At 37.3% G+C, this 115,343-nt stretch carries 111 protein-coding genes, 1 pseudogene and 1 other annotated feature (1 of these 113 cut by a window edge); of the genes and pseudogenes, 30 read left to right on the forward strand and 82 right to left on the reverse strand.

What is annotated here, in order from left to right:
* From ltrA to ilvA, 11 genes are all read right to left on the reverse strand, one after another.
* A protein-coding gene (gene ltrA, locus CD001_RS19805) for a group II intron reverse transcriptase/maturase (protein WP_096186737.1) crosses the window boundary here: on the reverse strand, positions 1–1,145 show its 5' portion. Its footprint begins 115 nt before the window's first position; the window shows 1,145 of its 1,260 coding nt (coding positions 1–1,145); it begins with the start codon at positions 1,143–1,145; the stop codon falls past the left edge of the window.
* A gap of 638 nt (positions 1,146–1,783) precedes the next feature.
* Entirely contained in the window at positions 1,784–2,395 is a 612-nt protein-coding gene (leuD, locus tag CD001_RS19810) for a 3-isopropylmalate dehydratase small subunit (RefSeq protein ID WP_096189322.1), read from the reverse strand.
* Complete coding sequence (gene leuC / locus CD001_RS19815; protein ID WP_096189323.1) at positions 2,395–3,813, reverse strand: 3-isopropylmalate dehydratase large subunit; 1,419 nt, start codon at positions 3,811–3,813, stop codon at positions 2,395–2,397. The genes leuD and leuC overlap by 1 nt, the downstream gene beginning before the upstream one ends.
* Positions 3,813–4,913, reverse strand: a complete 1,101-nt coding sequence (leuB, locus tag CD001_RS19820; protein ID WP_096189324.1) for a 3-isopropylmalate dehydrogenase — start codon at positions 4,911–4,913, stop codon at positions 3,813–3,815. The genes leuC and leuB overlap by 1 nt, the downstream gene beginning before the upstream one ends.
* Positions 4,913–6,460 carry a 2-isopropylmalate synthase gene (locus CD001_RS19825; protein WP_096189325.1) on the reverse strand — a complete coding sequence of 516 codons (1,548 nt, stop codon included), beginning with the start codon at positions 6,458–6,460 and terminating at the stop codon, positions 4,913–4,915. The genes leuB and CD001_RS19825 overlap by 1 nt, the downstream gene beginning before the upstream one ends.
* A complete protein-coding gene (gene ilvC, locus CD001_RS19830) occupies positions 6,447–7,511 on the reverse strand; it encodes a ketol-acid reductoisomerase (RefSeq protein WP_096189326.1) in 1,065 nt (354 codons plus the stop codon). The genes CD001_RS19825 and ilvC overlap by 14 nt, the downstream gene beginning before the upstream one ends.
* Positions 7,512–7,513: 2 nt before the next feature.
* Complete coding sequence (gene ilvN, locus CD001_RS19835; protein WP_096189327.1) at positions 7,514–7,783, reverse strand: acetolactate synthase small subunit; 270 nt, start codon at positions 7,781–7,783, stop codon at positions 7,514–7,516.
* Complete coding sequence (ilvB, locus tag CD001_RS19840; protein WP_218839260.1) at positions 7,780–9,498, reverse strand: biosynthetic-type acetolactate synthase large subunit; 1,719 nt, start codon at positions 9,496–9,498, stop codon at positions 7,780–7,782. The genes ilvN and ilvB overlap by 4 nt, the downstream gene beginning before the upstream one ends.
* A gap of 27 nt (positions 9,499–9,525) precedes the next feature.
* Positions 9,526–11,193, reverse strand: a complete 1,668-nt coding sequence (gene ilvD, locus CD001_RS19845) for a dihydroxy-acid dehydratase (protein WP_096189328.1) — start codon at positions 11,191–11,193, stop codon at positions 9,526–9,528.
* 32 nt (positions 11,194–11,225) lie between these two features.
* Positions 11,226–12,128: a branched-chain-amino-acid transaminase gene (gene ilvE, locus CD001_RS19850; protein WP_096189329.1), complete on the reverse strand. Its 903-nt coding sequence runs from the start codon at positions 12,126–12,128 to the stop codon at positions 11,226–11,228.
* 567 nt (positions 12,129–12,695) lie between these two features.
* Positions 12,696–13,976 carry a threonine ammonia-lyase IlvA gene (gene ilvA / locus CD001_RS19855; protein WP_096189330.1) on the reverse strand — a complete coding sequence of 427 codons (1,281 nt, stop codon included), beginning with the start codon at positions 13,974–13,976 and terminating at the stop codon, positions 12,696–12,698.
* Positions 13,977–14,616: 640 nt separating this feature from the next.
* On the opposite strand from ilvA, the gene CD001_RS19860 reads away from it, so the two are divergent.
* On the forward strand, positions 14,617–15,207 hold the full coding sequence (locus tag CD001_RS19860) for a DUF4352 domain-containing protein (protein ID WP_096189331.1): 591 nt from the start codon (positions 14,617–14,619) through the stop codon (positions 15,205–15,207).
* A gap of 56 nt (positions 15,208–15,263) precedes the next feature.
* Here CD001_RS19860 and CD001_RS19865 read toward each other — a convergent pair whose 3' ends face one another.
* Together CD001_RS19865 and fadR are read right to left on the reverse strand one after the other, a co-directional pair.
* Positions 15,264–15,929, reverse strand: a complete 666-nt coding sequence (locus tag CD001_RS19865; protein WP_096189332.1) for a sterol desaturase family protein — start codon at positions 15,927–15,929, stop codon at positions 15,264–15,266.
* 3 nt (positions 15,930–15,932) lie between these two features.
* The gene (gene fadR, locus CD001_RS19870; protein ID WP_096189333.1) at positions 15,933–16,634 is read right to left on the reverse strand and encodes a fatty acid metabolism transcriptional regulator FadR; all 702 of its coding nucleotides are present in this window, start codon (positions 16,632–16,634) and stop codon (positions 15,933–15,935) included.
* A gap of 360 nt (positions 16,635–16,994) precedes the next feature.
* On the opposite strand from fadR, the gene CD001_RS19875 reads away from it, so the two are divergent.
* A complete protein-coding gene (locus tag CD001_RS19875; RefSeq protein ID WP_096189334.1) occupies positions 16,995–17,084 on the forward strand; it encodes a YjcZ family sporulation protein in 90 nt (29 codons plus the stop codon).
* A gap of 540 nt (positions 17,085–17,624) precedes the next feature.
* Here CD001_RS19875 and CD001_RS19880 read toward each other — a convergent pair.
* From CD001_RS19880 to CD001_RS19905, 6 genes are all read right to left on the reverse strand, one after another.
* Positions 17,625–18,851 (reverse strand): glycoside hydrolase domain-containing protein, encoded by a 1,227-nt coding sequence (locus tag CD001_RS19880; protein WP_257009869.1) that lies wholly within the window; start codon positions 18,849–18,851, stop codon positions 17,625–17,627.
* A gap of 405 nt (positions 18,852–19,256) precedes the next feature.
* A complete protein-coding gene (locus CD001_RS19885) occupies positions 19,257–20,114 on the reverse strand; it encodes an alpha/beta fold hydrolase (protein WP_257009870.1) in 858 nt (285 codons plus the stop codon).
* A 300-nt stretch (positions 20,115–20,414) separates the two neighbouring features.
* Positions 20,415–21,290 (reverse strand): proline iminopeptidase-family hydrolase, encoded by an 876-nt coding sequence (locus CD001_RS19890; protein WP_096189336.1) that lies wholly within the window; start codon positions 21,288–21,290, stop codon positions 20,415–20,417.
* A 55-nt stretch (positions 21,291–21,345) separates the two neighbouring features.
* A complete protein-coding gene (locus CD001_RS19895; RefSeq protein WP_096189337.1) occupies positions 21,346–22,161 on the reverse strand; it encodes a GNAT family N-acetyltransferase in 816 nt (271 codons plus the stop codon).
* Between the two features lie 70 nt (positions 22,162–22,231).
* Entirely contained in the window at positions 22,232–22,942 is a 711-nt protein-coding gene (locus tag CD001_RS19900) for a class I SAM-dependent methyltransferase (protein ID WP_096189338.1), read from the reverse strand.
* 607 nt (positions 22,943–23,549) lie between these two features.
* Positions 23,550–24,971, reverse strand: coding sequence for a tyrosine phenol-lyase (locus CD001_RS19905; protein WP_096189339.1), 1,422 nt, complete (start codon positions 24,969–24,971; stop codon positions 23,550–23,552).
* A 318-nt stretch (positions 24,972–25,289) separates the two neighbouring features.
* On the opposite strand from CD001_RS19905, the gene coaA reads away from it, so the two are divergent.
* Positions 25,290–26,252 (forward strand): type I pantothenate kinase, encoded by a 963-nt coding sequence (gene coaA / locus CD001_RS19910; RefSeq protein ID WP_257009871.1) that lies wholly within the window; start codon positions 25,290–25,292, stop codon positions 26,250–26,252.
* A gap of 129 nt (positions 26,253–26,381) precedes the next feature.
* Here the strand turns inward: coaA and CD001_RS19915 are convergent, their stop codons facing one another.
* Positions 26,382–27,392 carry a YcjF family protein gene (locus CD001_RS19915; RefSeq protein ID WP_096189340.1) on the reverse strand — a complete coding sequence of 337 codons (1,011 nt, stop codon included), beginning with the start codon at positions 27,390–27,392 and terminating at the stop codon, positions 26,382–26,384.
* A 357-nt stretch (positions 27,393–27,749) separates the two neighbouring features.
* On the opposite strand from CD001_RS19915, the gene CD001_RS19920 reads away from it, so the two are divergent.
* A complete protein-coding gene (locus tag CD001_RS19920) occupies positions 27,750–29,153 on the forward strand; it encodes an MFS transporter (RefSeq protein WP_257009872.1) in 1,404 nt (467 codons plus the stop codon).
* A gap of 391 nt (positions 29,154–29,544) precedes the next feature.
* On the forward strand, positions 29,545–29,895 hold the full coding sequence (locus tag CD001_RS19925) for a hypothetical protein (RefSeq protein ID WP_096189342.1): 351 nt from the start codon (positions 29,545–29,547) through the stop codon (positions 29,893–29,895).
* Between the two features lie 120 nt (positions 29,896–30,015).
* Here CD001_RS19925 and CD001_RS19930 read toward each other — a convergent pair whose 3' ends face one another.
* Positions 30,016–30,264 carry a hypothetical protein gene (locus CD001_RS19930; RefSeq protein ID WP_096189343.1) on the reverse strand — a complete coding sequence of 83 codons (249 nt, stop codon included), beginning with the start codon at positions 30,262–30,264 and terminating at the stop codon, positions 30,016–30,018.
* 293 nt (positions 30,265–30,557) lie between these two features.
* Between CD001_RS19930 and CD001_RS19935 the strand changes: the two genes are divergently transcribed.
* A complete protein-coding gene (locus CD001_RS19935) occupies positions 30,558–32,840 on the forward strand; it encodes an ATP-dependent helicase (RefSeq protein ID WP_179298827.1) in 2,283 nt (760 codons plus the stop codon).
* A gap of 299 nt (positions 32,841–33,139) precedes the next feature.
* Here CD001_RS19935 and CD001_RS19940 read toward each other — a convergent pair whose 3' ends face one another.
* A complete protein-coding gene (locus CD001_RS19940) occupies positions 33,140–33,856 on the reverse strand; it encodes a hypothetical protein (RefSeq protein ID WP_096189345.1) in 717 nt (238 codons plus the stop codon).
* Between the two features lie 172 nt (positions 33,857–34,028).
* Between CD001_RS19940 and CD001_RS26555 the strand changes: the two genes are divergently transcribed.
* The 3 genes from CD001_RS26555 (at position 34,029) to CD001_RS19950 (ending at position 35,864) form a co-directional block, all read left to right on the forward strand.
* Positions 34,029–34,205, forward strand: coding sequence for a hypothetical protein (locus tag CD001_RS26555; protein ID WP_179298828.1), 177 nt, complete (start codon positions 34,029–34,031; stop codon positions 34,203–34,205).
* Between the two features lie 2 nt (positions 34,206–34,207).
* Complete coding sequence (locus CD001_RS19945; protein WP_455423365.1) at positions 34,208–34,714, forward strand: BMQ_0737 family morphogenetic spore coat protein; 507 nt, start codon at positions 34,208–34,210, stop codon at positions 34,712–34,714.
* Positions 34,715–34,883: 169 nt separating this feature from the next.
* Positions 34,884–35,864 (forward strand): CgeB family protein, encoded by a 981-nt coding sequence (locus CD001_RS19950; protein WP_096189347.1) that lies wholly within the window; start codon positions 34,884–34,886, stop codon positions 35,862–35,864.
* Between the two features lie 305 nt (positions 35,865–36,169).
* Here the strand turns inward: CD001_RS19950 and pseI are convergent, their stop codons facing one another.
* The 9 genes from pseI to CD001_RS19995 are packed head-to-tail and all read right to left on the reverse strand — an operon-like array spanning position 36,170 to position 44,640.
* The gene (gene pseI / locus CD001_RS19955; protein WP_096189348.1) at positions 36,170–37,219 is read right to left on the reverse strand and encodes a pseudaminic acid synthase; all 1,050 of its coding nucleotides are present in this window, start codon (positions 37,217–37,219) and stop codon (positions 36,170–36,172) included.
* A complete protein-coding gene (gene pseH, locus CD001_RS19960) occupies positions 37,212–37,769 on the reverse strand; it encodes a UDP-4-amino-4,6-dideoxy-N-acetyl-beta-L-altrosamine N-acetyltransferase (RefSeq protein ID WP_096189349.1) in 558 nt (185 codons plus the stop codon). The genes pseI and pseH overlap by 8 nt, the downstream gene beginning before the upstream one ends.
* Positions 37,770–37,773: 4 nt before the next feature.
* On the reverse strand, positions 37,774–38,865 hold the full coding sequence (gene pseG / locus CD001_RS19965; protein ID WP_096189350.1) for a UDP-2,4-diacetamido-2,4,6-trideoxy-beta-L-altropyranose hydrolase: 1,092 nt from the start codon (positions 38,863–38,865) through the stop codon (positions 37,774–37,776).
* A 2-nt stretch (positions 38,866–38,867) separates the two neighbouring features.
* The gene (locus tag CD001_RS19970; protein ID WP_096189351.1) at positions 38,868–39,665 is read right to left on the reverse strand and encodes a cytidylyltransferase domain-containing protein; all 798 of its coding nucleotides are present in this window, start codon (positions 39,663–39,665) and stop codon (positions 38,868–38,870) included.
* 27 nt (positions 39,666–39,692) lie between these two features.
* Positions 39,693–40,484 carry an SDR family NAD(P)-dependent oxidoreductase gene (locus CD001_RS19975; protein ID WP_096189352.1) on the reverse strand — a complete coding sequence of 264 codons (792 nt, stop codon included), beginning with the start codon at positions 40,482–40,484 and terminating at the stop codon, positions 39,693–39,695.
* Positions 40,471–41,421, reverse strand: a complete 951-nt coding sequence (locus CD001_RS19980) for an aldo/keto reductase (RefSeq protein ID WP_179298829.1) — start codon at positions 41,419–41,421, stop codon at positions 40,471–40,473. Before CD001_RS19980 ends, CD001_RS19975 begins: the two co-directional genes overlap by 14 nt.
* A gap of 13 nt (positions 41,422–41,434) precedes the next feature.
* Positions 41,435–42,646: a UDP-4-amino-4,6-dideoxy-N-acetyl-beta-L-altrosamine transaminase gene (pseC, locus tag CD001_RS19985; RefSeq protein WP_096189354.1), complete on the reverse strand. Its 1,212-nt coding sequence runs from the start codon at positions 42,644–42,646 to the stop codon at positions 41,435–41,437.
* A 13-nt stretch (positions 42,647–42,659) separates the two neighbouring features.
* The gene (locus CD001_RS19990) at positions 42,660–43,604 is read right to left on the reverse strand and encodes a dTDP-glucose 4,6-dehydratase (protein WP_096189355.1); all 945 of its coding nucleotides are present in this window, start codon (positions 43,602–43,604) and stop codon (positions 42,660–42,662) included.
* A gap of 34 nt (positions 43,605–43,638) precedes the next feature.
* Entirely contained in the window at positions 43,639–44,640 is a 1,002-nt protein-coding gene (locus tag CD001_RS19995) for an SDR family NAD(P)-dependent oxidoreductase (RefSeq protein WP_096189356.1), read from the reverse strand.
* 231 nt (positions 44,641–44,871) lie between these two features.
* Between CD001_RS19995 and CD001_RS20000 the strand changes: the two genes are divergently transcribed.
* On the forward strand, positions 44,872–46,836 hold the full coding sequence (locus CD001_RS20000) for a LamG-like jellyroll fold domain-containing protein (protein ID WP_096189357.1): 1,965 nt from the start codon (positions 44,872–44,874) through the stop codon (positions 46,834–46,836).
* 136 nt (positions 46,837–46,972) lie between these two features.
* On the opposite strand, the gene CD001_RS20005 is transcribed toward CD001_RS20000, so the two are convergent.
* The 5 genes from CD001_RS20005 to CD001_RS20025 all read right to left on the reverse strand — a co-directional run bounded on the left by CD001_RS20005 (position 46,973) and on the right by CD001_RS20025 (position 51,868).
* On the reverse strand, positions 46,973–48,793 hold the full coding sequence (locus tag CD001_RS20005; protein WP_096189358.1) for a glycosyltransferase family protein: 1,821 nt from the start codon (positions 48,791–48,793) through the stop codon (positions 46,973–46,975).
* A gap of 64 nt (positions 48,794–48,857) precedes the next feature.
* Entirely contained in the window at positions 48,858–49,313 is a 456-nt protein-coding gene (locus CD001_RS20010; RefSeq protein ID WP_096189359.1) for a dTDP-4-dehydrorhamnose 3,5-epimerase family protein, read from the reverse strand.
* A complete protein-coding gene (gene rfbD / locus CD001_RS20015; protein WP_096189360.1) occupies positions 49,310–50,173 on the reverse strand; it encodes a dTDP-4-dehydrorhamnose reductase in 864 nt (287 codons plus the stop codon). The genes CD001_RS20010 and rfbD overlap by 4 nt, the downstream gene beginning before the upstream one ends.
* Positions 50,163–51,128 (reverse strand): dTDP-glucose 4,6-dehydratase, encoded by a 966-nt coding sequence (gene rfbB, locus CD001_RS20020; RefSeq protein ID WP_096189361.1) that lies wholly within the window; start codon positions 51,126–51,128, stop codon positions 50,163–50,165. The genes rfbD and rfbB overlap by 11 nt, the downstream gene beginning before the upstream one ends.
* A 14-nt stretch (positions 51,129–51,142) precedes the next feature.
* Positions 51,143–51,868 (reverse strand): sugar phosphate nucleotidyltransferase, encoded by a 726-nt coding sequence (locus tag CD001_RS20025; protein ID WP_096189362.1) that lies wholly within the window; start codon positions 51,866–51,868, stop codon positions 51,143–51,145.
* Positions 51,869–52,213: 345 nt separating this feature from the next.
* Here CD001_RS20025 and CD001_RS20030 point away from each other — a divergent pair, with 345 nt between their 5' ends.
* Entirely contained in the window at positions 52,214–52,942 is a 729-nt protein-coding gene (locus CD001_RS20030) for a hypothetical protein (RefSeq protein ID WP_096189363.1), read from the forward strand.
* A gap of 367 nt (positions 52,943–53,309) precedes the next feature.
* On the opposite strand, the gene CD001_RS20035 is transcribed toward CD001_RS20030, so the two are convergent.
* The 3 genes from CD001_RS20035 to CD001_RS20045 all read right to left on the reverse strand — a co-directional run bounded on the left by CD001_RS20035 (position 53,310) and on the right by CD001_RS20045 (position 57,154).
* Positions 53,310–53,660, reverse strand: coding sequence for a DUF1360 domain-containing protein (locus CD001_RS20035; protein ID WP_096189364.1), 351 nt, complete (start codon positions 53,658–53,660; stop codon positions 53,310–53,312).
* 396 nt (positions 53,661–54,056) lie between these two features.
* A complete protein-coding gene (fabI, locus tag CD001_RS20040) occupies positions 54,057–54,836 on the reverse strand; it encodes an enoyl-ACP reductase FabI (protein WP_096189365.1) in 780 nt (259 codons plus the stop codon).
* A 485-nt stretch (positions 54,837–55,321) separates the two neighbouring features.
* On the reverse strand, positions 55,322–57,154 hold the full coding sequence (locus CD001_RS20045; protein ID WP_096189366.1) for a monovalent cation:proton antiporter family protein: 1,833 nt from the start codon (positions 57,152–57,154) through the stop codon (positions 55,322–55,324).
* Positions 57,155–57,322: 168 nt separating this feature from the next.
* On the opposite strand from CD001_RS20045, the gene prpE reads away from it, so the two are divergent.
* A complete protein-coding gene (gene prpE, locus CD001_RS20050; RefSeq protein WP_407081121.1) occupies positions 57,323–58,063 on the forward strand; it encodes a bis(5'-nucleosyl)-tetraphosphatase PrpE in 741 nt (246 codons plus the stop codon).
* Positions 58,064–58,086: 23 nt separating this feature from the next.
* Here the strand turns inward: prpE and CD001_RS20055 are convergent, their stop codons facing one another.
* The 4 genes from CD001_RS20055 to CD001_RS20070 all read right to left on the reverse strand — a co-directional run bounded on the left by CD001_RS20055 (position 58,087) and on the right by CD001_RS20070 (position 60,996).
* Positions 58,087–59,022 (reverse strand): RluA family pseudouridine synthase, encoded by a 936-nt coding sequence (locus tag CD001_RS20055; RefSeq protein ID WP_257009873.1) that lies wholly within the window; start codon positions 59,020–59,022, stop codon positions 58,087–58,089.
* Positions 58,986–59,780: an NAD kinase gene (locus tag CD001_RS20060; RefSeq protein WP_096189369.1), complete on the reverse strand. Its 795-nt coding sequence runs from the start codon at positions 59,778–59,780 to the stop codon at positions 58,986–58,988. The genes CD001_RS20055 and CD001_RS20060 overlap by 37 nt, the downstream gene beginning before the upstream one ends.
* 15 nt (positions 59,781–59,795) lie before the next feature.
* On the reverse strand, positions 59,796–60,431 hold the full coding sequence (locus tag CD001_RS20065) for a GTP pyrophosphokinase (protein WP_096189370.1): 636 nt from the start codon (positions 60,429–60,431) through the stop codon (positions 59,796–59,798).
* 175 nt (positions 60,432–60,606) lie between these two features.
* Positions 60,607–60,996 carry a UPF0738 family protein gene (locus tag CD001_RS20070; RefSeq protein ID WP_096189371.1) on the reverse strand — a complete coding sequence of 130 codons (390 nt, stop codon included), beginning with the start codon at positions 60,994–60,996 and terminating at the stop codon, positions 60,607–60,609.
* Positions 60,997–61,303: 307 nt separating this feature from the next.
* On the opposite strand from CD001_RS20070, the gene CD001_RS20075 reads away from it, so the two are divergent.
* The 5 genes from CD001_RS20075 to CD001_RS20095 all read left to right on the forward strand — a co-directional run bounded on the left by CD001_RS20075 (position 61,304) and on the right by CD001_RS20095 (position 64,578).
* Positions 61,304–61,900 (forward strand): CYTH domain-containing protein, encoded by a 597-nt coding sequence (locus tag CD001_RS20075; protein WP_179298830.1) that lies wholly within the window; start codon positions 61,304–61,306, stop codon positions 61,898–61,900.
* Positions 61,901–61,924: 24 nt separating this feature from the next.
* The gene (locus CD001_RS20080; RefSeq protein WP_096189374.1) at positions 61,925–62,563 is read left to right on the forward strand and encodes a lytic transglycosylase domain-containing protein; all 639 of its coding nucleotides are present in this window, start codon (positions 61,925–61,927) and stop codon (positions 62,561–62,563) included.
* A gap of 324 nt (positions 62,564–62,887) precedes the next feature.
* Entirely contained in the window at positions 62,888–63,271 is a 384-nt protein-coding gene (locus CD001_RS20085) for a globin domain-containing protein (RefSeq protein ID WP_096189375.1), read from the forward strand.
* A gap of 31 nt (positions 63,272–63,302) precedes the next feature.
* Positions 63,303–64,217, forward strand: a complete 915-nt coding sequence (locus CD001_RS20090; protein ID WP_096189377.1) for a ClpXP adapter SpxH family protein — start codon at positions 63,303–63,305, stop codon at positions 64,215–64,217.
* Positions 64,218–64,386: 169 nt separating this feature from the next.
* Positions 64,387–64,578 carry a hypothetical protein gene (locus CD001_RS20095; RefSeq protein WP_096189378.1) on the forward strand — a complete coding sequence of 64 codons (192 nt, stop codon included), beginning with the start codon at positions 64,387–64,389 and terminating at the stop codon, positions 64,576–64,578.
* Between the two features lie 211 nt (positions 64,579–64,789).
* Here CD001_RS20095 and pepF read toward each other — a convergent pair whose 3' ends face one another.
* The 4 genes from pepF to mecA all read right to left on the reverse strand — a co-directional run bounded on the left by pepF (position 64,790) and on the right by mecA (position 70,771).
* Complete coding sequence (gene pepF, locus CD001_RS20100) at positions 64,790–66,598, reverse strand: oligoendopeptidase F (protein WP_096189379.1); 1,809 nt, start codon at positions 66,596–66,598, stop codon at positions 64,790–64,792.
* An 87-nt stretch (positions 66,599–66,685) separates the two neighbouring features.
* A complete protein-coding gene (locus CD001_RS20105; protein WP_096189380.1) occupies positions 66,686–67,951 on the reverse strand; it encodes a competence protein CoiA in 1,266 nt (421 codons plus the stop codon).
* 151 nt (positions 67,952–68,102) lie between these two features.
* The gene (gene cls, locus CD001_RS20110) at positions 68,103–69,614 is read right to left on the reverse strand and encodes a cardiolipin synthase (RefSeq protein WP_096189381.1); all 1,512 of its coding nucleotides are present in this window, start codon (positions 69,612–69,614) and stop codon (positions 68,103–68,105) included.
* 503 nt (positions 69,615–70,117) lie between these two features.
* Positions 70,118–70,771 (reverse strand): adaptor protein MecA, encoded by a 654-nt coding sequence (gene mecA, locus CD001_RS20115; RefSeq protein WP_096189382.1) that lies wholly within the window; start codon positions 70,769–70,771, stop codon positions 70,118–70,120.
* A 608-nt stretch (positions 70,772–71,379) separates the two neighbouring features.
* Here mecA and CD001_RS20120 point away from each other — a divergent pair.
* The gene (locus tag CD001_RS20120; protein WP_096189383.1) at positions 71,380–72,075 is read left to right on the forward strand and encodes a TerC family protein; all 696 of its coding nucleotides are present in this window, start codon (positions 71,380–71,382) and stop codon (positions 72,073–72,075) included.
* A gap of 56 nt (positions 72,076–72,131) precedes the next feature.
* On the opposite strand, the gene spxA is transcribed toward CD001_RS20120, so the two are convergent.
* The 4 genes from spxA to CD001_RS20135 all read right to left on the reverse strand — a co-directional run bounded on the left by spxA (position 72,132) and on the right by CD001_RS20135 (position 75,294).
* Positions 72,132–72,533 carry a transcriptional regulator SpxA gene (spxA, locus tag CD001_RS20125; RefSeq protein ID WP_096189385.1) on the reverse strand — a complete coding sequence of 134 codons (402 nt, stop codon included), beginning with the start codon at positions 72,531–72,533 and terminating at the stop codon, positions 72,132–72,134.
* A 333-nt stretch (positions 72,534–72,866) separates the two neighbouring features.
* On the reverse strand, positions 72,867–72,995 hold the full coding sequence (locus CD001_RS27030) for a hypothetical protein (RefSeq protein ID WP_257009874.1): 129 nt from the start codon (positions 72,993–72,995) through the stop codon (positions 72,867–72,869).
* Between the two features lie 103 nt (positions 72,996–73,098).
* A complete protein-coding gene (locus CD001_RS20130; RefSeq protein ID WP_096189386.1) occupies positions 73,099–73,677 on the reverse strand; it encodes a GNAT family N-acetyltransferase in 579 nt (192 codons plus the stop codon).
* A gap of 393 nt (positions 73,678–74,070) precedes the next feature.
* Positions 74,071–75,294 (reverse strand): putative glycoside hydrolase, encoded by a 1,224-nt coding sequence (locus CD001_RS20135; protein WP_257009875.1) that lies wholly within the window; start codon positions 75,292–75,294, stop codon positions 74,071–74,073.
* A gap of 439 nt (positions 75,295–75,733) precedes the next feature.
* On the opposite strand from CD001_RS20135, the gene CD001_RS20140 reads away from it, so the two are divergent.
* Both CD001_RS20140 and CD001_RS20145 read left to right on the forward strand, forming a co-directional pair.
* Complete coding sequence (locus tag CD001_RS20140; RefSeq protein ID WP_096189387.1) at positions 75,734–76,276, forward strand: HD domain-containing protein; 543 nt, start codon at positions 75,734–75,736, stop codon at positions 76,274–76,276.
* Positions 76,277–76,619: 343 nt separating this feature from the next.
* The gene (locus tag CD001_RS20145) at positions 76,620–77,621 is read left to right on the forward strand and encodes a sodium:calcium antiporter (RefSeq protein ID WP_096189388.1); all 1,002 of its coding nucleotides are present in this window, start codon (positions 76,620–76,622) and stop codon (positions 77,619–77,621) included.
* 381 nt (positions 77,622–78,002) lie between these two features.
* On the opposite strand, the gene CD001_RS20150 is transcribed toward CD001_RS20145, so the two are convergent.
* Both CD001_RS20150 and CD001_RS20155 read right to left on the reverse strand, forming a co-directional pair.
* Positions 78,003–78,554, reverse strand: a complete 552-nt coding sequence (locus CD001_RS20150) for a TlpA family protein disulfide reductase (RefSeq protein WP_179298831.1) — start codon at positions 78,552–78,554, stop codon at positions 78,003–78,005.
* A 58-nt stretch (positions 78,555–78,612) separates the two neighbouring features.
* Positions 78,613–79,761 (reverse strand): dicarboxylate/amino acid:cation symporter, encoded by a 1,149-nt coding sequence (locus tag CD001_RS20155; protein WP_096189390.1) that lies wholly within the window; start codon positions 79,759–79,761, stop codon positions 78,613–78,615.
* 198 nt (positions 79,762–79,959) lie between these two features.
* Positions 79,960–80,260 (forward strand) — a binding site (T-box leader).
* A 106-nt stretch (positions 80,261–80,366) separates the two neighbouring features.
* Between CD001_RS20155 and trpS the strand changes: the two genes are divergently transcribed.
* Positions 80,367–81,359 (forward strand): tryptophan--tRNA ligase, encoded by a 993-nt coding sequence (gene trpS, locus CD001_RS20160; RefSeq protein ID WP_096189391.1) that lies wholly within the window; start codon positions 80,367–80,369, stop codon positions 81,357–81,359.
* 506 nt (positions 81,360–81,865) lie between these two features.
* Here the strand turns inward: trpS and CD001_RS20165 are convergent.
* The 9 genes from CD001_RS20165 to CD001_RS20205 all read right to left on the reverse strand — a co-directional run bounded on the left by CD001_RS20165 (position 81,866) and on the right by CD001_RS20205 (position 90,046).
* A complete protein-coding gene (locus CD001_RS20165) occupies positions 81,866–83,095 on the reverse strand; it encodes an IS4 family transposase (protein ID WP_096189393.1) in 1,230 nt (409 codons plus the stop codon).
* Positions 83,096–83,438: 343 nt separating this feature from the next.
* Positions 83,439–84,191 carry a DUF3603 family protein gene (locus CD001_RS20170; RefSeq protein WP_096189394.1) on the reverse strand — a complete coding sequence of 251 codons (753 nt, stop codon included), beginning with the start codon at positions 84,189–84,191 and terminating at the stop codon, positions 83,439–83,441.
* 87 nt (positions 84,192–84,278) lie between these two features.
* Positions 84,279–84,485, reverse strand: coding sequence for a hypothetical protein (locus tag CD001_RS20175; protein WP_096189395.1), 207 nt, complete (start codon positions 84,483–84,485; stop codon positions 84,279–84,281).
* 117 nt (positions 84,486–84,602) lie between these two features.
* Positions 84,603–85,427 carry a DUF2268 domain-containing protein gene (locus tag CD001_RS20180; RefSeq protein WP_096189397.1) on the reverse strand — a complete coding sequence of 275 codons (825 nt, stop codon included), beginning with the start codon at positions 85,425–85,427 and terminating at the stop codon, positions 84,603–84,605.
* 198 nt (positions 85,428–85,625) lie between these two features.
* Complete coding sequence (locus tag CD001_RS20185; RefSeq protein ID WP_096190695.1) at positions 85,626–86,252, reverse strand: response regulator transcription factor; 627 nt, start codon at positions 86,250–86,252, stop codon at positions 85,626–85,628.
* 3 nt (positions 86,253–86,255) lie between these two features.
* The gene (locus CD001_RS20190) at positions 86,256–87,419 is read right to left on the reverse strand and encodes a sensor histidine kinase (protein ID WP_096189398.1); all 1,164 of its coding nucleotides are present in this window, start codon (positions 87,417–87,419) and stop codon (positions 86,256–86,258) included.
* Positions 87,412–88,233: a cell wall-active antibiotics response protein LiaF gene (gene liaF / locus CD001_RS20195; protein ID WP_096189400.1), complete on the reverse strand. Its 822-nt coding sequence runs from the start codon at positions 88,231–88,233 to the stop codon at positions 87,412–87,414. The genes CD001_RS20190 and liaF overlap by 8 nt, the downstream gene beginning before the upstream one ends.
* 84 nt (positions 88,234–88,317) lie before the next feature.
* A complete protein-coding gene (locus CD001_RS20200; protein WP_096189401.1) occupies positions 88,318–89,103 on the reverse strand; it encodes an ABC transporter permease in 786 nt (261 codons plus the stop codon).
* Positions 89,084–90,046 (reverse strand): ABC transporter ATP-binding protein, encoded by a 963-nt coding sequence (locus CD001_RS20205; RefSeq protein WP_096189402.1) that lies wholly within the window; start codon positions 90,044–90,046, stop codon positions 89,084–89,086. The genes CD001_RS20200 and CD001_RS20205 overlap by 20 nt, the downstream gene beginning before the upstream one ends.
* Positions 90,047–90,471: 425 nt before the next feature.
* Here CD001_RS20205 and CD001_RS20210 point away from each other — a divergent pair, with 425 nt between their 5' ends.
* The gene (locus CD001_RS20210; protein WP_257009876.1) at positions 90,472–91,545 is read left to right on the forward strand and encodes an LCP family protein; all 1,074 of its coding nucleotides are present in this window, start codon (positions 90,472–90,474) and stop codon (positions 91,543–91,545) included.
* Between the two features lie 670 nt (positions 91,546–92,215).
* On the opposite strand, the gene fabF is transcribed toward CD001_RS20210, so the two are convergent.
* The 8 genes from fabF to CD001_RS20245 all read right to left on the reverse strand — a co-directional run bounded on the left by fabF (position 92,216) and on the right by CD001_RS20245 (position 98,746).
* On the reverse strand, positions 92,216–93,454 hold the full coding sequence (fabF, locus tag CD001_RS20215; RefSeq protein ID WP_096189403.1) for a beta-ketoacyl-ACP synthase II: 1,239 nt from the start codon (positions 93,452–93,454) through the stop codon (positions 92,216–92,218).
* A gap of 48 nt (positions 93,455–93,502) precedes the next feature.
* Positions 93,503–94,435, reverse strand: coding sequence for a beta-ketoacyl-ACP synthase III (locus CD001_RS20220; RefSeq protein ID WP_096189404.1), 933 nt, complete (start codon positions 94,433–94,435; stop codon positions 93,503–93,505).
* 505 nt (positions 94,436–94,940) lie between these two features.
* The gene (locus CD001_RS20225) at positions 94,941–95,261 is read right to left on the reverse strand and encodes a penicillin-binding protein (protein ID WP_257009877.1); all 321 of its coding nucleotides are present in this window, start codon (positions 95,259–95,261) and stop codon (positions 94,941–94,943) included.
* A gap of 105 nt (positions 95,262–95,366) precedes the next feature.
* Positions 95,367–95,690 (reverse strand): hypothetical protein, encoded by a 324-nt coding sequence (locus CD001_RS20230; protein ID WP_257009878.1) that lies wholly within the window; start codon positions 95,688–95,690, stop codon positions 95,367–95,369.
* Between the two features lie 116 nt (positions 95,691–95,806).
* Positions 95,807–96,766 (reverse strand): BMP family ABC transporter substrate-binding protein, encoded by a 960-nt coding sequence (locus tag CD001_RS20235; protein WP_096189405.1) that lies wholly within the window; start codon positions 96,764–96,766, stop codon positions 95,807–95,809.
* A 162-nt stretch (positions 96,767–96,928) separates the two neighbouring features.
* A complete protein-coding gene (locus tag CD001_RS26560; RefSeq protein WP_179298832.1) occupies positions 96,929–97,087 on the reverse strand; it encodes a hypothetical protein in 159 nt (52 codons plus the stop codon).
* A 515-nt stretch (positions 97,088–97,602) separates the two neighbouring features.
* Entirely contained in the window at positions 97,603–98,358 is a 756-nt protein-coding gene (locus CD001_RS20240; protein ID WP_096189406.1) for a hypothetical protein, read from the reverse strand.
* Between the two features lie 208 nt (positions 98,359–98,566).
* Positions 98,567–98,746, reverse strand: coding sequence for a YjzC family protein (locus CD001_RS20245; protein ID WP_096189407.1), 180 nt, complete (start codon positions 98,744–98,746; stop codon positions 98,567–98,569).
* 205 nt (positions 98,747–98,951) lie between these two features.
* Here CD001_RS20245 and CD001_RS20250 point away from each other — a divergent pair, with 205 nt between their 5' ends.
* A complete protein-coding gene (locus CD001_RS20250; protein ID WP_096189408.1) occupies positions 98,952–99,860 on the forward strand; it encodes a diacylglycerol/lipid kinase family protein in 909 nt (302 codons plus the stop codon).
* An 887-nt stretch (positions 99,861–100,747) separates the two neighbouring features.
* On the opposite strand, the gene CD001_RS20260 is transcribed toward CD001_RS20250, so the two are convergent.
* Positions 100,748–101,881, reverse strand: coding sequence for an MGDG synthase family glycosyltransferase (locus CD001_RS20260; RefSeq protein WP_142303619.1), 1,134 nt, complete (start codon positions 101,879–101,881; stop codon positions 100,748–100,750).
* 269 nt (positions 101,882–102,150) lie between these two features.
* On the opposite strand from CD001_RS20260, the gene CD001_RS20265 reads away from it, so the two are divergent.
* Positions 102,151–102,345: a hypothetical protein gene (locus CD001_RS20265; protein WP_096189413.1), complete on the forward strand. Its 195-nt coding sequence runs from the start codon at positions 102,151–102,153 to the stop codon at positions 102,343–102,345.
* A 57-nt stretch (positions 102,346–102,402) separates the two neighbouring features.
* On the opposite strand, the gene CD001_RS20270 is transcribed toward CD001_RS20265, so the two are convergent.
* Complete coding sequence (locus CD001_RS20270) at positions 102,403–103,287, reverse strand: diacylglycerol/lipid kinase family protein (RefSeq protein ID WP_096189414.1); 885 nt, start codon at positions 103,285–103,287, stop codon at positions 102,403–102,405.
* Between the two features lie 190 nt (positions 103,288–103,477).
* On the opposite strand from CD001_RS20270, the gene CD001_RS20275 reads away from it, so the two are divergent.
* Positions 103,478–104,572: a class II aldolase/adducin family protein gene (locus tag CD001_RS20275; RefSeq protein WP_096189415.1), complete on the forward strand. Its 1,095-nt coding sequence runs from the start codon at positions 103,478–103,480 to the stop codon at positions 104,570–104,572.
* Between the two features lie 45 nt (positions 104,573–104,617).
* Entirely contained in the window at positions 104,618–105,862 is a 1,245-nt protein-coding gene (locus tag CD001_RS20280; protein ID WP_096189416.1) for a zinc-dependent alcohol dehydrogenase, read from the forward strand.
* 410 nt (positions 105,863–106,272) lie between these two features.
* Here CD001_RS20280 and CD001_RS20285 read toward each other — a convergent pair whose 3' ends face one another.
* From CD001_RS20285 to ctaG, 7 genes are all read right to left on the reverse strand, one after another.
* Positions 106,273–106,572, reverse strand: a complete 300-nt coding sequence (locus CD001_RS20285) for a HesB/YadR/YfhF family protein (RefSeq protein WP_096189417.1) — start codon at positions 106,570–106,572, stop codon at positions 106,273–106,275.
* A 179-nt stretch (positions 106,573–106,751) separates the two neighbouring features.
* Entirely contained in the window at positions 106,752–106,988 is a 237-nt protein-coding gene (gene moaD, locus CD001_RS20290; RefSeq protein WP_096189419.1) for a molybdopterin converting factor subunit 1, read from the reverse strand.
* Complete coding sequence (locus CD001_RS20295) at positions 106,985–107,458, reverse strand: molybdenum cofactor biosynthesis protein MoaE (RefSeq protein ID WP_096189420.1); 474 nt, start codon at positions 107,456–107,458, stop codon at positions 106,985–106,987. The genes moaD and CD001_RS20295 overlap by 4 nt, the downstream gene beginning before the upstream one ends.
* Entirely contained in the window at positions 107,458–107,997 is a 540-nt protein-coding gene (mobB, locus tag CD001_RS20300) for a molybdopterin-guanine dinucleotide biosynthesis protein B (RefSeq protein WP_096189422.1), read from the reverse strand. Before mobB ends, CD001_RS20295 begins: the two co-directional genes overlap by 1 nt.
* Positions 107,994–109,286: a molybdopterin molybdotransferase MoeA gene (locus CD001_RS20305; protein WP_096189423.1), complete on the reverse strand. Its 1,293-nt coding sequence runs from the start codon at positions 109,284–109,286 to the stop codon at positions 107,994–107,996. Before CD001_RS20305 ends, mobB begins: the two co-directional genes overlap by 4 nt.
* A 222-nt stretch (positions 109,287–109,508) precedes the next feature.
* Positions 109,509–110,135: an SCO family protein gene (locus CD001_RS20310; protein WP_096189424.1), complete on the reverse strand. Its 627-nt coding sequence runs from the start codon at positions 110,133–110,135 to the stop codon at positions 109,509–109,511.
* Positions 110,136–110,170: 35 nt separating this feature from the next.
* Positions 110,171–111,091: a cytochrome c oxidase assembly factor CtaG gene (ctaG, locus tag CD001_RS20315; protein WP_096189425.1), complete on the reverse strand. Its 921-nt coding sequence runs from the start codon at positions 111,089–111,091 to the stop codon at positions 110,171–110,173.
* Positions 111,092–111,325: 234 nt separating this feature from the next.
* Between ctaG and CD001_RS20320 the strand changes: the two genes are divergently transcribed.
* The 4 genes from CD001_RS20320 to CD001_RS20330 all read left to right on the forward strand — a co-directional run bounded on the left by CD001_RS20320 (position 111,326) and on the right by CD001_RS20330 (position 113,313).
* Positions 111,326–112,144, forward strand: a complete 819-nt coding sequence (locus CD001_RS20320; protein WP_096190699.1) for a Cof-type HAD-IIB family hydrolase — start codon at positions 111,326–111,328, stop codon at positions 112,142–112,144.
* A 193-nt stretch (positions 112,145–112,337) separates the two neighbouring features.
* Entirely contained in the window at positions 112,338–112,469 is a 132-nt protein-coding gene (locus CD001_RS27035; protein WP_257009880.1) for a hypothetical protein, read from the forward strand.
* Positions 112,469–112,705 carry a DUF3813 domain-containing protein gene (locus tag CD001_RS20325; RefSeq protein ID WP_096189427.1) on the forward strand — a complete coding sequence of 79 codons (237 nt, stop codon included), beginning with the start codon at positions 112,469–112,471 and terminating at the stop codon, positions 112,703–112,705. Before CD001_RS27035 ends, CD001_RS20325 begins: the two co-directional genes overlap by 1 nt.
* 155 nt (positions 112,706–112,860) lie before the next feature.
* Positions 112,861–113,313, forward strand: a complete 453-nt coding sequence (locus CD001_RS20330) for a GNAT family N-acetyltransferase (protein ID WP_096189428.1) — start codon at positions 112,861–112,863, stop codon at positions 113,311–113,313.
* A 165-nt stretch (positions 113,314–113,478) separates the two neighbouring features.
* Here CD001_RS20330 and CD001_RS20335 read toward each other — a convergent pair whose 3' ends face one another.
* The 3 genes and pseudogenes from CD001_RS20335 to CD001_RS20345 all read right to left on the reverse strand — a co-directional run.
* Entirely contained in the window at positions 113,479–113,778 is a 300-nt protein-coding gene (locus tag CD001_RS20335) for an AzlD domain-containing protein (protein WP_096190700.1), read from the reverse strand.
* 2 nt (positions 113,779–113,780) lie between these two features.
* The gene (locus tag CD001_RS20340; protein ID WP_096189429.1) at positions 113,781–114,515 is read right to left on the reverse strand and encodes an AzlC family ABC transporter permease; all 735 of its coding nucleotides are present in this window, start codon (positions 114,513–114,515) and stop codon (positions 113,781–113,783) included.
* A 381-nt stretch (positions 114,516–114,896) separates the two neighbouring features.
* Positions 114,897–115,136: pseudogene (locus CD001_RS20345) on the reverse strand (transposase); the annotation flags it as partial.
* Positions 115,137–115,343: the final 207 nt, after the last annotated feature.

Genomic DNA, 115,343 nt, shown 5'->3' on the forward strand with positions numbered 1-115,343 from the left:
CCTAGTCTAGAATTAGCCCACTCCCATGCCTGTTGTTCATTGATTCCTTGCTTCCTAAGATTCTTTTGTTTCGTTTTAATCTTCTTCCACTCTTTCCATCGAATCATCCTCAACCTTCTTCGAAGCCAACCATCAATCCTTTTAAAGACTGAGGTAGTTTCGGCTAGTTGATAATAGCCCATCCAACCGATCAGATAGCGGTTGATTTTCTCTATCCTATCCCCCATAGAAATTGACCATTTCCTCGAGGTGAGTTTTCGTATTCTCAGTTTAAAACGTTGAATACTTTGCTTGGATACTCTAATTTTCGGTTGTTTAATGTTGTTGGTGAAAGTGAAGCCTAGGAATGTTCTTCTCCATGGTCGGTCTACTGCACTCTTCTCTTTGTTCACCTTCAGTTTGAGTTTCTTCTCAATAAACGTTGTAATACTTTCCATTATCCGTTCACCTGCTCTTCTAGAGCGGACGTAGATATTACAATCGTCGGCATAGCGTACGAAGGCAAGACCTCTTTCCTCCAGTTCCTTGTCAAGTTCGTCTAGAACAATGTTAGACAGGAGGGGACTAAGCGGTCCTCCTTGCGGAGTCCCTTCAGTATTAGGACTGACAAGGCCTTTCTCCATCACACCAGATTGAAGATACCTACGTATCAACCTAAGTAGTATGGGGTCATCCACTCGATAACTTATTGTTCTCATTAATCTATCATGGTTTACCTTATCGAAGAATTTCTCTAGGTCAATGTCCACGACCCAGCGACAACCCTCTTTAATATACCCCCTAGCTTGTCGAACAGCGTCGTGAGCACGTTTGTCTGGTCGGAACCCAAAACTTTTGGTGGAGAATGTTGGGTCATAAACCTCACTCAGTGTTTGTGCAATAGCCTGTTGTATGAAACGGTCTATCACAGTCGGGATTCCTAATTTCCTCTTACCTCCGCTCGGTTTCGGGATTTCGACTCGGCGAACAGGTTGAGGTTGATAGGTACCACTTTCGAGCTGAGCTCGCAGGGATGCCCAGTGTTCATGAAGATAAGGTCGTAGGTTTTGTACGTTCATCCCATCTACACCGTGACTTCCTTTATTACGCTCCACTCTTTCGAGTGCGCGATTTAAATTTTGCCGTGATAGAACTCGTTCCAACATTCTTATCAATCTCCTACGTGAATTAGATCATCTTCTTGTGTGGTATTACTCTCAGCCCTTCTTATGTCCCCTGTGGGATTCACCACGTCCTCCATTAGGAAGGATTATATGTTTCTGCTTCATTGAGTAATACGTACGCCAAGCGCTAATTCTTCTTAAATGATTCGGCCCTTCCCTTAAATCTCTAGATCATTCAAAGTACTATGGCCTCTGCTGACTCCTGACTGTTCAGCTATTTATCACTAAATAGGTTACCAAGTGAGCTTGGCGTTACAGCCAGGCCTCCCCAGGTAAGAGTGCAATCTTTCCCTCCACCTATCTGCTTCATTTACTCTGTACCACCTTCGGCAGAACGGACTTTGTTTTGTTTAGCAAACTCATCCAGTGATACCTAGCCTCATATGAAGTTCGTGTTCCTCAGACCGGAGGTCTGCCGCTCGCTTCCTTCAGATTCCACGTCACCATGGACACCCTTGCGTTTGGCTAACCACTACTTCTGCCTTCGTGGTTCGGGACTTTCACCCTATAGATTACACCCATGCTGGGCGCACTAAAAAAGCATGAGACTTCAAGCGAAATCTCATGCACAATCGTTTTGTTGTCTCCAGCAAAATCATTAAGTGTCGACATACATGCTTTTATGAATGTACAACATGTTGGTATACTTTCTTTTTGTTCTGTTCATAAGAGAAAATCTGTTGATCGTATTTTTCAGTTAAAGCGATATCATCAAGCCCTTTTAGAAGCATACTTTTACGGTATGAATCGGTTTCAAATGAATACGATAGACCAGAATTATCCGTCACAATTTGTTTTTCTAAATCAACCGTTAGTTTCATGTCATAATCTTGAGATTTTTTGAATAGAACTTCTACTTCAGCTTCGGACAATTTAATAGGTAAAATACCATTTTTAAAGCAATTATTATAAAAAATATCCGCAAAAGAAGGGGCAATAATGACTTTTATTCCGTAATCAAGCAATGCCCATGGCGCATGCTCTCGTGATGACCCACAGCCAAAATTGTTTCTCGCTAATAAAATACTGGCTCCTTTCATCTTAGGTTTATTTAAGACAAAGTTCTCATTTATTTGTTGATCATCATTGAACCGCCAATCATAAAATAAAAATTGCCCGAACCCTGTACGTTCAACCCGTTTTAAAAATTGTTTCGGGATAATTTGATCTGTATCTACATTCGCTTTATCAAGAGGAGCTGCTAATCCTGTATGTTTTGTTAGTGGTTCCATTAACGTTCACTCCCAACTGAAGATAATTCATCAGCCGTGCAGAAATGTCCTTTTATCGCTGCAGCTGCTGCTGAAACTGGACTGACTAAATGGGTTCTTGCTCCTCTCCCCTGCCTGCCCTCAAAGTTACGGTTAGACGTTGATGCACATCGTTTTCCAGGAGGAACGACATCCGGGTTCATACTTAAGCACATACTGCATCCAGATTCTCTCCAATCAAATCCCGCTTCCTTAAATACTTGATCCAGCTTTTCTTCCTCTGCTTGTTTTTTCACTTGTTTCGATCCTGGAACAATCATTGCTGTTACTTTCGGGTTGACTCTATGTCCGCGAATCACTTTTGCAGCTTCACGTAAATCTTCTATTCGTGAATTTGTACAAGAACCGATAAATACATAATCAATCTCTATATCGGTCATTTTCATTCCTGGCTTTAAATCCATGTATGCTAAAGCTTGATATGCGGATTCTCTTTTTACATCATTATCCATCAATTCCGGGTCAGGAATACGATCATTTATCCCGACGCCCATTGATGGATTTGTTCCCCACGTTACTTGAGGCTCTAAAGAAGCTACGTCAAACGTTATGACGTGATCGTATGATGCTCCATCGTCAGTTCTCAGCTTTTCCCATTCCTCAATAGCTTTTTCAAAATTAGCTTCTTTTGGTGCATATTTACGGCCTCTTAAATATTCAAACGTTGTTTCATCAGGTTCAATTAACCCTGCCCGAGCTCCTGCTTCAATCGACATATTACATACGGTCATTCTCTCTTCCATGCTCATTGCTTTCACAGCTTCTCCCGTAAACTCAATCACGTACCCAGTACCGAAATCAATCCCATATTTTGCAATTAAGCCGAGGATAATGTCCTTTGCAGTAATACCTAACGGTTTTTGACCATGGATGTCTACTTTTAATGTCTTTGGCTTTGACTGCCACAATGTTTGCGTAGCTAGAACGTGTTCGACTTCACTCGTACCAATTCCAAAAGCGAGTGCTCCGAAAGCTCCGTGGGTAGAAGTATGACTATCACCGCATACAATTGTTTTTCCAGGCAAGGTCAACCCTAATTCTGGACCAATAACATGAACGATCCCCTGCTCATCACTCTGTAAATCAGCTAGCTGTATATTAAATTCATTACAATTCTCTTCTAACGTTTTCATTTGTTTTGCTGCAATTTCATCTTGAATGATGAACGGATTCACTGTAGGGACGTTGTGATCCATTGTAGCAAAAGTCAGTTCTGGTCTTCTTACTTTTCGCCCTGTAAGACGTAACCCTTCAAAAGCTTGAGGAGACGTCACCTCATGGACCATATGCAAATCAATATATAGGAGAGAAGGCTTTTGTTCTTCTGCTATTACAACGTGCTGGTCCCATATTTTCTCAAAGAGCGTCCTTTTCACCATTACTTTTTCACCCCAATTGTTGTAGAGTCACGAGCTGCTAAGTGCTTTCTTACGACCTCGCCTATTTCTTGTGTCGTATAGCTTCTTTCTTTATCAGTAGCAATATCCTTCGTTCTGTATCCTTCATTTAATGTCTTTTCAATCGCTTGCTCGACATAATCAGCCTCTTTCGTTAACTGCAATGAATATTTTAAAAGCATCGCAACTGATGCGAATGTTGCAAGAGGATTTGCGATATTAAGACCAGCTATGTCTGGAGCTGATCCATGAACAGGTTCATATAAGCCTGGACCATCACCTAGGCTGGCAGATGGCAGCATACCTAATGACCCAGTAATCATCGATGCTTCATCACTTAAGATGTCTCCGAACATATTTTCAGTAACGATAACGTCAAATTGGTTCGGTTCTCGAATTAATTGCATTGCTGCGTTATCGACAAGCATATGTTCAAGATAAACATCTGGATATCCCTCTGCTACACGCTCCGCTGTCTCTCTCCATAACCTACTGCTCTCTAGTACATTTGCTTTATCTACTGAAGTGACTTTTTTCTCTCTTAGTCTAGCTAATTCAAATGCTTGACGTAAAATTCTCTCAATCTCGAATTCGCTGTAATATAGTGTGTCAATGACTTCAGTCCCTAGCTCACCAATCTTTCTTCCGCGCGGTTTTCCAAAATAAAGCCCGCTCGTCAATTCACGAACGATTAGAAAATTCGCCCCGTTGACGACCTCTGGCTTTAGGGGCGAAGAATCAAGTATAGCGGGGAAAACATTGACCGGTCGAAGATTCGCAAAGAGCTGTAACGTTTTTCTCAACTGTAACAAACCTGTCTCCGGTTTTCGTGAAGGTTCTTCATGGTCCCACTTTGGACCACCGACAGCACCGAGTAAAATCGCATCACTTTCCTGACAAAGCCTGATCGTTTTTTCTGGCAGAGGTGTGCCTTCTTCGTCTACAGCAATACCTCCGATTTTGCCATATTGAAAATCAAAATGATGACCAAATTGATTCGCAACTTCTTCTAAAAGGAGAACAGCTTCTCTCGTAATTTCCGGTCCTATTCCGTCACCAGCTAGAATTGTAATCTTCATCATTAAAGAGAGCTCACTCCTTTCTCCTGTTCTCCAAAGTATTCTTTCACTTGGAGACGGTTGATAGCGTCTATATAGGCTTTAGCTGATGCTTCAAGTACATCGTGTTCGATTCCCCTGCCACTACTTGAGACACCTTTAATTTCTACTTGAACGTACACCTCTGCCAATGAATCATTTCCGACTGTTGTTGACTGTATACGATAATCGATTAATGTAATAGGCTGATTTATTATACGATCAATCGTATTGTAAACCGACTCTATACTGCCTTTTCCGGTTGCAGACTCTTGAACAATCTCTCCTTCAGGTGTACGAATTCCTATTGTCGTAGTTGGTACTACTCGGGACCCATATGAAACTTGTAAAAACTCTAATTGATACGTTCGGCTTGTTCCTTGCATGGAAGAATCCATCATTAATGCAAAAATGTCATCCTCTGTCACTTCTTTTTTCTTCGCTGTTAGCTCTTTAAACGCAAAGAACAGCTTTTTCCCGTCTTCGTCATTTAAATAGATTCCTAATTCTTTGCATTTTTCTTTAAAGGCATGACTACCAGAATGTTTTCCTAATATCATTTTATTTGAACTTAGCCCAACCATTTCTGGTTCAATAATTTCATACGTCTGCTTATTTTTAAGTACACCATCTTGGTGTATGCCTGATTCATGTGCAAAAGCATTTGTTCCAACTACTGCTTTATTTTGAGGAATAACCATCCCCGTTAATTTACTAACTAACTTACTCGTTCGAACAGTTTGTTTTAAATTAATTTGCGTCTCAACATCGTATATATCCGGTCTAATTTTAAGGGCAACAGCGATCTCTTCCAATGAAGCATTTCCTGCTCGTTCACCTATTCCATTTATTGTACCTTCAACTTGATTTACCCCATGTTGGATCGCTGATAACGTATTCGATACAGCCATCCCTAAATCATCATGGCAGTGGGCAGACAGCTTTACTCGATCAATATTACGGACATTTTCTTGAATATACTGAAACAACTTACCATACTCCTCTGGCGTAGTATAGCCAACCGTGTCAGGAAGATTTATGACAGTTGCTCCTTCATCAATCACTTTTTCAATAATAGTAGTTAAAAAAGACCACTCGCTTCGAGTAGCATCTTCTGCAGACCATTGAATATGAGTGAAGTATTGGGCAGCATAACGGACAGAGTCTACTGCTGTTTTGATCACTTCTTTCGGTTCCATTTGGAGTTTGTATTGCATATGCACTGGAGAAGTGGCAAGAAAGATATGGATACCTGGCTTTTCAGCTCTTTTTACAGCTTCCCAAACAGCATCAATATCTTTTTTTGTGGAACGAGCTAGACCTACTACGGTTGAGTTTTTAATATGCTCTGCAATTTGTTTAACAGATTGAAAATCTCCTTGAGAAGAGGCTGGAAATCCAGCCTCAATCACATCTACTCCAAATCGTTCTAGTTGTTGGGCAATCTCTAGTTTTTCATGCGGATGGAGATTTACACCAGCCGATTGCTCACCGTCTCTAAGTGTCGTATCAAACACATCAACCTTTCGCATTCACGACCATCTCCCTTTTCTTCTCTTGAACAAATGGCATTTTTTCACGTAGTGAACGTCCGACAACTTCAATAGGATGCTGATTTTCTCGTTTGTTTATAGCTGTAAACATCGGGCGATTCGCTTGATTTTCAAGAACCCAGCCTTTTGCAAATTTACCGGATTGAATATCATCCAAGAGATGTTTCATTGCTTTTTTCGTATCTTCTGTTACGACTTTCGGACCTGCTGTAAAATCTCCCCATTGCGCTGTATCAGAAATCGAGTAGCGCATCCCTGCTAAGCCTTCTTCATATAAAAGATCAACGATTAATTTCAGCTCATGTAAGCACTCAAAGTACGCAACTTCTGGCTGGTAACCAGCTTCAGTTAACGTTTCAAAGCCTGCTTTTATAAGGGCTGTCGTGCCTCCGCATAAAACTGCTTGTTCCCCAAACAAATCTGTTTCGGTCTCCTCTTTAAATGTCGTTTCAATAACTGCAGCACGCCCAGCACCTATACCTTTACTGTAAGCGAGTGCCACATCTCTTGCTTCATTTGTCGCATCTTGATAAACAGCGAACAAAGCAGGTACTCCGCCACCTTCTTCAAAAACACGCCGCACTAAATGACCGGGACCTTTAGGAGCGACTAAAAAGACATCAACATCCTTTGGAGGCACGACTTGATTAAAGTGAATGTTAAATCCGTGTGCAAAAGCTAAAGCTTTTCCACTCGTCAAGTTCGGCTCGATTTCTGATGTATAAATTTCAGGTTGTTTTTCATCGGGAACAAGAACCATAACAACTTCGGCTTCAGCGACTGCTTCTGAAACGGCAGCCACCTTGAATCCATCTTCTTCAGCTTTCACCCAAGATCGCCCTTTGCGAAGTCCAATCCGGACATCAATGCCATTATCTCGAAGGTTCTTTGCATGTGCATGGCCTTGAGAACCGTAACCAATGACGGCTACCTTTTTATTATTTAATAGGTTAAGTGAAAGATCTTGGTCATAATACATCTTTACCATGTGAATTCTCCTCTCAATTTTAGAAAATCTACTATTTATCATTATTAGCCTTGTTGCATCGTTAGCTCTGATAGCTGCTCAGATACATCTGTAATGTTGATCACATCTATTTGTTTATCTAGCTGCTTTTTGATTTGTTGAACGACTTTTTCTTCCTGTACATTTACAACAATCGTCATCAATGATGTTTGCTGATCATCAATCGGAGCAACTGACAGGCTATCGATATTGAAACCTTTTTTTAAAAATAAACTCGTTACTCTGTTTAATACACCAAGCTGATTCGTTACGACGACCGACAACGTTCGTTTCATGGTTTCATCCCTACCATTTCTTGTATCCCCTTTCCTGGAGCAATCATTGGGTAGACGTTTTCATCTGGTGTTACGCGGCAATCAATGACAAAAGGCTCCTTGACGGAAAGCGACTCCTTAAGAACTCGGACAAAGTCTTCCTCCCGATCAACTTTTTCCCCTTTTATCCCATAAGCGTCTGCAAGCTTTACATAATCAGGTTGATTCGGAAGAAGTGATTCTGAGTATCTTTCTTTATAAAAAAGTTGCTGCCATTGACGTACCATTCCCATTGCTTCATTGTTTACGATAATGATTTTTACAGGCAGACTATACTCTTTTAATAGAGCTAACTCTTGCAGCGTCATTTGAAAGCCTGCATCTCCTAATAGGGCTACAACTGTCGTATTTGGCAGACCAATTTGTGCACCTATCGCTGCTGGGAGACCAAATCCCATCGTTCCTAATCCGCCAGAAGTGATCCATTTATTTGGACTTTCTAGAGGATAAAATTGTGCTGACCACATTTGATGCTGACCAACATCTGTCGCTATTGCAGCATCGCCATGTGTCCATTCATGGACGAGTTCAACTAACCGTTGAGGCTTAATTGTTTGAAAGTCTTCTTTGTACCAGAGCGGATACTCGTCTTTATAATATTGAAGTTTTTTTCTCCAAACACTGTTATCGTTTTCCTCTTTCGGTTCAGCTAAGAGTAGTTGAAGTGATTCTTTTGCATCCCCGATTACCGGAATATGAGTTGGGACATTCTTCCCTACTTCAGCAGGGTCAATATCGATATGAACAACTTTGGCATGTGGCGCAAAATGCTTTAAATTTCCTGTAAGCCGGTCATCGAAACGCGCTCCAATATTAATCAGAAGATCTGTTTCATAAAGGGACATATTCGCAGCATACGTACCATGCATACCAGCCATTCCTAGAAAAAGCCGATGGCTTGCTGGAAAGCTTCCTAATCCTAGCAGTGTACTTGTGACAGGAAGCTGGTACCTTTCTGCAAACTGTTTCAATTCAAAAGTCGCTTCTGAATGAAGGACTCCTGCTCCGGCAAGGATGACGGGCTTCTCTGCTCCTTTAATAGCTGATATTACTTGCTCTACCGATTCTTTAGCTGGCTTCTTTTTCACTTGATAGCCCGGAAGGTGAACAGGCAATGAATAATCAAAATGACCTGTTTCGGCTGAAAAATCTTTCGGAATATCAATTAAAACTGGGCCAGGTCTACCAGTAGTCGCGATATGAAAAGCTTCTTTTATAATCCGAGGTAAATCCTTTACATGTTGTAATTGATAATTGTGTTTCGTAATCGGCATCGAAATTCCAAGAGTAGGTGCTTCTTGGAAAGCATCTGAACCTAAGGCATGTGAGTTCACTTGCCCTGTAAAAACGATGACAGGCAAGGAATCCATCATCGCATCAGCTAAGCCGGTCACAATGTTCGTTGCTCCGGGTCCTGATGTAGCAATCACAACTCCTGGTTTTCCTGTAACTCGTGCATACCCTTCAGCTGCATGAATCGCTCCTTGTTCATGACGAGGTAAAATATGTGGAATGCCACCGTCATATAAAGCATCATATATGTTTAACACAGCTCCTCCAGGATAACCAAACACGACCTCAACCTTTTCTTGTTTTAAAGCTTCTACAATCATTTTTGAGCAAGACATCATCTGACCTGTTTTATCCGGATGTGCCTCCTCTGTCATAAGATCCATTTCTTATTCCTCCCTAAACGAGTCGGATTAAACTTTTAAGACACCACCTGTATTAGCAGAAGTAACTAGTTTTGCATAACGGACTAAATACCCTGACTTCACCTTTGGCTCTGGTGGCTGCCAACTTCGTTTTCTCACTTCCAATTCTTTATCTGAAACATCTAAGTGTATCGTACGTTCGGTAAGATCGATTTGAATCCGGTCACCATTTTGTACATATGCGATCGGCCCGCCTTCAGCAGCCTCTGGAGAAACATGACCAATTGAAATCCCTCTAGTTGCTCCTGAAAAACGGCCATCAGTTAATAAAGCGACTTTTGTTGATAACCCTCTGCCTGCAATCGCAGATGTAGGTGCAAGCATCTCTGGCATTCCTGGACCACCTTTAGGTCCTTCATATCTAATGACAACGACGTGACCTTCCTTTACTTCTCCGCTGTTAATCCCTTCTTGCGCTTCATCTTGTGATTCATAAATAATCGCTTCACCTTCAAAATACCGGATCGAAGGATCTACTGCTCCAACTTTGATAACCGACCCATTAGGAGCTAAATTGCCAAATAATGCGGATAAACCGCCGACTGAACTGTAAGCTGTATCTTCCGTTCGAATGACATCACCGTTCACAATTTCAGCATCCTCTGTCGTTTCACGAATCGTTTTTCCTGATATCGTCACTCTCTCCGGGTGAATCGCTCCTTCAATGCTGCATAGCTCTTTAATGATTGCACTTACCCCTCCTGCTTCATGTACATCTTGCATTGAATAATCAGATGCAGGACTGATTTTACATAAATAAGGGACTCGTTCTGCAATGTGATTAATTTCCTCCATGCTATATTCAATTCCGGCTTCATGAGCAATCGCTAACGTGTGTAAAACGGTATTCGTCGATCCTCCCATCGCCATATCAAGAGCAAACGCATCATCAACCGTTTCTTTTGTAATTAAGTCTCTAGGACGCACATCTTCTTTTACTAGTCTAATGAGGTGTTTAGCTGCATCTTTTATTAATTGATGACGCTCATCCGACGTCGCAACGATCGTTCCGTTTCCAGGAAGAGCGACACCGAGCATTTCCATCAGTGTATTCATTGAGTTCGCTGTAAACATCCCAGAGCACGATCCACATGTTGGACACGCACTCGTCTCCAGCTCTAATAGTTCTTCCCTGGTCATTTTCCCAGATAAGTAACCGCCAACCCCTTCAAATACAGATGCTAATGACAATGAACTCCCATCTTTAGAACGACCTGCCTCCATTGGACCTCCTGATACAAATACTGATGGGACATTCGTTCGAACGGAAGCCATTAGCATTCCAGGCGTAATTTTGTCACAGTTTGGAATGTAAAAAACTCCATCGAACCAGTGAGCATTAATAACCGTTTCTGCTGAATCAGCAATTAACTCCCGGCTCGGTAATGAATACCTCATCCCAATATGGCCCATTGCAATTCCGTCATCGACACCGATCGTATTAAATTCAAATGGTACCCCTCCGGCTTCTCGAATCGCTTCTTTTACAACTTCTGCAAATTTATTAAGGTGCATATGGCCTGGAATGATATCAACATATGAGTTACAAACACCAATAAACGGTTTATCCATATCTTCGGGGGGGACGCCAGCAGCATGCAATAAACTCCGATGAGGTGCTCGGTCAATCCCTTTCTTGATCGTATGACTTCTCATTCTTCCACTCCTCAAATCATGATTTAATTTCATCATCCTGCATAATTTTTTTCAGCAGAATATACATTTACTCCATCACGTAGTACTAATTCACGAAATGCTTTCAATAATACGTGTGTATGATTCCCAGGCTTTCCATCGGAAATCTCTCTGCCATCCAGTTTGACAACTGGAACAACTTCGGCGGCAGTCCCTGTTAAAAATACTTCTTCAGCTACATAAACATCATGTCTTGTAAATGGAACTTCTTTTACTTCATAACCTAGCTCCTTAGAAATATCGATAATCGCATTCCGAGTAATTCCTTCAAGGGCACCGACATAACTAGGAGGAGTGTAAAGAACTCTTTTTTTCATAATAAAAATGTTTTGGCCAGACCCTTCTGCAACATACCCTTCAGTATTGAGTGTTAAGGCTTCGTCTGCCCCAGCTTTTCTTGCCTCGACCTTTAGCATAATGTTGTTTAAATAGTTTAGTGACTTTACCATAGGACTTAAAACGTCAGGTCTGTTTCTTCTTGTTGGTACCGTGACCATTTCAATGCCTTTATCGTACAAGTCACTTGAGAAAAGGGCTAACTGCTCAGCCATAATAATGAGCTGTGGCTCATGACATTTATATGGATCCAGCCCTAAATCTCCAACTCCTCGTGAAACGACGAGGCGAATATATGCTCGATCCTTAAAATTATTCATACGCAACGTTTCAACTACGATTTGTTCAAGTTCTTCAATCGTGTAAGGAATTTCTAGAAGAATGGATTTCGCCGAATCAAATAACCTTTCTAAGTGCTCTCGTAACCTGAAAACATTTCCTCCATACATTCGAATACCTTCGAAAATCCCATCTCCATATAAGAGACCATGGTCATAAACTGAAATTTTCGCATGTTCCTTTTCTAAAAACTCACCATTAATAAAAACCCATCGGCTCATCCTCATTCTCCTCTCTTTATTAATTAGACTTTTCAGATAAATGCAGGGTATAAAAAAGCCCCTGCGGATTGGCAGACATACCAAATAGTTTTTCCTTGGTAGTATCAGAACCTATCCGCAGAGGCTTTTTTCCTCGCGGTGTACATCATTTACGTAACATGATGCTAGTATCGCTTGGACCAGACGTCAATGTATGTTCATACATTGGCCGGAACCCTAGATACCCTTCTGATTTGGAACACTGCTTTGCTGTTCATTTCAAATCATCTGTATTAAATTGTTTGCTATTTTAATACCAGCTCATAATCTAGTCAAGTCAGATTTTTCAGAAAATACAGACTAATTGTAAGCGCTTTTATAGTTGTCTCACAAGGGTGTATACGCTTTCACAAACTTCTCGAAAAAAATTTTTTATTTTTTTAATTTTTCCACTTTAACGCTTTTATTTAATAAATAATAAAAAAAGACACTTTTGGAAGTGTCTTTTTTTGGAAGAAAATCTTACACGGAAATTCATATGCATGCACAAAGATGTATATTTATACTTATTTGTTTCGTTTTTCGCTTTTAAATTAATAAATTAAAAAGATCGGGATCCTTATTAAGTTCAATAAATGAGAAGCCTTCATTTTCCATTCTTTCTATTAGTGGATCGTAATCATTTTGGTGCTTTAATTCTATCCCAACTAACACAGGTCCCTTTTCACGGTTGTTTTTTTTCGTGTATTCAAACCGCGTAATATCATCCGTTTCTCCTAACACTTTGAGCATAAACTCTCTTAATGCACCAGCTCGTTGAGGGAAATTCACAATAAAATAATGTTTTAACCCCTCGTAGATAAGTGACCGTTCCTTTATTTCTTGCATACGATCAATATCATTATTTCCACCGCTTATAATACAAACAATCGTTTTTCCTTTAATTTCTTCTTTGTAAAAATCAAGTGCTGCAATCGGCAATGCAGCAGCTGGCTCAGCAATAATCGCATGTTCATTATACAATTTGAGAATTGTGGTACATACTTTTCCTTCTGGAACGAGTGTCACATCGTCAATCAAGTCCTTCAGGATTTCAAAAGTTAAATCTCCTACTCGTTTAACAGACGCGCCATCTACAAATTTTTCAATTTGATTTAGTGAAACAACCTCTCCATTTTTTAATGACTCTTTCATTGCAGGAGCCCCAGATGGTTCAACACCTACTATTTTCACAGATGGCGCTGTTTCCTTTAAATAAGTTGCGACACCTGATGCTAAGCCCCCTCCACCAATACTCATAAATACGTGCGAAAATGGATTTGGCATATCTTCAACTATTTCCAAACCGGCAGTACCTTGCCCTGCGATCGTTCGGTGATCATCAAACGGATGAATAAATGTCATCTTTTCCTTTTTGCACATTTTCATCGCTTCGTTATAAGAATCGTCAAATGTATCACCAGTAAGGATCACTTCCGTCCATTTTCCACCAAAGAATTTTACTTGAGAAACTTTTTGCCTAGGTGTTGTTGACGGCATAAAAATTTTCCCTTCAATTCCTAATTTATTACATGAAAAAGCGACCCCCTGAGCATGATTCCCTGCACTTGCACAAACAACTCCATTTCTTCTCTCAACCGCAGTTAAACTTTGAATGAAATTATATGCGCCCCGTATTTTAAAGGATCGGACGGGCTGTAAATCTTCACGCTTTAAGTATACGTTACATTCATAGTGCTGAGATAAAATATCGTCCCTCAGCAATGGCGTACGAACCGCAGCCTCATGAACAAAATTGAGAGCATTCCTAATATCCTGTGCTTCAACTTTCCCCTTTGTCTTATGACCATCTTTTACTGTATAATTCATCGCTTCCCCCTCTTTACTTTACTGAATATTTTGACCAATAAAATTTTTAGGGATTATTTTAACACAGATTATCTAATATACAAAACTTGACTTGTCGTTAAGGAGGTTCTCAGCAAGGGAATTATGCTTGCCTAGATGCTCTTATACTTTCGTGCAAATCTTCATGGCGAAAGCCTTAGTTGAAGTTATACGATTGTCATAGATTGGATAAATCCTAATAGCCTGAATCCGTGATAATAGATGTTGATATGCCATCCATCTGCTCGCTTTCACCTCTAGGCACAAGTGCTGCATGAGTAGATGTCGCACTTGTGCTTTGGAGTGAAAGCGTCCACCAGTAACGGATTCGAGACATTATCCAATTATGTTAAATCGAAAGATTATTAAGGTTCTTACAAAGTACAATTTTTTTCATCACGGATTCAGGTATAGTATAAAAAATACTAGACTTAAAAATTAAAAAGGTTCATCCCTAACTATATTCTTATTTACGTAAAATTCCCCACATGCAAAAAAGTATAATATACCTAGTTCTTTTCCCTCTTATTTTTGTTTAATATTGTCATAATTTGATTGATTATGGTATAAATATTGATGGCGCAATTGCCATATAAAAATTAAATACTCGGGGGTAATACAAATGAAAAAATTTATCACGACTTTATCTTTATCTGCAGTTTTAGTTCTTTCTGCTTGTGGTGAAGAGTCTTCAGTAGAGCAAGTAGACGCGGACGATGAAGAAGAAGATGTTGAAGAAGTAGAAGAAAACACTTCTGACGATGAAGCTATAGATGATGAAGCGACTGAAGATGAAGAAGAGTCAACGGAGGAAGAAGGACAAGAGGAAGATTCCATCTCTATCGGAGACACAGTAAACTTCGATGGACTTCACATCACATTAAATGATGCATATACGTCTTCTGGAAATGATTTTGAAACTCCTAGTAATGACCACTATGTCATTCTTGATTTAACAATTGAAAATACGACTGATGAATCAGCAAATATTTCTACTTTGTTACAAATGGGTCTTCAGGATGAAGAAGGGTATACACATGATGTAGCACTTTTCACTGATACACAAGGTAGCTTAGATGGTGAAATCGGCCCTGACAGAGATAATCGTGGTGAAGTCGCTTTTGATGTAAATGACTCTGATGTATATGAGTTCATTTTCGAGAATCCATTCACTTCAGGTCAAGCAATTTGGGAAATTAGCGATATCGAATAATTAAAAAGGTTTAAGATCAGGCTGTTGAGTAAGTTTCAACAGCCTGTTTTTAACTTCTAATCATCCGTTTGCTTTGATTTATAAATGAAGGACTTGCTTTCTTTATCTACCTTTCTTGCTTCAAGGTTGTTAGCAGTCTCACTTTTCTTTACATTTTTTTCGTCCTTAAATGTCCCCATTATAAAATCCATTGATGGATTCGTGACACCATACCAATAATTTTCATTTTTAAAATGATGTAATAAGTGATTTTTTTTCATCCATCTCCCCCAAACAGTCCACGGTTGTAACGGACGATGAGCAATATAATGTTTCCATTCATAATATAATAATGAGAGGATAACTCCTGTCATAACTGAGTTCGTCATAATTAAGCTGCTCGTAATAAGATAAATGATAGTTGAAACGATGATAAGCTGCGGTAACGTATACCAAAGAGGAAGAAATAATAAATGGAGATCATTGGGATTTGTATGGTGATCATAATGTAGTCGTTTAATTAATTTTAGTAAAATTGTATTTTTAGGCGGTTTCATATGAAAAAGAAAGCGATGAGTTGTATACTCTGATAAGGTATACATCCCAACTCCAATGAACAGAGCTACCCACGTATAAATCGAACTGATATGCACAATTGTTATTGCCACACTAATGAAAAAAATAAAACTGATTACGAGGATATCCGGAAAGAAGAAAAATTCTTTTACATATTTCAGCTTCATATGTCAGCCTCCACTCGAATTCCTTTTCCACACTTCTAAACTTTGTAACATCGTTTTTTTTACTAATTGTTCGACTTCCTTCTCATTTCCTTTTAATGCTAGCTCTAATAATTTAAAGTAATAGCGACGTGACATCATCCTATGTTCATCAACGTTAAAATACTGTTCAGCCATCTTAATATAAATTGAATCTAAACTATTTAAAATTAATACATACACAGGGTTAGGAGATAATCTTGCTAGCTTTTTTTGCAAACTCCAATCAAAATGTGCATAATCTGACGCTTCATCATCTAAATCCTCTAAATTTGCAAGCAGAGCAACAACTTTCGCTTGGTTTACCTTCACAGCGTCCCGTATATATGTTGGTGCAAGTGAAACTCTAAGTTCTAATAAATGTTGTATAAAATGATCTGTTACTGCTTCTTCTATCTCGATCATACTTACGAGAGTTGTCATGTTCCCTTCTTCCCAGAAGTTATTCACTGTTGCAGGTAATCCCGTTCTTCTTGTAATCCATCCTCCCCCCTCTAAGCGCTGTAATACCTCTCTTACTGATGGACGACCTACTCCATAACAGCTCGCAAGTTCCCTTTCTGACGGCAAAGTACTTCCTTTAGGAAATTCACCTTCTAAAATTCCTTTAATTAATTTTTTTTCAAGTATGTCAGATGACCGTTCTTTATTTACCGGTTTTATTTTCATGAACGATACCTCATTTTAATGATATTCATAATCGTCTTTGGTATTACCAATTTAACAAAACTGGTCTTACCATCATTTTATTATTTTCTTTATATTCTGTCAATTCAAAATGATATTGTACAACTAACATAAAAACGAGCTCGTTGGATAATAAGACTCTTTAAAATACAAACTTATGATACAGAGAATAGTTGTAGAATGGAGCACACCAGTTGAAAGATTGGGGAGCGAAAAGTGTAAAAAACAATTTTTTAGTCACATGATGATTTCGACCTATTTTCCTAATACAAGACACCCGCCTAATACACATTTGGTAATTAAAGCATAAGATGTACTAATCCTTATTAAGGAGGTGCTCTTATGAGTACTGGGTATACAGGTTACCCTCTAATATTAGTTTTATTTATCCTGTTAGTCATTATCGGATGTGCTTGTACCTTTGGTCGGTAATAGTTAACAGGATTGTCATCCCTCTTTCCCCATTCATTAGATCGTTTGTAATAAGGAGCTAAAAATGTCTAGACTCGTAAGCATATCTACAATATTGTGACGTGGTTAACTGTAACAATTATGATGTGCTTTGAGCCAGGCATTTTTTTAAATAAGTATGGAGGACACTGAATTCGTTATCACTGTCAAAACGTACTTAAGCGGACACAATTTCTCTATGATGCGATTATGTAGGTCTTTTCTTATCTTTTTCACCGAATAGAGCCTCCTCTGTCCGTGAAAACTAAAAATAAAGCGTTTTTTGCGACGTTAAGGCACCTTATGTCCGCGAAGATTATCGCTACCAACCATCAGATCACTTATCCCTCATTTAATAAGATTAACATAACAGTTATTATCGAAAACAGGCATGGAAATTCTGTCCTCCATGCCTGTTTCAATGCTATCGATATTTTAATTACACAATTGTTTAAGCTGAGAATTGGCTTCTCTTAAATGAACAAGGAAATTCAATATTAAGGTGAAAAAGCCGACTTTAGTTTAATCATTTGTCCAAAGCACATCTAATACTTCTCCGTCAAATAGATTTGTATCGATGTTACATGTTTCAGCATCAATACCATACTGCCATCCTGCTAAAAGCGATCCTTCCGGTGCTTCTGGATTATATTCCGGGGCGTTTCCTTCAGTCGTAATCCCTTCTTCAGGAGAAGATGTCCAGACGTAATTATGATCAAGTAAGTCGGAGTTTTCATTAGCTGCTTCTTCATATGCAACGTACAATTCTTCGTCAGGATCAAAAATACCGTACACACCAGAGTTATACTCTGATTCTGCAAGTGTATCATACCACCCTAAAATGAAATCTGAGTCTACTGGGTATATCGGCTCGACATTGGCAAAAAGTGCCACACCTTCTGGTATATCTAAATCTTGTGCCATCTCAATGGCATCACTTGCTTCACTTTGGCCTTTTTCATATCCAGTTGCATCTTCAAAATGATTCCAAATAACCATAATGTCAATATCATTAGAGTGGAGTAACTCAATTTCTTCATTTGTTAATCCGTAGGAGACTCCTTCTTTATCACCTAAATAACGCGCCCAGATTTCGGGGTCTCCAAAGTTTTCACGTACACATGCAAGCATATCCTCATCAGTTAAGCTTGCTGAGTCAACGCCCCATATACTTTCAGGTACTTCACCATTACCATTTTCTCCATTATCGTTAGAATCACTGCCGTTTTTATCACCATTATCATTTTCTGTTTCATTTCCACCATTAGAGTCTACATTTATATTGACTTCAATATTGTTTGTAATGTTATTTGTGATCTGATTATTTGAACCGCCATTTATTTCATTTTGAAGATCATTATTTATATCTGCACCATTTGCACCAATAATTTCATTTTCCAAAATATTTTCAATGTTTGAGCCATCACTGTCAATTTCGTTAACGAGTTGGTTATTCACTTTCTCTCCATCAATCTCATTTTTAATGGAGTTGTCAATTTCACTTTGACCACTTATATGATTTTCAATCGAACTATCTATTTGCGCACCATCACTATTAATATTGTTTTCTATTTGATTATCTACTTGGCTATCAACATCTGATTGATTATGTGGCTCTTCACCTGAATCACTTGCCCCTACGAATATAGCATCGTCTTGCGTACTATACACAATAAACGCAAAGCTTGTCATCATAACAAGAACAAAAGCTACGATAAAAGGAAATCGTTTTTTTATCATTTTGACCATAAAAACCCCTCCTTCGTACAATCACATCGTACGAAAAGAAGGCAAATTAAGTGCATTTTCCGACAAAAATTAGGCATATGAATGAATTTCATAAATTTGAGCCTTTACGGCCCAACGGTTCTATGACATGAAAAAAGAGTCCCCAAAAAAATAAGGAGTTAGAGATGATCCAAATGTCGCTATTGATGCTGGACATATTGAAACGAGAGATCAAGACCCTTCTAAAAAGGAAGAATCTGTACAATGAACGCGTGACTGGGTACTCAAAAGAATTCTTTCTGTTAAAATTTCACCACATCCGTGTGGAAGCTCGTGTAGTAAACGCTCGTGCCTGAAGTCTAGACAACAATCGAGAGATTGATATTTTATAATTTCTTATCTGTTAAAAATCGCTACATAGTCATTTTAACCGTTCGTTTGAGCTTCAACGTATAAGTCTTCATTTTTGTTTGTTCCTCCAAAAATGAAATGCATTATATTTTCATAAACGCGCTCTGGAATGTCATCTGTTAGTAAATGACCAGCATTTTTGAACTTAATTAGTTGTGCATTCGGTAAGTCTTGAACGAGACGTTTTCCTATTTCAAGTGGAACAACTTTATCCTCTTCGCCCCACAACAGTAATGTCTGAATTTGAATAGCTTTTAATTGTTCAGTTGTTAAATCTCCTTCACGATACCTTAACAGTCTCACTAACGATTTATAAAAAGCTTTTTCTAAAAATGGCCGTTTATATTCTGTCATCATTTCTTCTGTAATAAGTTCGTGATTGTATAATACATTCTGTAAACTCGCTTTTACCCCTTTCTTTTTGACATGCAACGCGACGAGATGATGAAAGAACGGCAAATAAGAGCTATAAATTAACAGTTTATTCGCTTTTTTTAAATACCCTGAGCTACATAATAAAATAAGCTTATTTACTCTCTCAGGAACCAACTTTGATACGTTCAGTGCAATTTGTCCTCCCATTGAATGACCAACAATAGTGACTTGATCAAAATGAAAATAATCCATACACGCTGAAACTAACTCACCATATTTTTCATACGAATAGATAAACGAGGTTGATTTCTCACTCCTCCCAAATCCCGGTAAATCAATTGCTACAATCGAGAATGATTTTTCTAGAAGCGGGATAAGCCGGTTGTATGTGTATGTTGAAGATAAAAAACCGTGGATAAGTAAAATTGGTGGTTTTCCATTTAAAATATGTTCACAATAAATATCCACATTTAATACGTTGATCCATTGTTTCTTCACACCAAACACCGCCATTTCTTCTGAAAAGCTATGTACAATGTATTATTTGCATTTCCAATGAAATCAACCATAGAAAATCGCTAAATCTCACTCCGCTTTCTCCAAAATGTGCATGTTCAAAGGAGGACAAAAAAAGCCATGAGCGTCGTCTCACGAGCTTTCACACGGATGTGGTGAAATCAGCGCTCCCTCAGGACGCGGGGAGTTTAGCTATTTATCCAAGACTTTTTGAATCTCCTCTAAAAAGAACAAAAGCACACTGCAATAACACATACAGGTGCTGTAAATTAATTATTATGACTAATCGTTGTTAGCGAGAAACTCACCGATAACACGAAGATATTTCGCTTCTTCTTCTAAGTAAGGAATATGCGCACTGTCTTCAAACAGATGAAATTCAGCATTAGGTGTTAAAGATTGATAATACTTTGTCGTTTCTGGTGTTGCTTCATCATACTTCCCGCATGTATATAATACAGTTAGCCGTAATTCGTTTAGTCGTTCGGTACAATCAAATGATTTTAAGTTTCCAGTAACATGAAATTCTGAAGGTCCCCACATCGTAACATACGATTGTCTTCCTTTAAATTTTGCAGCCTCTTTTAAAATATCTGGGATAGGATCAAGTCTGCAAACGAACCGTTTGTTAAATTCTTTAGTAGCTTTTTTATATTGCTCAGAATCAGTCATACCATTCTCTTCACATTCTTTTAACGTCTGCTGAACGTCCTCTGGCAGCTTTTTTCGATTATGGTCTTGATCACGAGCCCACAGCGGAGCACTCAAACATGGGCTTGAGAAAATAACACTTTTCACGCCATCAGGATTCGTTAAAAGGTATGCTGCAGCTAACGTCGTCCCCCACGAATGGCCGAGTATGTGTACATCTTCTAACAGGAGTGCTTCACGTACAGTCTTTAACTCGTCAACAAATCGTTCCAGCTTCCAAAGTGATTGATTAGACGGTCGATCTGAATGACCGCACCCTAGCTGATCATAAAAAATAACCGGTCTATCTTTCGCCAACTTATTTAACCGCTGCATTGAGTAATGAGAAGAACCCGGTCCTCCATGAAGAATGAGAACAGGTGTTTTATGTTTCGATATTTCACTTTCAATTTTCTTATACCATACTTTTCCTCCAACTACGTCGATAAACCCTTCTTTTGTCCCCACAATGATCTCCTCCAACTTGATGCATTTTATATTTATATACTAATAAAGACTGACATTACTTTTGGCTTTGCCAAATGGCTTTCGTATAAGCGATTTTCATACCAGCTCTTTCCATGTTATTTTGACTAACACTCGCATATGCTGCTTGTCCAATAGCTAAATAACAGCCAGACTGCTTCGCTTCATTCAGCCTTGTTTGTATTAATGCTCGATGGACACCGTTATTTCTAAATTCTGGTACAGTTGCAGAAGCAGCGAGAGTCGCAACACCATCATACTTAAATAAAACGCCGATACCTGCAGGTTTACCATTTAATTCTGCTAAATAAAATGTCCAATGATCGTTATGATGTAATACCTCGTTGTTCTCCGCGATTGGTTCTTTTAAAAATGGTGGCATTTGAAAGGCTCGTACGTAAAGATCACCGAAAAGCGAAAATTCATCTAACCGTAAAGGACGGATCGCTATATTTGTTGTGTTCATTTCTTTTTCTTGAAAATCGTGTAAAAACCGATATAAAGATGTATGGAAATCACTTTGGGCAAATCTCCGATCAGATAAGGAGGCAAGTAATTGCTGCGATGAATTTGCCGGAGGAATATCAAAGCGAACAGGAATCTCCTTTTCATTATAGTAATCAACGATTTGATCGATATATTCCGTATCATCAGAGGTAAGGCCTAACACTTTATTAAATGATGGACCCGGAATATGTTTAACTGTAAAAGCTGTTGCCCTGCCGAATTCTTTTATTTGAACACCCATCGGATTACCAGCTCGCTTCATAACTGCAGTAAGCCTTGAATGTAATGCATCAATTTCAGAGCGTTCAACCTTTTGTGCAAGCTTCTTTGTTAATACATTTTTCATAATGGTCCTCCTAGTTTAAGCTCAAACGGATGACAATAGATTTTTGCCAAAGAGGTATCTCTCAATTCATTCAAGATTTTCTTGATTTCGCTTCAATAATTAAAAAATGAGGGTTCTTCATCACATATTCATAATGATTAGGTGCTGTTTTTTTCATTCGTTCGTGACCTTGCGGTTCAATAAGCTTTTCTAATTGAAAGTAATTATTCGTGTCGTGAATGATTTTTTGTAATGACCGCCTGTAAAAGCTGACGTTAATCGTAATACTTGGCTTATGCCACGTATCTTGTAATAAGGATGTTTCGAAATAATCATCACATTGAAATCTTGTAAAATCCATAAATGGATGGTGAGTCGAAAATAGGAATGTTCCTTGAGGTTTTAATATTCGGTTAAACTCGTTAAACGTAAATGTCCAGTCTTTTAAGTAATGTAACGTTAGCGATGAAATAATGAAGTCAAACTCGTTATGATTAAATGGAAGTTTGACTGATAAATCATGACAAAATACATTTGCTCTTCCTTTTAACCGTCGCTTAGCTGCAGCAATCATCTTCGGGCTTAGGTCTATTCCGGTCACTTTTGCCCCTCGCTCTGTTAACATTTCTGTATACCATCCAGCTGAGCAGCCTGCATCGAGAATCGAGTACCCTTGCAAATCTTCCGGAATCATATTCATCATTGCTGGTCTTTCATAATCTGAATTGAAAGGACTGTTCGTATCTACATCTTCATCATACGTTTTCGCTAATTGGTCATATGTATCTTTTGTTTGTTTCACCTTTTATTACGCCTCCAATTTTAAGAGATGATTCTTTACTTCTATTTCGATCCCTAAAATTCCTTTTTAAAGCGCTGCTTTAGTGATTCCGGATGAATCATTTTTTAAGCATATGTTCATTACTTTCGATTCTCTCATCTGTTTGCATAGCTAATCTTTTCATTTTTAATTTGATACAACAAGAAAAGCGCTGCCTCTTCCTCTTCTAGCATCGCTCTGTGGTTATATCAGTCAACCGGGCAATACGCCACGTCCTGTGGCATGCCCGGCATTAGGATGTCCTGTCCGTCGAGGCAAATCGCTAGATCAGATCTTCGGCTAAAACCCCCGCGTCCTACGGGAACGCCGAAGTCACCACATCCGTGTGGAAGCTCGTGATGTAAATGCTCTTTAGGGCTACCGGCATGCAGAAGTCCGAACTTAGACTTCAAATAACGGTTCGAAGCGACCTCGAGCGAGTGGGTGCTGGAGCTAGACAACTATCCAGGAGAAAAATGATATACTTTCTTAATTTTAAAAAAAGCACCAGGATCGGAAAAAGGAAATGTAACTCTCTTTAACCCGATGAATCTATGCGATCCTGGTACTCGATATACAGCTGGAACTTTTATGTTGTCGTTGAGGATGCTTCACTTCCGATCAATTCGCCATTTACAGCTAGCGGCTTAAACCTTGCATTGAAAAAGCGTAACGTTGGTGGTTCGTAAGTCATTTCAAGACCTGTAATCTGTTCACGCTTCTCATATAAATGAATGACCGAGTCTGCGACAACGTCCATATGATTATTCGTATAAACCCGTCTTGGGATCGTTAAACGAACGAGCTCTAATTTAGGCTTATTATTTTCTCCAGTCACTTTATTTCTGCCCCCTGAGACGATCCCTCGTTCCATCGATCGAACTCCAGAATCTAAATAAAGGGATGCTGCTAGAGATTGAGCTGGCAATTCTTCATGCTTTAAATGCGGTAAAAATTGTTTCGCATCTAAAAAGACAGCATGCCCGCCAATCGGTTTTACGACTGGTATGCCCGCATCAATTAACTGTTCCCCTAAGTATCTTACTTGATGAATGCGATGCTGAATATAGTGATCATCGACAGATTCATATATTCCTTGAGCCATCGCCTCCATATCTCGTCCGGCCAGACCTCCGTACGAAGGCATTCCTTCATATAAAACGACTAGCTCTCTTGCCCTCGTATATAGATCTTCATCGTTCATCGCTAAAAATCCGCCAATATTCACTAAACAGTCTTTCTTCCCGCTCATCGTACACCCGTCAGAATACGTAAACATTTCCTTTAAAATATCTTTGATCGATTTATTTTCATACCCTTCTTCACGCTCCTGGATGAAAAAGGCATTTTCTACACAACGTGTGGCATCATACATTACGTCAATATGATACTTTTGACAAAGATCATAAACCTCTTTCAAATTTTGCATACTTACAGGCTGACCACCAGCAAGATTTACCGTTACAGCTGTACAAACATACGGAATTTTTTCAGCTCCGACTTCATGAATTAATTTTTCAAGCTTAGTTAAATCGATATTCCCTTTAAATGGATAATCCAACAACGAATCATGTGCTTCATCAATAATCACGTCTACGAACGTTGCTCCATTTAATTCCTGATGCGCTCTCGTTGTTGTAAAATACATATTTCCAGGTACGTAATCCCCTTCTTTTATTTTCATTTGAGATAAGAGGTTTTCTGCTCCTCTGCCTTGATGGGTTGGAATGACGTATTTGTAACCGTAAATTTCTCTAACCGCATTTTCAAGAGTAAACCAGCTTTTACTTCCTGCATAAGCTTCATCCCCGGTCATCAATGCTCCCCATTGGCGGTCACTCATCGCCGTTGTACCACTGTCCGTTAACAAATCAATGTACACATCCTCTGAATTAATTAAAAATGTGTTGTACCCGGCTTCTTTTAATGCACGCTTCCTTTCTTCATAGTTCAACATTTTCAACGGTTCAACTGCTTTAATTTTGTAAGGCTCTGCAGTTCTTCTTTTCATGAAACAGTCCCCTTTCGAATTGTTTGATAATTCTAAATTTATTGAACCGACTATATTTTATCAATTAAAGAAATCGCTTACAAGCACGTCAATTAACTGATAAACGCTGTAATGCTTTATCTTTTTTTTACTTTACAATATGTATGTGTAACTAAATCATCGTCTTGCAAATTGTGTTATTTTTTGAAAACGCTTTAAATTTCCGATAACATTTATTAAAATGGAACACGTCACGTATAAGTTGCAAGGATAGTAATTTTTGACGAAACCGTTTATACTTTTGAAATAAGTTTATTACGGCGTACAAGGAGACTAGACATGATTATGACAGAAACCAAACATGGTCAGTATTCGCCATACATTACGCTGCCTAGAGAAGAGTGGGCACAATTAAGTCCTGGTGAGAATCAGCCATTAACAAGTGAAGAAGTTATGCAGCTTCAAGGAATTAATGAATCGTTATCAATGGATGAAGTATCGAACGTATACCTACCTTTATCTAGATTATTAAATTTATATACAACTGCATCTCAAGACTTACATTCTGTTACGAACATCTTTCTTCATAAAAAAACAAAGAAAGTTCCTTATATTATTGGAATGGCTGGAAGTGTAGCTGTTGGAAAGAGTACGACGGCACGTGTGATCCAAGCGTTACTTTCACGATGGCCTAATCACCCTAAAGTTGAACTCATTACGACTGATGGTTTTCTTTATCCGAATCACGTACTTGAAGAAAAAGGGATTATGAACCGAAAAGGATTTCCAGAAAGCTATGATACAGGGAAATTAGTTCGCTTTTTAGCCGATCTAAAATCTGGTGTTTCAACAGTCTCTGCCCCTGTTTATTCACACCTCGTTTACGATATCATACCAGATAAAGAGCAAACGATTGAACAAGCAGACATTGTCATTGTCGAAGGAATTAATGTGCTTCAAGTTTCAAAAGACAGAGTAACAAAAGAAATACCTGACGTGTTCGTCTCTGATTTCTTTGATTTCTCAATTTATGTTGATGCACAAAAAGGTGATATTTATAAATGGTATATTGAGCGTTTTAAAACGTTAAGAAACACAGCGTTTCAAAATCCTGAATCGTATTTTAAACGTTATGCGTCCTTAACTGATGAGGAAGCTACTGATATCGCTACACGAATTTGGAAAGAAATTAATGAAAAGAATTTGTATGAAAATATTTTACCGACGAAGCATCGTGCTGATTTAATCTTAGAAAAAGGAACGAACCACGAGGTACAAAAAGTTCATTTACGAAAAGTTTAACATAAAGATATTGCAAAATATCGAGGATTAAAAGGACAAATAAGTATCCGCCCGTAAAACAGGTGGATACTTATTTAAATCGCTTTTAAGACAGCTCTTTTTTTATTCTAAAAGTAGTAGGAGCGCAACTTATTGTTTTTTATTTTCTTCTTTTTCAACGTACGTTTTGTATATATTTTTAAATGTTCGGTCGTCAATGTCGAGGTTACGCTCGTACATATATTTCACAGACCGGCCAAGCGCTAAAGTCATCGATCCTGCCACACCTGCCCCAATCACGATTCCATAACCTGGAATGACTTTTGTCAACTGCCTCGCAACCGTTCGTCCAATGTTTCCGGTAATTGTCGTTAAAATCATATTTTTCGCGCGTGACTTCGTCATTTTCTTCCCGTATATATTCGCTAGCTTCATTAGCATTCTTATTTGTAAAGCTGATAATAGTACGAAGTCTGAGCCTGGAACCGGGGAGGCACCTACACTAGCTGCCGCTACACTCATCCTGTTAATTACTTTTTTTGCTGCTTTTCCTTTCGCTCGTAAATGCCTCCCCAGCACAAAATCTTTCTCTTTCATTAGTGAAAGAATAGCATCTTCCAGCCTGCTAACCCCTTCCTTCGTTTTTGAAGATACAGGGATTACGTCATATTGACCGTCCGTCTGCATTCGAATGTAATCGATAAGCTGTTCTACATCATCAGCTGCATCTATTTTATTGAGAATAATAATGATTCGTTTATGTTCCTTTTCGATCCTTTCCAACGACTCTTTTTCCCGATCGGACAAAACCGTACCTGCTGCATTTAAGAAAAATAGAACAGCATCGGCTTTCTTAAAGTAATTCCACGTTTCCTCTGAATGTTTACTGACAATATCAGAGAGTCCAGGAGTATCTGCAAACACAATATTTTCTTTATAATGAATAATATTGATCGTTGTCGTTTCCCCTGGCAGCGCTCCTACCCCTGTGACAGGTTCTTCAAAAATTAAGTTTAAAGTAGAAGACTTTCCAGTATTCACATCACCGACAAAGGCAAGAATACATTCATCCTCTAATATCTCATTAATCTCGTCCATTTCTTTATGAAAATTTTTATCAATCGCCTCTTCTAATTCACTTTTAAGCTTCTCTTCGTTCATATTCTCACCTGCAAATTTAATCATTCATTCTTATCAAAGGATGTTACTTTCATTTTAGCCAATTAATAAAATAATACCCTTTTATACATTTAAGCAATCATGAAGGAAACATTTTTCTTTTGACAAACTAGCTTAGTGTTTTTATGATGGATGTAGAGATATTTCCACACTCGAAATATTTTTATACGTTCGACGGATGGCTTCTATTAACCGTCGTTATTTTTATGAAGAAAACACTGATTATTGTTTAAGCTATTGAGTATATTTCTGTCTACAATGATGACTAAATAAATGATGCGAAAATCATCATAATGCTAAACATATTATTTTAAAATAAAATTGAAAGTTGGCGGAATGATGGCAAATGAAAAGAGTTCTGTTTCTTTTCAACTTGAAAAGAAACAAAAAACGAATTTAACATTGCTCATTTGTATTATATTAACGTTTACTGTAATGAATGGAACTATGTTTAACGTGGCGATTCCTGACATAGCTGAAGAATTTAACCTACTCCCCTCTCAAGTAAGCTGGGTCATGACAGGATATATTTTAGTCTTTGCTGTCGGCTCTTTAATGTATGGAAAGTTAGCTGATATTTATCCGATAAAAACATTATTAACATTTGGACTGATGTTGTTTGCTTTAGGAGCAACTCTAGGCTTCCTATCACAAAATTATCCAACATTACTTGCAGCAAGAGTGCTGCAGGCGATGGGCGGTGCCACGATCCCCGCTCTTGCTTTCATCATTCCTGCACGTTTTATGCCTAACGAAAGAGGCAAAGTTTTTGGGATCGTCTCCTCAACTGTCGCCTTCGCTTCTGGTGTAGGGCCAATTGCAGGTGGACTTGTTGGTGGAGCTCTGAATTGGCGGTTTCTATTCATTTTTTCAATGTTGGCAGTTTTAGCTGTTCCACTATTACGAAAATGGATCCCTGATGAGAAGAAACGAGAAGGAAATATTGACTTACTAGGAGCTGTACTGATCGCGTTCACTGTTAGTAGTTTACTAATGTTTGTTACAACATTCAGCTTATGGGCATGTATTTTTGGTCTTTTATCATTCGGTACATTTGTCTGGCGTACGATGACTGTAAAAGAACCGTTTATACAACCAGCGATGTTAAAAAGTAAATATTATGCTACAACGATCGCGACAAGCTTTTTAGGTACAACGGCGATGTTCGGTATGATATTTGTCATCCCAATTATGGCAAGAGACCTATACGATTTAAATACGACTCAAATCGGTCTACTACTTTTCCCAGGTGCAATGGCTGCTGGATTGATCGGACAGTATAGCGGGACACTCCTTGAGAAAAGAGGCAGTTACGCAGTTATACGTCTTGCTTTTATCTTTGTTATCATTGGAACCTTTCTCATCTCGACGTTCAGCGGCTTTCCGGCATGGATTATCGGTTTATGTATTTTAGTCCAATATATTGCCTTCCCGCTTATTCAAAGTTCAACAGCCAATTTATTAACGTACATTATCCCTGCTGAACGAACAGGTGTTGGAATTGGCTTATTCAACTTACTTAACTTTTTGGCTGGTGCAATCGCGAGTGCGGTATTCGGAGCATTTTTAGATTTACAACAAGTTTCATTCACATTAAATCCTTTAACGAGTCAAGGCGAACATACGATATACGCAAATTTATTTATCGGTCTAACAGTGATTACATTATTTGCAAGGTGGCTATTCAGCTTCGTATATAAAAACCATGAACTCGTTGAAAAACAAAAGGACAAAAGCGCCTAATGGTGAAGTGTAATTCCATTCATCGAAAGAACATACAGCATATTCGTGATGTAATCGTTGTTGCAATAGTTAGACGTATTAAAACTTATAAAAATATGTCCAAAAAAATTTTCTCATTTCCAAATCTTAAAAAATACGTTCAAAACCTAGCTAACGGTCTCGTAGGCTAGGTTTTTTCTCCCGAAAAAAATTTATAATTTTTTTTCCAAAAACCTCTTCCATTTCTGTTTTCCATATTTTATAATTCCGTTAGAAAGAGATATTTACAGTTATATTAAGTTATTATCGAAATAAATCGTTTTAATTCCATTTAATCGTGAAATATGACAATATATAAGTTATTTTAAATGATATGTCTCTTTACAATAATGATTTAAGGAGGTCTTTGAAAGTGAAAGGAACTTGGGTCTTTTTAGGAACAATTCTATTCTTTGCTGTCATCGGATACGCGTTTAACAGTGATTCAACTAGTGCAGAACAGCAGAAAAAAATTTTTGAGAACGTTAGTGGGGTTGTTTTATCCATTGAAGAGGACTATTTACTTTTAGGCCCAGCTTATTCAGAAATCGAGGCATTTCATTGGAGAGATCAGGAACAAACGGACGGGAGGAAACCTCTAAAGCTATACTTTTTTGACGACCGCAAACCATTTGTTCAAGAAGGAGATTTTGTTCATGGCGTCGTTCGCATGGATTCTCAGTCTTCCTACTATGTTTTAAATCTGTCGACAAAGTTTTATTAATATAATAAAGACTAGTTATGTTTTATAAAACGGTAAAAGACCGATGTACAGCCATTACTGGCATGCATCGGTCTTTTCTCAATAAAAAGTGAACTTTGTAGCAAAGTCATCCCGGTATTATTAAATGGATTCGTCAAAAAATTTTCCTTTTCCAGTAATCTTTTTTTCATGGAATTTAACCGTTTCAGCTAAAGAACAATATTTTGTATGTGGGTCTAAATACATTTTCTGCTTTGCTTGGTCCTTCAGTGCTTCAAAAAATTCTGCCCGTTGGACTGGAGGAACTTCAGTAATCATAGGTGAGTCAGACAATTGACGATTCCCGTAAAGCATCGATTGTTCATCTCTTACTAATGGAATGTACCCCATGTAAATCACTCCTCTTACAGAACTATATACCCTTATTGTAATTATAATATTCCTTCTTACTTTTCCATATGTATCGTAATAAACCCTCTATTATTCCTACCGCAAATACCGACATATTCAGCAAACTTTAGTTTTGAGACGTGAAGCGTATGATGTTAATACTTGAGTAACGGAGAAACGAGCCAACATATAGATACGAAAGCTATTTTTACCGGACTTTTTAAACATCCTCTATATATGTATATGCTCGTTTTTGATAAGATGGAATGAGCATTTATTTACGGAGGACGATCATGAATATAGCTAAAATAAATAATCATACATACAACCTATCTTCACTAGAACGAGGGGAGCTAGGTAGAGTCCTGAAGCTCATAAATAAATATGGTGCAACGTGCGGACACTGCGAAAAACAAGTAAAACTGAATTTATCTATCCATCACCCACCAGCATTTATTCATAAAGACTTATCCGATTCTTGTATTGAAGAACAAACAAAAAGTAAAAAGAAAGCTGAGTCGCAAGTAACTGAAAAAAAAGAAACGAACGCAGTTATTACACTGCCAAAACGTAAAGCCATTACTGAACAGTCGACAGAACCGTTCGTACATACTGTCTGGAAAAAACCAGCAGCGATTGTCCCGAAAACACCCTGGGAGGAAAAGTATGATAAAAGCTTTTCCTTTCAAGATAAGGCGTTCAGCCGAGAGCAAATACAGGCTGTAAAAAGTATTGCCGGACCGAACCTCCTTATTGCAGGGGCTGGAAGTGGGAAAACGAGAGTTTTAACGGCAAGAACCGCTTACATGATTTCAGAGAACCTCGTTTTACCCAACCAGATCATGCTCGTTACGTTTACACAGAAAGCAGTTCAAGAGATGAAACGGCGGTTATCTTCTGATTTTTCACTTCCTTCCACTGCCATACAATCGCTTGTTATGGGGACGTTCCACTCCTTATTTTACCGAATGCTCATGCACCATCAGCCAGGAATGTGGCAGCAAAGCAGACTACTTTCTAAGAAATGGCAGCAAGAACGAATCTTTCAACAAATTCTTTTACAATTACATTTAGATGAAAAAGATGTTCCCATCGACATCCATATGCTACGTATTTCTGCTTGGAAAAATGAATTGCTTTTCCCAGAAATGATCGAACCAGCCAATCCTGAAGAGGAAGAATCACTGCAGTTTTACCGAGCATATGAGGATTATAAGAAAAGAGAAAATGTATTCGACTTCGATGACATGCTCATTGGCTGTTATCACATGTTAAAAAATAACGATTCTTTACTACAGCTTTATCAAAAACGTTTCACTCATTTCATGATTGATGAATTTCAAGATATTAATCTCGTTCAATATGAAATTATGAAAATGCTTGCTAAGCCACAAAACCAGCTTTGCGTGGTCGGTGATGATGACCAATCTATTTATCGTTTTCGCGGCAGTCACCCGAAGTATATCCTAGAATTTCAAAAAGAGTTTCCTGATGCGAAAAAAGTTGTACTATCTAACAATTACCGATCCACTTACGAAATTGTTGACGCTGCCAATCAAGTGATTAAGAAAAATACGGAAAGACACGCGAAAGACATGCATGCTTTAATGAAAGGGGATGAACCCCCTCTCCTCTTTTTCCCTTATGACGAAGAAGAAGAAGCAATGTATATTATTGAAGACATTAAACGTAAATATGTAACTGGAGAAAATGATGATGATTTTGCAATCCTTTATCGGACTCATGTACAATCTCGAGCTTTGTTTGAACAATTGATCGAAGAAGATCTTCCTTTTACAATCGATAAAGGGGGCGAAGTTTTTTACGAAAGATCTATTGTCAAGCACGCTTTAGCATTTTTTCATATCTTTCATAATGAAAACGACGTTCATGCGATGGAAAAACTGCTAAGAGTATGGTTTTTAAAAAGAAATACATTAAAAGAACTAGAGCAGTTAAGTATTTTAAATGATAAAAGTTTGCTGCAATGCGTAACTCATTTAGAAGGTTTACCTTCCTTTCAATTTAATAAGCTGAGAAAAATAATTCCTCTATTTCGTAAATTGAGGAGGTCACCATTAAGTACGGCGATGCAACTGATCTATGAAGACATGGGAATGAAAGAGTATATTCGTAAAAACGGAAAAGAAGGAAATGGTTATGATAAAGGATCGGACGATTGGGCTGAGCTTCTTTCAGTAACTAAAAATCATGATCACATTACCTCATTTTTAGAAAGAATTGAATTCATTACTCAGGCACATCGAGAAAAACGTTCAGAAAAGGATCGGTATGGGATACAGCTCATGTCCATTCACCAATCAAAAGGGCTTGAATTCGCTCACGTCTATGTGATTGGCTGTAATGACGGTTCACTCCCTCATGAGTATGCACTCGATTGCTTACGTGAAGGAGATAAACAGTATATAGAAGAAGAACGCCGCTTACTGTACGTTGCTATGACGAGAGCAATTGAGACACTTACTCTGACTGTTACAGACTTCCGCCGAGGGAAAAGAGCGTATCCTTCAAGATTTCTAAATGCATTCCCAGAAGTTAAAAAACAAATGCAATAACCAATGACACTATCACAGCCACTACCACATTCCAAAAAAACCCAGGTGCCTGACACCTGGGTTTTTTTGGAATTCTCCAGTATTTATTAGCGGCTTTGCCTTACTCGTCCGCCTCCACAATTACATCCGCCTTTTTTCGTTCTCGTTCTCGTCGATTTTAGCTTAGCTCTATTCACCCTTCTTCGATTTCCTTCCTTCATAGGGTGATTAGTATGCAATGTTGGCCTCATTCATCGTCACCTCATTTTTTTCTCTTACCAATTTATGAACAAGTAGAAAATATGTGAGGTCGTTTTCGATTATTTTTTATTTTTATTTTTTGCCTGCATATTTCTAAACCAATCTGACGTATTTGGATTTTGTACAACATTTTTCATATTTTCTTCTTGAGGCTTGCTTGCAGGTAAAGGAAACTTTTTCTTTTCGACAGGTGTTGGTTGGTTAGGCAAACTTGTAGCATTGTTTTTACTTTTTGCTTTTTTGTCATCATTGAGTTCGTTTAACAGTTCTGCATTTTCCTGCTCTAGTTGTTTCATTTTGCTTTCTAACTGACTCATCAGTTCTTGCTGCTTTTGTACTTTTACTGATTGTTCATCCGTTAAATGTTTCCTTCGAGCTTTCTCTTCATGAAGCTGCTGTTCAGTACTTTTCAACTTTTCAGTTACTTCCATTACCTCTTTTTCTAATGCTCTCACTTTATGATCATTATTACTGAATTCCTTACTTTTCCTCTTTTGTTCATCTAGTTCGTTTTCTAATCGTTTCATTTTTTTCGCCTGATTTTCAACTTCATTTTCTATAATCCTTTTCTCTTCAGCAGATTTTTTTAATTCGTTCGTTAACGATTCAGTCATTTCTTCCAATTTCTGCTTATCACTCTTTAATTCAGTTAATAAATTGTAGTGATAATTCTCTTCATAGTCCTTAAGCTTCTTCATATACTTGGCAGACTCCGATTGTAAGTGAATAATCTTTTGTTTTAATTGGACTTTGGTCAGCTTTTCTTTTCGACTCATATTTTTCCCCCTCACAATTTATAGCCTTTATCACTATCCTATGTTAAGAAGTGAAAAACTTGCTCAAAAGCCCAACCTAATAAATTCTCTTAGTGAACCTGCACACTCTCCACAAATGTACATAAAATGAAGTAGTCCCGAACAAAACGACTAATGAAAGGATGATAAACGTATGGAAGAGTTCCACCCTTTATGTATTCGAACAACAAAGCTGTATGACTGGGTAACCCGTCCAACGACGAGAGACATCACATATGATGATGACTTCTTTGTAGAACAAGTTCCTCCAAAGGGGCTGTTCCAGTCAATCCATGTACGTTCTTTGCGGATCCAGAAAACGTTGAAGTAGATATTCTTGCTGTTCCGCCTGCTATTGAACCTGTTACATGTGAAGCGGTTGGCACGAGAACAGATCGATTTATTAAAGAGTTAGATGTTAAGCTGCAAGAAGTGACAATCAGGAAAACAGCGAACTTTCAAATTACGTTAACAGGAATACCAGCTACAGGCGGAGCGCCTGTCACACTTTTTTCTGAACCACAAACAATCTGCTTTACTGAACGCTTCTTACTATGTGCTCCCGATGATATTGACGTACAATGCGATGTCTTTGACGTCGTTGTCGATGGTGCCGTATGCTGCGTAAATGGGGAAGCTGTTGTGACAGTGTCACTATTAATCTGTCAGTCAGTTACATCAGAAACTGAAGTCATTTTAGAGATTGAAGCTGCAGAGTGCCGACCTCGTGAAGATATTGTTTTACCGGTAGACTTCTGCCCAGACATTATCTTTCCACCTCAGTGTCCGACAATCTTCCCAGCTGCTCATGACGATGACAAAAACGATAAAAAATGCTAGCTTAGGGATAGCAGAGCAAGCTGACAACTGTCAGCTTGTTTTGCTATTCCCTTATATCTCAACATAAATTGTTAGTCTAAGAAGTGTCATTTTTTTCTAGGTGCTGAACATACATAAATACTATATGACATTTTTCTGTTTTTATAGGGACATCTGAAAGGAGCATACAATGAAAATATTTTATTTACCTTCCGGTGAAAAATATATCTATCACTTTTTTGATCGTGTTATCACACGTGAACTCGATCGATCTCCGCACCAACTATACACCAGTCCTTCCGTAAAGAACGTAGTAGAACTCAAACGCAATATACTAAAGATTAATCCAGATATTGTTTTTACTATGGCGGGATTACGAATAGACCCAGATCTCTTTAAATGGATAAAAAAAAATAATATTAAAACAGCCATTTGGATGACGGAAGACCCATATTACATGGATGTTACATTACCAATCATTCATCTTTTTGATTATGTTTTTACTATCGATACAGCAGCAAAAGAGCAATATGAGGATGCAGGACATGAACATACCTACCATGTATCACTAGGTACTGACAAGACTTATTATTTCCCTAAAATAGAGTCAAATAGTACTTATGAAAGTGACTTAACACTCATTGGCTACCCATACAAAAATAGAGTTGAACTCATTAAGCTACTTTTAATGAAAACCCAATATCATATTACTGTTGCCGGGAGGGGATGGACACAAGCACTCGCGAGCATAAAGACGAAACATTATTTGCAAATCATTGATAGCTGGATTCCTCCAACAGAAGTAAATTTGTACTACAATAATGCAAAAGTTGTGTTAAATATTCACCGACCCTTTGATGAAAAACTAAATAAAAATGACTTGAAGGTTAAACCTCGTTCAATCAATAACCGAACATTCGATATCGCAGCTTGTGAAGCCTTTCAGCTAATCGATCAACGTCCAGAATTATCGTTATACTATAAAGAGAAAGAGGAAATGATTCATTTTAATAATGAAGCGTCCTTTTTTGAAAACATTAACTACTATATCCACTTCCCTAACCTTCGCCATCAAATAGCAGCCAATGCTAGACGTCGAACGTTAAATGAACATTTATTTACACATAGAGTTACAGACATTCTTCAAATCTTTGAATCCACCTTAGTTTAAGAAAAAAGTAATTATCCTACAAGCTGCATCGACGTAACTCTTCTCCATCCACTTGCAGAGGAAGAAGCAGAGTGCCATCTCTTCCTCTACTTGTGACGCTCTCTTGCACAATGGTCAACCGGGAGAGACACCACGTCCTGTAGGATGCTCGGAATTATAGGAAATCCCGACCATTGAAAAAAGCTCAAGATCAAACCTTCGATAAACTCTCCGAAATCATGGGAGAAAGCCGTCTGGAAATTATTAGCCTTACCATTCAAAAAAACGCTATTAAGACAGTCACTGCCAATTAAGCGAAAGTAGTATTAAATTAAATCCCAGCTTACTGGTGTCCCTTTTTTCACATGTTTGTTTACCCTTTTGCCGAGTAATACGTCATAATATTTTGTAGGTAAGCCATAACCGGGACGAATCGCACGTAAGTTTTCCTTCGTAAATCGCTCTCCACGTTTCATGTCTTCTGCGACATAAAGAGATCGTCTGAATTTTTTTGATGGTTCTTCACTTTTTGTCAAACCATAACTCACCTTCCCGAGTGCTAACCAAGCCCTTTCAGTCTCATTGACAAGCATCCTCATTTCCTCAGGTTCCATGGAGAATTCAGCATCTACTCCTCCTTCTGCTCGAGAAAGGGTCAAGTGCTTTTCAACTATCGTTGCTCCTAGTGCGATACTCGCAACAGCAGTACCTGTACCGATCGTATGATCAGATAAACCGACTTGACAGTCAAACAATGATTTCATATGAGGAATTGTCATAATATTTGTGTTTTCCGGAGATGCTGGATACGTACTTGTGCATTTTAGTAAGACAAGATCTTTACACCCCTCTGCCTTAGCTACATCTACAGCTTCAGCTATTTCAGCAACCGTTGCCATTCCTGTTGATATGATGAGAGGCTTCCCAGTTGCCGCTGCTTTTCGAATCAGTGGCAAATCAGTATTTTCAAATGAAGCAATTTTATAACAAGGAACGTCTAACGTTTCTAAAAAGTCGACGGCGGTTTCATCAAAAGGCGTACTAAAGCAAATAAGCCCAAGTTTTTGGCAATGTTCAAAGATCGGCTTATGCCATTCCCATGGTGTATACGCTTGCTCATAAAGTTTGTACAAAGACTGTTTGTTCCATAAGCTTTTAGCATCATCAATAAAAAAATCACCATCCTCTATGTTTAATGTCATCGTATCGGCCGTATATGTTTGAAGTTTCAATGCATCTGCACCAATTGCTGCTGCTACTTCTACGATTTCTAATGCACGATCTAAAGATTGATTATGATTCCCTGACATTTCTGCAATAATAAACGGGCGATGATTTCGACTGATGTTCCGTCCAGCTATTTTAAATTTATTCATCTTCCCCTTCCACCTTCTTTTGTAATCGTTTCTTCACTTCTGGCCATTCATGTGAAAACAAAGCGAATGAAAAAACATCTACATATTTTCCATTTTTTTTGACGTGCTTAAGAAACCTCCCTTCTTCTTTAAACCCTAACATTTTATGATAGTTGATACTTTTTTGATTAAAGCTAAGGACTTCAGCACACAGCTTACGGATATTTAACGAATTAAATAGAAAATGTAGTGATAATAACCCGAGAACTTTCCCCGTACCACGTGGAAGGTTTGATTCACCGAGATAAAAGCCCCAGTAGCACCTATTGTGCCTTTTATCTATGTGGGAAAATTTAACCAAACCTATTGGCTTCTCCCGATATAGAAATAACTTAACGACTGTACTTTCATCGTTAGACACTTTTGTAAACCACTCTTCATGCTCAGATTTCGTAATATGATGGTCCGTGTACATATAAGCCATCACTCGAACGGAATTTCGCCACGTTAATACCAATTCTATATCGTCGTAGGTCATATCTCTTAATTGATACTCATCAATTTTCAGCATGGTTTTATCCTCCAAAAATGATCTCTATCATTTTATTAAACTTTCTTCTATCCTCCATAAACGAAAGAGCAGACTTTGACATCTTTTCGATTTGATGAAGGTTAGACCGCAAATGTTCAAATGCTTTTTGAATGTCTCCCTCATTCACCTCTTCACTCTTACCTAAATGAACAATTGCTCCTTTACTTTCAGCGAAAGAAATGATGTCCGTTTGATTTTCAGCCGATAGTATCGTTAACGTTGGTAATCCTAAATAACACCTTTCCCATGTCGCACCACCACCTGAGCCGATGGCTAAATCTGCATGTAACATAAGTTTTGCCATATAGTCGACCTGACAATGGTAAAAGAAATTTGGCAACTCATAGCAAATATTTTTTATTTCTTCTCGTTTCGGGTTTGAATGACCGACTACAACGTCAACCCGTATAGAACCGATATTAATATTGTGTAAAGCTTTTATTGTTTTTACAGTTTCCTCTGTCGGATCAATTCCACCAAAAAACACGAGTATACGGCGAACCTTCCTTCTGACTGTAGCATCTTTTCTCGCTCCGATAAATTCTTCACGTAGTAAAACATATTGTGGCCCGAACAACCGGACACAGTCATTAGGCAGCAGTTTCTGATATCGCTTTTCTTTGTCAGCGGTAGTATTTGTGTCTAAAAGGACGTCACAGTGATGATATCGATCAGCTAAATCATCTATAATAAACATTTTTCTCGTATGTGCACGAATCGCCTTTTCCCATTTATAATCTAGAGCATAATGATCGACAATCATCCATTCAGGATATAAATCATTCTCTTCTATCACTCTCTTTGTTTGCTCGACATCCGTTCTCCAATCTGTTTTTAGCCAATGTGAATGGACGACAGATCGATCCAAATTCACCTGTTTATTGTTTTCAACAGGTAGTTTATAAACGTGAAATCCTTCCTTTTCAATTGTTTCTATGAAGTCTCCTCGTTGTGGACGACAAATAAAGGCGATCTCGATCTTTTTCATCTTTAATTGTTTTGCTAAAGTTAAACACCGCATCACATGACCTGTTCCAATTTCAACCGATGCATCAGTTCGAAACAAAATGTTCATCTTTACTCTCCTGAAGAATTCTTTTTGATGATGCAAGCAGATTTTATTCGATTGATTAATTGTTGATTTTCTAAAAATGTTAGTTTAATAAAGTTATTCAGTTTTTTATCTTCTGGGAATCGTCTAAAATACTGCTCAATCTCCCCCCAGCTTATTGCTTCTCTGCCCTTGTTATAAAAGCGGAAGATTTTATTCAGCAATATAAGGTCGTCTTCTTCATCTAAAGTAATTCTAATATCGGGATGCCTCATCTCAACTGGTAGTTTTGCTTGGTGAATCCGAACATACGTCGGGTTCCATTTAAAATAATAGGTCATATATTCAGACATTGAAGTCGATGTTAACTGTTTCAGACGCTCCATCGCTGCCACATCCATCACTTCACTTGCGATCCCGATCGCTGAATTCTCTACATACGTATACTCAGCTTGATTCGATAAGTGTTCATCAACTAAATTGTCAATTAATTCATAACTAACGACCGGCGAATCGCCGGTCACTCTTGCAATTGTTTGAATTTGATAAGTATGTGCTGCTTCGATATATCTAGTGAGAACATCTTGTTCTGCTCCTTGAAAAAACTTGACTTGATTTGAATCAGCGATGTTTTTCAGAACCCTGTCCTCTTGATTTTTTGTCGTTGCAAGTACAATGAAATCTGGCTTTGTTGCCGCTTTACAGTTAATTAAACACCTCTCTATACTTGATATGCCATGTATTTGTTTTAAAGCTTTATTTGGTAACCTGCTTGAGCCTCTTCTACATGATACGACAATTGCAACCTTCCCTGAGCCAGTCATTTATGTTTTCCTCCTTAACATAAGGCGTTACCATGCTGTCCAACCTCCATCTACACATACATTCTGTCCTGTCACATAATCCGATGCACGAGAGGCTAAAAAAACGGTCACTCCTTTTAAATCTTCTGGTGTTCCAATCCGTCCAAGAGGATTTTTTTCTTGCAACCTCTGAATAAATTCTTGATTCTCTTGTACTTCATGGTTTGGAAATGCCCCTGGAGAAATCGAATTCGCTCGAATTCCTTGATTACCATAATGGCAGGCAATATATTTAGTAAATTGAATGATTGCAGCTTTTCCAGCACCATAATTCGGGGGGTTATTCAAACCACTATCACCATAAATACGAGGATCTGGGGAAACGACTCCATACATCGATGATATATTAATAACTGTTCCGTTTTGCTGCTCAACCATGTTCGGCAGTACAGCTTTCGTACACCTAAAAACACTGTTAATTGTCCCTTCAATACTATAGTTCCATTCCTCATCTGTTAATGTTGTAACTTCCCCCGCGCTTCCAAAATGTGCATTATTTACTAATATGTCGATCGATTGATTGTCACTGATAATCTCTCTTATACAAGATTGTATGCTTTGCTCATCTGAAATATCGACCCCTTTTCCTATAATTTTCCCCTTAGAGTGACGTGTTAGTTTATTAGCAAGTGATTGACACTTTTCTTCATTTCTACTCACGATGTAAACATTGGCTCCTGCTTCAGCTAACGCTTCAGAAAGTGCGGTTCCGATATGTCCTGCTCCTCCAGTGACAATCGCCGTTTTTCCATTTAAATGAAACCATTCATTTACCTTCATACTCTATCGCCCCATTCCACAATACGGGATTCCTAACATTCTCCGGTATACGTTGAAACTGAAAAGATAACTCTTGTAAAAGATGATCTGGTAGCTTCGGTTTTTCAATCATTCTCACATTGTTCTTTAATTGTTCGATTGTTTCACTCCCAACAACGACTTGATCAATTTGTTTTAAATCTCTTACAAATAACAATGCCAGCTCAGCAACTGTATACCCTGATTTTTCTGACATCTCATGAAGCTTTTTTAAATATGGCTGTGCAGATGACAAGTTTTGTGGCACTTGATCAACATGTAATAACAGCAACCCTTGTAAATAAATACTTCTTGCGTAGATGTTTACTCCAGTTTCCTTTAATTGGTCAAGTAAACCGAGCTGAATGAGCCTTTGATCAAAGAGATTGACTGGAACTTGGATCGTATCAAAACAATCGATAGATAAAAATTTCCTAACTTCTTCTGGTGTATAAACAGATACACCAATGCTCTTTACTAAGCCTTCTTCCTTTACTTTTATAAAACTGTTCATCACTTTATTTGAGTGAGAGGTCATATTATGAGGGTCATGCATAAAACATACATCTATTTGTGATACATTTAGTCTTTTCATTGATTGATAAAGACTCTCTTTAACTAAATGAGTAACCTCAGAATCGCTACTATGTTCAGGAAGTGAAACCTTCGGGACCTTTGTCATAATCTGAGGTTGTTTGCTTTTTTGCTTTTTCAGTTCTGAAATAAATTTGCCGATTATGCGTTCGCTACTTCCATAATTGGGAGCTGTATCAAAAGAGTTAATTCCTTTAGCAAACGCATACCTTAACATATTCAGCGCTTGATTTCGCTTAGGTTTCCCTATCGTATTCCCAATTCCGTACTCCATTCCAAGTTGCACTGTTCCTAACGTTAAAACGGATGTATGATCGTTTTGCATATTTTCACTTCTCTCATACATTCTTTTCCTTTGAATAATAAAAGATGACCTTGTTGACAGCTTTGATCACATCTTTGACATCTTCATTAGACATCGCCGGGAAAAGGGGAAGCGTTATGGCTTCTTCATAATAAACTTCAGCATGTGGACAAGTCTGTTTTTTGTAACCGAGCTTTTCGTAATATGGATGCCAATAAACCGGAATATAATGGACATTTACACCGATATTTTCTTTTTTCAAAGCATCGAAGATCATTTTTCTACTTGCGCTTAATGTCTTCTTGTTCAAACGAATGACATAGAGATGCCAACTGGATTGTTCTCCAGCTTTCAGAGACGGGATTTGCAGCTCTTTCATCTTTGAAAAAGCGTGATGATACATTTGGACAATTTGTTTACGCTTTTCAATAAAATCATCTAGCTTCTTAAGCTGACTTCTGCCAAGCTCAGCTTGAATATCTGTCATACGATAATTGAACCCTAACGTTTGCATTTCGTAATACCAAGCTCCATGATCTTCCTGAAAATCCTTTCTATCTCTTGTGATTCCGTGCGTTCGAAATTGCATCAATGTTTCATAGTACGATCGATCATTCGTTGTAATCATTCCACCTTCACCTGTCGTAATTTGTTTGACTGGGTGAAAACTAAACATCGTCATATCACTAATCGACCCTATTTTATTCCCTTTATATACACCTCCCAGTGCATGCGCTGCATCCTCAATTACAACTAAATCATATTTTTTCGCAATCGACTTAATCTCATCTAAATTTGAAGGGCGTCCGGTAAAATCGACTGGAATAATTGCTTTTGTCTTTTTCGTTATTTTTTGTTCAATCGATTGTGGCGAAATATTTAACGAATCCTCCTGAATATCAGCAAAAATAGGGACCCCATGTTGATAGAGTACACAATTCGCACTTGCGGAAAACGTTATAGGTGTCGTAATGACTTCATCCCCGTTTGTAATCCCTGCAGCATAACAAGCAGCATGTAAAGCCGCAGTTCCACTTGAAAACGCAACTGCAAATTTTGCATTTGTATATTGAGCAACTTCCTGTTCAAATTCAATTATTTTCGGTCCTTGTGTGACATAATCACTTTTCAAAACGTTCAGCACAGCTTTTACATCCTCTTCATCTATCGATTGCCGGCCGTATGGCAAATAAGATCGTCTAACAGGTTCTCCTCCGTGAATCGCTAAACTATTTTTACTCTCCATTGTCTACTCCTTATCAAATCAAATTTGTAGTCTTAATCCAGCTCTCAGTTCTTTTAATCCCCTCTTCTAATGTTATTTTAGGCTCCCAGTCTAACAATTTTTTCGCTTTTTCATAGTTACATAGTAATTTGGGTATTTCACTTTGGGGGTGAATGTGTGCGACGTGGTGTATTCGTGATGGATCATTGACTACGAGCTTTGCTAAATCATTAATTGAAATATCTCTACCTAAACCTGCATTAATGATTTCTCCATTTGCTTTATCCGAATAACCTGTTCTCACGACGAATTCCGCACAGTCTTCAACAAATAACAAATCACGTGTCTGTGTACCTGTACCATAAATGTTCAGCGGTTTTCCATCGAGTTTATTTTTAATAAAAATCGCGACGACGCCGCCTTCTCCACCTGTTTTTTGGTAAGGTCCATACGTGTTAAATGGGCGAATGACGACAGTAGGAAGATTGTACGCAAAATAGTAGGAGAGTACCATGTTTTCAGCTGCGATTTTTGAGCCTGCATACGGGGAAGCCGGCTTGATCGGATCAGTTTCTTTTATACCGCTCTCTTTGCTGGCATTTTCGTAAACCATACAAGTGCTCATGAATACGATTTTAACGTGATTTTTTTTGCAGAGCTCTAACATGTGAAAAGTTCCAATTGTATCATTTTCAAAAGTTGTTTTTGGATCATCGATACTGTCTTGAACATTTATACTTGCTGCTAAGTGATAACAAATGTCAAATTGATTTGTGAAAAGTTTTCGTAGAAGATCTATATCTTTAATGTCACCAATGACAAGCTCTTTAAATTCCTTGTGATTCATGAAGTTCTGTATATTACCAACTCTTCCATTTGACAAATCATCTAGAACCCAGACATCGTGACCGTCCTTTAATAATTTGTGTACGACCCATCTTCCTATAAAACCAGCACCACCAGTAACTAGTACTTTCATCCAATATCAACCACCTCTACTTATGTTATTACCTTTAGATGATGTTCTCCTCCAGAAGAAGCTTAACGACTTCTTCATACGTTAATGGAGGGTGATCATTTGAACTGTACGTTTGATGTTTTGCTTTTTTCGCATGTTCATATGTTTCATCTTTTCCATACATTCCTGGAATAATGAACATGTCTTTGAGCTCCCATGCCTCCAATGATTCTTCGTACGTCATTAATTCCTCATACCTTTTTTCACCAAGCCTTAGTCCGATTTCTTCGATGGAGACTCCCTCGTTCATCCCTTCCTTTTTACAAGTCTCTTTCACAATCGCTGTTACTAAATCTTTTAGTTTTATGATCGGCATTTTTAATACGAACACTTCACCGCCTTTCGACTCCTTTAACGCCTTTATTGTCAGTGTTGTTGCTTGATTAACGGTCATCATAAATCGAGTCATCTGGACATCTGTGACCGTTACTTTTTGCTCATGAATAATTTGTTTTTTAAACAACGGAATGACTGAGCCACGTGAACCAAGGACATTTCCAAACCTTACACTTGCAAATACTGTTTTGCCTTTCCCATTACTATATTGTGCCGAAGATATTAACCGTTCAGCCGTCAATTTTGTTGCTCCATACGTATTTGTTGGTGAAATTGCTTTATCAGAACTTGTGAAAACCACTTTTTTTACTTGTTGTGCATTCGCTGCTTTGATTACATTATACGTTCCGTTAATATTCGTCATGACCGCTTCATATGGATTATATTCACATGCAGGAACATGTTTCATTGCAGCTGTGTGAAAAACATAATCAATATCTTCCATAGCACTATATACACGGGTATAATCTCGAACATCTCCAATTAAAAATCGAAGGTTCTTCTGATGGCGATATTGATTTTGTAGTTGATGTTGCTTAAATTCGTCTCTGCTAAAAATTCTCACGACTTGCGGATCTTCTAGCATGATCTGTTTGAGAAGATTGGTCCCGATTGTACCGGTTCCGCCAATGATTAAAATTCGTTTATTTTTAAAAAACATCGTAAATCCTCCTCTCATCATGACATAAACATTCATGATTTCCTTCTAACTTTTTGTGCCTTTATATCCTATGAACCTCCCACTAGACTAGTAACGGTTACTGTCCAGTTATTTCTCTGATTCCTACGAAAAGCGATATAAAATAGCACGTCATGAATATTTCACACTAAACCTGCAATATATGTATAAGAATATGGAGGTTTATGTGCTTGTAAAAAGGAGGATTCCAAGATGTTGGATGAATTGAAAATAAGCTTAAATGGAGATCAATTAATCATCGATAAAGGCATTTATGAGGAATTAAAAAATACGTTTACTTATGAGTGCTGGGTGAAACCGGAACGGTCTCACACAACTGGAATCGATACAATTCGAGGAACGTTTGGTACTAAAGGGCAAACGTATTTAATTGCCCCTGGACATGGAAATCACAAAAATACTGCAGGCGTAGGATTTTCTGTCGCAACAAATGGGATTTCTGTATTTGAACATACCCACAATTATTTACCTTCGGTTCTCGTGTATCGTGGGCAAATATTAGATTGGACTCACATTGCGGTCGTTTACAACAATAAAGTTCCCTCTTTATATATTAACGGGACATTTGTGAAACGAGGTTTAAAAAGCCCTGTGGATCATGTATTTGCTTCCGGTACTGTCGGTGGTATTAATCCATATGGCTATTATAAAGGACACGTATACAATTTGCGGCTATGGATAACGGTTCGAACGCAAATTGAAATTAAAAAACAAATGAACCTAGTGTTAGAAGAAGGAAAAAATGGATTATATAAAGTATGGCGTTTTCCAAAAACGTCTCATGCGACACGAGTAAATGAGTCCTCATCCATTCTAGAAAAACATACGGATATACTAAGTAGATGGAATATTATTCAACCACGTTCACATGCAACCAAACCTGATTCTGTTCAAACACATATTCATGTCGATCCTTTTATTCGTGCACACAAACAAACCGATACCAAAGATGTATCTGATATATTTATTCTTCCAGGTTTATACCGAAATGACTATCAAAATTTTCTCGTTCCTGTAGCTAATCAGTTAATACGAAAAGGACAATCAGTGAGCTTTCTTTTAGACTCATCCAGTCAAATCGCCTCAACACCTTCACTATCCCCTAAAGTAAAAGTAATCAATAAAGAAGAATACGTAAAAAACCATTCGATCGAATCCATATCCACCCAATTTTATGCAAGTCAAATCTTACAACATATCAATGCTTGGTCAAAAATGGAAGGACTCACACATGCTAAGAAAATATGGCTAAAAAATTTCTATACTAAATATGCGCAAGATTTGATTAGTACTTCGATGATGTTACTTGATATCCGTCCAAAGATTGTGTATGGGATTCATTATGTCATGAACCCTGGTTGTAGTGATGCGATCCAATTCTATTCTCACACCATACCGGTTAAGACCATTTTAATTCAGCACGGCTTTTTTCTAGGAGAATACCATGATTTTCGAGGTTCAGACGAGGTAATTTTATGGGGAGATTTTCATGAACGTATCTTAAAACAATTTTCTAATCGCCCACCTAGTGTCATATTAGGAAACCCAAAATTAGAAAGCTTAATGAAGCAATATGAAGCAGCAATAAACAACGCTTATGATGAGAATGATTTTGTAAACAATGAAACTGAACTTCTTTATCTTTTTTCTCAATCCCCAAAAATAAGTAAGCAAAGTAAAAACAACCTTGACCTATTTGTCCAAACAGTCCAAAACCTGACTCAAATGAAAGTTACGTATAAACTACACCCGTCTTTTACCATACATCATTTAGAAGAATATGTACGAAATGGCCGAATACGCCCAGAGCAAGTCGTTCAGAATGGTGATTTATATCAACTGATTCGTCAGGCGGATATCGTTTTAGGAGACACGTCGACAGCCATTTTTGAAGCTGCCGCTTTTTCAAAGCCTGTTATCCAAATTTGTCACCCAACATCCGAAGAAGCAACAAAAAAGCAACTCATTTTTACGACAGGAACATCGACGACTGAACTTCGATCAATGTTGCAGCAAATTCAATCGAATAATAACAAAAAGCAAGAAATATTAACGCAGCAAAAACAGAAGATCGAGGATATTTTTTATCAAACAAAAGGAACTTCCGCAAGAATAGCGAATTATTTATCACAACAATGCAGCAAGATCAATCGTTAAAGATCTTACTGCATTTTATAGCATTTCATAAGAACATATTCAGTGAACATTTCGTTGACATCACTCTATTTAATTGTTGTCCCTCTTGATAGAAAGTGAAGGCTAATCAAGTGTACTATACGTATTAGACACATATTTAGTTTTTGTCATAATGAAGCTTGATGACATTTAAAATTGACTTTGCTCTCTGTTCCCACGTGTGATTTTTTTTTGCAATCTCTCTTCCTTTTAATGCGATCCTCTCTAGCATATCAACATCTTGTAAATAAGAAACAACCTTTTCTTCAAGGTTTGGATCGTCTAGGTCATAAAACAATATATTTTCTCCATGAGTGAAATTCGATTCTAAAAACTTGTTTTTATCAGTTAAACTTACACCACCTGTTAACATCGCCGTAAAAATGCGATCATGTCCACCGTAAGCTAAATTGGGTAAAATGTTCAAGATCATTTTAGCATGCTGTAATTTATATTGAAATTCTAAATAGTCAATAGAAGGATAAATTTGGATGCGACCATTTTTATTCTTTAAATATTGCCAGTCTGTGTTAAAGATCATAAGGGACAGATGTTTAAATGATTCTAATACTTTCTTCCGACGATAACCACGAATATAGTAATCTGCGTGAACTAATAAATTCGTGAAACGTCGATCAGGTGTTAACCTTTTTCCTTTCGAATGTAAAACTACTTCAGCTACGTCGATCAATGGGATGTTTGATTCATACAACGACTTCTCAACAATTTCATCGATCATCGTCTTATATTCATGATCTTGTAGCCAAACATTTCGGTGTTTCACAGGGTCCGTATATGTTCCTGTAAATAAAATATCGGTATTTCTTTTATTTAATGAATTTGCAGGAATTTCAGAAATGTTTCCTAAAGAAGCTCCATGCGGGATAAATGCTTTCGTAAATGTCCCTTTGTAATAATTGTTTAAATAATCAACATGTGTCCTATCTAAACATGAAACGATTAAATTTTCAGCTTTTAAGTTGTAATCTAAACGATTTTGATGATAGATCGGATGATCTACTAGATAACAGAAAAACGGGACTTGTAATCCATTGATTCTTTGTTTTAAATATTCATACCCATGTGCATTCATTCCGAACAAAAAATAAAGATTTTTGTCTCTTAAAATTGTTTCAATTTTTTTATTATAATCAGGCTTTGTTAAGTCGATCATAATTAGATCGTATCCTAATTGTTCAAACGCTTTCGACAATGCAGTTGCAAAAAAACGAGTAGCACTATAACTGCTACTTGACATAATTACTCCGATTTTCTTTACTGCTGTTTCAGCTGTTTTTTTCATTTGTCCGTAGATGTATCCATGGTGTTGGTGCCCAGTTCGATCGAGAATGAGTGTACTTTTTTCATTGAATTGATAGTTAACGATTAGCCCGTTGTCTTTTGCTTCAATTTTTTTTTCCATTTTTTGAGCAATCGTTTCGGGAGCGAGCGGATGATCCCAAAGTCGAAATTGGCGAATATACCCTTGAAAAAATCCATAGGGAGATAAACCACCAATAATTCCAGATGCATAGACAGACTCCTTTGGACTAACGAGTCCAACTTTCCGCAATACCCCATTAATGTACAATTTCGGTCTTTTTTCATCATAAGTGATTGCAATATGAATCCAGTTATTAATCGGTACTGCAAGGGAAAGAGTGATCGGTAAATAGTTGACACTATGCTCTACGACTACAATACCGTTCGTTCCAACAGACAGTCCGACTCCAGCACATGCGGCATCCAAGCAATTTTCTGCTCCAATGATATATTTTTGACCTAACGTCCCGGCAACGCCTGTCGTCGATTCTTTTTTTATCGTAATCGGAGCAGATGGTTTAACAAAAAACTCATACGTAAAATTGTTTTTAATTTTAGGGAAAATAGACTGAATAACGATTTTCTCTTTTCCTGTAAAATGATAGTAGTCATTCAAATTTATTCACTCCAATCTATTTTACGCATGGTCGTATATACGACGGTCTGTTTTCCTACAACCTTTAGCGGTTCTTTGTCTCCCAATCAAAACCTATCTGGGCATCATCCCAAGGTATTCTTTTTTCATCAGGGTTTTTAGCATTATACGATTCCGTCGTAAAATAAATAATGGTTGCTGGTTTGCTGCCAAGTACACGGTATCCGTGAGCGACTCCTTTTGGAATGAGAACAATAATCGGATTTTCTTCTCCCATATAATACACATCCGTTTGACCTTTCGTTGGAGATTGTTCCCTTAGATCATATAAGACAACTTGTGCATTACCTGATGGAAAAAACCATAAATCATCTTGATTCTCATGATAATGAAAAGCTTTTACGACACCTGGATAACTCATGGACCATGATGCCTGACCAAATCGCTCCAATAACTGTTCATCATCTCGTAAGACTTCAGCAAAAAAACCTCGGTCATCACAATGTTTCATTAAGGTTTTTACTTTTACTCCGTCAATCATCTTATGAACTCCTTTCTAAGGTACTCTGAAACAGCATCTTGCCAGCTTCTAGGTAAAGGTAATCCTTCTCGTAATAATTTATCTTTTGACAAGACGGAATAATGTGGTCTCGGTGCAGATGAACCAAATTCTTTTGTCGAGACAGGTACTAACAATTTAGAATCATAACCTGATTCATTGAAAATATATTTTGCAAACTCAAACCAGGTGCAGCTTTCTGAATTCGTAACATGATATATACCTGATTTGCCTAATTCGATTAACGTACGAATAACAGATACAAGGTCAGCTGTATAAGTAGGACTACCCATTTGATCATTGACAACCTTGATCGGGATCTGTTTCTTTCCTAGACGTAACATAGTATTCACAAAGTTGTTTCCGCCGTGTCCAAACACCCAAGAAGTCCGAACGATCGTACAATTTTTGCGGATAACCGACTGACAAGTTTCTTCTCCGAGACACTTACTTACCCCATAAATATTTAATGGGTCTGTCTCATCCTTTTCAGTGTACGGCACACTTTTTTTACCATTAAAAACATAGTCACTACTTATATAAATGAGTCGTGTTTGATGTCGTTTAGCAGCTAGGGCAATATTCATTGTTCCAACAGCATTTATGCGAAAAGCGGTTAGACGATCTAATTCACAATGATCGACCGCAGTATAGGCAGCTGCATGAATAATAATGTCTGGGTCGATTTCTTGAACCCGTTCTTCTACTTTTTGTGGTACTGTAATGTCTAACTCGTCTTTCCCATATGCGTATACGTTGTAGCTGATTGAAAGCTGTTTCTCTAATTCTTTTCCGAGTTGTCCTTTACCACCTGTAATCATTAATTTTTTCTTAACCATCATTTCCACCTAATTGACCTTGATTTTGATACCATTTAATCGTTTCAATAATACCTTCTTCAAACTGTACTTTCGGCTCCCAGCCTAGCTCTGTGTTTATTTTCGTAAAATCGATTGAGTAGCGACGATCATGTCCTTTCCTATCGTCAACATATTCAATCAAAGCTTCATCTTTACGAAGGTACTTTAAGATCGCTTTGATGACATCAATATTCGTTCTCTCTTCGTGACCTCCAATATTATAAACTTCACCTGGCACTCCTCGTTCCAAAACAAAGTGAACAGCTCGGCAATGATCACTTACATGGATCCAATCTCGTATATTCATTCCATCTCCGTAAAGCGGAATCGGTTCACCTTTCATCGCATTTGTAATCACTTTTGGAATAAATTTTTCTTTGTTTTGTTGAGGACCATAGTTGTTGCTGCACCTCGTAATAATTAACGGTAGCTTATACGTCTGAACAAATGACCTAACTAACAAGTCAGCTCCTGCTTTACTTGCTGAATATGGGTTATTTGGTTTAAGAGGAGATTTTTCAGTAAATGGGGCAGTAAATTTATCTAAAGATCCGTATACTTCATCCGTAGAAATTTGGATGAGGCGGTTTGCTTTTTTCTCTAAAACAGCATAGAGCAAATTTAAAGTACCTTTAATATTTGATTCGTAAAATTGGTCAGCTCGATTAATGCTTCTATCAACATGACTTTCCGCAGCAAAGTTGATGATAGCATCATATTGGCGGTCCAAAGCTCGTTCCAACTCATCTTCCTTACTAATATCGCCTTTTATTAAGCGATAATGAGGGACCTCGTTAAACTTTTTAATATACTCCTCATTTGCTGCATACGTAAACGCATCAATGTTTGTTATTTGATAGGACTGATGGTCTAACATGTACTCAATGAAATTTGATCCGATAAACCCAGCTCCACCTGTAACTAAAAGTTGTTTCATCTCATACTCTCTCCCTATTCAACCTCAAATTCTTTCTGAACAAGACGGCTTGCCATCTGTAAGGAGTCGAAAGTTCCTGCATCAATCCACCAACCATTTAAGAGATTAAAGTTCATTTGACTCCTATGAATATATGAATTATTCACATCGGTAATTTCTAATTCACCACGATGAGAAGGTTTTATATTTTTAATCATGTCAAATACTGCTCTATCGTACATATAGATACCGGTAACACAATATGGAGATATCCACGTTCTCGGTTTTTCGATAATGGAAGATACAAGGTTTTTCTCTTGATTTAATACCGCCACCCCAAAACGTTCTGGGTCCTCCACTTCTTTCAATAGAATTTTCGCTCCTTCGGCTTGCTTTTTAAATGATTCAATAAATGGAAGCAATGAATCTTCAAAAATATTATCACCTAATAAAACGATGAATTTATCTTCAACAAATGCTTCAGCATAAGATAAAGCATCCGCTATTCCATCTGCCCTATTTTGAATTTCGTAACAAATATTTATCCCAAACTTTTCTCCATTACCTAGAAGTTGAAAAAAGTCACTTATATCTTCCTGATTTGTCACGATCATCACATCTTTTACCCCTGCGCCTTTTAATTTATTTATCGACCAATAAATCATCGGATAATTTCCTACAGGTAAAAGATGCTTATTAATGATCTCTGTTACAGGTCTGAGCCTCGTCCCTTTACCTCCTGCTAAAATAACTCCTTTCACGCATATTCCTCCTTCCGGTCACCGTGCGGAGAGCACTTTTTAGCAAAGAGTCCTCACTTATTTTCTCATGATCATCTCATGTAAAAATTCGTTGAACTACCTTTAAAAACATAAAGCTATTCATGGTTTTACAATATGATTTCCCTATAACTTTGGTAACCTGGGAATACAAAAATAGTATTTTACCTATCGCCACGTTCATGAACAATAGAATTCGGTTCTGTATTGCATTTATTGCATATTGTAACGATCTTCTGATTTTTGCAAGGAAAATAAAATTTTACTTCTCACATTCTATTTCATGCATATAGATGAACTAAAATAGCATTTGTCTGAGGTGAGAAAATGAAATCGAAACAGAAGCGTTCTTCAAACGCTAAACAAACTTCAAAGCTGCAGTTAGAGCAAAAATTAATTTATTATCGCTCTGAATTAAAGAAGTATGAAACGGAAATCGACCAATTAAAAAAGAGATTGAGGAAAAAGCAGGCGATCGAAGAAAGCAAAATCGCTGATAAAATAAACAACGATCATGAAAAGATAGCGAGTGAATATAACGATGGAGATAAAGCTTCAGCTAACGTAAAAAATGATTTTGCTATGAAAGCTTACTTTAGTCATTCAGTGTTTTTACCGAATACATCTGACCCTTCAGGTGACTTGCAAGATCCTAATATTCATGTAATCGGACATTTTACGATTGAAAACACTGGAACAAAACCGTTAAATAATCCATTCATTTGTTTTCGAATAAAACCAGCTCAACAAGTCCTTCTTTCAGGTAAAATACGTTTTAGAGAACAGCCGCAAAATAAAGCATTTGCCCCGATGGAAGAGTGGGCTTATATTCAAGAAGATTTTCGAGACTGGATCAAAACGAAAGGGGAGCACTGGTTAAGACCGCTTCACTTCCAACAAATTCAACCTGGAGAGAAGAAGTCCTTTTCAAACTTTGACTTTACTCTTGAGCCCAGTGAAGGTGTATCACAATATTTAGTTGAAGGATTTGTATTTTCAAAAGAAATTCAACAAGGTGTACCTTCCTCTAATTCTATCTCTATCTTTTTATCATAAAGCAATTTTTAACATTCTTCGTATTGAACTATAAAAACAAAATTTTTATTTTCTTACTTTTTAAGAGCAAACCCAGAGTCCGTATTAGGAACTCTGGGTTTCATATTTAAAGGGTAGATTATAAAATTTCAATCACTCGTTAGATGACTAGCTTTAGCGAAGAGCGATTACACCATGAGTTCCCACACGAATGTCGTGACTTTGGCGTTCCATGCAGGACGCGGAGGTATAGTCGAAGATCTGATCTAGCGATTTGTCTCGACGGACAGGACGTCCTAATGCCGGGCATACTACAGGACATGGAGTTTTGTCCGACCAGTTTTCATCGACGATAACCAAAGACGCGCTTGCGCTTTTCTTATAAGTATTATAACCATTGGATAATAATCGCTTCTATCATGGCCGCAACACCAGCTGCTGCTAAAATAATAATCATAACTGTAAACACAGTTGGAAATAACATATAGCCGGTATACATAAATACAGCCATCCATATTCCTAAACACCAATGACAGCTTAAAAGTTCACCAACCCACTTCTTCCATCCATGATCAGCGACAATATAAATCGTTTCTAGTTCTCCATGTTCATTCGTTTCCTCTTCTACTTTTATAAACGGTCTCCTTATAAACTCTGTTATAGAATCATAAATGAAAAGATGCGTCATCCGAAAAACGGCAATTGTAAACAAGATAAATTCAAATGGTGTAATTTCCATAAGACATGAACTCTTTGAAAGAAAGTTTCTTCAGCCGTCGTAAGAGCCCATTTTTTCACCTCCATCCTCTTGTTTCAAACACTTTCTTTCTATAACTATGCAAGTACCTTGTTTTTGTTTAGCAGAAAAACAAAAAATATACTGGGACAAAACTCAGTTATGAAAAATGACCCTCACCTTTTGGTGAGAGCCATTTCAAATTTATTAGGTTTTTATATTGGTGGTGATTGGGCAAAAATACACTCGCATGCACCCTAGAGCACAAGTGCGATGGTTGACAGATCAAGTGGTCTGAATGTAATTGGACAAAAAAGAGATTCCGATTATCAAACACGATAACCGGAATCTTTTTTTACTTTATTGTGATTGTTTTGTCCCAGCCTCATGAGAGATGATTTACATCATCCCAATTGTGTTATATCCACCGTCCACATGGAGTAACTCACCAGTTATTCCGCGTGACATGTCACTCATTAAAAACAATGCTGTATCACCAACCTCTTCCTGTGTAACTGTACGTTTGAGTGGAGAATTTTCTTCCATTTCTTTTAATACATCATTGAATCCACCGATGCCTTTTGCAGCAAGAGTTCGAATCGGTCCAGCGGAAATCGCATTAACCCTAATATTTTCCTTACCTAAGTCATTTGCTAAATATTTAACACTTGCATCAAGTGAAGCTTTAGCTACCCCCATGACATTATAGTTTTTCACGACTTTTTCTCCACCTAAGTATGTTAATGTAACAATACTTCCACCTTCAGTCATAAGTGGTCGTGCTGCTTTCGTTACAGCTGTTAATGAGTATGCAGAAATGTCATGTGCTAACTTAAAACCATCGCGTGTCGTGTTCAAATACTCACCTATTAACTCATCACGGTTAGCAAAAGCAATACAATGTGCTAAACCGTGGATAACTCCGACTTCTTCTTGAATTTGTTGAAACGTTTTATCAACTTCCTCGTCACTCGTTACATCACAAGGTAATATGAGTGAATCATTTCGGTCTAACGTTTCTGCCAACTGGCGGACATTTTTCTCTAGTCTTTCACCTGCATATGTAAAAATTAACCTGGCACCTGCTTTTGATAATGATTCTGCAATCCCCCAAGCAATACTTCTTTTATTTGCAACTCCCATAATGACATATGTACGCTGACTTAAATCAATCTTCATTTACATTTCCTCCTCAACATTTTATATGTTGTTATTAGTACTTGGTCTTAATTTTATCTTGAAAAGTAGACAAGGTCAACATTGTTCTCACACCACTCATACCAACAGCCATATGTAATCATTATGAGTATGGAAAAAACAGTTAAAAAGAGTTGCCCTCAAGGTTGATGAGTGTCCATTCTGACTTATCAGGTTTATTATTGGGGTTGATTGTTCAAAAATACATTCGCTCTCGAGGACTTATTTAGAATGATTCTAGTTAGCGGATAAACACGGATTTTCACAAAAAAACCTATTTTCGCGGATAAAACGAAAAATTCCAAGAATAAACTTAAATTTTTCATGAAATAAACATGGTAAGTCGCAGCTTATTCATAGTGTAACGTTCTTTGGAGCTAGACAACAATCGAGAGATTAAAATTTATATTAATTCTTATATTTTAAAAAATGCAGGAGAAACATCTCCTGCATCATCTAAACGAAATTTACTTTTCAAAAAGCGCCCTTAATTGCGTAACATGCTTTTGGCTTCCTGAAACGATCATTCGATCGCCTATATTTAAAACCGTATCACCGTGAGGGATGATCGATTCGTTCCCTCTGAAGATCCGAACAAAAACAGTATCCCCTAAAATTGGCATTTCCCTCAAAGGCGTTCCTGCAATACTTTCATTTTCTAATTCTACTTCTGAAAGTCCATTTTGAGGATTTTCAAACATTTCAACGACATGCGGTGATTCAATTAACGTTTTTAAAACGAGCTGCGTCGAGAAAAACATAGAGAATACGTCAACCCCGATCTGCTCAAGTTCCTCTTTATATTCAGGTATATCTACTCGTGCGATGACCCGCTCAGTACCATATTCCTTCGCATATTTGGCAATTTGTAAATTGTTATCTTCATTACCTGTCGCGACAACAATCGTATCTCCATCAAAAACACTATGCTCCTCAAGAGATTCAATTGAAAAGTCCTTCATTTCATTTACGGAAAATGAAGAGTCAATATTAAACTCTTCAATTTTATCTTGCCTTCGGTGAAAGATCTTTGCTTTAAAGCGATCCGGATCAATCGTTAACGATAAAGGCATCGTTAATTGATTTGCCCCGACAAACATCACTTCTTGAACATCGTCCTCTTCCATGCGAGGGTATAACTTTTTAAACACGATCGGTGTTAAAATACAAGATAATACAGCGACTAATATTAATGCTGAAGATAAAATTTCATCGATAACACCCATTCGTTCACCAATTGCAGCTGCAGCAATGACTAAGCTTAATGTGGACGTTAATAAAAACCCTGCTCCGATTGTTTCCTTCCAATTATACCATTTTAGTAAGAACAAACTCGGGATTACTTTTGAAATTAATAAAGCTAATAGTAAAAGCGGAATTAACAGCATTACTTGAGAATCACTGAATAATGCCCATAAATCTAAGTCTACTCCTACCATAACAAAGAAGATCGGGATAACGAATCCGTACCCAAATGAGTCTAGCTTTTTAACCATTTCTTTGTTTGGTGCTAATAACGATACGAGAACACCCGCTAAAAATGCGCCTAATATGTTTTCTGCTCCAACCGTTTCTGATAGCGCAACAAGAAAAATAATTAATGCAAAAATAGCACGTGTATCAATTTGTATCGTCCCTTTTGTCATCGTTTCAAAGAAAGAGCGGTGCTGGTATTTCTTTGCTAGCCAATAAATGAAAAGACCAACTGCAAATAAAATGAGAAGTAACCACATGTTTCCTCCATCATCGGCATATAACGAAACAAAAACAGCAAGTAAAATCATCGTAACTAAATCAGCAATGACAGCAACGAGCAAAATCGTTTGACCGATTGGTTTATCCATTATATTTGCTTCTTTCAAAGTAGGAACAACAACACCTAACGAAATCGTTGATATAATTAATGTCATCAGGAATGCATTATCAACAAATCCTAGCCATACTAACAAATAAGAGAGCAATAACGATAAGGCGAATACCCCAAAAAAGATGACTGTTGCCGCGAAAAATGGATTTCCTTTTGACTGATTATTCTTTTGTTTCTTCCGAACAAAAGCTGTAAAATCAATTTCTAATCCGCTTAAAAACATTAAAAAGATAAATCCTAATAAGGACAATGATTCTAACCATATATCTGTCGTTACAATATTGAAGCCACTTTTACCAATCACAATCCCCGCAATAATTTCTGCGACAACAACAGGTATAACTCTCAACTTTAACTTGTGCAGTAGAACAGGAATAAGAAAGGCGATGGAGACGACAATAACTAATGATGTGACGGATGCATGTTCTTCCATGATGTTCCTCCTTCTCCATTTCTTTTATCATATAGGTACCTTACCGTTCATCTTTATGATGAATACGGTTGTTGAATGACGGTACAATGACTAAACGTTTTTCACAAACGACATCAATCATAGTAGAGCATCGGTTGATTGTCAATACAAAATTGGGAGGGAATGTCCTTGTACGATATTATCGGAGATATCCATGGTTGTTATGATGAAATGCTCGACCTTTTGCAAAAATTAGGTTATCACATGTATAAGGGGGAACTTATACACTCTAGCAAGCGAAAGCCTGTATTTCTTGGAGATTTAACGGATCGTGGTCCACAATCGGTTTCAGTTATCAAAGGTGTCGCACGCTGGGTAAAAAATGGACAAGCTTACTATTGCCCGGGGAATCATTGTAATAAACTTTATCGATATTTGTTAGGTAGAAATGTCGTCATTAATAACGGTTTAGAAACAACTGTGGAAGAACTTCAGCAACGATCCAATGATGACCGCGAGAAAATTTCCTCTAGTTTTATTGAGCTTTATGAGCAATCCCCATTATATTTACAGCTTGATGACAACAAGCTCATCGTTGCTCATGCTGGAATTCGACCAGATTATATCGGTAAAGATCACAAAAAAGTCAAAACGTTCGTTTTATATGGTGACATTACAGGGGAAAAGCATCCTGATGGAAGACCAATACGAAGAGACTGGTCGAGTAAATATCATTTTGACAGCTTTATCGTATACGGACATACACCAGTAAAAGAAGCAAGAAAAGTAGGTCAGACAATAAATATAGATACTGGATGTGTATTCGGAAATAAATTAACGGCTCTCCAATGGCCTGAAAAAAATGTTGTCTCTGTTCCTTCAAATCAACCGTATGTTGCAGAAAAATTTAATCCGATCGACCAGCATTAAAAGAAGCCCTTACTCGCGTTTTGCTACGTAAGGGCTTTGTATGCATCATGCATATCAGCTGGAAGCGGTGCTGTAAAATGCATCGTTTCCTTTAATAATGGATGTTCAAACGTGATTGAGGATGCATGGAGAGCTTGACGTTCAATTTGTTCATTAGATCCACCATATAACGAATCCCCGAATAAAGGGTGACCAATTGAACTCATATGAACACGGATTTGATGAGTCCTTCCTGTTTCAAGCTTCAGTTGAATGAGAGCACCATTTATTTTTTGGTCAAGAACAGAGAAGTGAGTGACCGCTCTTTGACCAGTTTGTGAAACAGTTCTTTCGATGATGCTTCCATCTTTACGAGCTATCGGCTTGTTGATCGTTCCTGTTTTTCTCACAACGTTTCCGTGAACGAGCGCTTGATACGTCCGACTTATTCCTCTTTTTTGCTGCAACCTGACAAATTGATCGTGCACGTAACGATGTTTCGCAATGAGTAATAGACCAGATGTATCCTTATCTAAACGATTTACGGCATGAAACGTCGTCGGGATATGATGTTGCTCATAGTAATATAAAATGGCTCCTGCTAACGATGGTTCATCTTTATTTTGAGGAGGAATAGTCGGCAATCCGTGCGGCTTATCGATGACAAGCATATGTTCATCTTCATAAATAATCGTAAGCGGTACTGGTGAAAGCTTTATGTATTGACTACGATTTTCTGGCGGAAAAATGATTTCAACTACATCCCCGCTTTTTACCATCGCACGAACATTTACATCCTCACCATTAACGATCATTTCTCCACCTTGAAATTTTATGTCTGCAAGAGCTTTACGGGAAATTTGTTTACTATTACGTAAAAAGTCACGAAGAAGCTGTCCATCCTCTTCAGGAGCAACGTGCCAGCGTATTGATATTCGGGACATTAGCCTGTGATGAATGATTCTTTCACCCTTTTCCAAAAAGGGAACGGCCTGAATCGGGCAAAACGTACTTGTTCTTCTGCAACACGGCATTGGATGGACTTTACTTCTTTTTGTAACAATGTCTTATGATCAATTGTCACTTGAAAATCGACATCATTAATCGGCTTTAACAAACATGTGTGGTGTTGCGGCAGCACGAGCGGCGATCCAATTGTTCGATATACTCTATTATTTATCGATGCCATTTCAGCAAGCTGAATCGATGCTAAAGAAGGATGCAGGATTGCACCACCTAAAGCCTTGTTGTATGCTGTACTCCCTGAAGGTGTCGAAATACATAAACCGTCACCACGAAATGTTTCAAACAAGTCACCTTTAATTTCTATATCCATCACAAGGGACCCTTCTGTACTCTTCACTGAACATTCATTTAAAGCGAGAAATCGTTCAGATTTTTGATCTCCATTATGACGAATAATTACCTCTAATACTGGATATTCAACCACTTTAAATGGGGTCTTTGCAATATGTATGACAAGCTTTTCAACTTCGTCAGGTTTCCAGTCTGCATAAAAGCCTAGATGTCCGGTATGAACACCGACAAAAGCGGTGTCATTTAAACGGTGTAAATACTCGTGAAAAGCTTCTAACAGTGTACCGTCTCCACCAACTGAAATCACAATGTTTGGCTCTTCAGGATCATAGGTAAGTTCAAACTCTTGTAAATAGTTTTTAATTTTTTGCGTAATCATGTTCGAGTCATGATCTCCACGTGACCGGACAGTAAACTTCATATGTATTCAACCTCCTCACCTATTTTTTCGCATAGACTCTTGTTTTTTCGAGATGATTTGTTGAGCTTCTTGGACTTCACCTCTTATTTGAGTCATTTCTTCATCTAACCGAAAAGCCGCTTCAGCTGCTCGTTTAAGTCTTCCTTCAACTTCAGGAGGAATGTCTCTTCCGTACTTATACTGTAGTGAATGCTCAATTGTTGCCCAAAAATTCATTGCCAACGTACGAATTTGCAATTCAACAAGAAGTCGCTTTTCCCCTTCAATCGTTTGAACAGGGTACCGCAAAACGATATGATAAGATCGATATCCACTTTGTTTCTTATGTTTAATGTAATCTCGCTCTTCAACAATTTCAAAATCAGTTCGCGAATGAATCATTTCAACAACCGTATCGATGTCACCAACAAACTGGCACATGACCCGTACACCTGCAATATCTTGCATTTGTTCTTCTAATTCGTTTAAAGGGATGTTCTTTCGTTTTGCCTTTTCCAAAATACTGGATACAGGTTTGACTCTTCCTGTAACAAATTCAATTGGGGTTTGTTTAGACGAGAGTTGATACTGTTCTCTAACACTTCTTAATTTGATTTTTAGTTCATCTACAGCTTGTTTGTATGGCGCGAGCATCACATCCCAATCTTTCAACGAAATCACCACCCCAGCTAATTGTAGTTATATTATTTTCCCTCAAGAAATCGCATGAGTAAAATTGAGGACATAAGAGCTCGTAAGCTCTTGCTAAACATCCTTTTGTCGAAGTCATCAGAGAGCAGTGAGATGCACTAGCCTTTTCATCCTTTTATTTATAATTCCTATTACATTAGTTAAAAGCGCTCTCAACTGCCTTTACCATCTCGTCACCATAATTTTTGTTTCCCTTAATATTTTCGACCAAGTACCCAATTTCAGTCCAAAATTGCTCTAATGTCATTTCGACATTTCCAGATTCCTGTTCAAAAACGAGAATGACATCATGATGATCGTTCCTTGCAACAGAAAGTACTTCCCACGTTGCAGCAGGAAAACGTACATGCGCAAAAGATTCATGATCTTCTAGTAAATAGATAAACATTTGATTATCTGAATCGGCTAACATTTGTCCTTCTGGTCGTAACGTATGTAAATAATCAATCGTTTCTTCAGCTTTTGTTGTTGCAAAGAGTTTATTTTCTGTTACTGTTAGTTCGTGTATTGTCCATGAATGAATCATTAATTCGACCTCCAACATTGATACTTTCCACGTACAGTTTATCATATAAATGTATATCACCGGAAATAGAAACAAGCTTGAACGAAACTTAAATCTTTTTCAGAAACGTTACCTCACTTCTTTTGCCATTCATATATGAGCCCGAGCACCTTAAGCTGTGATAAACACATTGTAGCTTTCCCAGCAAGTGGATTACTAGTGATCATTTGTTCAAAAAAATAGACAAATTTCCTACTCATAAGTCGATTGTTATTCTCCTAAAGCTATGAAATAATAAAATCATGCAATGTATATAGTAGGTGATACGATGAATCAAGAAATTGAAATAGAATTTAAAAATCTTCTTACAACAGATGAATACAACAAATTATCAACGATCTATTCTTCTCAATTATGTAAGAAACAGAAACAAACGAATTATTACTTTGATGATAGTCGGATGTCATTAAAGGAACATGGCTGTGCCCTTCGAATTCGTGAAAAGTCCGGTGAATATTACTTAACCTTTAAAGAGCCTCATCACGATGGATTGTTAGAAACTCATCAAAAATTAACGAATACCGAAAAAGACGAAGCAATTAAATTAGGAAAAATTCCTTCTGGTGATGTATTAAATCAAGTTCAAAATAAACTAAAAAGCATGAAAACTGAATTTGTTTTGTTAGGTGAACTGACAACATTTCGAATGGAAGGAAATGTTGAAGGCGGACTTCTCGTATTAGATGAGAGTCACTATTTACATATGATTGACTATGAATTGGAATTCGAATGTAATGACGTACATCTTGGAAAAAAAGCATTTGATAAATTGCTTGAGACACATAATATACGTAGTCGACACACACCGAATAAAATTCGCCGATTCTTTGAATTAAAAATGAAGTTGGAAGGAAAGAACACTTAATTAAATGGGAGGTGTATGTAGTAAATGAACATGAATGGATTACAAGATTTTTATCAGTGGCAAATACTTCGTTCTTGGGGTGAGAAGCAGACAAATTCACAAACGAATCCTGCAAAGGGTAATGGTATGAATGACACATTCCAGCAACTATTAACTGAACAAATCAAACCTTCTTCAACACCATTAACGACATCGATTTCCAACGATGTTCAGGCAATGGCTAGGTCACTTGATCCTTCAGCAATAGAAAATATTACAGGGCATGCTAAAGCTTTTGCTCCTTATATTGAAGAAGCATCAAAAAAGTATGGGGTTGATGAAAAGCTCATCTATGCAGTGATTCAGCAAGAATCTGGATTTCGCCCTCGAGCGGTCAGTCATGCTGGTGCTAGAGGATTAATGCAATTAATGCCTCTTACAGCACAAGGGCTTGGCGTAGAGAACATTTTTGACCCAAAAGAAAACATTGAGGGCGGTACAAAATATTTAAAACAAATGCTTGATCGTTATGACAATAATATAGAGCTTGCACTTGCAGCCTATAATGCCGGTCCTGGCAATGTAGACCGTTACGGAGGAGTCCCACCATTTAAAGAAACACAAAATTATGTTCCTAAAGTATTATCAACGATAAATAATATGTCCACATCGACTATGGCATAAGAAAGCGCAAGCGCCCTCTCTCACAAGCGAAAAGCGCTGCCTAGCATCGCTCTGTGGTTATATCCGTCGAGACAACTATCGAGAGTGTGCAAATTATATAGGTTCTTTTTTAAAAAATCCGTCTCATAAGGCGGATTTTTTCTTTTTAAGTCTTTTTAGTAGCATTTTTCACCATTTGAATGTATTATGACATATTGTTAACATAAAAGAAGCATCTTTTTGATATGACAAGTCTCATTAGTTGATGGGATATAAATCGATTGATACAATAAAATGACAGAAATAGGATCTTATATACTCATATCATGATTACAGGAGTTTACTATGTATTACAGTAACGAACAAACACCATTTGATCTCATAGGAGAAGAGAAACTGTCAGAGCTAGTTGACAGGTTTTACGAGCTTGTATCAGAACACCCGGATTTAGCTCCTATTTTTCCTAATGATTTAACAGAAACAGCACGAAAACAAAAGCAGTTTCTTACACAATTTTTAGGCGGACCGCCATTATATTCTGACGAACATGGGCATCCTATGTTACGAGCTAGACATATGCCATTTAAAATCACACCAGTAAGAGCTCAGTCATGGCTCTCTTGTATGGCACAGGCAATGGTAGAGACAGACATACAAGATCCAGTCAGAACACATATTTTCGATCGTCTAACACAAACTGCTCATCATATGATAAATACTAAAGAGTAAAATGCTCTCTTTTAATAGGAGGGGGATCAAAATGGGTACAAACGATAAAACATTTGTATGTGATGATGAAACAGGGATATGTTGTCCAAAAGAACCGGCATCATTTTATATAAACCCTACTGAAAAAAAACCAATTGAAATTTATATGTTTATTGACCCACTCTGTCCTGAATGCTGGGCTTTAGAACCGATAATCAAAAAGTTACAAATGGAGTATTCTTCATATTTCACGATCCGGACACTTCTTGGAAATGAAATAAAGTGTTTAAATCAGCCAAATCAGTCTTCACATTATCGCCAAATGGCTCAAGTGTATGATGAAACTGCTAATCGCACTGGTATGCCATGTGACGGAGATGTGTGGCATGAAAATGAATTAACGACTCCATACTCAGTTATGATCGGGATTAAGGCTGCTGAGCTTCAAGGTAAAGCTGTCGGATCAAAATATTTGCGACGCATTAGAGAAGCGTTATTTCTTCATAAACAAAACATCGCTGAAGAGCCGGTATTAATTGAATGTGCCGAATATACAAAAGGAATGGACGTTGAAGAATTCAAACAGGATTTACATTCACAAAGTGCTACAAAAGCGTTTAAATGTGACGTTAAAACGACGAAAGAAATGGATGTAAAGTCTGTTCCAACATTAGTTTTCTTTAATGATGATATCGAAGAACCCGGTTTAAAAGTATCAGGCTTGTATGATTACAAAGTTTACGAAGACATTTTACATGAGATGTTAGGGACAGCACCTGAAAAATGTCCGCCGATTTCTATCGAACAATTTCTTAAATTCTACTCATTAGTAGCTGAAAAAGAAATATCAGTCGTCTTTGATATGACAATCGAAGAAGCTGAAAAAGAAATGAAAAAACTCCAAATCCAACAAAAAGTAAAACCAGTTTCAGTAAAGTACGGGACATTATGGAAATATGTTGACTAAAAGATATGGTGTTTTTCACTCAAACGTAATAAATGTTTCACCGTCAGAATGATCATCAATATGGTCATTCTTTTTTTGTATACATATCATCATGTTAGCGAAGTCTTTGCATATTCATTATAAAAGAACTTGTCTAATACATTTCTTCGAGGAGAAAGGAGTTTTACATATGTGGATTAAATACTTGATTGGAATTTCCGGAATTGCTATTAGTTTCTATTTCGTTTTACTTAGTTTAATGAACCTGTTTCCAAAATGGATCGCATTGCCACTCCTTCTTAGCTTTATCTTATATACTTTCCAATCTTATAACCGTCGTCATCAATTTAAAGGGTTTCATAGCCTCCAACAAAGAAAATAATAAATCAGTACAATGGTTTTACGGTATAGGTTGTCAGCTTACTCTATGCATGAGAGTCTGATATCCACGGAAATAACGTACTTCATATTTGACGCTTATGGTGTAATAACGATAACTATTACACACATATTTAATCATTACTTACAAACAACAAAAACGCATAAGTTTTCACTTTGAAAACTCATGCGTCTCACCGTTCTTATTGCCCCTATTAAGATAATAAGGATTCAAGTTCATCTAGCGTTTCCTCAAACACTGACAAAGCTTGTTTAATGGGCTCAGATGAAGTCATATCAACTCCCGCCTTCTTTAACACTTCAATCGGGTAATCAGAGCTTCCTGCTTTTAAGAAGTCCAAGTAGCGATCAACTGCCAGTTGCCCTTCATTCAATATTTGTTTTGCTAGAGCAGTTGCTGCACTGTATCCAGTTGCATATTGATAAACGTAAAAATTGTAATAGAAGTGAGGAATTCGGGCCCATTCTAAAGCAATCTCTTTATCGATGACGATATCATCACCAAAATACTTTTTATTTAATTCATAATACATCTCACTTAACAGATCTGGTGTTAACGGTTCTCCACCAGCAGCTTTTTCATGCATCATCTGTTCAAACTCAGCAAACATCGTTTGACGGAAGACGGTTCCACGGAATCCTTCCAAGAAGTGATTAAGAAGGTATAATCGTTTTTGTTTATCATCTGTTACTTTCAATAAATAATCGTTCAATAATGCTTCATTACACGTTGAAGCCACCTCTGCGACGAAAATCGAATAATTCGCATAAGGGAAAGGTTGTGTTTTTCTCGTATAGTAGCTGTGTACTGAGTGGCCAAATTCATGAGTTAACGTAAATAAGTTATTTACGTTATCTTGCCAGTTCATTAAAATGTATGGGTTTGTTCCATACGCTCCCGAAGAATATGCACCACTTCTCTTTCCAACATTCTCTTCTACGTCAACCCAGCGATTGTTAAAACCTTCTTCAACAATTGAGACATAGTCCTCACCAAGAGGTTCTACCCCTTTTTTCACTAGTTCTTTTGCTTCTTCATAAGTTACCTTCATATCTACGTCTTTAATAAGCGGTGTATAAAGGTCATACATATGAAGTTCATCTACGTCAAGAACTTTCTTTCTTAAGCTGACATAACGATGTAACAAATGTAAATGATCATTCACCGTATCGACCAATTGATCGTAAACGACTTCTGGAATATGGTTTTTACTTAATGCAGCTTGGCGTGCAGATTCATAATTTCTAATGTTAGCATTGAATAAATTATTTTTCACATTACCGCTTACCGTACTAGAAAACGTATTTTTAAATTTGCCATATGTTTCGTAAACCGCTTTGAATGCTTCTTCTCTAACTCTCCGTTCTTTACTTTCTAAAAAACGAAGATAGCGCCCATGTGTTACTTCTGTTTCATCCCCATTTTCATCTTTCACTTTTGGAAACTTCATATCTGCATTATTTAACATGCCGAAAGTATTTGAAGGATTGCTAGTCACTTCACTCACTTGTGCCATAAGTGCTTCTTCTTTTTCACTTAATACGTGAGGGCGTTTGTTATTTAACTGTGCTAACATGTGCTCATAAAGCTTTAAGCCTTCATGATCTTTTAAGAAATTAGCAATTGTTTCTTCAGAAATTGATAATAACTCAGGAGTAACAAATGAAGCTGCATTCGTGACTTGCGAAAGTAATTGGCTCGCACGGTCATCTAATCCTTGATAAAACGAATTAGTCGTATCTTGGTCATATCTCATATGGGCATATGTATAAAGTTTTCCTAGCTTCTTTGAAATGTCATCCTGATACTGTAATGCCTCATATAATGTGTCAGCTGAATTTCCAAGACTGCCCTTATATTGCTGAAGTTTTGGCAGCATTTCTTTAATTTCTTGAAATTCCTTCTCCCAATCATCATCTGTTTCATAAATATCTTCTAAGTCCCAAGTTAACTCTTTAGGAACTTCATCACGTTTTGGCAATGCTGTTGATTGACTTGCCATGTGGACACCTCCATAATCATTACGTTTCTCTTGTCAGTATAATTTTACTCCCCTTGAAATATTCGTCATCCGACAAAAATCTCCTTTTTATTTCACAAAAATATTTTCATTCTCGAAATAAATTTCTTCTGTATTTTGAAATATGCTTTCCATTCTATCTTGAACAAATGTATCATCATGAAATAATGTCTCCAACGATTTATTCCAAGTAATATGATTCAACAATATATACACACCTGGTCTGGACTTTTTCAATACTTCAAAGTTGCAGAGAGCATCCAAAAATTCTATAAAAACTTTTCGTAGCATTTCTTTTGGATGGACAGCAATGTTTACCATCGGAAATGTATTGTTCATGACGTACGGAAGATAGACGTGTATCATTTTTGATATTCGAATATTGCTATTCAAGGGGAGGTTATTCAACGTATGAAGAAGAATGTGTGACTGCCACCAAACAGGAGAAGTATCAAAGAGGAAATTTCCTTTTAAAGGAAGGCTGCTTAATGCTGGGAAGTAATTCAAATTTAATTGGTAGCGTAAAAATAGCTTTAACATAAATGACTCAGTTCTTGAAAGAGATAAATATTTTTTTATTCTCTTTTTTTCAACTTCTTTTTTCCATAAATTCAAGTAGTCAGCATCTAATTTCGTTTCTAAATTGACAGCTTTTGCTACTGTATGTGATAAATCAATGAGGTGGAGCGGTTTAGTCGTCAATGGTAAAGTAGTCGGTTTTGCAATCATTTTTTTTCCGTTAAAGTAACGAAATTTTGTTAATACAAGCCAACTTTTTTTGAATGGATCAATATAAAGGGAATATAATTGTGGAGTTACTTTTATGAGACTTTGATGAAGATTATGACGCGGAAATTGTATCGTTTTCGTTTCTGGGAAGCTTGATTGAAAGCCAATCCATATAGGTTCAACATGCATCCTTTCATAATTTGCAGATCTCTTTATCATTAATTGAGAAGTAAGTGAAGATCGTTGTAGTTCAAAAGCGATACGCCGTTGTGCAATAACTGAAAAGACATCTGCTCGTTGTTTTGATGTTGGAAAATATTTCTCGATTTCACTCATACAACCTTCGTGTTTTAACCATCCACCAAGAACTTCCTTCGCTTTTTTATGCTCTTCTGACTCCCCACTTCTTTCATTTAAAAGGCAAAGTGAGTCAACTTTGTGGGCAAAATGCCATATCTGCTTCATTCCAAGTTTTAGGGTGACTTTTTCATGACAGTTTGGACACCTAAATGAATCGATCTTTTCAAGCTCTCTTAATTCTTCTCTTGTCCAGTTTTTATGCAGCATGTGGATCAATTTTTCCTTTTGATGCAAGGCTACAAACATGCTTTGATAACACCTCCATTTTTTTAATTATACACACAATACGAACATATGTTCAATAGATAATTTATTTTTTTCTTACCAATTTTTTTAACCACACTCTTATCATTAGTATTTACCCCAAAAGCATTCGCAGCTTTTGAGGCGATCATTTTTATAACAGTGGCGACAACAGTCGTGAAGTTGATTCAATCATTTTATTTGATAATGCTCGTTTCTTAAATACTTCATACCGAATGACCGTGGAATGTTCCATATCATAAACAAAGTCGCTTACTAATTTTTCCACACTTCTCGTTCGATATAAAAAAGCATTTGCTTCAAAATTTAAGTGAAAACTTCTCATATCCATGTTCGCAGTACCGATTGATGCAATTTCGTGATCAACAATAATGATCTTACTATGCATAAACCCACGATGATATTCATAAATTTTCACTCCTGCATCTAATAATTCAGGAAAATAAGAACGTGAAGCATAAAAAACAATTCGTTTATCAGGTCTGCTCGGAACTAAAATTCGTACATCAATTCCACTTAATGCTGCAATTTTTATCGCACTGAGCATATCGTCATCTGGAATAAAGTAAGGTGATGCAATCCAAATCGACCTTTTAGCAGATGTAATCATCGTAAAAAAAAGCTTTTTAAGGATTTCCCAACGAGTGTCAGGACCACTTGCAATCATTTGAACGCCGCCTTCACTATCTGTTATCGGTAAACTAGGGGATAAATAGCTTTGTTTTAGAGCAGCTTCTCCAGTAGCATAATACCAGTCCCTTAAGAAGATCAGCTGTAAACTTCTTATTGCCTCTCCTTGAACAAAAAGATGAGTATCTCTCCAATGCCCGAAGTAACGATCTTTCCCTAAGTACTCATCCCCAATATTTAATCCACCAATAAACGCACACTTTGCATCAACAACGATAATTTTCCGATGGTTTCGATAATTAATTTTGTTCGTAAACACAGGAAATCTTACAGGAGAAAACGGCACCATTTGAACCCCTGAATTTCTTAATTCCTTAATGTATGATTTACTCAACTTAAAGCATCCCACGGCGTCATACAAAAACCTGACTGTTACACCGTCCTCAGCTTTACGCATAAGAATATCCTTTATTTCTTTACCTATCTCATCATCGCGAACGATATAATATTCAAGATGTATATGGTCCTCTGCTTTATTTAAAGCATGTTTTATATGTGTAAACGTTTCTTTCCCATCAGTTAATATTCTCGTTTCTGTTTGAAATGAAACCGGGTTATTTGCTAATTTATGCGCAAGACGAAAAAGTTTTTGTTGATGATCTCTCATTTCATTGATCTTTGATTCATTAAGTGGCTTATTTCCTTCAATTCGATAAAAAGCTTGCTCATCAAGAATCGCTTTTTTCGTAAAGGATTTTCGTTTTCTGTGATTTTGTCCGAACATTAAATAAAAAAAGAAACCTACAAGTGGAAATGTTCCAAGCACCATTAACCACGTAATCGTTTTAGTTGGATTCCGGTTTTCAAAAAATATGACGAGAGCAATAAAAAATGCTGAGAGAGAAAAGATAATACTTAATCCCCCTACTAGCCAACTTTCCCAATACTCTCTCGTAACAAATAATATGGTAATGATAATGACTAAAAATAAGATGATTTGAAGACGCTTTAACATAAAATATCCCCTTTTGCACCATTATGTAATGCTCCCTTTATAAAAGGTATATACTAATTATCTTCGTACTGTCAAATTATACAAGCTATAGTCCGATGAAATTGGGCATACACCAGCAAGGCGAACACTCTTCATCTTCAAAAAGAGTACATCATTGACTGTTGTTATAAACGATTACTCATAGTACAAAAAAGGGAGAACCGGGGGGCTATTTTTCCTTATTAATCCTGTTATCGTCCATTGTTGATGATTGATTGAAGAACGATAGGCGGCAACTCCAGCGACTAGCATTTTCTTCATGAGCTTCCACAATGATTTCGTAACTTCGTCGTTCCCGCAGGACGGGGGAAATTTAGCCAAAGAACAAACAGAACGACCTTTTCACAATCTAAGCAAAACATTGATTTAATAAGGATGTCCACAACATTTTTTATAGAACTAATTTTTATAAAAATTTCTCAAATTAAATAAGACTGACCTAAAAATAAAGGCCAGTCATGTATTTAAGCAAACTGCTTTTTCAGTTCTTGTAAAGCATTCGTTTCGATAATCGTTTTACCGTATTCTTGTATACGGTGAATCGTTATATCTGATTCATAGCCATATTCAAGCATACGACTTAGTAAATTATCCTGTTCTTCATCTGTATATCGTTCATCTAACGTTACGAAAATGTAGTACGTGTTTTCAAATGAATAGAAACTAGTGTGCACATCCTCTTGGAAAGAGTGGCTTAAAGAAATGACATCCTCAAAATCATTAAATCCGATGACGACACTAAGAGAAGAATCCTTTTCTAAATCATTATCTTGATCCTGCGCAAATTGGCTGTCTAACATATCTACAATGTTATTATCCACAGGCACCTCATCCTTTTCATCCTCCATTGGGATTTCAAGTTTTACATTGCCATCGTTAATTTGTCCTTGAGTTACAATGACTTCTAATCCTTTTTCCATTGCATGAACTTGCACCCATAAAGGACCGGAAATTTCTAAATTTTCTTGGTCATTCACTTCGCTCATCATTTCAAAGAATAGCTCTTCTCCACGCTCGCGATTATACCAAATTTCATCTTTATCAAATCCACGACGTTCTATGTCATGGTACGTTATAAAAAACTTTACAGTCGAATCATTGATTCTTTCGATTTCCATTTGTTCTCACCCTTTCTAAATTCTTTAAAGCTGATAGAGAACAATATCTCACAATCATCTTATTTAAAGGCTCTAACATTAAGAAGGTTTCATTAAAGTCGTTCAAACTGATCAATATGATATATAAAACAAGTGAATCATCTTATCTCTTCATTACCCATTCCTATTTAAAACTAACCATGAAAATGATCACCGTAGTCAATCAATAAACTTTCGCTTACAGTCGCTTTCTTATCATTTATTTTAAGCAAATGATAGTAAACAATAAAGAGGACCTTTTACCCTTGTTATAACTCATTTTAGAGGACAAAAGTACTGAGATGACTATAATATCGTTAATAGTACACATTCTCCACTAATTTACCTCATATTTGGTACATTGCTTCCGAAATCTTCAATAATGAATATCTAGAAATGCGAATGTATGACTCTTTATTTCACTTCTAATATAAATGATTTTTCAGACAGTATAAACTAGTTTTACACAAATATCAATGTTCTATTATTAAATATGCTTGTATATATATAAATGAACTCCTTGTCCTGTCTTGTTTATGATTCACCTTTCTTTAACTATTTTAATTGTAGACCTTAGGGGGAATCAACCTTTGAGCTCAGAATTCATTACGTCATTATTAATGATAATAGGTATCGACATTATTTTAGGAGGAGATAATGCGATTGTGGTCGCACTTGCTTGTCGAAATTTACCTCCGCACTTAAGGAATAAGGCGATTGTTGCTGGTATTCTTTTAGCCATAGCCGCTCGTGGAATACTTACGCTTTTAGCAGTACAGCTGTTAACGATTCCCTATTTAATGACAATTGGCGGAATCCTCCTTTTATGGATTGCATATAAATTGCTCGTCTCTGCAGAAGAAGAGCATAATATTTCAAGCAAACCTAGAATTAGTGATGCAATAAAGACGATTGTTATAGCAGACATTGTAATGGGTTTCGATAATGTACTTGCTATTGCAGGAGTAGCACAAGGTAATGGACTTATCGCTTTAATCGGTCTTTTAATTTCCGTTCCGATCATCATTTGGGGAAGTAAAATTATTCTATATTTTATGAAAAAGTTTCCGTTTATCGTTTATATTGGAGCTGCAATATTAATCTACACATCTGCAAAAATGATCTTGCACGAAGCTGCTGTTAAGCTTGCAATCGAATCTGTGGGGATATCAACAAATGCCTTTATCTTTCTGCTCGTCATTTTTGTATTACTTCTAGGCTGGATCATGAACCACATAAAAGGAATTGAAATTTTCCATATACTCCGGTTTAGGAAGAAGAAATAAAATGCAGATGAAATTGAAAAACGAAAGCCTTCTACATCTTTGTAGAAGGCTAAATATTATTCATTCACTAACTTTTTGGCTGCTTCTTGCAACTGGAATGTTCTTACTTTTCTCGGTAAGAAACGACGAATTTCTGCTTCGTTATATCCAACTTGAATTCTTTTTTCATCTAAAATGATCGGTCTGCGAAGTAGTCCCGGGTGATCACTAATTAGCTGAAATAATTGTTGCAATGGCATTGCATCTAACTCCACATCTAAATCTTGAAATACTTTTGATCTCGTGGAGATGATTTCATCCGTTCCATCCTCAGTCATACGAACGACCTCTTTTACTTCCTCAACTGATAGTGGTTCCGAGAAGATATTTCTTTCTACAAACTCAATATCATGTTCTTGCAACCATGCTTTAGCTTTACGGCATGATGTACAGCTTGGTGATGTAAATAATGTTACCATAAACCGATTCTCCCTTCGTATAATTGTCTTTTGACTAGACATGTATGTGAAAATCAGTGTTTGTGAAAATTACTACAAACTTATTATACTATAATTATTCTAATTTGAGTAGTGGGTTTAATAAATATTATACACGTCCTATATGCGTTGTACATGTATGAAGAATCCACACTTACCTATACCCGACTATTGATAAATAAAACATTTTTACTAGCCAACATATATTATATACGATTAACTTCAAGAAAGGTTTCACAATATGTGACGTTTTTTTAAAACATTGTTATGAATAAGAAAGACTGTCTTGCTTTCACAAGACAGTCTACTGTTCCGTCAGGCAATCGTTTTTGAATGGGATACAGGTCCCCTTTTCGGAATCCGGTTTACTTCATCCCATTTCCGTTTCAACAAATCTTGCCATAGTAATTTTTTCTTTCTCTTTTTTCTTGTTTTGCCCTTCATTACAAAACACTCTCCTTTCTGTGTTTTGATTTAAAAACACTGAAAGTCAAAAGCTATTTAACTCCATTTATTATCTGTCCAGCGATCGCCAGACGGGAACACGTTATGGGGTTGCTTCAGGTTCTCTTTCACTTTCTGGTGAATGGTCAAATGTAAACACTTTCTCAACATCATCATACGATTCACCGTAAAGTTCTTCATCTTTATACGTATGAATCGTTTCATAAGTGTGTCGCATCTTCTCATAGATGCTTTCTTCTGATTCATCTGTAGGAGACCAATATAAAATTTCCATTTCATTGACTTTACCAGTATCTAGAGATCTTCGGCGATACCCAATCGATTCAGCATGCTTAAACCCTTCTCGCTTATAAAATCGCTGCCTTTTTTCTGTATCCGTATCATCATAATCAACAGGTTCTACTTCTAAAATGATCGGTTTGCCTTTTTTCTTCATCTTATCTATCAACTTTCTTCCAATTCCTTGTCCACGTGCTTTCTTAGATACAAATAAATAATCGATAAAGACAAAATCGTCTGTTTCAGCGTACATTAAGACATGATTGGAACTTTCATCTTTTTTGTAAATCCCTTTTTTCTCTTTTAGTAATAGTTCCATATGTTCTTGAGATTTCATCTCTTCAATCGGAAAATATTCATTTAATTTCTCATACCAATTCATTAATTAATAAACCTCCAATAAGTTATAACCGATTAATATTCTTAAAAAAGTGAATAATCGTTCTACTTCTATTATATGTGAATTCCATTGATTGATAAATGTGGCTAATATCCCGTCCTACTTCATTAACTATCGTGATCGATGGTTAGAAGTGCCAACCATAGTTGTTTTTAAAATAGCTTGCAATAGCTTTAAAAAAGAAGTATGGTTACACTTATCGTCTGCAATTAAGTAAGAAATCATTCACGTTTCTCTTTATTAGTCATTCAAGGTGCCAGGTCTGATTGTCAATTTATCCTTTCCTTTTGTATACTTTTTACATACTTTATTGAATTTTACTTGTTTGAAGCTGCTTAGAAGAAAAACAGCAAGGGAATGTCTCCCTCACTGTTCTCAATCGTTCTCCAATAAATAGTCTACACCTTCCGTATAGTTGTTTCTTGCGTTCCATAACAAAAATTCATCAATACCATTTTCATACAACGCTTTAATTTGTGCTTCTACTTCATCGACACCGTAATTCAAATAATTTCCTGACCCTAAATAAGAAGCAGTAAAATCCTGTAACCATGGACGAGAAACCGGAGGGTTATCTAATTCCTCTAATTTAGCATTTTCCACTTTCGAATATTCTGTAACAAGCTCGTAAGGATATAAGTCAGGTTTATCAAGATCAAAATAAGAGGTCCAATGACTTGGGTAAATCATGGATGAAATAACATCAACATTTTCAGAGATTTTTGTGAAGTTTTGTCCAATTCCAGGTGCTTCAGGTAATGTTGCTGTATAACCAAAAATATCTACAGAAACATCGACATCATACGGCTGCAATTGTTCTCTTGCATATTTTACAAAGTCCGTTACAGCTTCAACTCGCTTTTGGACGTTGTCACCTTCCCCATCTTTATAGTCACCAACGTCATACGTTAATTCTTCGTCTCGGCGCTCAAACCCTTCAGGGAAACGAACATAGTCAAATTGAATTTCCTTGAACCCCATTTCAGCTGCCATTTTAGCCATATCGACATTATAATCCCAAACTTCTTTTAAAAATGGATTCGTAAAAGCTTCACCACGACTATTCTTCCAAACTTCACCATCTTGAGTAAAGGAAAGCTCAGGACGCTCTTCTGCTAAAAGCGTATCTTTAAAGACAACAATTCGGGCGATTGGATATATTTCGTGCTCTTCCAGTGTCCGCATCATCTCTTCCGGGTCAGAAATCATTCTTTGTGAAATATCATAATAAGGTGATTGTTCATCTGGACGGTATGTTAAATAACCATCATCTTCTTTAATGTCAATGACCATACTGTTTAATGCTGTGGAATCAACGAAATCAATGAGCTCATTAAATCGCGAACCACCAGCAGTATGTCCAGTCACATAAATACCTCGAACTGCATCTGGGTATTCAAATGTATAACCTGAGTCAAACACAAATCTTGCTATGTTATCTGGCCACTCTCGTTCTTTTAAATGCACTTCTTTTTCAGAGTGATGTGATGCGGTTAAGTGCTCATCTGTTCCTTCTTCTGCTTCAACTGTTATCGAAACGAAAGAAAAGAAACTAACAAATAATACAAAAACTGAAAAATATCTCATTTTTTTCCCCATCGTTTTCACTACCTTTTCTTTTTCTGTATTTCTAAGTTGTCTTAAAAGGACAACCATTATGCTGGTAACTGTTGTTCAGAGTCGGGTTATGTATCATTACATTTATCTCTATTCATACTTTAACATCGAATTAAGTAAAATTGTTCGATAAATTATCAGGAATTTCATAAGCCGACAATTTTCCTATTTCTCCTAAAAGTTGTTTACCCAAAAACTTTTTACTCGACACCTTCAATTTTTTCATACACAAAGATAACATTGAAAATTTATTCTCTGGTTTACGTTTCCAAAATCTGTACAAAAATTATATGTAAAATAATAAAAAAAATTATTGACACCTTTGGTCTATCTTTTTATAATATTGAACAATATACTTCTTTGCCCTTTCGCTCTGTTACTAAAAGTAATTATTGGTCAAAAAGTAAGGAGGTCTGTACAAGTGAAACGCTTAACATTATATGAGATTTATGAACATCCAATAACGAAAAAATATGTAAAACGTTCTGGGTTATCTCACGCTATCTCAACCGCTTACTTTGCTTATGATTACGCAATCGAGAAGAATGTTGATCCTGATTTAGCTGTAAAAGCAGCGTTTTTACATGATATAGGCCATTACAACTGGTATCGTGATGGCAAGTGGGATTATAATTTGTATAATGAGAATGACATTCATGCGATAAAGGGAGCTGAACGGGCACATAAGCTGTTAATTCGGTTAGGAGAAGATCATGTAACTGCCAAAAAAATTGCCCTTGCTATTCTCCTTCATACAGATTCATATTTACCATCTGGTGAGCTTAAGCTTGAACCATTACAGGAAGTTGTCGCTTTAGCTGATCAATCTGATGAAGAGCCTAATGGTAACCATCATTATAAAAGCATTGAGGAAGCAAAAGCAGTTCAATTAATAGAAAAACTGGATAATAAAATTGCAGAAGCCTTTAAAAAGTTTGAACAAGAAGGCCAGCCTGCCTCATAACATTACGATGACAAATAATTGACGAAATTCAATATTCATGATAAATTTATCGTATTAAAGAAAAACAACCTTTTTTTAGTTGTTCAACTGAACAACTAATTTATAAAAAGGGGAGTAGCGACCTATATTAAGTAGGTTAATGAATCGTCATTTCAGCAGCATATTCGCTGCTCGGTTCATTAAACTTTGCACGTTGCAAAGGACGCAAGACCTTTTTATGAAATGGCTATCCTTCACGAGAAGACCATTTCATAAAAAGGTCTGTTTTTTTGTGGTCATAACACGACTTACATTGTGTTTACATTGTGTTGTGCTGCCACCTAAGAAAAAGGAGACGATAAATATGGTATTTGTCATTTTTATGTTAGCTGCGCTCGTCACTGTTTTATTTGCTGTCAAACTTTCTACGTACGCCGATGTTTTAAGTAAACGAACTTCTCTTGGAGGAATGATGGTCGGTACAATATTACTTGCTGGAGCTACTTCTTTACCCGAAGTTACAACAAGTGCAACAGCTGTGTTTGTTAATAATCCTGACATTGCTGTCGGAAATGTTCTCGGTAGTAATTTGTTTAACCTGTTAATTTTAGCGGTTTTTGATATCGTTTACCGTAAAAAAAGAATGCTGATCTATATTCATAAAGATCATATGCTGACAAGTATTATTAGTCTTGGCCTAACAGGATTAATATTTGTTGCGATCGTTTTACCGACTGGGTTTGAACTGTTAGGGGTAGGAATTGAGTCCTATTTACTAATTATTTTTTATTTTGGAAGTATGAAGTTGATTTCGAATGGGCAATCCGCCATTACTGAATCTGAAGCAGCTGCAACTGAAGAAGAGGACCATCATACACGCGCAATTTCTCTGCGGAGAGCAAAAATTGGATTTGTGATCTGTTCCGTTCTCATTTTTTTAACGGGTTCTCTTTTAACAATTACCGGTGATCACATTGCAGCATCAACTGGTATGAACTCAAGCTTTGTAGGCAGTTTTTTAATTGCAGGTGCAACCTCTTTACCTGAAGTAGTCACCGTTTTAGTTGCCATTCAACTTTTGAATTATAATTTAGCTGTAGGGAATATTGTTGGGAGTAACATTTTTAACTTATTAATTTTAGCATTTACAGATCTATTATATCGGGACGGAAGTATTTTAAATGCTTCAAGCTCAGTTTCTTCTATTACAGCATTTGCAGTTATCGTCCTCAATATCATCATTATTAGTGCCATTTTATTTCTACGATCTTCAATAAACAGCAATCGCGCCTATCTTGCACCATCTGTTATTTTAGTTATTATATATGGATTATCAACATACTTCATTTTTACAATGGGCGGCTAGAGAGCAACTTCTTCGTAAGAGTCCAACATAATCAAGAAAAGCGCAAGGCGTCTGCCTATCGGCGAAAAGCGGTGCCTCTTCCTCTTCTAGCATGGCTCTGTGGTTATATCCGTCAACCGGGCAATACGCCACGTCCTGTGATATGCTCAGCGTTAGGACGTCCTGTCCGTCGAGGCAAATCGCTAGATCAGATCTTTGGCTAAAACCCCCGCGTCCTGCGGGAACGCCGAAGTCACCACATCCGTGTGGAAGCTCGTGATATAAACGCTCGTCGCTGAGCTAGACGTAACAACTATTTCGAGAACTTATCCACAAAATTTATAGCTTTTCTAGACAACGAAAAAATTAGGATGTCTCAATGAGACATCCCGAACTAGACGATTAATGAAAGAAGTCAGACTCTCTAAAATCATCTAACGTAATGAGGCCGTGTGAGCGTTTTTCTATGACGCCCTCTTCATTTAAAAACAACACTGTCGGAACACCAAATACTTCATATTTGTCTTGCACATCTCCGTCACGATCGAGTAACACATTCGCAGATGGGACTGGTAATTGCTCAATGTATTGTCCTACATCGCCTTCACTTTGTTCTGAACTAGTTAAGTTAACAGGAACAATCGTTACGTTTTCCAACAGTCCTTCATCGTTTGCTATACTTATTTGCTCCCACTGATTTGAACAAACATGACACCACGAGGTAAAAAAGAAAAGAAGCATTCTTTCATCATGGTCAGCTGTGACGACAACTTCTTCGCCATCTACATTTTCTAATGTAAACGAAGGAAACTGCTCCCCTTCATATACGCCTTCAGCAACCTCTGTCATTGCTCGTTGTGTTAACGCCCATTCATGGTCGGACTGCACGTACATAAAACCACCGACAAAAAGGACAAACGCTAGAATTACCCACTGCATTTTCTTTTTGAACACGGACATCCCCCCTTTCTCACAATTTATGCGAAAAAGAGGGGAATAGTACAACCTATTTTTATTGATTTTTTTCAGATACTACTTTATCAACAATAAGTGAAATCGCTCCATCACCAGTGACGTTTGCAGCGGTTCCAAAGCTGTCTTGAGCCATGTAAAGCGCGATCATTAATCCAAGTGCCGCCTCAGACAGTCCTAACATTGAAGATAATACACCAATTGCTGCCATAATCGCCCCACCAGGAACACCTGGAGCTGCAATCATAATGACCCCTAGCATTAAAATAACCGGTATCATTTCTCCAATTGAAGGAATCGCATACCCATCTAAAACAGACATGACTGCAACCGTACATGTCACAATCGTAATGACACTTCCAGATAGATGAATCGTTGCACTTAACGGAATACTGAAGTTCGCCACTTCTTCTTTCACTTTGTTTTCTTTAGCCTGTCTTAAAGTAACAGGGATTGTTGCTGCACTGCTCATTGTCCCTAGTGCTGTAAAGTAAGCTGGTAACATCGTTTTTAATAGTGCAAATGGATTGCGTTTCGTCACAATTCCAGCAACGACATACTGAACAGTCAACCACGCCCAGTGGGTCAATATCGCGACAAGAAGGACAATTCCAAACACTTGCAACGTTTCAAAAACGGTTCCTTCTGCAGCTAATCCAGCAAATATACCAGCAATGTAGACAGGTAAAAATGGAATGATAATTTTTTTAATGACTAATTCAACTATATTTTTCCCTTCATCAAACATATTAATTAACACATTCGTTTTCAGCTTTGCCATGCTAATACCAAAAACGAAGGCTAATACGAGAGCGGTAATAACTCCCATTAATGGGTCAATTTGTATTTCAAGAAATCCAGTAAGACCAGCTCCTTCTTCAGGAGCAGTTTGTTGAGATGAAATAAAAGGAATGACGATAATAGCAATAAAAAATGCAGCAAGTCCTGCTAAAAATGTACTCGTATAGGCAGTTCCTACTGTCAGTCCTACCATTTTTCCAGACTCAGTTCCTAACTTCGAAACCCCTGAGGCAATGAAAAATAGAATGATTAATGGAATCATAAATCCAATAAATTCTCCGAAAATATCGCTTACAGTGAGTAATACTCTCGTTAATCCTTCAATTTGAAGCAATCCGATAGCTATACCAATAATAATACCTAAAACTAACTTAATAATAAGCTTCATCTTTTTCCTCCTCACTATTCACCACAGAAAAACAGTCCGCCCTGAGCGGACATTTGTTCCTCTTTTTTTAATATGTAAACATCATGCACCGTTTTTTACATTATGACAAGTCTTTTTTATAAAGTCAAAATTTTCTGTTAATCTTTTATTTGCATTCTTTTATAAAAAAGAATATAATAGTTAGCAAAACTTGATATTGTTTTGGCAATGATAAAGAATAGTACTTCTCCTGTAGCATGTTCAGAGAGTCTGCGTTAGCTGGGAGCAGATCATGCGGCGAGTAGGAATGGGCTTTTGAGCCATTATCCCGAACAGCCTGACTAAGTAGGCGATGACGTTTTCCTCATACGATATCTTGAGGCCCCTTACTATGTTAATTTGGTGAGGATGTTGAGTGATTTCTTTAAAGTCGGTTTATAAAAATAGAGTGTTTTCGCTATTATAAACAACTTTTTTAAAGGAATAATCAGGGTGGCAACGCGGTCCATTCGTCCCTATATTTCGGGATGAATGGGCTTTTTTATATGCTTATATTAAGAAAGTGTTGGTTATTTGAGAAGATATGAGCATCACCATGTCATATTTAAATCAAGAAAGGTAGTGAAATGATGAAAACCATTTTTTCTGGCATTCAGCCAAGCGGAACACTAACATTAGGTAATTACTTAGGGGCAATGAAACATTTTGTTGAGCTTCAAGAGGAAAATAGCTGTTATTTCTGTATTGTCGATCAACATGCTATTACTGTGCCGCAAGACCGTCTTCAACTGCGTAAAAATATTAGAAGCTTAGCTGCTTTATATTTAGCAGTCGGTATTGATCCTCATAAGTCGACTTTGTTTATCCAGTCTGAAGTCCCCGCCCACGCACAGTTAGGATGGATGATGCAATGTGTCAGTTATATCGGGGAATTAGAAAGAATGACACAATTTAAAGATAAATCTGCAGGTAAAGAAGGTGTTTCATCTTCATTATTAACTTATCCACCATTAATGGCAGCAGATATTCTCCTGTATAAAACAGATATCGTCCCTGTCGGGGAAGACCAGAAGCAGCATTTAGAATTGACTCGTAATTTAGCTGAACGTTTTAATAGTAAATATAATGACATTTTTACAATACCAGAAGTAAAAATCCCTAGAGTCGGTGCTAGAATCATGTCATTAAATGATCCATCGAAAAAAATGAGTAAATCGAATCCGAATCAGAAAAGTTTTATCTCAATGCTCGATGATGAAAAACAAATTTTAAAGAAAATCAAAAGTGCCGTCACTGATTCAGAGAATGAGGTACGTTTTGACAAAGAGAATAAGCCAGGCGTAGCAAACCTTCTTTCCATTTATTCATTATGTACAGGAGAAGCGATTGAATCATTAGAAGAAAAGTATGCTGGCAAAGGATATGGGGAATTTAAAGAAGATGTCGCCCATGCTGTTATTAACAGTTTAAAACCAATTCAAGAACGTTATTTTGAGTTAATTGAATCCGAAGAACTTGATCGTATTTTAGATCAAGGGGCAGAAAAGGCTAATCGGGATGCCAAAAAAATGTTAGCAAAAGCTGAAAGAGCGATGGGGCTTGGCAGGAAAAAAAGGTAACACATAAAAGGATTCTTTTGATTCTGTTAAGTTGTGAAGTCAAGAACAAAAGCGCAAGCGCCTTGTCTCTTCCTCTTCTAGTAGAGCTTTGTAGAGTATCCGTCAACCGGGCAATACGCCACGTCCTGTGGCATGCCCGGCATTAGGACGTCCTGTCCGTCGAGACAACCGCTAGATCAGATCTTCGGCTAAACGCCCCGCGTCCTACGAGAACGCCGAAGCCACCACATCCGTATGAAAGCTCGTGATGTAAACGCTCGTCGCTGATCTAGACGTAACAACTATTTCGAGAACTTATCCACAAGATCTAAATCTATAGTTTCCTCACTAGCGTTGCATTAAAATTTTCTTATAATGTCAACCATAAAACGGCTGGTTAAGCCATCCATAATATTCCTTTTTATGGTTATTCCGAATATTCAGTTTATAGCATTTTGGAGGTAAAGAGTCAAAAGGATAAGGGGGGCTTACGAAGGTAGTCCTTATCCACTTTTTACCAAATGTTTTTAGATGATAGGGTCATATGTTAAATCATTCAAATGTTCAATCTCTTCTTGTTCGAATTGTTTCACGGTTTCTTGAAAAACTTTCTCATGATCAAGCTTCTGTCTACCAGCTGTCGTTCGATCTGGTTTTCGAAATAGCTCCTTTATGAATACGGAGAAGCTTCTCCACCAGTACTCACCTATGAATTCAATCATTTCTAGGAGAGTACCTTTAAACGACACGCTTTTCTTCATTAACAAAGTTAAGCAGAAAGTGATTATTGCTATAAAGATTTGGTTGTACACAGCATTTCTGCTCTTCCCATAACACTTTTTCAATACGAGGTGTTGCTTCATCCATTTGAAGAACAATTCAATTTGCCATCTATTTCGATAAAGGTCACTAACTTCCTGTGCAATCATTTTTGCATCATTAATAATGATTTCAATAGGATTCCCTTGGCTATCTTTTGTTTCAATTAACCTGAGTGGGTACTTCATATTTCCTAGTTTGACCACAGCTTCACGATCAATATCAGAAGATGGATCAACGGGAAGCTCTTCAATCACTTTAATGACTGTGTTGTCCTTTATTCGTGTACAAAATCGAATGTTCTTACTACAGTAGTAGTCAAATTTTGAGTAGCTAAAGTAACCTCGGTCAAAGACGTGGAGTGCATCTTTTTCTATCACCATTAAGTTATCCAATTGCGTGAGATCTGCCGGTCTTGCAGAGGTGACAATGATCTCACCTGGAGCGGTTTCTCCATCATGAAAAACCACACGAGAATGAATTTTCACGCCAGCTTTGGTTTCTCGGAAATCTGCCCATCGATATTGGCTGATTGTTAAAGAGAGGGTCGAAGAATCAATGAGATGAATTTTTTTTAATAATTGATCTCCTTTTTTCTTCCCATATTCCTGGTGAATCTGTTGAACCAGATGGTGCATAACAGCCTGGAAGATTTCTGGTGGGAGGTCTGAAAGTTTTCTCGAAAGTTGTGATTTACTAATACTTTTTAACCCTAGTTCTCGTTGCAATCTTTTTTTATGCTTTACCTTGAAACTAATTTTTTTAAGGCTATCTATTTGAAGCAATTGGGCATAGATAAATACCTTTGTGAATGTGAGACAATCGAGCTTTTTCGTATATTTATCTAATTCCATATGATCCACCATTGTAGAAAAAACTTTTTCATTAATCGGGTGGATATATTCCTTTAAAACTGTTTTTATGGTATTCTTGTCCATGGTTGAGCTCCTTATTATTAGGATTTGGACAGAACTACCTATCTTCGTTGTCCACCTAATTATAAGGAGTTTTTTTGCATCCATAAAGACTTGAAATTGCCATAAATCCCATTTAATTACATGGCGCTAATAACTTGACAAATTGAATTTTATTTTATGCAACGCTAGTGTAGTTTCCTAAACGATAAAAGAAAGAGAGGCTGTCCCAAAAGTGTCAGCCTCGTCTTTTTGTACCTAAATATTTTTTGGTGTTCAATAGGCTCTTTAATAAATCAAGTTAACCCTCACTTATGGGGAACTTTTTCACTGGACAATTTAATACGAGCTTATGTACTAGTCCAATTTATTGAACTTTCCTTCCTTCGCCCGCCTGTATTTCCCAAAGTTTTTCAAAGAAAGGCTGTCCTTTAATCATCGTAAAACAATAATCTTCATGCTTTTGTGACCAGCCATCTTTGATTTCTTCATATAAGCCCTTCCACGCTTCTTCAAAACTCATTTGCTGAATTTGCAAATATTTATCAGGTGCCCATTCCGTGTACCAATAGCGAATTTCAGGGGTTCCTGCTTCTTTATATAGTTGGTCTAACGCCATAAAAAGAAGCTGCTTTAATTGCCTTTCTTTTCGAATAAGTCCTTTCATTAATAACGGGTCAGGAGAGAGAATATGGTATTGCTTTTGGCTATCTAAATAGTCCATATAATAGTCTCTTACCGGTTCAGAAGCAACTAATTGATGCAGCTGCTCTTCCTGTCTTGGCACCATTCTGCTTTTTCTTATCGGAGTATGATAACCAATCGTATCAACAATGATCGCCTTATTTCCATCCGTTGCTAAAAAACAATATTCCATTTCAACACGCTGACTTTTTCTTCGTACGTAGCTTTGTTTATAAACGTCTGCTAACAATTCTTCCGGAAGCTCTAAAAGCGTATTTTCAATATAATGAAATAGTTCCTCTGAAATTTTAATGACGGCTAATTGATCAACTAATTCAATTTTGTCTTCCTTTCGCCATTCAAAAAACTCACAAACGTTGTATCCGTTTTCTTCACCTTCAAACCAATTCACCCATACATCGCGCATATGGAGCATGAGCTCAACTCCTTTATACGATTCATTTTATGAACAGTATGGGCAGGTGAAAACCAATTTATTCCACAGTTTTTTTAAGAAATGAATTCATTTCATCCGAATGGGGAGATATAACATTCCCCACACAATTAACAAGCCGATAATAAAAACGTAAAATTCAATTCGACCTAAAAGAAATAATAAATATTCAATAACCGTATATCCGACAGTTAATAAATTTAAATATGCGACTAAACTTACTCCTCCGATGACAGCTAGACCAAAACCGATAAATAGAAATACAAAACGAACCATAGATCGTTCCTCCCCCTTCCTCCTTCCTTATCTAAACATCAGCCTGTCCTATTTTAAATGTATGAGTGGTACGTAGAAAAAAAGACCTTTTCACAGAAAATAAGCTTTGTTTTTTCGTTATATTACATCAAGCTTCACTAGTGTTGACCGTTGAAACAGTTCATTAGCTTTTATTTTCAGTAGTGTTTGAGGATCAGCTTTTTTGTTATTTTGTTCAACGTAAGACTTCACGATTTCATACCCTGCAGCATAACCGATCCATTTTGGGATTCCAAACTTCTCGCCAAACATATAAATTTGATGATTATTTCTCCCTATTACATCTTTTTTATTTGAAAGTAAGTACCTCCACCAATGTTTCACTTCTTCAATTGTATAGACTTTCGTCCAAGGCGCTAAATACTGTTTACCAACCATTCTTTTCACTTCATTTTCCGCAAGTCCTTCCATGATCATGGATTCTAATAAAGAGACGGTTGCCTCTGAATTTTTTTGATGATGAAGTCTGCATACGTGGTGATATTCATGAGTCAATAAGGCAAGCTTTTCATTTAGCGTTAGATGTTCACCGATAAATAAAAGAATAAAATTCGGAAATGACAGCCCATTTTTCCCTTTTAAATTTTTCATCAGCCAGGTGTTATTCTGGTCGATTGGAAAAATAAATATATCCACATCCGGTCCAGAAAATGTTTGACATAGTTGCTTAAAGTGCTTCTCAATTTGAGGAATTGCGAGTTTTCTATACCAAATAGCTACATCTTTTTTTGTCATTGAATGTAATGGTTTAAGTCCGTTCCGATATAAAAACTCGAGCCATCCTTCCTCTGTCCACTCTGGAATATGCTTCATTAATTTAGAAAAAGGTGGCAGTTGATCTGATTGTCGCTGTTGCTGTTCAGTCATGAGTAGAATCCATTTTGTCGTTTGTATAAAAGCCATACTTTCCTCCCCTTGTCAACGCGTTCTCTAGTTCAAGGTATCATTCTAATCATATACTATGCTAAGAAGAGAAAGATCGCTCACGTTGAACGTGGAAGTGTACTCTGTCGAAAGTTCCTTAGTTTTACAGTTGCCTTAATATATATAAAAACTGTCTCAAGCCAATTGTGAGACAGTTCAATTTTATGTACTTTATTATTAAGTTAAATGGTGCTTGTTTGCGTAGATTGCAGCTTGCGTTCGGTCTTCAAGCTCTAACTTAGCAAAAATATGACTTACATGCGTTTTTACTGTTTTAATTCCGATATAAAGGGTTTCAGCTATTTCTTTGTTCGACATTCCTTTTCCGATGAGAGCTAGCACTTCCCTTTCCCGATTCGTTAACGTCTCATGTTTTTTTGCTGAATTCATTCTGTGCAGCATTTTTTGGGTAACTTGTCCTTGGAACGTAGGCTCCCCTTTATGTGCTTTTCGAATAGCATCAGCAATTTCGTTAGCACTTGACGTTTTTAAAATATAACTGAATGCGCCTGCTTCAATGACTGGAAACAACATTTCATCATCTAAATAACTTGTCAACACGATAATTTTCATCTTATTTTCGTTTTGAAGTTGCTTAGTTGCTTCAATACCGTCCATCCCATCCATTAATAAATCCATCAATATGACATCAGGTTGAAGCTCAATTGCCTTTTGTATCGCCTCTTTCCCATCAGAAGCCTCGCCTACTACGTCAAGATCATCCTCCACTGTTAAATAGGTGATAAGTCCCATTCTGACCATTTGATGGTCATCTACGACAAGAACTTTAATTTTCTCTCCCATCATTCATTCCCCCGTTTGGCCTTCCGTTAAAGGAATACGAAATTCTAGTTTCGTCCCCTTTTGTGGAAAAGATATAATAGAAAAATGTCCACCAAGCTCGACTACCCTTTCTTCCATTGAAGCAAGTCCGTAGCTCATCCTCATATTATGATTCATCGCTTCCATATCAAATCCAACACCGTCATCTTCCAAAATGAGTAAAAGCTGTTCTGTTTTTCGTATCGCTTTTAATGTTAATGTATTAGGGTTTGCATGACGTAATGCATTCGAAATTCCTTCTTGAATCACACGAAACAACTGCTCTTCAACACCTGGCTCAAGCTTTGACAAATCCTCCAATGTCCAATTTACGTTCAAATGCGGATGTTTTCGTTTTAGTTCTTCGAGAAGCGTTTCAAGTGCATGTGATAACCCATTCCCTTCTAACGTGACTGGGCGTAAATGCATGATTAAAGCTCTGAGTTCTTGTTGAGCGTGGAGGACCATTTTTTCCGTTTGTTGAAATAGCTTTTTCGCTTTGCTGGGATCTCCTTCTACTATTTTCGGCATTGCGCCTAAAGACATAGACACAGCAAATAATTCTTGACTTACTGCATCATGAAGGTCACGTGCCAACTTTCTTCTTTCTTCTAAACTCGCAGCCTTTTCTGCTTCAGAAATTAAGGTTGCGTTTTCGTTTAGGACACGTCTCATTGATCGAATTTGCTGTTCAACATCTTTTGTTAAATCGTTAATCTGCTCAGATAATTCATTTACTTCGTCATCTCTTTCAAGTTGCAGACGCTGGCGAAACGACCCTCGTTGAAATTGCTTTAACTGATGGATGATGTGAGTAATGGCTCGTTTCAACGAAGAGCCGTAAGAATACATGTAAAACCAGCTTGTTACTAAAAAGATAAGGAAAAAAACACCAATAATCGAAATCATGAGAAACGGGTCCGTCAAAAGAGCAATAAGCGCTAAAGTACTGGAAGATCCTTCTATCTCGTTACTCGTATTAATGAAGCTTTGAAGAATAAAAAACGAAATGATCAAAATAATGGATGCTGTCAACGTAATATTAAATTGTATCCGAAGAAGGTCCCAAAGTATTCCTTTTAGTTTTTTACTCCTTTGTTTTTTCCGTTTCAACCATTTGTTAGACAAATCTTTTCCTTGTTTAATCAATGGTTAAAACCTCCACATCCCCTACATTTAGATTGACATGTAAAACGACCTGCTTCTCTGCATCATGAAAGTTTGGACTTGTATATGTTGCTTTGCGGCTCGTCCCTGAATATGTATCATCAAAAAGCGTGACCTCGCCAATTCGCACATCTACAAATGCTTTTACAGCCATATCCCTCGGTACTAAAATTTCAATCGATCCAATCCAGCCATCTATATCAATCACATTTTCACCATCTTTTAAAACGGCTGTTGTTAAGTCGATGTCTATACTGCCGATACCCATCGAAATGTCAGCACCATCAAGTTCCCAAGCCTGTTTTCCGAGCTGTATATCACCGATAAATTGTTTATGATTCATTTGACTCTTTCGATACGAACCTTTCTTATTACTCGTTTCATTTTCAAAAAAATTAGTTTGCTTTTTGCCTTTATTTCTGGTTTGAACGACAATTTCAGTTTTTCTGTTAAAAAGAATAGAAACACCAATGTAAACAATTAGTAACGGCCATAAGATATGAAAAAGTTCTCGAAAACCATAATCAAACCACCCTGCATTATTTCCTAAAATAATGACACCGATAGCGAGAATAATGCTTCCCCAGATCATTTTACCGATATGCCATTTGTCCCGACGTAAACTATGAATAAAATAAATGAATCCTTCAAATAAAACTTTCAAGCCAATAAGAATAATAAAGACCGGCCAAAATGTGGTGATAATACTAGCTGCCTCTGTATTAAGAACACCTGTATTTGATAGTAAGAATACAATTCCGGTTGTTAAGATTAATATGCCGATAATGTTCTTCATTTCAAGATTCTCCTTTATGATAGAGAAGAATAATAGGAGGCAAGTCAACCTCCTACTTTTTTCCTTCCATCTCTATTGTATCGTTTAGCTTTCCATTCGCCAATCAATTTTTTTCATAATAAGGATAAATGAAATGACCGTAAAACCTATTAGAATAAGTGTATTCATCGTAACAGCGTTCGTCCAGCCGACAGATAGAAGGTCTCTTAACGCCTCAGCAGCATAAGTTGTCGGAAAAATATAGGATATCCATTGTAAAATGACTGGAAGCTGTGACATATCGACCATTACCGGTGACATGAAACCAATAAACATCATTAATACTTGGACGAGCATATTCGTCAACTGCATATTAGGTGACCAGAACCCTAGGAAAACTCCTACTCCTACAACACTCATGATTGTTAAGATAATAATAGGAATTAAGCCAATACTAAAATGAAATTGTACACCGTAAGCCCATTGACCAACAAAGGCTAGAATAATGAAAGAAGGGAAACTCATTAATCCGCCTCTTAACAAGTTTGCTAAAACAAAATTCATTTTTGCAATCGGCAATGACGCATAAAACGTAAAATGTCCTTGATGTTTTTGCCAAGAGATATCTTGAGCCAAAAACGTGATCCCCATAATAAGAAGAGCAAACAACATATTTCCTGTTATAATCCGAATGACCATTTCATCAGTTGGACTCACAGTAAAAAAATGCAAAAACATAAGGGTCGTAAATGGAAAGAGCGATGCTAAGATTAAAATAAACGGCCACTGTTCTCGTATGATCGACAATTGGATTCGAAATAACGTCCAAGCTTCGATAGAAAATTGTTTCAAACGTGAAGTTTCATAAATGTCAGCTTCCGACAGTTGCATACGCGTCCTCCTCCTTCAAATCATTATCAATATGAAAATATACATCTTCTAAGCTCGGGGGTGTAAGTGAATAAGATTCAATTCCGGGCATAGCCCCTTCGTTTAATATCGTTAAAATATGTGATGCTTGTTGCTTTTCAATTAATACTCGGTGCCGATGCTCTGTATGAGGGACAACCGTTCCCCAGTTGTGTATCTCACGGATCACCTCTTCTTGTTTTAACGGGTCGATCGTTAATTCCAGTTTTAATCGCTGGTCAACTTCTTTTTTTAGTTTCGCCACCGAATCAATAGCTAGTAGCTTTCCGTGATTAATAACAGCAACACGATCTACAACTTGTTCTGCTTCCAAAATATTATGAGTAACTAAGATAATCGTTGCTCCTTCTCGATTCTTTTCTTGAATTAAATCCCATACTAGCCGCCTTTTCTTCGGATCAAGTTCATTTGTAGGCTCATCAAAAATCAAGACAGGGGCAGACCCAATAAGTGTCATTCCGATCCCGACTAGCCTTTTTTGTCCACCTGAGATTCTTTTTAACAATTTGTTCTCGACTTCAAATAACTCAAGCTTTTCAATATACTTTTTTGTTTCTTCTTTCGCTGCAGCTCTCTTCATCCCACGAAGTCTTGCCGTATAGTAAAAAGCTTCTTTCACTTTAATACTCGTTAATGATGCAGGATCTTGAGAATAATAGGATACTTCTTGGCTTACTTTGCGGCTTTGTTTTTCCACCGGGCTCCCCCTGTAAAGTACTTCTCCTTCGGACGGGCTTACATGAGCAACTACTTGTTTGATAAGCGTGGACTTCCCAGCTCCATTCGGACCTAATAACCCAAGAATTTCTCCTTTTTCGATCGTAAATGATATTTGACTATTTGCTTGCACTTTTCCTTTTTTATATGTTTTCGAGACATTTTTAATCTCAAAGATTGTTCCCATCCTTTTGCCTCCTCAAGAAACGATTTCTTCATTCATCATATTTCTTTCATCCATTTCTGAAAACAGTCGGAAGATCGGTCTTCTCTCCGTCTTTCGACTGATATTAGAATACTGTATTTTCTTACAACGTCAACGATTTAGTCGGGATCCGACAATGTTCATACTTCATCTTAATCGAACAATTTAAAAATAAAGTAGTTGAAAAGAATATATTGAATTTCTTCATCGGTGTTCCTCCTCATTATTTAACCTACTAACATCATAACTCTTACTTTATTGATCATTTAACCGACAAGAGACTGTTCTTTTCTCAATCGCTCGACTGAACTTTTTCTCCTACGTCGTCGTATTTTTATAATTGTAGAATGAAACATTTTCCTACTTTTGTTATAATCGCAATAGTGAATAGATGAGGGTGACAAAAAATGACGAAAAAACAATCGAAGAAACGGTCTTCAATGGGGAAAAAGATTTTCCTCCTTGTCATATTAGGTGGGATTTTAGGAGGATTAATCACAGTAGTAATCGCTAAAAATGAATATGAACAAGCACGTCAGGAATCAATAAGTGACCTAGAAGAAAGTGGCAAATCTATTGAAGATGATGAAGAGATTGAGTTTCATGCATCTGATGATGAATTAGATTACATAAATGTACTTCTAGTCGGCTTAGATGATGAGGAAGATTACGCACGAACCGATACGATCATGCTCGCACAATATCATCCAAGTGAAGGGGAAGCGCGTCTCGTTTCATTTATGAGAGATATGTATGTCACCATTCCTGGTCACGGCGACAATAAAATTAATGCTTCTTATTCTTTAGGTGGACTTGAACTGCTTCGTCAAACAATTGATGAAAATTTTGGAATCGATATCCATTACTTTGCACAAGTTGACTTTGATGGATTTACACGAGTTATCGATACGTTAGCACCAGAGGGCATTGAGGTAGATGTGGAAAGCAGAATGTATTATGAAAACAACTCTGGTTCGATGGTAATCGATTTTTATCCCGGATTACAAATAATGGATGGTGAAGATGCATTAAAATATGTCCGCTTCCGAAGTGACCATGAAAATGACTTTGGGAGAGTTAGAAGACAGCAGCAAATGATGACAATCTTAAAAGAGGAACTTATGAGCTTAAGCGGTGTTCGACGGATTCCTCAAGTACTCGGATCGATAGAACCGTATATTCAAACAAATGTCAGTACTCAAAAAATGTTAAGCTACGGTCGTGACTTTTTCTTAAACTCGGTGGATGAAATTGAAACGATGACATTACCAGTCGAAGGAAGTTTTTATGACGAGTACTATCCTCATGCTGGTGCAGTATTAGAGATAAATAAAGAACAAAACAGGCAGGAACTTCACCAATTTTTATTAGGTGAATATGTAGATAACAACCTTGAAGAAAATCCTGATAATGCGGACTTTCCATCTGAATCAGAAACAGGTGAGTATGATGATTCATTCGAAGGGTCAACCGAAAACTGATAAAATTCGTTTTAAAAAAGGATATATTCATTAATGAGTGGCTGGGACAAAACCCAGTAAAATAGAGGGGCCTTCACCGTTTTAGTGAGGGCTATTTCTTATTTGTCAGGTATTTATATTGGGGCTGATTGTTCAAAAAACAGTCGCTTGCACTCCAGAGCACAAGTGCGACATCTACTCGTGCTGCACTTAGTCTTGGACTGGATGGGACATTTTTTCTATCTAATGCACGATCTAAAAATGGATCTTGTCTAAATGGTTCTACATAATCAATATCATTCTTACTTTGACTAAGAATTCCGAGATAAGATTTAATGACATCATCATTGTTTATGGTCGGATATGAATTTCATCATAAAGCCCTCTTGGTGAACAAGAGTTTGTACTAAATAATAGTTCCTATTCTAATTCTAACAAAATTCAGGCTATTTAATTTAGAATTTTCTGTTTACTCGAAGAAGTGAATGGTGGCGACTCCAGCGGGAACAGCGCGAGCTGAAGACCCCGCAGACGCGTTTTTTGCGTCGAGGAGGCTGAGGCCGTGCCCGCGGAAAGCGTCCACCAGTAACGGATTCGAGCAATTATCCAATTATGTTAAATGAAAGATTATTAAGGTTCTTACAAAGTACAATTTATTTCATCACGGATTCAGGTTAAATTGTCGTATACATTATTTGTATTTTTTAAAAACTAATGCAACGTTATGCCCACCAAAACCTAAAGAATTACTCATTACCGCATTGACACCTTGTTTTCTTGCTTCATTTTGTACATAATCGAGGTCACATTCAGGATCCAAGTTTTTAATATTGATTGTCGGCGGAATCACGCTATCTTCAATCGCTTTTACTGAAAAGATGGCTTCGACAGCACCTGCCGCACCTAATAAATGTCCAGTCATCGATTTTGTTGAACTAATTGCTAACTTATGTGCATGTTCACCAAAGACATTTTTGGCTGCCAGTGTTTCATATTTATCATTATATTCTGTACTTGTACCATGTGCATTTAAGTAAGTTACTTCATTCGGATTCAAGTCTGCATCTTGTAAAGCTTGCTTCATCGCCCGGACTGCGCCCTCCCCTTCTGGAGCAGGAGCAGTTACATGGTAAGCATCTCCCGTTGAACCATAACCAACTATTTCTGCATAAATATGTGCACCTCGTGCTTTTGCAGATTCAAGTGATTCTAATATTAGTATTCCAGAGCCTTCACCCATAACAAAGCCGTCACGATCTTTATCAAATGGACGACTTGCCGTTGCTGGATCTGGGTTCGTTGACATCGCTCGCGCAGAACTGAATCCGGCAAATGCCATTTCCGTAATTGGTGCTTCTGCACCACCAGTAATCATAATGTCAGCATCTCCACGCTGGATAACTTTAAACGCATCTCCAATTGAGTTTGCACCTGATGCACATGCTGTGACAGTACAAGAATTCACACCTTTTGCTCCTAATGTAATTGATACTTGTCCAGATGCCATATCTGGTATCATCATCGGTACAAAAAATGGACTAACTCGGCGATATCCACGTTTTTCATATAATCGAAATTGTTTTTCATACGTTTCCATTCCGCCTATACCTGACCCAATCCAAACACCTATACGATCAGCATTAGAATCATCGATTGTTAAGTTTGCATCTTTCACTGCCATTAATGAGCTAGCAACTGCAAATTGAGTAAAGCGGTCCATTTTTCGTGCATCTTTTGGATCCATAAATGAACCTGGATCAAATTCTTTTACTTCCGCAGCAACGTCCGTAGGAAATTGTCCTTCCTCAAACTTGGTTACTTTATCAATACCAGATTCTCCGTTAACGAGTCTCTCCCATGTACTTTGTAAATCATTTGCTAAAGGTGTCACTGCTCCTACACCTGTTACGACGACACGCTTATTTTCCATGTCAAGATTTCTCCTTTCAAATATCCAATAGTTCATATCGTTTTCGACCTAACGGCCCCACCTAATCGCGACTGACCCCCAAACGAGCCCTGCTCCGAATCCTACGAGAACGATTAGATCATCTTCTTTTATTTTACCACGATTGACGTCATACTTTAATGAAAGTGGAATCGACGCTGATGAAGTGTTTCCATAGCGATCAACTGTTTTTGACATTTTTTCTTCAGGCAGTTCTAATCGCTGACGGGCTGATTCCATAATTCGAATATTTGCTTGATGGGGAATTAAGAAATTTACATCTTCTTTCGTTAACCCCGCTTTTTCAACAACATTCATGGAGGATTCCCCCATCTGTCTTACTGCAAATTTAAATACTTCTCTACCATTCATCTGAATAAACTCTTCTTGTTTTATATGCTCTCCACCGCTTCCGTCAGCACCTAATTCAAAGGAAAGAATCCCTCTTCCTTCTGAAACCGGTCCAATAACGACTGCTCCTGCTCCGTCACCGAATAGTACTGCTGTGTTACGATCTTTCCAGTCAACAACTTTGGAAAGCTTCTCCACACCAATCACGAGGATATTTTTATAAGCACCTGTTTCAATAAATTGTTTGGCAGTAACGATTCCATAAATAAAGCCAGCACAAGCTGCGCCAACATCCATCGCTCCTGCTTTCGTTGCCCCTAATTGATGTTGAAGCATAGTAGATACTGAAGGAAATGGACGGTCTGGGGTTACTGTCGCAACTAAAATTAAATCAATATCCTCAGCAGAGATATCAGCATCTTTGATCGCCTCAACCGATGCCTCATAAGCCATATGTGAAGTATTCACTTCATCTGACGCAATCCTTCTCTCTTTTATTCCAGTACGCGTTCGAATCCATTCATCTGATGTATCTATTTTTTTCTCTAATTCTTTGTTAGTAATAACTGTCTCAGGAACATAAGTACCTAATCCTATAATTCCAGCTGGCATCCCTATTCCTCCTCCATCCATGTAATAGATGATATTTATAGTTATTATTATGACCTAGTACTAAAAAAAATGCAACGCTCACATTTTTTGATTTTATATGCAAAAGTGTCAGGCGCAAGCTACCGGTGAATTGTGCTAGGTCTTCCTTATGAGGGGATGATTGAGCAAATAAGACTCGCTTGCATTCCAAAGTACACGTGCGACATCTACTCGTGCTACACATCGTTTGCATTCGTAGAGTCTTCTTCGCTGCGGGCAAGGCTTCAGCTAATCAAGGTCCCCCGATGGACCTTCACCTCTTGCTTTTCCCTCCGGCGACTCATGGTTTTTCACTATCAACTTGAAACTTTAAAAAAGATGAATTTTAACGAGGGGCACTTTACGAACATCGGCCACTAGAGGATAAAAAAAAACGAAACACCAATCGCCAAATTCAATGATGACGATTGATGTTTCGTTCATTGAGAGGCTTTTTAAGACAGTCGCCTTTCAAATAGAATCACCTTTAATATTGTGGTCCATACTGGGACCCATAATGAGGACCATATGATGGGCCGAAGCTTTGACCATAACTAGGTCCGTACTGAGGACCATACTGAGGACCGTAGGAAGGTCCAAATGATGGATTATAATAATACGGAGGCTGGTAGCCATAAGGAGGACGAGTAAAAGCACCAGTTAATACTGAACCAACTGCTAAACCACCTAAAAAAGGGATAAATGGGAAAAACCTTTGGTCATGCCCATGTGGTCCTGCCCCGTGATGACTAGAAGTTCCGCTTTGATTTCTCATCCAATGCGAATAATACATAGGAGAGTGTGACAATGCAAAATGACCTCCTTTATCTGTAAGTCAAATCATTCATAAACTGATTTTCCTTATTAGCATATGAGGACATTCCTTTCTGTGCGCCTGTCTCACTCCATTTGACTAGCTTTTTTCATTTAATGATTCCATCAACTCGACAAACAGTTCATCAACACGTGATTTTAACCGTTCTTCTTTTTCATTTTTCCCATTAAACTTTTGAAGTTCTTCATATGTTTGTAAAAATTCATCAATTTTTTTAGACCCGATTTGGGCAATTGCTAAATATGATAAAAACTTAACATTAGGACGTTCCTCCTGGTGTAAAAAAGGAAGTATCGGTTCTAACGTTTCTCTTGCTTCGTCATATTGTTTATTATGAACGGCTTCATATCCTTCAATGACTCTTTTCGCCATTTTTTCTAATGCTTTCGGTCTTTCTGCCAAGGTAAATACCTCCTCAAATATACTTATGTCTCATCATGAATGTTCCGAAATAAAAAAGCAAACGAAATTAATCATTTGCTTTAATATTAGATCGATAACATATCAAGCTTTATATTTTAAGACGTTTTCACTTCATGTGGAAGTTCGCCCGTCTCAATGTATCTTTCAACATAATCTTCAATCCATTCAATGATTTCATGAGGTATTTCAGGGCTGAATTCCCCTAATGTTATCACACCATCACTAAAATCATAATAAAGATTGCCAGTATGAAGATCTCCGGCTTCATAAGTTTGCGCTACATACTCATATAACTTTTCAACATGCTGTACAGTACTTGTTAAAACGGTTGATTCGCCAAGGTCAATGTGATCGCCAACGTATCCAATCGCATATAAGCCTTCATTTTTTATTTCTTCAACTACAGGAACATGATATCCATCACCTGCAGGATAAAAAACATCGACACCTTCTTCTTTTAATTTATAGAAATAATCAATCGCTTTTTCTGTATTAACCCAGCTTTCAACAAATTCCACTTCAACTTCTACTTCACTATTATCAAATGCCGCTCCATCTTTAAAACCGTCTACCTCGGGCTGATATGGGAATGCAGCAATAATCCCGAGCTTGTTCGTTGAGGACATTTTACTCGAAATCATTCCTGCAAAATATCCCATTGCATACCCTTCAAAATGTAAACTCGTAATGTTTTCTCCCGAAACTTCCCCATTAAAACTAACAAAATGAATATCCGGATATTCTGATTTCAAGTCCATAAAATGTTCTGCAAACAAAATACCATGACCGAAAATAAGGCTAACACCTTGGTCACTAAATTCTTCGACAGCTTCTGTAATTGATGACAATGTTTTCACATCTTCTTTAATATAAACTTCTGCCTCTAAATTCGATTGAATATTTAACATTCCTTGATATGCTTTACTGTTCCAGCCTTGGTCATCAACTGGGTGGGAAACGAGCAGCCCCACTTTATTTAACTCATTTCTATCCCCTTCAGCACACCCAGCAACTATGATGAGTAGGAGGATCATCCAAGACCACCACTGTTTCATTCTTGCTGACACGCTCCTCTACTTTTTTCTATCATTTTATGTCCGATATTTTTCATACATGTCTTTTACTTTGCACATACTAACAAACCTTTGTAAAACATTTCGACACGAACAACGTCCATTCCTTTTTTCTTAAAAAATAACGATGATGATATTGATCAGCTATCTTTTTCTCCGGTAAAAATACCACTCACTTAAGCCACCAATAAAAAATGAGCCAACTAATAATACACCTGTATGTAATTGCGTTAATTGTGACAATGCTACGTATGAGACTACCGTCATTGCTGAAAATATCACTACTCCATAAACAAGCTTCAAATTGAATCCTCCTTTTCTATTAGATATCATGTCAAAGAGTTAGTGGGTTGACAAGTATTTAATAACTGTTTGTCGAAAATTTTAAGAAAAGCGCAAGGCTCCCGCCGATCTACAACACTCTTTACATGCAACGAGGAGACAAAACAGAAAAAGTAGCTGTCTCAAAAGAGCACTGATTAAGTGTGATGATCTGAATGTCGGCCTCTTTTCTTCCTTAAAAAGGGTATTTTTTGTAAACTAAAAAAGCCCCAACGGCCTTCCTATCCTATGATTTTTAGGTCTATTGGTAGCTTGTGAGGAGGCTGAAGTCTTGCCCGCGGCAAAGAAGGAAGATACTACGAATGCAAACGAAGTGCAGCACGAGTAGATGTCGCACTTGTGCTCTGGAGTGAAAGCGTCCGCCATATGCGATTCGAGCAAGTAAATTAAAATTAATGTTAAAAAAGAGGCTGACACTTTGGGGCAGCCTCGTGACTAAACTGTTTTTATATTTGCCTATGCTCCTTGAATTTCAATTATTTCAAGTTCGTAAAGGTTTCATGTTTCTTTAAAAATTTTAAAAAGCTTTGTAAAAACTGATCAATCGTTTTCCCTGGCATGTAAAATGTCGTATCAAGCGACTGAAATTTATTTTTCTTCTCTTCAATAAATGGGCGAATATGGGCTTCAGGTGTATAAGGTGCTTGATAAATAACTTGATACATTCGAAGAGGGATGTTTCCGCAGCATTGTTCGTAAATATCTTTTTGTACAAGTAGGACATCTTCTACTTTATTGTCATCTATTTCATATGCCTTTGTCATTTCCTGAATAAATTTCTTATAAAAAAATTTATTCGACTTCTCCTCTTCATATTGCCGAAATAAATGTAAACATGGATTTATGAAGATCGCCGAGCGTAAATTTAAATATCCTCGTTTAAGGAGCTTCATCGCGATTAATGCCCCCATCCCTTCTGCAAAAACATGAATCGAAGGATTTAAAATTTCCGTTTTTAAGACATGTTGAATAGCTCGTTCTGAAAGTAATGTAGATTGATCATTTCCCCAATGGATTCCTTGTTGATTTGAATAGAAAATAGTATAGCCTTCGTCGAGGAGCATGTTGAGTAAGCTGTGCCGTTCGAAATTTTGCTGCCAATAGCTTGTTCCATTTTTTACGAAGTGCTGACGATCACCTAAAATGAATATCGCAAACCCATTTGGTCTCGTCGGTAAATGGATCAGACATTCTTCATCCTCAATTTGAAAATGTCGTTTATAAATAGCCATCGATAACCTCTCCACTAACATGTTATATAAGCTCCCATTATTTATGATATACAAGTAAAGATAAACCTGTTCTTTATCAAACATAAAATGGTCCGTTTAATTTTTATTGCACCTCGTTTACCTCACTTTATTTACTTAATCACATTCTCATAACACCAAAAACACCGCAGTTGAATGTTTCATTCACTGCGGCTATTTTTTCATTGCATCAAGGTTTACGCTTGTAAGTCCAAATTCGATTTTCATTCGATGTTTCAGGGAAAGTATCTCCTGCCTTTAACTTTATTTGCCTCGGGTCATTTACAGTGCTCCCCGATTCACCAATTTCAACATAAATACCATTATTTGGTGCTTTCGCGCCAGACTTAAATTGTCTCCGCTGCCCCATATTTTCACCTCTTTTTCTCAAATTCACCGTTATGTTTCCCTTAGTTACTTGAAAATATGAATGATTTGAGCTGCTTTGGCACCGCTTAAGAAACGATGCATCGAGTCGTTTCTTATCGCGCAATTAGGAAAATATACGTATGGCTATTTATTAATAGTGAAAAATAAATATTACTTGATAAATACAAACAACAAATGAGGTTTTTATGGATAAAAATCGAGCTTTAATCGTCTACAATCCCGCTTCTGGGCGAAAAAAGAACCACAAAACATTTCCTTTCATAAAGGAAGCATTATCAAAGTTTGGTTATCACTTAACTATTCATCAATTAGTCACTTTTAGTGGTTATGACCCAGTAATCAGAAATGCGTGCCGTAAAAAATTTAATGCAATTTTCATAGTTGGCGGCGACGGGACGATTAACTTTACCATTCAAACAATTGCCGCTGAAAGATACCGGCCACCAATTGGCATTATCCCATTTGGAACTAGTAACGAATTTGCTCAGTTCCTTAAAATACCTTCCAAAATCGATCGAGCTTTGTCTATTATTGCTAAAAAATCAATTCGAACGATTGATATCGGAAAATTCGGTGATAAATATTTTGCAAATATTGCATCAGCAGGGTGGTTATCAGATATTACGTATGAAACATCCCCATTCCTTAAATCTTATTTAGGTGAGTTTGCATACATTCTTTATTTTTTCAAAACATTTTTCACGACTAAACAAGCGGATTCAATTTCTGTTAAGACGGTGAAACATAAACATCCTTTTGAGGACCTCTCATTATTTTTAATTATGAAAGGAAATGGTGTCGGTCCATTTGAACGTCTTATTCATCAAAGTGATGATAACGATGGCTGCTTTCACCTCATCATTTGCAAAAACGTAAATCGCTTTTCTTTCTTTATTGCATTAGTCAATAAAATGCTCCACTTACCATTAAAACAAACGGTCATTCAACATTTAAAGGTTGAGTCGGCTTCTTTTACGATACCTCAACATATTAACATTAACCTTGATGGAGATAAATCGAGTATTAAACAGTATGACTTTCAAGTACTGCCTCAGTTTATAAATGTTTTTACAAATAGCCAGAATGAACCATAATGTGATCAGAGTTCATTATGCATAAAAAATAAGTATCCGCCCGTAAAACGGGCGGTTTTAATTTCGCCCTATAAGGGCACTTTACCACCAGAGTCCCTTAAGGTACCTTATTTAATTTGGTCCGTGTCAAAAGTTTTTTGAGGATATCCCTTTTCATAATCATATAGAATTCGAAATCGCTATAGGCGGACGCTTTCACTCCAAAGCACAAGTGCGACATCTACTCGTGCTGCACTTCGTTTGCATTCGTAGTGTCTTCTTTGCAGCGGGCAATGCCTCAACTTCCTAGGTGTCACACTGTGTGCACCTAGGGGATTTTCGACAATTGCTTTTCCCGCCTGAGTCACCGCCTGGCACTCTTTCGAGTAAATGATGACATTTAAATAACATTCTAATAGCATACATAGAAAAAACGAGTTGGGGGAAGTTGTATCTCAGCTAAAGGGCTTTTGTTATCAAAGAAACTTATGTTCATTTCGTATCCATCATTTAAGATAATAAATGACATAACGCAAATAAAGTTGTCATCAAAAGGTGGAAGGTACTGCGCGACTCCTACGGAAAAACGGACGAGTTGAGATCCCTTCGAGCTTGATCGAAGTAGCTCAACCGTTCGTCCGTGACGGACGAGTTGAGATCCCTTCGAGCTTGATCGAAGTAGCTCAACCGTTCGTCCGTGGCAAAGAAAACACCGTGAATACGAACAAAGTGAAGTAAGAGCGGATGTCGCACTTGTGCCCTGGGGTGAAAGCAAGCAGTATACCTTCCAACTATTCTTACTTTTAAAGAGCTCTCACGAATACAACCCTTAAAGGTTTATTTTCACACAGGCAGAGCCTGTGGTTTAAAAAGAATATAATTGAAAAAGTTGAGACATTTATTTTGTCTCAACTTTTTTGTGCTTCATAGAGATTCATTCTATCTGTTAACATGAGAATTTTTTCAACAATATGATTAGCAGCATGTGGCTTCTTTATTTTTTTTGCCAGCGATGTCATTTCTTCATAAACATCTTGCTCATATAAAAGAGTTGCTATCACTTTAGGAAGCTGGTCATCTTGATCAACCTTAATCGCTGCTCCTGTCTGTGATAAATATTGTGCATTATGTTCTTCATGTCCTGGTACAGGTTTGTATATAACCATAGGTGTTTCACAAGCGAGCGCTTCACTCAAAGTAAGCCCTCCAGCTTTCGATATAATCGCATCACACGCTTTTAAATATTGCATAAAATGGTTAGTAAATCCAACAACTTTTACTGTATGCTTTGTTTCCTGTTTTAAAATTTTCTTTTTCACTTTCTCATTATGCCCTACCATACAGATTACTTGAATTTGATCTTTTATATATTCTAAAGACTGGATGACTTTTACATAATCTGTTAAGCCAATCCCACCTCCCGCAATTAAGATTATTTTTCTCTGTCTGTCTAAACCTAATTCATTTCTAACATATGCTTTTGATTTCGTAAAACAGGTATTTTCACATATCGGTATTCCTGTTGAATAAAAGCGATGTGAATGAACATTGTGTACGTTAGCAAAAGGTTCGATATCATTAGAAGCTGTAAAATAACCGTCAATTTCTTCTCTTAAATAAGCAGGATGCAGTACGAAATCGGTAATCACCGTATATAAAGGAATATTTACTTTTTTTACTTGCTTTACTCTAGTCAAAAATGCCGTAACAAATGGATGTGTAGAGATTAAAAATGGACATTCTTCCTTTATCATCATCGAATACAAATGATCAACAAATAAAGTTCCAAAACGATCCAATAGTAAGAATAACGGTTGCTTTTCTGCTTTAAAATACATCCTCCCCCATAGAGATGGGGTCACCTTCAATAATTGAATATAACTTCTCACCATAAACGTATGAAGGAATGGATGAATCGCATGAAACGTATCAATGATTCGAGGATTATAACCTTGCTTTAGAAATTCTTGCTGAATTGCTTTTGCTGCCTGATTATGACCTTGTCCAATCGAAGCAGAAAAAATTAATGGCCGCCCTTTCATGTTATTTCCTCTCTTTCCTAATAACCACAAGCATCCTCCTCATTCTTAACAGTATCTTTCCAAAATGTGTTCGGATTGATACATTTGTTCTGCATTCAAAACGAGGAAAGTGTTTCAGAAACATTCATGCCCACCATTTACATAATTCAAGCAAAGTTTGGCCAAACTACATTTAATATTGACTTTATTAGGCTCTTTTCGCCATTTTTAACATTCGTACTAAACGTTTTGGAATCAATGTTTTTATAAAAAATGAAAGGGAGATTAAGATGAAACCTTTATTAAAGAAATGTCTAAAATCGTTAAAATTAAATATAAGAGAAACGATTTTTTCAATTTTCGCCTTCGAGTATGAACATATTATGAACGATGAGAGTTTCGTTCATAAAAATTATCGTGCCTCTAGTCATACGTCTAACAGGCCTGAGATTATTCATGTACATACTCAGCGGTCAGAAAAGTAGATCGCTTTTGTTGGGGTGCAATGTAGATTGATTTGAAAATAATGATGGCAGGGTGCCCTACACAACACGAAGGGCATCCTTTTCAATACGGAGATTTACCGGGCTTTCCATCATTGGTTCACCATCGCTATGAATAAATATTGGTGATTCACTTCTAACGAGAACTTCTTTTCCTTTTAACAAGATAACGTCTTCTTTTTTAATGTGCTCTCCCTTATACGCCTTCGGAAACAAATTAATTAATTGCCATTTAGACATCCCTTTTACGATACAAAGATCAAGGAATCCATCGTCAAAAGAAGCATCGGGACAGATCGTAATTCCACCGCCATAATTCGGTGCATTTGCAACAGCGACAAGCCAAACATCGTCAAAAGTCATTTCAGTCCCATCTATCGTTAAGTGAATCGTTGTAGGATGATATGATTTAAGTGTTTCTAATAAACTGATTGCATATGTTAAACCACCTAAACGAAAGTGATTAAGATATCGTTTGTATACGGATTGATTAACTGTATTTGCTACTTTTCCGTCTAATCCAATTCCTGTTACAGTTAAACAATATTGTTTTCCAACATGAAGTAAATCCACTTGCCTCCACTTATTCGTTAAAATTCTCTCCAAAGCCTCTATATAATTCATCGGTACTCCTAAACATCGGGCAAAATCGTTTCCTGATCCTGCAGGTATCATTCCTAACGCCACTTCACGATGAGCTAGTTCATTTGCTACGTGATGAATTGTCCCATCACCACCGACAGCGATAATTGTTTTAACATCATGAGTCAAAAGATCATTTACTGCTTTTTTACAATCATCCGGACTATGAGTAAAGTGAGCTAAAAATGGATGAGCTTTTTTCGTCATTAGCCGCTCCACTCGCTTCCATACTCGATACCCTTTTCCATTTCCAGATGTCCCATTTATAATAAATCCAATCATTTTTTATCCTCCAAACAGCTATATTATGCAAAACAATAAAAATATGAATCGTCCTTAATATTTTGACAACATAATAATTTACTCATGAATCAAACATTCTATGTATAATTTTAGTTATTTTAGAAAATATTATTCCTAAACATGGAAATTCACTAAGTTCTTTCCATAAAACATCAAGGAGGGAGCCAATATGAACTCTTTTACGATTACAGGACAGACACAAACCTCATTTATTGAATGGCTGTTAGATGGAATTCGACATACATTTATTGATTATCAGTATATATATCACACAAACTCAGAAGACGATATTAACCTCGTCTTTCATGTCGTTGACCGCGAAAATCCAAAGCCATACCGAAGGAAATCTCAAGGAACATTCGTTGTATCAATTGTAGAGGCAGACGATACCCCAGAAGACATTCACCGGGAGGCTTACCCTTATTTAGTCAGGAGTTTAGCAAATCATTTAATGTATATTGTAAAAACAGAAAAAGTGATAACGTTTTACTTTTTAACTCCTGAACAAGGGCGTTACAGCATATCCTTTAATAAACAAGAAGATGACGACAGTGATTTATTTAAACAAATATTTAATCGTCTTAAACCTCTTGCTTCATCAAAACTTGTTATTAACAATGATTTTTATGAAGACTTACCTGAACCACTTTGGCAAGGGGATGATGTGACTGAATCTTTACGGGAATCTGGCAAAAAATTAGACAGACTGAATCTTCTTCCCGCTCCATTTCCTTTGGAAGAAGTATTAACTCCACGAGACATTCGCCATTTAAAGAAATTGTATGGAATTGGCGGCTTAAGCTACGGTAACTTAAGTGCACGTAAAGATGACAGCCATTTTTGGATGAGCGCTAGTGGTATTGATAAGTCAAACATGCAACATGTTGGAAAAGATTTTCTATATATTTCTGGCTATGATATTGAAAAAAATGCAATGAAAGTAAGTATTCCACCTAAGGTCACACCAAAACGGGCTTCTGTTGATGCAATTGAGCATTGGATGATCTATAAAGAACATCCTGGTGTAGGAGCTATCGTCCATATTCACGCTTGGATGGATGGCATTGATGCAACTGAATTTAATTATCCATGCGGCACAGTTGATTTAGCTAATTCTGTCGCTCAGTTAGTTAAAGAAGCTGAAGATCCTACCCGAGCTGTAATTGGGTTAAAAAACCATGGACTTACGATTACCGGGCGAAACCTTGAAGATATTTTCGAAAGAATTGATGGGAAGATCATTCCGCAAGTGCCAATGCAATAACAATAATGATAAACCATTTCTGATTAGCATGAACGAGGTGATGGAATGAAGGCTGTACAGTTTGACTTAAATATTCCTAAGTATGCAATTAGTAAAGCGATGGGCAAAGTAAATCCATCGCTTTATGTAAATTCACCGCTCTCTTGTCTTCAATTAAGAGATGTTGAACCTCCTCCTCTCCCCAATGAACATTGGGTAGAAGTAAAAGTAAAGTACGGTGGAATATGCGGTAGTGATTTAAATCTAATCTCATTGAAAGATAGCCCAGCAACGTCTCCTTTTATCTCATTTCCATTTACGATGGGGCACGAAATTGTCGGAACGATATCAAAAACAGGGAAACTCGTAAAAGGACATCATGTGGGGGAACGAGTTGTGATCGACCCTTTGCTCGCTTGCAGCGTAAGAGGTATAGATCCACTATGTCCAGAATGTAAAAAAGGAAACTATCACCTTTGTCATCACATGAATGACGGCACGATCTCTCCTGGATTATTAACTGGTACTTGTAAAGATACAGGTGGAGGCTGGGGAAATTATATTGTCGCACACGAAAGTCAAGTGATTAAACTTCCGGACAATGTCAGTAATACGAATGGGGTTTTAGTTGAACCGTTCAGCTGTGCATTGCACACTGTTATGCAAAATCCACCGAAACAATCAGATATTGTGCTTGTTATCGGTGCTGGAGTTATTGGAATTTGTTTAATTGCGGCATTGAGGGCATTAAATTACTCGTGCAATATTGTTGTTTTAGTTAAATATCCGTTTCAAGGGGAGCTCGCTTCACAGTTTGGTGCTGATGAGGTCATCTATATTAGCCGCGGAAAAGATTATCTTTCAAATGCAGCACAATCAATGAATGCCCACGTGCTACATCCGATATTTGGAGAACCGATCGTCCATGGAGGAGCAGATATTGTCTATGAATGTGTCGGTAATAAAAAGAGTTTACATGATGCCATCCGTTTTACCCGTAAAGGGGGAAAATTAGTTTTATTAGGATTAGCGAGCTTCATCGAAAACCTTGATATGACAATGATTTGGTTAAATGAATTAGAAATTAAAGGTAGTTTCACTTATAGTACTGAAATGTACCATGGACAACAAAAACGAACATTGCAAATTGCAGTAGATTTAATGAAGGAAGGCAAAGTTGATCTTTCTCCACTTGTGACTCATTGTTTTTCGTTAGAAAATTATCGAGAAGCGATCGCAGCCGCTACAAATAAGAAGAAAGAAAATACGATGAAAGTGATCTTTGAACCTAAGTCAAACCATTCACAATGAGTCTAGATAAAAAAAGTCGAAGGCAACCTAATAGTATTTAAGGGCAGCCTTCGACTTTTTTATAGTATTCAGATTCACTATCACCGGACGCTTCACCTCTAGTCACAAGTACAACATCCGAGCTCACTTCACTTCGTTTGTAATCACGGTGATTTCTTTGCTGCGGGGGAAATGCCTCAACTTCCTAGGTGGAACGCTGTGTGCACTTAGGGGATTTTGACCATTGCTTTTCCCACTGGCATCACCGACTTTCGCTGTTTCCAGTACATGATTTTATATTAATGACATACGAATCGCAAAACGAGTTGGAATAAGTTACATTCCAGCTCATTTTCCTCATTTTAAAAGGGGGTTAAGTCCCCCTGTAGTTTACTATATGCCGATCATTCTACAGAAGAAAAGCTGCTATGTTAGTTTTTATTTTCATTATGGAGGTATTCGATTTCTTCTTTATCTTCATTATAATCAACGTAAAAGTCTTCATTATCAAAATACCATTCATCTTTTTTTTCCACATAAAATTGAATTCCATCTTTTTCAAATGATACAGCAGGATCCTCTGGCTCCTTTTCAGCTACTCCTAAGGAAAAGCCTGTTTGGAAATTCCCGCAGCCTCCATATCTTACAAAAAACTGGACAAAATCGCCTTTATTTAATTGTAGTTCGTCTTTAAACCACGTTATTGCTTGGTCTGTTACGGTCATCTTCAAGATGATCCCCTCCTGGCTGATTAGATCTATTCTCTTATATTCCCCATATTGTAAGGTCTAAAACGAGAGGAATTATGAATGTATTGTACAAAATCTATACGACTCATGAAAAATATGAACTCCATTAGGTTTATTGGAAAACTGAGATTGATAAAACGTCCTTTTTTCAGTTTTACTGTTTAGCCTCCGCTCACTGGTGGAATAAATGCCACGACATCCCCATCTCGTACAGGTGTCTGTTCTTCAGCATATTCTTCATTGATCGCAGCCATTGCATTGTTTATTCCTGTTAGTTCAGGATATTGCTCTAGCAAATGACGTCTAAGCTCCTGAACATTTATGTCCGTTGCCTCTAACGTAAGTTCCCTTTGGCCAACAATATCTTGTAACTCTGCAAATAATAATATTCGGATCATGTTACGTCCTCCTCTCGCGGCTTTCCTTCCGGATAAGGTTTTTTCTCGAGCTGATCACCGATCCACTTTTCCCCATCTTCCCAATGCTCCTTCTTCCAAATTGGTACAATTTCTTTTATTCGTTCAATCGCATAACGGCTCGCCGCAAAAGCATCATTACGATGTGGGGTGGAAACAGCAATAACAACAGCGATGTCAGAAATATTCAGTTCTCCAATTCGGTGTGTAATGGCCACTTTTGCATCTGGGTATTGATCTTTTATTTCATCACCAATTTGTGAAAGTTTTTTTTCAGCCATTGGTACATAGGCATCATACTTTAAGTATAATGTTCGTTTCCCCTTCGTCATCTCTCTAACGGTACCAATAAATGTATTAATTGCACCAGCATTCCGGTCAACAACCTTGTTTAAAACATCTTGAATGACAATGTCATCATTAGTAATGTTAAATAACTTTTCTGTCTCCATTAATGTTCCTCCTGCTCTATTAATGATGTTATGATCGTATCAAGATAGTTATTTTTTTCAGACATATGAAAAACTGGAATTGATAGTTTATTTTTTAACGCCTCTCGTTGATTCTCTTTCCAACAAATGATGAATTTCACATTTTCACACTCTTCTATGAGTAGAGCATCTTGTTCATTTTTAAGAAGAAGAACTTTTTGATATTTCTCCTTTTTAAAACCTTCAATCAATAAGAAGTCAAAACTAATTTCACTGTAAAATCGAATGAGCTGTTCTAGCGAAAGCTTTCGCCCTTCTACTTGGATTTGGAGTTCATTCGAACTAGCGACAATGGAACCGACTGCCCCTGCTTGACGATGCTTAAATGAATCGGTTTCTTGGTCAATCGAGCGTAATTTTGATTCATGCCCATGGTGTTTGATCGTAACAGCCGAATAGCCCAAATGCACAGCTCTTTTTATTAGTTCTGTAATAAAAGTAGTCTTACCGCTATTAGAAAAACCTACTACCTGTAATATCTTTCTCTTACTTGTAGTCATGTTGATTTCCTTTTTTTCTTTTCGTCCATAAAAGGTACAGCACTTCCTTCAGAGTTTAACAACAGGATATCGACATCATCTCCCGCTTTATATCCACGTGTTCCTCCCGGTACTGCAACTAAACAGTCTGAATGAGCTAATGATGTGACAACTTGTGATTTATCCATCCCAACTGGAGAAGCAAACACTTTTCCGTCCTTAAAATGAAGTTTACTTCTAATAAATCGAGTAAAAGGATTCGGTTTCGGGAAGTCTTTATCCAACGTTCCTCTAATGGTTTCAATGTAAGGAAGCTCGGAAAGCAAATATGATTTAATCCATGGACGGGCATACATTTCGAATCCAACAAAACATGCTGATGGATTCCCCGACAACCCGAAAAGCAGTTTTCCATCTTTTTCAGCGACTGTCGTCACACTGCCCGGACGCATTGCAATTTTATTAAATAAAACATTTGCTCCTAATTTTGAGTAAATTTCCGGTAAATAGTCAAAGTCACCGACTGAGACTCCACCAGTTGTTATTAAAATATCTACTTTCTCTAAGGATTCCTTTACTGCGCGATAGCACTCATCAAAGTCATCAATCAATTTTCCGAAATAACGAGGTTCCCCGCCAGCTTTCCTTACTTGTGAGGAAATCATATAAGCATTACTATTTCGAATTTTCCCTGGAGTAAGAGGTTCTTCTACGTCTAACAATTCTGTTCCAGTTGCATAAATACCAATGACCGGTTTTTTTACAACAGGAACGTTTTTATATCCAAATGTAGAGAGGACAGCAATCGTTCCAGCATTTATTTTTGTACCTGGTTTGATTAGTTTGTCTCCCTTCTTCGTTTCTTCTCCTTCAAACGAAACGAAATCACCCGATTTAAACGGCCGTTTAATTTCAATAAATGATTTATTTTCCTCTTGCCGTTCACTTGCCAATTCAAACATGACAATAGCATCGCAGCCTTCGGGCATCATTGTACCTGTCATAACCCGGGTTGCTTGTCCTTGTTTAACCTTTTCAGACGATACCCCGCCAGCTCCGATCGTTTCTATTACTTCAAGTATTACGGGGTTATCTTTGCTCGCACTTTTCGTATCTTCACTTCTTACAGCAAATCCATCGAGAGGTGAACGGTCAAATGGCGGAATATTATGGTCTGCTTTTATATTTTCTGCAAGATACCTTCCTTCACAGTGCTCGATATCTACATACTCAATAGAACCTGTTTTTCGATAATCCATTACTCGGTTTATTGCATCGTTTACGTATATTGGCTGTCGTTCTTCAAACATGTTCCTCTTCACACCTTTCAACTACTCTAACGATAGTTTACCAGTAGTTAACCATTAGATGAAACTATAAACATATTCTAAACTGTACTAATTTGTGTCAGAATTGTGTCAAAATTGTGTCGGTGCCAGGTACCTAGGATAATATGGGATTTCTTTGTACGTGGAGTGTTTATTTATAGTACTATAAAAAGCACTGATGTGAACAATCAGTGCTTCTATACGTTACTCTTCCGCTGTTAACAAAAATTCAATGTCGTCGATAATTGGGTCTAATTCAAAACTACTGTCTCCGTCATAAAAACGAACAATTTCTCCGTCACGATTCATAAGATAAAAGCGTGTTGGATGCATAATATCATTTTGTTCTGGGATTGCTTGAATATTTGCTTTAAAGGATGCCAGAACGAAATCTTGAAGATCTTCTTCCGAGTAACCTGTAACAAAGTCCCAATTTTCAAAGTTTGCCCCATATGATTCACCATAATCTTCGAGACGCTCTGGTGTATCAAACTCTGGGTCTACGGTAAATGAAACGATTCGAACGTCTAAATCTCTGTCAATGAGCTCTTCCTGTAAACTGACCATATTAGGTGTCATCGTCATACAAACAGTTGGGCATCGGGTAAAAATCGTTTTTGCCAGCCACCATTCTCCTTCTAAATCTTCGTTCGTCATTTCTTCTCCATTTTGGTTCACTGCCGAAAATTCAGTGACTTCAAAGTCTTCTTCTGACTGTGTAACATCAATGATCGCATTCGATTCTGGCGGCTGTGGTTCTTGATATAAGAAGCTACAGCCTGACAAAAAGACCATACTGATGAATAACAATCCTGATTTCCAATAACTCATCAATGTTTCTCCCCAATCTTTCTCTATCTTGACTATTATGATTTGCTCGTCTGCACCATCTCATATTCTTTAAATTCGACTTCATTTCGAGATGATTTATCTCTAGTCATCCATTGCTTAAAGATATACCCAATCGCAACCCCATACACAAGTTCCTGAATTACTTTCATTAGCGCACCGCCAAGCTGTTGATCATGTAACGGTGAGAGGGGAGCAATTGACTGTTCACCAGAAAATACTTCAAATGGAATATCAGCTCCCGGCGGAATACAATAGCTAATGGCCATTGCCCAAGTGTTCGGGTCTGTATATGTAGCATACAAAGGGGAACCTGCAAAAATAATTAACGCACAAGCAGGTGTAATGAGAGCACCATTTGCAAACATATAACCGATCTTTTTTAATTCAGATAGTTCATACCTCGTCTCAAGTCTCGGTGTTAAGTGCCACCACATAATCGCTGCTGCAAATAGCATACCGAGCTGATAAACATTGTGCCAGCCTTCATTTGTTAATAAGTTATCAAAGTTAGACGGCATATGATAAAACGAGAATAACGCATTAAAGAGAATAAGACCTAATATCGGATAACCGACAACTAGGAAAAAGTTCCGAATCCATTTAAACTGTGCAAAAAAGTTAAAAAACCAAGATGGTAACCCTAATAATAAAAGCGGCGGGGCAATTAAGTATACAATTGCCATCGATAGCATATGCATACTAAGCATAATATGCCCTAATACGTATAAAGGTCCCCCAAAACCAAAGTAAACAGCGAGGAGGCCAAGATGAAAATATACTATCCGCTTAGTCGATACAGGCTCTGCATCCTTAGAAAATTTATTTCTCAAAGGTCCTGTTATCATAAAATATAATGCACTAATCATCATTAGTACGATAATTAATTCCGGGGTCCAGATCGTCCATGCAGAGAACGTGGAAAAAAATTGCTCCATCGTTCTTCCTCCTTATTAAAGAAATTTCATTACTTATTTTATTCATAATACCAACTTATAAACAAATGATACATAATTATATAAAAATAAATATTTTTGACAAGGCTCAAGCCAAGTATAGTATATTTATATCATGATTGCATTGTAAATCCTACATAATTACTATGGAAACAATAGTAACGGCTGGAAATCAACTACCATATGCCAATCTATCATAATCATAGGAGGTCATTAATCGTGCAACCACATATTATCGCTGTCGATTTGGACGGAACATTGCTAACAGACGACAAAAATATTTCATTAAAGAACCGGACAGCGTTAGCAAAAGTTAGAGAGTTAGGCCATAAGGTTGTCATCGCCACGGGCAGACCTTATCGTGCTAGTAAAGCTTACTACGAAGAGTTGTTTTTAGACACACCGATGGTTAACTTTAATGGTGCATTTATTCACCACCCGAAAAACGAAAAAGACTTCCAACCTATCCATACTCCTTTAAACAAAAATCTCGCAAAAACAATTATCGAAACGTGTGAATCTTTTCAAGTTCAAAATATTATGGTGGAGATCATGGATGAATATTATTTACGTTATTTAAACAAAGGATTTGCTGATGCATTTACACTCGGGCAATCACCTGTTGATTACGGAAATTTGCACCAGCTGCTAAATGATGACCCAACATCCATTCTTATTCACCCTGAAGAAAACAATGAACAACAACTAAGAGCTTTGCTTAAAGAAGCCCATGCAGAAGTTATTGATCAACGTTCTTGGGGGGCACCATGGCATGTTATTGAAATTGTGAAAGCTGGCCTGAACAAAGCCGTCGGTCTTAAAGAAATTTCCCAATACTTTCAAATCCCGAAAGAACGCATTATTGCATTTGGAGATGAAGACAATGATCTCGAAATGATTGAATACGCCGGGTGTGGTGTTGCAATGGGAAATGCGATTCATGAATTAAAATCCATTGCTAATGAACAAACATCAACGAATGAAGAACACGGAATCGCCGAATTTTTATCAGAACGTTTTCGTTTTGAATTATAATTTGATCTAACAAAATATAAGTATAATTGATAAATCATTGCTTTTAATACGAAAAAAATGAATATTTAATGAACAAGAGGCTCTTTTTTAAGAGTCCTCTTTTTTATAACCTATCAGTCCGAAAAAATCCGGTCATTATTCAGATAAATTCGTGCATCCTAATTGTGAAACAATAATGAGAGGAGGACTTTCTTTGAGTAAACGTTCACGAGGAAAACGTTTTATAAAGCAGAGTGAAGATGCTGTTGCACCGAAAAATGAACGATGGGAAGATGTCCATACGTATGCTGAAAATGAAAAAAATAGGAAAGGAAAACGGTCATAATGGCAAATCAAATATTTCAACGTGCTTATAAAGCAGTAGATGCAGCTAACGAAGCCATGAAAGAAGCCCATACCCCTGAAGCTCAAGCAGAAGCAACTGAAAAAGTAAGGAGAGCAAAACAAGCACTGTCACAAGCTTTTGCGGATTCTTCTGTTGCAGAAAAAGAGCAATTATCAGAGCTTCAAAATACGTTTTACGAAACTTCACAAGAATATCTGACTGAAGGAGACCTATAATATAATGATTTGAGCCACGCATCATTGAATGCAGGCTCTTTTTTTGGAATTGCAGTCGAACTTACAGCGAAGACATGTTAAAATTTTAGTGCTATCAATTGACGATACGAGAGATATAATGGGGAGAATGTGACTTTTACTCGAGGAGGAACAAAATGCAAATTTATAAAGTGTCCAAAAATGCACCACCAGAAATGAGGTCAAACATAACTACACTTATGATGGAACAGATGGATGCATTAAGTGTAAACATGGGTGAGGAAGAATTGTTAAAAACAATCGATCTTGCATTATCTGAACATTCCGGTGCAGAAATATTTATAGCCGAAAAGGATGATGAAGTCATTGGCTGTGCATTTCTTAACTCAGGAATCGGTTTAGATAAAGGCGGACCATATATTTGGCTGAATGATTTATACGTTAAGAAAATATATCGAAGACAAGGTGTTGCAAAAAAATTACTCTTAAAAGTATTGTATTGGGCTGAACAAGAAAACTTTAAAGGAATTGAATTAGAAACTGGTATTAACAATATTGCAACAAAGAAATTATATAATTCATTAGGATTTTACGACATCATTTCAAAAAGGTATGGTAGACAATTATAATCATTCGCCAAAAAGAGGCTTGCTCAACAGCAAAAAGACCAGTCACTCCAATCGTTTTTAATCACGATGATTCGATTTCGTAGACATTGGAGTGAACCGGTCACTTCATTTTGAGTCAGTCTCTTTTTTCGCATAATGAGAATTCCGTTTCCTTTCTCCACTTTTTTAGAAAAGGTAAGTTACGAGCGCTAAGCCCCCTATCGCTCCTCCGACTACAACGATTAAAGGCGCGCCAGCATAAGCTAAACCAATAGCAATACCTGCTCCTGCCATCGCAAATCCTAAATGATCATGAAACGTTAAGATCCCTGGAAAAATAAGTGCTCCAAGAACAGCATATGGTACCCTTGCAAGCATTCGCTTAGACCATTTTGGCCATGACTCTGTTTGTAGCATAATAAGAGGCATAACTCTTGGTATATATGTGACCATCCCCATCCCGATAATCATTAATACAATGGACATATTCAAGCTTCATCTGCCTCCTTCTCCTTAATAAACGATTGCTCAATCACTTCAAATAATACGACTGCAGCTATTGTTGCAAACATAATTGCCCATCCTGTAGACATCCATAAGTGAAAAATAGAGTGAAAGATTCCGCCTAAAATTGCCAGGATCACGACTACTTTCCCTTCCTTCTTAATTGCCGGAACGAGTAAGGCAACGAACAGAGCGTACAAAGCGATTGCCATACTTTCTTGTAAAATATTCGGTAAAAAGGAACCAGCAAAAAATCCGATCCCAGTAAAGGTAACCCAGCTCATATAGGCAATTACTGCTGTTCCAATTATAGAAGCCGAACGCACAGGTGGATCGTTTGTCGATGCAACGGCAAATACTTCATCGGTCAACCCAAAAGCATAAAAAGCCCTTATTTTCTTAGAAGATTTTTCAGCTCTTTCATGTATAGAGGCACTCATTAATAAATGGCGAAAATTCACAATAAAGGTTGCAAGAATGACTTCTAAAGGTCCAGAACCTAATGCGATCATAGATAAAGCCATGTATTGAGCTGCCCCTGCGAAAACGACCATACTCATTAACACAGCTTCAAATACTGTTAACCCTGTCGTACCAGCGATTAACCCAAATGTTAGTGCAACAGGCATATAACCGATCGCAATTGGAATTCCATCTAATACTCCTTTTCGCAATGCTGAAACGTGAACACTTTCGTATGTATTCGTGATTGTCCCCATCGTAACGTCTCCATTCTTTCAAAAATTGAAAATTTTATATCATTTTACTCCTCACCCCCACTCCTCTGTCAAGACTTAAGTGTTTTAAATGACTAAAGTAATATAATAGCTTGGATAGACTTATTATTTGAATCAATTTCATAATTCATCTTATTAAAAATGATTACAGTCTCAGAATTTGTTTATTTTGCTTTTTTAATTTGTACACTTTTTATTTGGATCGCAGTTGAAATACATACACTTCGCTTTCCGCGGGCACAGCTTCAGCTAACTTTGGAAAGCTTTCCAAAGTGGATCTTCAGCTCGCGCTGTTCCCGCAGGAGTCTACGCGTATTTCTACTGCTTCTATCAACTAATATATTGTTCATCTGTATCTAAAATTTAAGCTGCGGCATCCATATTCGATTGCCGAGTTAATCGTGCGCTTGCCAGTTTCATTCCGTTATAAACCATCGTAACGAGGTCAAAATGGACTTTTGCTCGTTCTCCTGTACGGTATCTTACGTTGTTTAACTGAAAGAATTCTTTTAAGTATCCAATCACGCGTTCTACTGAACTACGTTCATTGTAAAGCTTCTTCCAAGCTCGAGACCCGCATGCTGGAGCGTTGTAATGGCGTAGGGCTTCTCGCCTTTTGCCCATTTTATAATATATGGTCGGCCACTGGGTACGTTACATTCCTATTAAAAAGCTTAACTATAGAAGTTTCACGGAGCCACGTTCCTCTAACATGCAATTATAGTAGGCTTATCTCATGTTTTTCACCAAATAACGAATCGTATGTCTTCCCAAAAAGTAACAAGCCATATGCTATGATGTTGGCGGACA

The sequence above is a fragment of the Evansella halocellulosilytica genome, from assembly GCF_002335745.1.
GTDB classification, from domain to species: Bacteria; Bacillota; Bacilli; order Bacillales; family Salisediminibacteriaceae; genus Bacillus_CA; species Bacillus_CA halocellulosilytica.

Bases quoted from the DNA above. Each gene is read 5' to 3' on its own strand.
- leuD (WP_096189322.1), bottom strand. From the start codon at position 2,395: ATGGAACCACTAACAAAACATACAGGATTAGCAGCTCCTCTTGATAAA.
- leuC (WP_096189323.1), bottom strand. From the start codon at position 3,813: ATGGTGAAAAGGACGCTCTTTGAGAAAATATGGGACCAGCACGTTGTA.
- leuB (WP_096189324.1), bottom strand. From the start codon at position 4,913: ATGATGAAGATTACAATTCTAGCTGGTGACGGAATAGGACCGGAAATT.
- CD001_RS19825 (WP_096189325.1), bottom strand. From the start codon at position 6,460: ATGCGAAAGGTTGATGTGTTTGATACGACACTTAGAGACGGTGAGCAA.
- ilvC (WP_096189326.1), bottom strand. From the start codon at position 7,511: ATGATAAATAGTAGATTTTCTAAAATTGAGAGGAGAATTCACATGGTA.
- ilvN (WP_096189327.1), bottom strand. From the start codon at position 7,783: ATGAAACGAACGTTGTCGGTCGTCGTAACGAATCAGCTTGGTGTATTA.
- ilvB (WP_218839260.1), bottom strand. From the start codon at position 9,498: ATGGATCTTATGACAGAGGAGGCACATCCGGATAAAACAGGTCAGATG.
- ilvD (WP_096189328.1), bottom strand. From the start codon at position 11,193: ATGAGAAGTCATACGATCAAGAAAGGGATTGACCGAGCACCTCATCGG.
- ilvE (WP_096189329.1), bottom strand. From the start codon at position 12,128: ATGAGCCGATGGGTTTTTATTAATGGTGAGTTTTTAGAAAAGGAACAT.
- ilvA (WP_096189330.1), bottom strand. From the start codon at position 13,976: ATGAATTATACAGTAAAAGATGGTCATAAGACAAAGGGGAAAGTTGAA.
- CD001_RS19860 (WP_096189331.1), top strand. From the start codon at position 14,617: ATGAAAAAATTTATCACGACTTTATCTTTATCTGCAGTTTTAGTTCTT.
- CD001_RS19865 (WP_096189332.1), bottom strand. From the start codon at position 15,929: ATGAAGCTGAAATATGTAAAAGAATTTTTCTTCTTTCCGGATATCCTC.
- fadR (WP_096189333.1), bottom strand. From the start codon at position 16,634: ATGAAAATAAAACCGGTAAATAAAGAACGGTCATCTGACATACTTGAA.
- CD001_RS19875 (WP_096189334.1), top strand. From the start codon at position 16,995: ATGAGTACTGGGTATACAGGTTACCCTCTAATATTAGTTTTATTTATC.
- CD001_RS19880 (WP_257009869.1), bottom strand. From the start codon at position 18,851: ATGGTCAAAATGATAAAAAAACGATTTCCTTTTATCGTAGCTTTTGTT.
- CD001_RS19895 (WP_096189337.1), bottom strand. From the start codon at position 22,161: ATGAAAAATGTATTAACAAAGAAGCTTGCACAAAAGGTTGAACGCTCT.
- CD001_RS19905 (WP_096189339.1), bottom strand. From the start codon at position 24,971: ATGAAAAGAAGAACTGCAGAGCCTTACAAAATTAAAGCAGTTGAACCG.
- coaA (WP_257009871.1), top strand. From the start codon at position 25,290: ATGATTATGACAGAAACCAAACATGGTCAGTATTCGCCATACATTACG.
- CD001_RS19915 (WP_096189340.1), bottom strand. From the start codon at position 27,392: ATGAACGAAGAGAAGCTTAAAAGTGAATTAGAAGAGGCGATTGATAAA.
- CD001_RS19920 (WP_257009872.1), top strand. From the start codon at position 27,750: ATGGCAAATGAAAAGAGTTCTGTTTCTTTTCAACTTGAAAAGAAACAA.
- CD001_RS19930 (WP_096189343.1), bottom strand. From the start codon at position 30,264: ATGGGGTACATTCCATTAGTAAGAGATGAACAATCGATGCTTTACGGG.
- CD001_RS19935 (WP_179298827.1), top strand. From the start codon at position 30,558: ATGAATATAGCTAAAATAAATAATCATACATACAACCTATCTTCACTA.
- CD001_RS19940 (WP_096189345.1), bottom strand. From the start codon at position 33,856: ATGAGTCGAAAAGAAAAGCTGACCAAAGTCCAATTAAAACAAAAGATT.
- CD001_RS26555 (WP_179298828.1), top strand. From the start codon at position 34,029: ATGGAAGAGTTCCACCCTTTATGTATTCGAACAACAAAGCTGTATGAC.
- CD001_RS19950 (WP_096189347.1), top strand. From the start codon at position 34,884: ATGAAAATATTTTATTTACCTTCCGGTGAAAAATATATCTATCACTTT.
- pseI (WP_096189348.1), bottom strand. From the start codon at position 37,219: ATGAATAAATTTAAAATAGCTGGACGGAACATCAGTCGAAATCATCGC.
- pseH (WP_096189349.1), bottom strand. From the start codon at position 37,769: ATGCTGAAAATTGATGAGTATCAATTAAGAGATATGACCTACGACGAT.
- pseG (WP_096189350.1), bottom strand. From the start codon at position 38,865: ATGAACATTTTGTTTCGAACTGATGCATCGGTTGAAATTGGAACAGGT.
- CD001_RS19970 (WP_096189351.1), bottom strand. From the start codon at position 39,665: ATGACTGGCTCAGGGAAGGTTGCAATTGTCGTATCATGTAGAAGAGGC.
- CD001_RS19975 (WP_096189352.1), bottom strand. From the start codon at position 40,484: ATGAAGGTAAATGAATGGTTTCATTTAAATGGAAAAACGGCGATTGTC.
- CD001_RS19980 (WP_179298829.1), bottom strand. From the start codon at position 41,421: ATGCAAAACGATCATACATCCGTTTTAACGTTAGGAACAGTGCAACTT.
- pseC (WP_096189354.1), bottom strand. From the start codon at position 42,646: ATGGAGAGTAAAAATAGTTTAGCGATTCACGGAGGAGAACCTGTTAGA.
- CD001_RS19990 (WP_096189355.1), bottom strand. From the start codon at position 43,604: ATGAAAGTACTAGTTACTGGTGGTGCTGGTTTTATAGGAAGATGGGTC.
- CD001_RS19995 (WP_096189356.1), bottom strand. From the start codon at position 44,640: ATGTTTTTTAAAAATAAACGAATTTTAATCATTGGCGGAACCGGTACA.
- CD001_RS20000 (WP_096189357.1), top strand. From the start codon at position 44,872: ATGTTGGATGAATTGAAAATAAGCTTAAATGGAGATCAATTAATCATC.
- CD001_RS20010 (WP_096189359.1), bottom strand. From the start codon at position 49,313: ATGATTGACGGAGTAAAAGTAAAAACCTTAATGAAACATTGTGATGAC.
- rfbD (WP_096189360.1), bottom strand. From the start codon at position 50,173: ATGATGGTTAAGAAAAAATTAATGATTACAGGTGGTAAAGGACAACTC.
- rfbB (WP_096189361.1), bottom strand. From the start codon at position 51,128: ATGAAACAACTTTTAGTTACAGGTGGAGCTGGGTTTATCGGATCAAAT.
- CD001_RS20030 (WP_096189363.1), top strand. From the start codon at position 52,214: ATGAAATCGAAACAGAAGCGTTCTTCAAACGCTAAACAAACTTCAAAG.
- CD001_RS20035 (WP_096189364.1), bottom strand. From the start codon at position 53,660: ATGGAAATTACACCATTTGAATTTATCTTGTTTACAATTGCCGTTTTT.
- fabI (WP_096189365.1), bottom strand. From the start codon at position 54,836: ATGAAGATTGATTTAAGTCAGCGTACATATGTCATTATGGGAGTTGCA.
- CD001_RS20045 (WP_096189366.1), bottom strand. From the start codon at position 57,154: ATGGAAGAACATGCATCCGTCACATCATTAGTTATTGTCGTCTCCATC.
- CD001_RS20060 (WP_096189369.1), bottom strand. From the start codon at position 59,780: ATGAAGTTTACTGTCCGGTCACGTGGAGATCATGACTCGAACATGATT.
- CD001_RS20070 (WP_096189371.1), bottom strand. From the start codon at position 60,996: ATGATTCATTCATGGACAATACACGAACTAACAGTAACAGAAAATAAA.
- CD001_RS20075 (WP_179298830.1), top strand. From the start codon at position 61,304: ATGAATCAAGAAATTGAAATAGAATTTAAAAATCTTCTTACAACAGAT.
- CD001_RS20080 (WP_096189374.1), top strand. From the start codon at position 61,925: ATGAACATGAATGGATTACAAGATTTTTATCAGTGGCAAATACTTCGT.
- CD001_RS20085 (WP_096189375.1), top strand. From the start codon at position 62,888: ATGTATTACAGTAACGAACAAACACCATTTGATCTCATAGGAGAAGAG.
- CD001_RS20090 (WP_096189377.1), top strand. From the start codon at position 63,303: ATGGGTACAAACGATAAAACATTTGTATGTGATGATGAAACAGGGATA.
- CD001_RS20095 (WP_096189378.1), top strand. From the start codon at position 64,387: ATGTGGATTAAATACTTGATTGGAATTTCCGGAATTGCTATTAGTTTC.
- pepF (WP_096189379.1), bottom strand. From the start codon at position 66,598: ATGGCAAGTCAATCAACAGCATTGCCAAAACGTGATGAAGTTCCTAAA.
- CD001_RS20105 (WP_096189380.1), bottom strand. From the start codon at position 67,951: ATGTTTGTAGCCTTGCATCAAAAGGAAAAATTGATCCACATGCTGCAT.
- cls (WP_096189381.1), bottom strand. From the start codon at position 69,614: ATGTTAAAGCGTCTTCAAATCATCTTATTTTTAGTCATTATCATTACC.
- mecA (WP_096189382.1), bottom strand. From the start codon at position 70,771: ATGGAAATCGAAAGAATCAATGATTCGACTGTAAAGTTTTTTATAACG.
- spxA (WP_096189385.1), bottom strand. From the start codon at position 72,533: ATGGTAACATTATTTACATCACCAAGCTGTACATCATGCCGTAAAGCT.
- CD001_RS27030 (WP_257009874.1), bottom strand. From the start codon at position 72,995: ATGAAGGGCAAAACAAGAAAAAAGAGAAAGAAAAAATTACTATGGCAA.
- CD001_RS20130 (WP_096189386.1), bottom strand. From the start codon at position 73,677: ATGAATTGGTATGAGAAATTAAATGAATATTTTCCGATTGAAGAGATG.
- CD001_RS20135 (WP_257009875.1), bottom strand. From the start codon at position 75,294: ATGGGGAAAAAAATGAGATATTTTTCAGTTTTTGTATTATTTGTTAGT.
- CD001_RS20145 (WP_096189388.1), top strand. From the start codon at position 76,620: ATGGTATTTGTCATTTTTATGTTAGCTGCGCTCGTCACTGTTTTATTT.
- CD001_RS20155 (WP_096189390.1), bottom strand. From the start codon at position 79,761: ATGAAGCTTATTATTAAGTTAGTTTTAGGTATTATTATTGGTATAGCT.
- trpS (WP_096189391.1), top strand. From the start codon at position 80,367: ATGATGAAAACCATTTTTTCTGGCATTCAGCCAAGCGGAACACTAACA.
- CD001_RS20165 (WP_096189393.1), bottom strand. From the start codon at position 83,095: ATGGACAAGAATACCATAAAAACAGTTTTAAAGGAATATATCCACCCG.
- CD001_RS20170 (WP_096189394.1), bottom strand. From the start codon at position 84,191: ATGCTCCATATGCGCGATGTATGGGTGAATTGGTTTGAAGGTGAAGAA.
- CD001_RS20175 (WP_096189395.1), bottom strand. From the start codon at position 84,485: ATGGTTCGTTTTGTATTTCTATTTATCGGTTTTGGTCTAGCTGTCATC.
- CD001_RS20180 (WP_096189397.1), bottom strand. From the start codon at position 85,427: ATGGCTTTTATACAAACGACAAAATGGATTCTACTCATGACTGAACAG.
- CD001_RS20185 (WP_096190695.1), bottom strand. From the start codon at position 86,252: ATGGGAGAGAAAATTAAAGTTCTTGTCGTAGATGACCATCAAATGGTC.
- liaF (WP_096189400.1), bottom strand. From the start codon at position 88,233: ATGAAGAACATTATCGGCATATTAATCTTAACAACCGGAATTGTATTC.
- CD001_RS20200 (WP_096189401.1), bottom strand. From the start codon at position 89,103: ATGCAACTGTCGGAAGCTGACATTTATGAAACTTCACGTTTGAAACAA.
- CD001_RS20205 (WP_096189402.1), bottom strand. From the start codon at position 90,046: ATGGGAACAATCTTTGAGATTAAAAATGTCTCGAAAACATATAAAAAA.
- CD001_RS20210 (WP_257009876.1), top strand. From the start codon at position 90,472: ATGACGAAAAAACAATCGAAGAAACGGTCTTCAATGGGGAAAAAGATT.
- fabF (WP_096189403.1), bottom strand. From the start codon at position 93,454: ATGGAAAATAAGCGTGTCGTCGTAACAGGTGTAGGAGCAGTGACACCT.
- CD001_RS20220 (WP_096189404.1), bottom strand. From the start codon at position 94,435: ATGCCAGCTGGAATTATAGGATTAGGTACTTATGTTCCTGAGACAGTT.
- CD001_RS20235 (WP_096189405.1), bottom strand. From the start codon at position 96,766: ATGAAACAGTGGTGGTCTTGGATGATCCTCCTACTCATCATAGTTGCT.
- CD001_RS20240 (WP_096189406.1), bottom strand. From the start codon at position 98,358: ATGGCTATTTATAAACGACATTTTCAAATTGAGGATGAAGAATGTCTG.
- CD001_RS20245 (WP_096189407.1), bottom strand. From the start codon at position 98,746: ATGGGGCAGCGGAGACAATTTAAGTCTGGCGCGAAAGCACCAAATAAT.
- CD001_RS20250 (WP_096189408.1), top strand. From the start codon at position 98,952: ATGGATAAAAATCGAGCTTTAATCGTCTACAATCCCGCTTCTGGGCGA.
- CD001_RS20260 (WP_142303619.1), bottom strand. From the start codon at position 101,881: ATGAAAGGGCGGCCATTAATTTTTTCTGCTTCGATTGGACAAGGTCAT.
- CD001_RS20265 (WP_096189413.1), top strand. From the start codon at position 102,151: ATGAAACCTTTATTAAAGAAATGTCTAAAATCGTTAAAATTAAATATA.
- CD001_RS20270 (WP_096189414.1), bottom strand. From the start codon at position 103,287: ATGATTGGATTTATTATAAATGGGACATCTGGAAATGGAAAAGGGTAT.
- CD001_RS20275 (WP_096189415.1), top strand. From the start codon at position 103,478: ATGAACTCTTTTACGATTACAGGACAGACACAAACCTCATTTATTGAA.
- CD001_RS20280 (WP_096189416.1), top strand. From the start codon at position 104,618: ATGAAGGCTGTACAGTTTGACTTAAATATTCCTAAGTATGCAATTAGT.
- moaD (WP_096189419.1), bottom strand. From the start codon at position 106,988: ATGATCCGAATATTATTATTTGCAGAGTTACAAGATATTGTTGGCCAA.
- CD001_RS20295 (WP_096189420.1), bottom strand. From the start codon at position 107,458: ATGGAGACAGAAAAGTTATTTAACATTACTAATGATGACATTGTCATT.
- mobB (WP_096189422.1), bottom strand. From the start codon at position 107,997: ATGACTACAAGTAAGAGAAAGATATTACAGGTAGTAGGTTTTTCTAAT.
- CD001_RS20305 (WP_096189423.1), bottom strand. From the start codon at position 109,286: ATGTTTGAAGAACGACAGCCAATATACGTAAACGATGCAATAAACCGA.
- CD001_RS20310 (WP_096189424.1), bottom strand. From the start codon at position 110,135: ATGAGTTATTGGAAATCAGGATTGTTATTCATCAGTATGGTCTTTTTG.
- ctaG (WP_096189425.1), bottom strand. From the start codon at position 111,091: ATGGAGCAATTTTTTTCCACGTTCTCTGCATGGACGATCTGGACCCCG.
- CD001_RS20325 (WP_096189427.1), top strand. From the start codon at position 112,469: ATGGCAAATCAAATATTTCAACGTGCTTATAAAGCAGTAGATGCAGCT.
- CD001_RS20330 (WP_096189428.1), top strand. From the start codon at position 112,861: ATGCAAATTTATAAAGTGTCCAAAAATGCACCACCAGAAATGAGGTCA.
- CD001_RS20335 (WP_096190700.1), bottom strand. From the start codon at position 113,778: ATGTCCATTGTATTAATGATTATCGGGATGGGGATGGTCACATATATA.
- CD001_RS20340 (WP_096189429.1), bottom strand. From the start codon at position 114,515: ATGGGGACAATCACGAATACATACGAAAGTGTTCACGTTTCAGCATTG.